The sequence below is a fragment of the Streptomyces sp. cmx-4-9 genome (genome assembly GCF_046548835.1).
Classification (GTDB): Bacteria; Actinomycetota; Actinomycetes; order Streptomycetales; family Streptomycetaceae; genus Streptomyces.
The window spans coordinates 215,197-329,105 of record NZ_JAEBEE010000002.1; the positions used below are offsets into that span (position 1 = coordinate 215,197).

The following is a 113,909-nucleotide window of genomic DNA, read 5'->3' on the forward strand; positions in this document are numbered from 1 at the left end:
TCGCTGCGCGCCCGGATCCCCGGGCTGCGCGTCGCCCCCATGTACGGGCTGACCGAGTGCAAGCGCGTCTCGATCCTGGAACCGGAGAACGTGGATGCGCGCCCCGGCTCGGTGGGCCGCCCGCTGCCCGGCACCCGCTGCTCCGTCGTCGACGAGCAGGGCCGGGAGCTGCCACCCGGCAGCGGCGGCGAACTGGTGGTCTTGGGCCCGCACGTGATGCCGGGGTACTGGAACGCACCGGAGCTCACCGCCCGGCGCTTCCGGCCCGGCCCCGACGGCCGGACCGCCCTGTTCACGGGGGACCAGTGCCGGCTGGACGAGGACGGGTTCATCTACTTCCTCGGCCGGGACGACGACGTGTACAAGCGGAAGGGGTTCCGCGTGAGCACCGCGGAGGTAGAGCAGGCCGCGCTGGACGTTTCCGGAGTCGACCAGGCAGCCGCCCTCGCCCCCGTCGGGGACGGTCCCGCCCGTCTGTTCGTCAGCGGTGAATTGAACGTTCCGGAAATTCTCGCCGGACTTCGCGACCGCCTTGAGCCGCACAAAATTCCCGAAGTGTGCGAGGTGCTGGAGGCGCTTCCGCTCACACCCCACGGGAAGATCGACAAAGCGGCCCTGGGCTCACTCACTTCCACGGGGACACGATGACCGACAGTATTGCTGGATCCGGGGCGATATCCCCGGACGCGGCCGCCGCCGCGTACGGGACACCGCTCTACCTCTATGACCTGAACGTGGTGGCGCAATCCCATGCGGACCTCGTGGCGGCGCTGCCGGAGGGGGCGGTCCTCCACTATTCGCTGAAGGCGAATCCGCACCCCGACGTCGCGGGAGTCCTGGCCCGTCTGGGATGCCGGGCCGAGGTCAGCTCCACCGGAGAACTGGATTCCGCTTTGGTGGCGGGCTTTGCTCCCGCAGATATCACGTACAGCGGCCCTGCAAAGACCGTTCCGGAAATCGGAGAGGCCCTGCGGGCGGGCGTCACCCGCTTCTCCGTGGAGTCCGTGCGCGACCTGGAGACCCTCTCCGCCGTGGCCCGGGACACCGGACGGGACCCGGACGCCGCGATCGAGTGCCTGCTGCGCATCAACGCCGACCGGCCCGTACCCGGCATGGGACTGGCCATGGCGGGCGTCAGCACCAAGTTCGGCGTGGACTTCGCCCGGGTGCTGGCCGACCCGGAGGCGTTCCAGGACACCGGCCGGGTCCGGATCACCGGGCTGCACCTCTACATGGGCACCAACCTGCCCACCGAGGACGTCCTGCTCGGCCAGTTCGACGCGGCCCTCGCCATGTGCGGGGAACTGGCCCGGGCCCTCGGCCGGGAGTTCGGCGAGCTGGACCTCGGCGGCGGCTTCGGCACCCCCTACGCCCAGGCCGGCGAACGGCCCGTCTACCCGGGCCTGCGGACGGGGCTCGAAAAGCTCCTCGACGAGCACGTGCCCACCTGGCGCGACGGCGGACCCGCCGTCTCCTTCGAGTCCGGCCGCTACCTCGTCGGCTCCTGCGGCACCCTCGTGACCTCCGTCGTCGAGGTCAAGGAGTCCAAGGGCCGGCAGTACGCCCTGCTCGACAGCGGCATCCACCACCTCGGCGGCCTCGCCGGGCTGCGCCGGCTGCCCCCGCTGCGGCCGGGCCTGCTGCGGCTGCCCGGCAGCGCCCACGCCGAGGACACCGAACCGACCGGCCGGCCCGTGCACCTGGTGGGCCCGCTGTGCACCCCGCTGGACCAGTGGGGCAGCCCCTCCGACCTTCCCGCGCTGCACGCCGGCGACCTGCTGGCCGTGCCCAACACCGGGGCGTACGGACTGACGGCCAGCCTGGTGGGCTTCCTCAGCTACCCGGCACCCGTCGAGGTGGTCACCGGCGGCGGACGCCCCACCACCGCCTCGCGCACGGTCCTCACCCGTACCCCTGTCGAGAGGAACTGACACCATGCCCACCCCCGACCCCGAACTCGTCGCACTGCTCCGCCGCCACCTGCCGGAGCTCGCCGAGGACACCCCGATCACCGAGGACTCCCCCCTCGCGGAACTCGGCCTCGACTCCATGCGGGCCGTGGACGTGCTCTTCGACATAGAGGACACCTTCGGAGTGAACCTGCCCGACGCGGCGCTGCGGCCCGACACCTTCCACAGCCTCGGCGGCCTGCGCGCGGCCCTGGAGCAGGCACGGGACGGGGTCTCCGCGTGAGCGCCCCCAGCGCACAGGCGCGCCCCGTGCCCACCGCCACCCCGACCGAGCTGGCCCGGGAGCTCTTCCCGGTGCTGCGGGCCACCGCCGCGGAGGCCGACGACAGCGCCTCCTTCCCCGTGGCCGCGCTCGACGCGCTGCGCGCCTCGGGCCTCATGGGCCTGTCGGTGCCCGTCGAGTACGGCGGCCTGGGCGGCTCGCTCGCCGACATGGCGGCCGTCGCCCGGGAACTCGGCCGCGGCTCGCTGTCCGCCGCCCTGATCTGGGCCATGCACTGCCAGCAGGTCGTCACCCTCGCCGAGTACGCGACCCCCGGCCTCAAGAGCCGGCTGCTGCCGCGGATCGCCCGGGGCGAGGTCTACATCGCCTCCGTCACCTCGGAGGCGGGCAAAGGCGGCCACCTGACCTCTGCCGGGGCCGCGCTCGACCGTGCGACGGACGACCTGCTGATCCACCGCGAGGCCCCGATCGTCACCGGCGGAGTCCAGGCCGACGGCTTCCTCATCACCATGCGGGACGCCGCCGACGCCTCCTCGAACGCCGTCACCCTGGTCTACGCCGACCGCGGGCAGCTGCAGACCACCCGGCGCGACGGCTGGAACCCGATGGGCATGCGCGCCACGCACAGCGTCGCCATGACCCTGCACGGGACCGTGCCCGCCGACCAGCAGGTCGGCGAGGCGGGCGCGTTCGCCGACATCTCCGGCGCCGTCTTCGCCCCGGCCGCCCACATCGGCTGGTCGGCGAGTTGGCTCGGAGCCGTCTGCGGGGTGCTGCGCGACACCCTGACCATGCTGCGCGACCCGGCCAAGCGCCGGGACTTCAACCTCCGCTCCGAGCTGGTGCTGGACCGCATCGCCCGGATCAGGCTGGCCGTGGACGCGGTGGACGCCTTCCTCGGCCAGGTCGTGCGGGAGATCGAGGACCTGCGGCTGACCGGCGGCGACATCGGCGCCGCCCCCGTCCAACTACGGCTCAACGGGCTCAAGGTGTTCGCCTCGGAGACGCTCATGGACGCCGCCGACCGCCTCATGGACCTGCTGGGCCTGCGGCACGGTTACATGCGCAGCTCCGCCATTCCCGCGGAACGGCTGTTCCGTGACCTCAAGTCGGCGCGGTTGAACTACTCCAACGACCGACTCACCACCGCCAACGGCACGCTGACCCTCCTCGATCCCGAGGTGCGCCTTGTCTGACGGCGTGGTGCACGCATCCGTGCGCCTCGGGGACGCCGAGGTGCACACGCTCCTCGGCCCGATCCCCGCCGACCCGGACCTGTCGTGGCTCGGCCCCGCCGAGCTGGCGGCCGCCTCCCGCATGGCCCCCGGCCGGCGCGCGGAGTTCGCCTTCGGGCGGAGCCTGCTGCGCCGCGCCGCAGCCCAGGCGCTGCGCCGCCCCGCGCGGGAGCTGACGCCCGCTGAGGACACCGCCGGCGGCCCGCCGCGGTTCGTGCAGGCTCCGGAGCTGGGCACCAGCGTCTCCCACAGCGGGGGCGTGGCCGCGGTCGCGGTCAGCCTGGGGACCAGCGTCGGCATCGACGTCGAGCCGGTGACCGAGCCGAAGGCCGCCACCCTGCGCCGCTGGGCCTCCCTGCCCTCCTACCAGGGCCTCGCGGACCTCCACGGGACCGAACGGGCGCGCCGCTTCACCCGTACCTGGACCGTCCAGGAAGCGTGCGCGAAGGCGGTCGGCACGGGGCTGTCCGGCCGGCCCTGGCAGATCCCCGTCGACGGCGCCGGGGACCGGGGCGCCTGGGGGACCGTGCGGTGGATGCGCCTGGACAGCCGCCGCGACCTCGCGCTCGCCGTGGCGACCGCGCCCGCCGGGACGAACGACCGGGAGTACGCATGGTGACGGGGACGGTGACGGGAGCGGGTGCGCCCGGGACGGGCCCGGCGGCCGGGACCCGGACCGGGCCCCAGGCGCCGCCCGTGGACGGCGAACTGCTCTCCTGCTACGGATCGGCCCTCGCGGCCTACCTGGACGCCACCGGCCGGGACTGGCTCTCCGCCCTCGGCAGCTCCTGCCCACTGGACCTGCGGACCGAGGCGGACGGCGTCCACGCCTTCCGCCACCTGCCCGCGGGACTGCGCGCCGCCCGGGGACCGCTGCCCCTCGTGCGGCGCGGGGCAGCGGACGCCGACGGGGCCCTGGCCGGCATCGCCGCGGAGTACGCGGCCTCCGGCGCGGTCGTCGTCGTGGGCGACGCCCACAACCTGCCCTGGCTCACCGCCCACCAACAGCGCCACGCGCCGCACTGGTTCGTCGTCGACGGGTACGGGGACGGCCGCTGGCACGTCCGCGACGACTTCCGGGCCGCCGACGACCTCGGGGACCAGAGCGCCTGGAGCGGATGGACCGACGGAGACGGGCTGCGCGCCTGGAGCCGCCGGGTACCGGAACTCACCCTGCCGTTCCTGCTCCAGGAGCGGCACGCCTTCGGGGACGAGGACGACGCGGACCTGTACGCCGGCCACCAGTGGTTCGCCGTACGGGGCCCCGCGGACGCCCCGCCGGGCCCTGACCCGCGCCCGCAGAGCTGGCTCCGCGCGGCGGACGCCCTGCACGCGCTGGCCGGCCACTTCGAGCGGCTGGGCGGCCACGAGGACGGCTACGTCCAGGCCGACGAGATCTGGACCGCCGCCCGCCAGCGCGCCCTGCACCTGCGCTACGCGACCTGGCAGGGCCGGACGGGCGCGGCGCCGGACGCGGCCGCCGTGGAGCGGCTCACCGCGCTGGCGGCCGACTGGGCACGCCTGCCCATGATGATCCGCTTCGCCCGTCTGTCGCTCCGGCGCCCCGGCCCGGCGCGCACCGGGCCGCTGGTGGCGGCCCTGCACGAGCTGGCCGCGGCCGAGAGCGCCGCTCCGGCGCCCCTCGCCGCCGACGGCCGGGACACCTGACCACTTTCCGGAACCACCCGTACGAGAGGACCACCATGCCGAACACCGGTATCGACCAGCAGCTCCCCGAGCTCGTCATCCGCCACCTCGCCGAGGCCGCCGGCCTCGACCTGGACCCGTCCGTCGCGCTCACCGCCGAGATCGGCTCCGAAGAGCTGCCGGTCGGCTCCATGGCCTACGTACAGGGCCTCATCGCCGTCGAGGACGAGCTGGGCGTCGCCTTCGCGGACAAGCTGTTCGCCGAGGTCCGCAAGGCGACCCTGGGCGATGTCGTCAGCTACGCGCAGAACGCCGTCGCGGCTGCCAAGGGAGTCTGAACATGACCGGCATCCCCACCACTTGGTACAACATCATCCCGGACCTGCCGGAGCCGATCGCCCCGGACATGCCCGCTCCGGGCGGCCGCCCCGGACTCAACCCGCAGATCCCCACCGGGCTCGTGCGCCAGGAGCTCAGCAAGGCGAGCGACATCGCCATCCCCGCCGAGGTCCTGGAGCACTACCGGAGCTTCCGGCCCACCCCGCTGCGCCGGGCCGAGAAGCTGGAGGCCGAACTCGGCGTCAGCGCCCGCATCTACTACAAGTACGAGGGCGGCAACGTCAGCGGCAGCCACAAGCTGAACAGCGCCCTCGCCCAGGCCTACTACTACAAGCAGGCGGGCGCCGAGCGCCTGGTGACGGCCACCGGCGCCGGCCAGTGGGGCACCGCCCTGGCAGCGGCCTGCCGTGCCTTCGGCCTCGAATGCCACGTCTACATGGTCGGCAACAGCTACCAGGCCAAGCCCTACCGGCGCGTGGTCATGGAGATGCTCGGCGCCACCGTCGTCCCCAGCCCCACCCCGGCCACGGACGCGGGACGCGAGGCGCTCGCCGCGCACCCCGGCACCGGCGGCAGCCTCGCCATCGCCATGGCGGAGGCGCTGGAGGACGCGCGCCGCGACAGCGGAAGCCGGTTCGCCACGGGCAGCGGGGAGTCGTACTCACTGCTGCACCAGACCGTCATCGGCCTGGAGGCGCAGGAGCAGATGGCGGCGTTCGGCGAGCAGCCCGACGTGGTCATCGCCAGCCTCGGTGCGGGCAGCAACTTCGGCGGGCTCGCGGGCCCGTACCTGCGCGACCGGCTGCGCGGCGGCCAGGGCCCCCGGTGCATCGCCGTGGAGCCCACCGCCTGCCCGAAGCTGACGCGCGGGGTCTACCGCTACGACTACACCGACTCCTCGCGCGCCACCCCGCTGCAGAAGATGTACACGCTGGGACACGCCTTCTCCCCGGCCGCCATCCACGCCGGCGGCCTGCGCTACCACGGCACGGCGAAGATCGTCAGCTCCCTGTACTCCGCGGGCACCATCGAGTCCGTCGCCTACGGCCAGAACGAAGTCCTCGCCAGCGGACTGGAGTTCGCCCGCGCCGAGGGCATCATCCCGGCGCCCGAGTCCGCCCACGCCGTGCACGCCGCCGTGGTCGAGGCCAGGCGGGCCACGGCGGCGGGCGCCGACCCGGTCATCCTGTTCTGCCTCAGCGGGCACGGCCAGTTCGACCTCGCGGCCTACGACGCCCACCTGCAGGGGGCCCTCGACGACAGCGGACTGTCCCCGCAGGAGCTGGCCGCGTCGCTGAGCAGCCTGCCCGAGCAGCCCGAGGCAGCCGCCCGTGTCCACTGACGCGAAGGGCGCCGGGGCCCCGGCCGCAGCCGCCCCGGGCCGGGCCCCGGGCGGCTGGAACCACCCCCTGCCGCCCCTGCTGGTCACCATGGCGCTGTGGGGCAGCGGCTTCGTGGTCTCGAAGATCGTCGTGGAGGACATACCCCACAGCGTCGCCGCGGCCCTCCGGTTCGGGTCGGGCGCCCTCGTGCTCCTGCTGATCCTGCCGCTGCTGCTGCCCGGGCGCGCCGGCATCCGCGGGTCCGAGATCCGGCCGCTGGCCATCGCGGGCTTCCTGGGCGTCTTCGTCTACAACGCCGTCCTGTTCTTCGGCCTCACCTACGCCCCGGCCGTGGACGGCGCCATCATCGTGCCCATCCTGAGCCCCATCCTCACCACGGCCGCGGCGCTCGCGCTGCGCTGGGAGAAGGCGCAGTGGCACCGGGTCGCGGGCCTCACCGCGGGCGCGGCGGGCGCGGTGCTGTTCTTCTTCGGCGTCGCCGAGTCCGGCGGCGGCCGGGACCGGCTGCTGGGCGAGCTGGCCTATGTGGTCGCCGCCGTGGGCTGGGCCGCCTACACCATGATCGGCAAGCGGATCCTGGTGCAGATCGAGCCGGTCCGGGCCACGGCCTACTCCATGGCCTTCGGCTCGCTCATGCTGGCCGCGCTCGCCGTGCCGGACGTGGGCGACGTGGCCTGGAGCGGCCTCTCCGGCAGCTTCTGGTGGACGATGGCCTTCCTGGTCCTCGGCCCCACGGCGGTCGCGTACGCGCTGTTCTACCGCGGCGTGCGCCAGGTCGGACCCACGACCGCCTCCGTCTTGATGTTCCTGGTCCCGGTGTCCGGCACGGTGCTGTCCTTCGTGCTCCTGGACGAGTCCATCGGCACGGGCCAGCTGATCGGCTCCCTGTTCATGCTGGTGGGCGCCGTCCTGGCGGTGGCCGGGCCGAAGCTGCTCCGACGCCGGGGGGCGGCCGCGTGACCGGGCCGGACCACGGCGCCGCGCCGGCCCCGCGGGCGCCCGCGCCGGCCCCGCCCGCGGTGGACGACGCCGGCTTCCGCGACGCCATGGCTGCCTTCCCCTGCGCCGTGACCGTGGTCACGGCCTATGACGGGGCGCGGGTCCACGGGACGACCGTCAGCGCGGTCGCCTCCCTCTCCCGCAATCCGCCGCTGGTCATGGTCGCCCTCGCCGAGGACTCGGAGCTGCTGGCCGTCATCCGGCGGTCCGGCCGGTTCGGGATCAACGTGCTGGCCGACGGCCAGGAGGACTGGGCGCGGGCCTTCGCCGCGAAGGGACGGGACAAGGGCGCCGGGATCCCGCTGACCGACGAGGGCGGCGTGCCGAGGCTTCCCGGGGTTCCCGCCTGGATGGCGTGCCGGGTGGCCGCCCTGACGCCGGGCGGGGACCACGTCATCGTCCAGGGTGCGGTGGAGTACGCCGACACCCGGCCGCAGCCGCCGCTGGTCTACCACCGCCGGGCCTTCGGCACGTGCACGGGCACCGCGCTCGAAGCGGCCGGATCCCCCGCCCGCTGAGCGCCGCCGAGCATCCTGAACGGCCGCCTCCCCTTGCGGGAGGCGGCCGTCCGGCCGAGCCGGCGGGCCGGGGCGGGCCGTACCCGGCGCTCACGCACCGTGACGACAGCTGCCGGGATGTGGTCGGCAGGCTGCGGAAATATGATGAACGGGGCCCTGGAGTCAGGGCCCGGAGCCTGACGTCCGTCGCACGCACCCCGGAGCGGTCCATGACCCCCCATCGGTCCACGCGGTCGGCGAGCGCCGACGACCTGCTGGCCCGGCTCGGGCGGCTCACGGCGCAGGCCAAGGAGGGCGCGGAGTTCCACCAGGCCCGGGTGGAGCTCGCCGAGGCCCTCCAGCGGGAGATCCTCCCCAGCTCGGTGCCCGCCCTGCCGGGGCTGCGCACCGCCGCCCGGTACGCGCCGGCCCGCCATGGACTGAGCGTGGGCGGCGACTGGTACGACGGCTTCCTGCTCCCCGAGGGCGCCCTGGGCTTCTCCATCGGCGACGTCGAGGGCCACGACGTCGAGGCGGCCGCCTTCATGGGCCAGGTCCGGATCGCCGTACGGGCCGTGGCCGCGGCCGCCGCCGACCCCGGAGAGGTCCTCAGCCGGGCCAACGACCTGCTGCTCTCCGTGGAGAACGACCTATTCGCCACCTGCACCTTCCTCCGCTTCGACCCCGTCACCTGGGAGATCCAGAGCGCCCGCGCCGGCCACGTGCCCGCGGTCTGGGCCACGGACGACGGCCGCCACGGGCTCACCGAGGACGAGGGCGGGCTCCCGCTGGGCATGCTCGCCGAGGCGCACTACCCGGTGACCCGGCGCAAGCTCGCCGCCGCCGGATCCTTCGTCCTGATCACCGACGGGGTCGTCGAAGGCCCGGCCTTCCCCATCGAGGCGGGGCTCGAACGGGTGGCCGAGGCGGTCAGGGCGGGCGCCGGGGGCGACCCCGGCGAGCTCGCCGCCGAGGTGATGAAGGTCGCCGACTCCACCGGCCACGTGGACGACGCCGCCGTCCTGGTCCTCAGCCACGCCGCGGCCCCGCCGGCGGGCCGCCGCCCGGAACGGCCGGACGGGGTGAGCGGGGGGACCCCGTGACCCCGTAGGGCGTGTCACGCGCGGGCGGCGCGGCCGCTCCTGTCTGATGCAGTGATGCGCACCGAGGGCTTCCGACGTCTGTGCCTGGCCGTGCTCCGGATCCTCGCCGTGGCGGGCGCCTACTACCTCGGCGGACGGATCGGCCTGCTCCAGCAGGTGGTGATGGACGGAGCGGTCGTCACCCCGCTGTGGCCGCCCACCGGGATCGCCGTCGCCTGCCTGCTCTGGCTCGGGCTCCGCATCTGGCCCGGGATCGCCCTCGGCGCCTGCCTCGTGATCCTGTGGATCGGCACCCTCGACCCCGTCGGCCTCGGCATCGCCGCGGGCAACACCCTGGCTCCCGTCTGCGCCTGCCTGCTGCTGCGCCGCGCCGGCTTCCGCACCACGATGGACCGCCTCAGGGACGGCGTCGCCCTGGTCTTCCTCGGCGGCCTGGCGCCGATGCTGATCAGCGCCACCGTCGGGGCCGGGCTGCTGCGGGCCACCGGCAAGATGCCGGCGAGTGAGTTCTGGACCGGGTGGTGGACCTGGTGGGCCGGCGACGCCATGGGCGTCCTGGTGGTCACGCCGCTGCTGCTGGTCCTGCGCAGGGCCCGGGTGCCGAGGGACACCTACCGGTGGGGGGAGGCCGCCGCCCTGGGCGTGACGGCGGTGGTGTGCACGGTCTTGGCGACCCGGAGCGAACTGGCGCTGCTGTTCCTGGTCTTCCCGGTCCTCATCTGGGCCGCCCTGCGGTTCCAGCTCGCGGGCAGCGCCCCCTGCGTGCTGCTGGTCTCCGTCCTGGCCAACGCGGCGGCCGTCGACCTCGTCGGCCCCTTCGCCTCCCACACCATGACCGAGGGCATGGTGAACCTCCAGGCCCTCAACGGCAGTGCGGCCCTGACCTCCCTGCTGCTCTCGGCGCTCGTCACGGAGCGCATCAACATCCGGCTGCGGCTGGAGCAGGCGTGCCAGGACCTCGCCGAGGTGGTGGACCGGCTCACCTCGGCGAGGACCGCCCGCCGCCCCACCCCTCCTGATGACCCCTCACGTCCCACGGCGCCGAAGGGAAGTTGAGAACAATCAGCTCCACATTCGCTGGCGCACACGGGAAGTGCCGCATGTGTGCAGAAGATCAGGAGAGTGTGATCTTTCTGAGGAGCCGACGAGGAGGTCTCCTTAAGAAACCTTGTTGAATAACGCAGAGGGTCCGGGCGACCTTGAATCGCTCCCGTGAATCGGTCAGGGTTTCGAACCAACCCCCGGAGATTTTCCGGCTCCTGGGGGTTCAGCGCGCCAGCGCTTTTGACGCCCCACACGTCAACACGAGGAGCACTTCCCCCATGTCAACTCACAGGCATGCACGCACCCGGTCCCGCGGGATCCGGATCACGGCCGTCCTCACGGGGGCCGCGACCGTCGCCGGTGTCGGCATTCTCATGTCCCCCTTCGCCGGTGCGACGACTCCGGCCGAAGGAACGGTGTACGGGCTCGGCGCGCCGGGCGCGCTCAGCGGCAGCTACATCGTGATGCTCGACAAGAGCGCGGACAAGCAGGCGCTCGCCAAGAAGTACGGCGGCGAGCTGCGGCGCACCTACGGCTCCGCGGTCAACGGCTTCTCCGCCTCGGGCCTCTCGGAGTCGGACGCCAAGCGCCTGGCCGCCGACCCGGCCGTGGGCAAGGTCGTCCAGAACAAGAAGTTCTCCCTCAACACCACCCAGCCCAACCCGCCCTCCTGGGGCCTGGACCGCATCGACCAGGAAGCCACGGCAGCGGACCGGAAGTACACCTATCCCGACGCCGGCGGTGACGGGGTGACCGCCTACGTCATCGACACCGGAGTCCGCATCACCCACAAGGACTTCGCCGGCCGGGCCACCCACGGCTTCGACGCCGTGGACAACGACCAGAGCGCGGACGACGGGAACGGCCACGGCACGCACGTCGCCGGCACCATAGCCGGCCTGGAGCACGGCGTCGCGAAGAAGGCGAAGGTCGTCGCCGTCCGCGTGCTCGACGACAACGGCTCGGGCACCACCGAGCAGGTCGTCGCGGGCATCGACTGGGTCACCCAGAACCACAGCGGTCCCTCGGTCGCCAACATGAGCCTCGGCGGCGGCGCCGACGAGGCCCTCGACGAGGCGGTGCGCAGGGCGATAACCGGCGGCGTCACCTTCGCCGTCGCCGCGGGCAACGAATCCGCCGACGCCGGACAGGGCTCGCCCTCCCGGGTCAAGGAGGCCATCACCGTGGCCTCCAGCACGAAGGAGGACACCCAGTCCGACTTCTCCAACTTCGGCTCCGTCGTGGACCTCTACGCCCCGGGCTCGGACATCACCTCCGCGTGGAACGACAGCGACACCGGTACGAAGACCATCTCCGGCACGTCCATGGCGACCCCCCACGTCGTCGGCGCGGCGGCCCTGTACCTGGCCGGGCACAAGGACGCGACCCCGGCGCAGGTCGCCGAGGCCCTGACCGCCGGCGCCACCTCCGGCAAGATCACCAACCCCAGCGCCGGAACCCCGAACAAGCTGCTGAAGGTGTCCGCCGAGTAACCGGCCCACCGCGACGCGCCGAGGCCGCCGCAACCCCCCGGGGGGTTGCGGCGGCCTCGGCCCGTTCGGACACCCCGCGGCCTGCGCGGCCCGGGTGCGCGGCGCGGCGCGCCCGGCGCATCAGCGCAGCCACGGCTCCCACACGTCGCGGTTGCGCTCCACCCAGGTCCGGGCCGCCTCCTGCGGCGACATCTTCTCCTCGGCGATCATCAGCGACACCTCGTTCTGCTCCTCGGTGTTCCAGTGGAATGCCTTCAGGAACGCGGCGGCCTCACCACCCGAATCGGCGAAGCGGGTGTTGAGGAACTTCCGCAGCGGAGTGTGCGGGTAGGCGCAGGCCACCGCTTCCGGGTCGGCGTCGCAGCCCTCCTTGTACTCGGGCAGCTTCACCTCCGTCATCGGCACCCGCTCGAAGAGCCACTGCGGCTTGTACCAGTACGTCAGGAAGGGCTTGCCCTCCTTCGCGAACTGCCGGATCTGCGTGATCTGCGCCGCCTCCGACCCGGCGAAGACCACGTCGAAGTCCAGGTCCAGGTTCTTCACCAGCGCCTTGTCGTTCGTCACGTAGGACGGCGAACCGTCCAGCAGCTGCCCCTTGCCGCGGCTCTCCGGCGTGCGCAGCTGGTCCGCGTACTTGTCCAGGTTCTTCCAGTCGGTCACGTCCGGATGGGCCTCGGCGAAATACGTGGGGACGAACCAGCCGATGTGGCCCGTCACACCCAGCTCGCCGCCCGGTGTGATGGTCTTCTTCTTCGCGACGTACCGCTCCTCCTGCTCGGGATGGCCCCAGTCCTCCAGGATCGCGTCCACGCGGCCCTGGCTGAGCGCGTCCCATGCGGGGACCTCGTCCACCTGCACGGTGTCCACCCGGTAGCCCAGCTCGTGTTCGAGCAGGTAGGCGGCGACGGCGGTGTTCGCCTGCGCGCCCACCCACGACTGCACGGACAGCGTGACGGTCCGGGCGTCCTGGGCCGCCGCGTACGGGGAGGACTGGCGGGTCATGTCGGCAGCGCCGCAGCCGGTGAGCGCGGCGAGGCAGCCCGCTGCCGTGGCCACGGCGGTCACGGCGGTGAGGGTACGGCGGCGCGGGGAGCGCCGCTGCTGTCGGTCCGGCATGTCAGGCCTCCTTCGCGGGCTGGGTGACGCGGTCGAGCACCAGGCCCAGGCAGACGATCGCGACGCCCGCGACCAGTCCGGTGGCCAGGTCTCCCTGGGCGAGGCCGAGGACGACCTCGTAACCCAGTGCACCGCCGCCGACCAGACCGCCGATGATGACGACGGCCAGGACCAGGACCACCGCCTGGTTGACGGCGAGCAGCAGGGCCGGGCGGGCCAGCGGCAGCTGGACCTGCCACAACTGCTGCGACCGGGTGGCGCCCAGAGAGCGCGCCGACTCCATGGCGGCGGGGTCCACCCCGCTCAGCCCCTGCACGGTGATGCGGACGACGGCGGGCAGCGCGTACACCACGGCGGCGGCCGCCGCGGGTGCCCGCCCGACGCCGAACAGGGCGACCACCGGGATGAGGTAGACGAACTGCGGCATGGTCTGGCACACGTCGAGCACGGGGCGCAGCAGCCGCTGGGCGCGCTCGCTGCGGGCCGCGCCCACCGCGATCGCGAAGCCGAGCACCAGGGTGACGACGACCGCGGCGAGCACCTGCGAGAGCGTGTCGAGCGAGGGCTCCCACACGCCGAGGACCCCGATGGCGGCCATGGCCAGGACGGCGGTCAGCGCGCTGCGCCAGGTACCGGCGAGCAGCCCGAGGGCGGCGACCACCAGGAGCACCAGCCACCACGGCATGGCCTGCAGACCGCTGCGCAGGGGGTCCAGGACCCAGCCGGTGAAGCCGGCCGCCCAGTCCGCGGTGCCGCCGACGACGGGCACGCCCGAGTAGAGGTGGTCGGTCATCCACGCGACGGCCCGGTTGACCGGCTCGGCGATCGGCACCGTCCAGGAGCCGGGCCACAGGGAGGTGCCGGCCATCCGTCCGGCGACCGCGACGGCGACCGCCGCCAGGACCGTCAGCAGCCGCCCGTACCAGCCCGCGAACACCCGTCGCAGCAGGTGCCGGGACTTGCGGTCGGCCGGGTCGGCGGCCAGCCGGCGGCCCGCCGCGTCGGCGGTGCGGTCCAGGACGACGGCGAGCAGCACGATGGGGATGCCGGCGGCGAGCGCGGCGCCCACGTCGACCGAGGCGAGGGCCTGGTAGACCCGGTCGCCGAGGCCGCCCGCACCGATCACGGAGGCGATGACGGCCATCGACAGCGCCATCATGACGGCCTGGTTGACGCCGAGCAGCAGCCGCGGCAGCGCCAGCGGAAGCCGCGCGGTGAACAGCCGCTGCCGCCCGGTCGCGCCGAGCGAACGCGCGGCCTCCAGCACTCCGGCGTCGGCCTCGCGCAGCCCCAGCGCGGTGAGCCGGGCCATCGGCGGAGCCGCGTACACCACGGTGGCGAGCACGGCGGCCGGCACGCCGATGCCGAAGACCAGCACCATCGGCAGCAAGTAGGCGAAGGCGGGGAGCACCTGCATGGTGTCCAGGACGGGACGCAGCGCGCGGCCCGCCCGCGGGGACAGCCCAGCGGCCAGCCCCAGCAGGCCGCCGACCAGCACGGAGGCGGCCACGGCCACGGCCATCAGCGCAAGGGTCTGCATCGTCGGCACCCACATGCCGAGCAGCCCGCAGGCGGCGAAGGCGCCCACGCAGGTCAGAGCGAGCCGCACGCCCGCCAGACGCCATGCGACCAGGCCGGCGAAGGCGGTGACCCCGGCCCAGCCGGCAGCCAGCAGGACCACGTACACGGCGCGGACGGACACCACCACGGCATTGCTGACGTGGCCGAAGAAGTAGAGGAACAGCGGGTGGCCGTCCCGGTTGTCGATGATCCAGTCACCGGCCCGGCCCAGCGGGCCGGACAGGTCCACGGCCAGCGCCCCGGGCCAGCTGGCGGCGCCCGGGAAGGCGAACGCGAGCGGCAGGAGGACCAGTGCGGCCACGGCGAGGGGCAGCAGGGTGCGCCCGGTCCGGCGGGGGAGCAGGGTCTGCAGACCGGCCGACCCGGCCCCGGCGCGGCCGGAACGCCCGGCGGCCGCACGGTCCTTGGCGGGGCGCGCGCCGGCGTCCGGCCGGGCGGCCGTCGCGGGCCGGGCGGTCCGGGCCGGGCGGCCCGGCTCGCCGGGCTCGCGCACGGAGGTGGCGGTCGTGCTCATCCGCGCCACCGCCCCACGCAGGGGGCGGGGAGCACGGGGGGCTGCGTACGGCCCCTCATGCGGCCACCTCCGCGGTCCGGGGGGAGGGAATCCCGGCGACCACGGCGAGCAGCGCCGCGTCGTCGACGATGCCGAGGCACCGGCCGCCGTCGACCACCCGCGCCGGACCGCCGGTACGGGCGACCGCCTCGATGGCCTGGGCCACGGTCGTGGCGGGGGCGAGCGCGGGACCCTGGTCGGCCTCGCCGGGCCGGGCGGGGCGCATCGCCCCGCGCACCGTGAGCACCTGCTCGCGCGGCACGTCGCGGACGAAGTCCCGCACGTAGTCGTCGGCGGGGGAGCCCACGATCTCCTCCGGGGTGCCGAGCTGCACGATCCGGCCGTCGCGCATCAGCGCGATCCGGTCTCCCAGTCGCAGGGCCTCGGACAGGTCGTGGGTGATGAAGACCATCGTGCGGCCCTCCTCGTGGTGGAGGCGGGCCACCTCCTCCTGCATCTCGCGGCGGATCAGCGGGTCGAGCGCGCTGAACGGCTCGTCGAACAGCAGCACTTCGGGATCAGCGGCCAGGGCACGGGCCAGTCCCACACGCTGCTGCTGGCCTCCGGAGAGCTGCCCGGGACGGCGGTCGCCGAGCCCGTCGAGGCCGACCTTGGCCACCATCTCGGAGGCCCGCGCGCGCCGTTCGGCGCGGCCCATGCCCTGGATCTCCAGGCCGTAGGCCACGTTGTCGAGCACGGTGCGGTGCGGGAGCAGGCCGAAGTGCTGGAAGACCATGGCGGCGCGGTGGCGGCGCAGTTCGCGCAACCGGCCCGCGTCCATGGCGAGGACGTCCTCCCCGTCGATGGACAGGGTGCCCGCCGTGGGCTCGATCAGCCGGGTCAGGCAGCGCACCAGGGTGGACTTGCCGGAACCGGACAGGCCCATCACGACGAAGACCTCGCCCTTGCGGACCTCGAAGCCCACGTCGCGGACGGCCGCGGTGCAGCCGGTGCGCTCACGCAGTTCGGCGGCGCTCAGCCCGGCGTCGGCGGAGCCGGGCACCTTCGCGGCCTTGGAGTCGGGGCCGAAGACCTTCCACAGGCCCTGCACGGAGAAGACGGGGGAGCCGTCGGCGGCGTTCACCGGCCACCACCCCGCAGCAGCTCGGCGGCTTTCTCGCCCACCATCAGCACTCCGATCATCGGGTTGACCGCGGTCATCGTCGGGAAGACGGAAGCGTCCGCTATGCGGATACCGTCGAGTCCGCGGACCTTCAGGTCCGGACCCACGACGGCCGTCGGATCGTCGGGGGCGCCCATCTTGCAGGTGCCGGCGGGGTGGTAGACCGTGTGGGCCACCGAGCGGGCGTACGCGCTCAGCTCCTCGTCGCCGGTGACCTCCGGGCCCGGGCAGACCTCGCGCCGGAGCCAGCCCGCCAGCGGTTCGGTCGCGGCGATCTTCCGGGCCAGCCTGATGCCGTCGACCAGGGTCCGGGCGTCGTAGTCCTCCTCGTCCGTGAAGTACCGGAAGTCGAGGGCGGGCTTGACCTCGGGGTCCGCGCTGGTGAGGTAGAGCCGGCCGCGGCTGCGCGGCTTGGGGATGTTGGGGGTCAACGACACGCCGTGCGCCGGGCGTTCGTAGCCCAGCCGCTCCGGGTTGTCGGTGAACGGGATCTGGTAGAAGTGGAACATCAGGTCCGGCCCGGGGGAGTCCGGGTCGCGCCGGACGAACAGGCCGGCGTCGCTGTCCATCGCCGAATTTTCCGGGATCGGCCCGTCCGTCTCCCAGACGATCACCGACTCCGGGTGGTCCAGCAGGTTCTCGCCCACTCCCGGCAGGTCGTGGACCGGGGGGATGCCCAGGGCCTCCAGGTCCGCGCGCGGACCGATGCCGGAGTGCAGCAGCAGCCGCGGGGTGTCGACGGCGCCCGCGCACACCAGCACCTCGCGGCGCGCGGTCACCAGCGACCGGCTGCCGTCCTCGGCCAGGACGTGCACACCCCGGGCGCGGTTGCCCTCCAGCTCCAGGCGGCAGGCCCAGGTCTCCAGCATCAGGTGCAGGTTGGGCCGCTCGTCCATGAACGGGTGGAGGTACGCGACCGACGCGGAGGAGCGCTTGTTGGTCTCCGGGTGGTAGGCGAGGTCGAAGAAGCCGGCGCCCTCGTGGAACGGCTTGCGGTTGAATCCCTCGACCCGGGGCACGCCCAGGGCCGCCTGGGCCGCCTCCACGAAGTCCGAGGCGATGGCGTTGCGGTCGGCCTCGCCCACCGGCACGACGTTGTTCAGCAGCCGGTCGAAGTACGGCTCCATGGCCGCCGCGTGCCAACCCTCGGCGCCGGCCTGCGACCACTCGTCCCAGTCGGAGGGCAGCGGCTTGAAGGCGATCAGCGTGTTGTGCGAGGAGCAGCCGCCGAGGACCCGGGCCCGGCTGTGCCGGATGTGCGAGTTGCCGCGGGGCTGCTCGGTGGTCGGGTAGTCGTAGTCCAGCTCCCCGCCGAGGAGGCCCATCCAGCGGCGCAGGGTCAGCACGTCCGGACGGTCGACGTCGCTCGGGCCGCCCTCGATGACGGCCACGGTGACGTCCGGGTCCTCGGTGAGGCGCGAGGCGATCACCGAGCCCGCGGTGCCGCCGCCGACGATGACGTAGTCGTACTCCTGCTCCTGGCTCCGGTCCCGGCCCTGCCCGGGTCGGGGGTCGGGATGCTGCGTGGTGTTCGTGGTCATCTCTCTCGTGCCCTTTCAGCCAGCGAACCAGCGCACGGGGCGCGGAGCGAGGTTCTGGTAGACGTGCTTGGCCTCGCGGTACTCGGCGAGGCCCGCAGGGCCGAGCTCGCGCCCGATGCCCGACTTGCCGAAGCCGCCCCATTCCGCCTGCGGCAGGTAGGGGTGGAAGTCGTTGATCCAGACCGTGCCGTGGCGCAGCCGCCCGGCGACCCGGCGGGCGCGGCCCTGGTCCGCGGTCCACACGCCGCCGGCCAGCCCGTACTCGGTGTCGTTCGCCAGGGCCACGGCCTCGGCCTCGGTACGGAAGGTCTCGACGGTCAGGACCGGCCCGAAGACCTCCTCGCGGATGACCCGCATCCCGCGGTGGCAGCCGTCCAGGACGGTCGGACGGTAGAAGTAGCCCGGCCCCTCGGGCCGCCGTCCGCCGGCGCGCAGTACGGCGCCCTCGGCGAGCGCGGAGGCCACGTACTCCTCGGTCCGCGCGAGCTGGGCGGCGGAGACCAGCGGGCCGCACTCCACGCCCGGGTCGGTACCGCGGCCGATGCGGATCCGGTCGGCGCGGCGGGCCAGCTCGGCGACGAACCGCTCGGCCACCGACTCCTCGACGATCAGCCGGGAGCCTGCCGAGCAGACCTGGCCGCTGTGGATGAAGGCCGCGTTGAGGGCCTGGTCCACGGCCGTGTCGAAGCCGTCCTCGGTGGCGCACGCATCGGCGAAGACGACGTTGGGGTTCTTCCCGCCGAGTTCCAGTGCCACCTTCTTGACCGTGTCCGAGGCCGCGCGCATCACCTTCGTACCGCTGGCCAGGCCGCCGGTGAAGGACACCAGGTCCACGTCGGGGTGCTCGGCCAGACGGGCGCCGACCGGGTCGCCCGCGCCGGTCACCAGATTGGCGACCCCGGCCGGCAGGCCCGCCTCCGCCAAGAGCTCGATCAGGGCCACCGTGGTCAGCGGGGTGATCTCGCTCGGCTTGACCACGAAGGTGTTGCCCGCAGCCAGGGCCGGCGCGATCTTCCAGCTGGCCTGGAGCAGCGGATAGTTCCACGGGGTGATCAGGGCGCACACCCCGACCGGCTCGTGGACGACCACGCTGTGGATGTCGCGGGAGCCGGCGTCCACGACCCGGCCGCCGCCCTCACCGATGACGAGGTCGGCGAAGTAGCGGAAGGCGTCGCTGACACAGTCCACGTCCACGCGGCCCTCTTCGAGGGTCTTGCCCGCGTCCCGGCTCTCCAGCAGCCCGATGCGCTCGCGGTCGCGCTGGAGCAGGTCGGCGGTGCGGCGCAGCAGCGCGGCGCGCTCCGCCACCGGGGTAGCGGGCCAGGAACCGCTGTCGAAAGCGGCCCGGGCGGCGGCGACGGCCGCGTCCGTGTCCTCGGCGCCGCCCTCGGCGACCACGGCGAGCACCTGGGCGTCAGCTGGGTCCAAGACCTCCCTGACCGCCCCTGAGACGGCGGACCGCCAGGTCCCGGCGATGTGAATGGTCTTCTGTTCCGACACGACGCGCTGTACCTCCGGTTCGCCACCGCGGCGGACCCGCGGTGGACTGTAAGGGCCTCGCGTGCCCCAGGTCCCGCACGTCATGCCCCACACGTCACTCGAAGTGACCGGAGTCACGTGGGGTCCGCCGTTTTCCGACGGTTGCGGCAGGGCCCGTACGGTCGGCGGGCCGCCGCGCGGCGCCCACTGCCGCGGGAGGTGACACCGTGCCGCAGACCGGCCCGCAGCCCGTCGGGGGCGCCCTGGCCTCCTCGACGCCGTGGCCGAGGCGCCCGGGCCGGTCAGCGCCCAGGCGCCGGCCCGCCGGACGGGCTGCCGGCTCGCGGCCACGTACCGGGCCCCGCATCCCGCGGCTGCACCGCGGCCACCTCCGGTGCCCGGAGCCCGCCGCGCCCGTGACCGAGCCACACCGTGTACCGGGGCGGACTGATCACCGTCGTGGACACGAACGCTCCGCTCACGGACACTGCCCGGGCCGCGGCGCTCAGCGCCTGGGCGGTTGGGGCCGGGCCGCGGGGCGGAGTGCGGTCCTGCCGGAATCCGGCCACGTCCCGGGTGCGGTGCCCGCGCCTGCCTGCGAGGCTGGAGCCATGATTTTCATAGCCGTCAGGTTCACCGTCCGACCGGAGCACAGCGACAACTGGCTCGCCCTCGTCGACGATTTCACCCGCGCCACCCGCAACGAGCCAGGCAACCTCTTCTACGACTGGTCGCGCAGCGTCGACGACCCGAACAGCTTCACCCTCCTGGAAGCCTTCGCCGACGCCGAGGCGGGCGCCGCACACGTGGCCTCCGCGCACTTCAAGGCCGGCATGGAGGCCATGGCGGGAGCGATCGCCGCCACCCCGGAGATCATCAACGTCGAGGTTCCCGGCCAGGGATGGAACGCCATGGCCGAACTGACCCCGCGCCCCTGACCCCGCGAGGTCGCGCACGGCCCGACCCGGCGGACACACCTGCGTCCTGACGCGGTGGGCAGCGGGTCCCGGGGCTGCCCCGCGCGCCGTCCGCCGGCCGGTCCCGGGCGCCCGCCCGGGACCGGCCGGCCACGGACGGGGTGTCAGCGCGCGTGCTGCTCCGGGAGGTCCACCTCGGCCGGAGCGGTGGCCGCGAAACCGCGGCCGGCGGCCTTCACGGGCTGCTTCCCGCAGAACGCCGCCTCAAGGGTGCCGCCCAGGGCGGTGTTGGCCGTGCCCCGGTTCGAGGTGTTCGCCATGGCGGCCAGGCTGCGGCCGTCGCGGGCGGCGAAGGCGTAGGTGTAGAAGCCCTGCACCGTGCCCGTGTGCCCGTACACCGACGTCCCGCAGGAGAGGTCGTAGCGGCGCAGGCCCAGACCGTAGAAGCGGGTGTTGGTGGCGTCGGTCGGGGTGACCGTGGTCATCGCGTCCAGCAGGGCGGCGGACAGCAGCCGGCCGCCGAGCAGCGCGGTCATGAAGGTGTTCAGGTCGGCCGCATCCGAGATCACCGCGCCCGCGGACTGGGCCCACGACACCGTCTGCTCGGTCGAGTCCACCAGGGGCGCGCCCGCCTCGTCCGGGTGCAGGTAGCCGTGGGCGTGCAGACCCTTGATGGCGGTGCTCGGGTGGACGTACGAGGTGTTGCGCAGCCCCAGCGGCTTGATGATCCGGCGTTCGTACTCCCGGGCCACCTGGTTGCCGGTGGCCTTCTCGATCAGCATGCCGACGACGACGAAGTTGGTGTTCGAGTACTGGTAGGCCGCGCCGGGCTGGCCCGTACGCGGCTCCTTCAGGGACAGCCCGACCAGGTCGCGGTAGCTGAACACCTTGTTGCGCACGGCCTCGAACCCGGGCACGGTCTGCGCGAACATCGCGTTCGTGTAGTCGGCCAGCCCGCTGCGGTGGGTCAGCAGGTGACGCACCGTGATCCGGTCGTCGGGCAGCAGGCCGGGCAGGTAGTGGTTGACCGGGGTGTCGAGGTCGATCTTCTTCTCCGCCACCAGCTGCAGCAGGACCACCGAGGAGAACGTCTTGCTGACGCTGCCGATCCGGAAGCGGGCCCGGGTGTCCATGGCGGCGCCCGTGTCCCTGTCCCGTACGCCCAGGGTCCGGGTGAGGACGCCCGTGGGCCCCTTCAGGCGCACCAGCGCGCCCGGCGCCCCTGCGGCGGTCGTGTTCCGCAGGGCCTGCTCCAGCGCTTCGAGGTCGGGCGCCGGTACGGGGGCCTGCACGGCCGGGGCGGTACGGGCGGGTGCGGCGTGGGCGGCGGTCACCGGCGCGGCGGTGGCCACCAGCGCCAGCAGGGCGGTGGCGCTGACGGCCAGACGTCGGTCGACGGGCAGAAGCATGCGTGTTTCCCCTGGTCGGTCCGTCCACGAGGACGGTTCCTGCGCGGACTCGGTGGTGCACGGGCCCAGTTGGTCTCTCCGGGCGCCCTGAGCTTACGAAAGATCCCGGCGGCCCGGGAGTGACGCAGGGTCAGCAAGGTTGCGCCGCGGTGTCGGACGGGGCCGCGCGTCCCGCGGGAGTTCGCCGCCGGCGGCCTCGCGCCCTGCTGTAATGGGGCCCGCCGCTCCCGCACCGCCGCGCAGCCCGTGAGGAGAACCGCAGTGAATTGGACGCTCGAAGTCGTCCCGGTCCCCGTCACCGACATGGACCGGGCCAAGGAGTTCTACGCCGACAAGGTCGGCTTCACCGTCGACCTGGACGACGAGGTCGCCCCCGGCGTCCGCATCATCCAGCTGACCCCGCCCGGCTCGCGCTGCTCGATCGCGATGATCGAGGGGATGCCCGCGGCCCCGGGGACGTCGGCGATGGCGCCGGGCACGCTCCAGGGACTCCAGCTCTGCGTCACGGACATCGAGGCGGCGCGCGAGGAACTGGTGGGACGGGGTGTGGAGGTCTCCCCGGTCCGCCACGTGGGCGCCACGGGATGGGCGCAGGGCAAAGGGGAGACCTGGAACTCGTTCATGTCCTTCGAGGACCCGGACGGCAACGGCTGGGTGGTCCAGGAGGCCCCGTCGGAGCTGTCGGAACGCTGAACGGCCGAAGTGCCCGGGGCGGCGTGGGCCGCCCCGGGCACTTCGCCGTCCCGTCCTACGGCAGGATGTTCTGGTTCAGGTGGAAGAGGTTGTCCGGGTCGTAGGCGCGCTTCGCCGCGACCAGGCGGTCGTAGTTCCCCTTGTAGTTGGCCTTGACCCGGGACTGGTCGTCGTCGGCCATGAAGTTGACGTAGCCGCCCTCCTCGGAGTGCGGGGCCGTCGCCGCGTAGTAGTCGCGCACCCAGGAGGTGTTGGCCTCGTTGTCGGCGGGGTCGGGCCACATGCCGGCGATGACCGTGGCGAAGGACGCGTCGCGGTAGGCGAAGGCCGTGGCGTCGGGGCCCACGCGGTGGCAGGCGCCGTTGATCGGATAGATGTGCACGGTCGAGTTCACCGCGGGGACCAGCGGCCCGTGCCGGGTGTGCGCGTCGATGGCGGCGTCGCTGAGCTCGGTCACGAAGTTGGCCTTCCAGTAGTGCTGGAGGCCGGGCGGCACGAGCCCGTCGAACGCGCTGTTCAGCGCCGGGTACGGCATGGGGCCGACGTGTTCCGCGACGACCGGTGCGAACTCGTGGAACGCCCGCAGGGCCTTCTCCCCCTCCTCGACCGGGCCCGACCAGCAGGCCACGATCAGGATGAAGGGCTCACCGTGCCGGTCCTGCGGGATGAAGGGCAGCGGCGGGGCGATCTGGAAGGCCGGGAATCCGCCGAGCTGCTCCGGTGCGTCGGCGATGAGGTCGCGGAAGCCGCGCAGGACGGTGGCCGCGCTGTCGATCTCGAAGAGGATCGGACCGCCGTACACGTCCTTGACGGGGGAGAGCCGGAACTCGAAGGAGGTCACGGCGCCGAAGTTGCCGCCGCCGCCGCGCAGCGCCCAGAAGAGGTCTTCGTTCTCCTGCGCGCTGGCGACGAGCAGCCGGCCGTCCGCGGTCACGACGTCCGCCGAGACGAGGTTGTCGCAGCTCAGGCCCAGGCCCCGGGCGAGGTAGCCGATGCCGCCGCCCAAGGTGAGTCCGCCGACCCCGGTGGTGGAGATGATCCCGCCGGTGGTGGCGAGTCCGAACGCGTGGGTGGCCGCGTTGAAGTCGCCCCAGGTCGCGCCGCCCTCCGCGCGGGCGGTGCGCCGTACGGGGTCCACGCGGACGCCGCGCATGGCGGACAGGTCCGCCACCACACCGCCGTCGCAGGTGCCGAAGCCCGGCACGCTGTGGCCTCCGCCGCGGACGGCGAGGTCGATCCCGTTCTCCCGGGCGAAGTCGACGGCCGCCATGACGTCGCCTGCGTTGGCACAGTGCACGACGACGGCCGGCTTCTTGTCGATCATGGCGTTGTGGACCGTGCGGGCCTGGTCGTACCCCTCGTCGTCGGGGGTGACGACCTGCCCGCGGACGCGGTCGCGCAACTGTTCTGCGGAGAGCTTGCCCATGGCCGATGCTCCTGCCGTGGTCAGTTCGCGGCGTAGACGCGGACGGCGAATTCGGCGATGTCCTCGTCGGAGAGGTTCTTCGCCAGATTGGCCTCCGTGATCATGCCGATGAGGCGGTGGCCGCCGGACACGTCGATGACGGGCAGCCGCTTGATCTGGTGGACCTCCATGGTGTCCACCGCTTCGTGCGCGTGCGCGTCGGCGTCGATCCAGTGCAGGCCGCCGGCGAGGTTGCCGGCCCGCATCCGCGACGGGTCCGCGCCCTCGGCGCAGCACTGGAGCACGATGTCCCGGTCGGTGATCAGCCCCTGGAGGCGCTCGTCGGCGCCGCAGATGGGCAGGCAGCCGACGTTCAGGTCGCGCATCATGCGCGCGGCCTCCACGAGGGACTGGTCCGCCCGGATGCACTGCACACCCTCGGTCATGATGTCCCGGGCCCGCAGGTTGGTGTCCATGGTGGGTTCCTCCTTGGCCCGCCCCGAGTTGCGAGCCGTCGGGTCCCCCCTGTGCAAGTCCCCCTTACGAGCACAGCACGGATGCGCCGCCGCGGCGCGCCGGAGGAGCCCGGCGCCCCCGGCGCCGGTCAGGACACCGGATCGGCGGCTGCGGGGGCGGCTGCGGCGGTGGCCGTGGCGCCGGCCGTGGTGGAGGTGGTGGCGGTGACGGCGGCGAGTGCGGCCGCCGGGGTCCGGGGTGCGCCGGTGCGGGCCGCCGCGCCGTCGCGTCCGGCCAGCCGGCAGCCGAGGCAGCCGGGGTGCCCGCCGCGCGCGGAACGGTCCCGCACCCTCATGGGCTGGACGGCGGCGGGCCTCGGGCCTGGGGCCTTCCCCCAACCGGCCAGGTGCAGGCCCCAGGTGACCAGCAGGGCCGCGACGGTGACGGCGCCCCCGAGCCACAGCCCGGGGGTCCAGCCGATGACCCCCACGGCCAGCACCGAGGCGCCGGCCGTGGCCACGGCGGTCCCGGTCCAGCCGGCGATCGTGTGGCCGTCGTCGTGTCCGCTCATGCGTCTGCCTCCTCGTGGCCACCGGGACGTGTCGCGACGTGGTCACGGCATCGGCACCGGTCTAGGATGTCTTAGTCACTGAGAAACTTATCTTATGAGCTAAGGGATTTTCAATGGAGCTCACCGCAGGGTCCGATCCGTCGGAGGCGATCGGTGCGATGGACGACCTCATCGCGACGAGCATCGTCGGCCAGCAGGAGTTCGCCCGGAAACTCGGCGTGGGCGTCACGGACCTCGTGTGCTTCGCGTACGTCCTGGCGGCGGGGGAGGAGCCGGTCACCGCCGGCGACCTTGCCGTCCGCGCGCACGTCACCACCGGAGCGGTCACCGGGATCATCAACCGGCTGGAGCGCGGCGGGTTCGTGACCCGGCAGCCGGACCCCGCCGACAGGCGCCGGGTGCGCGTCGTGGCCGTGCCCGAGGCCACGGAGCGGGTGACGGCCATCTACGGGCCGTACTACGCCCGCCTGGCCGAACTCTTCGCGCAGTACACCCCGGAGCAGACCGCCGTCCTGACGGACTGGTTCCGGCGGGCCGGCGCACTGGCGCGCGACTACCTGGACGAGTCCGGCGCAGAGAAGTGACCGGGCGGCCGTGCGGGCGGGAGCGGGGGGTCATTTGAATGATCGAATGAGCGGGGGGTTAGCATGTGAGCGCCGCCTAGCTCGAAAGATAAACCTGTGACTGTCAATGACGACTCGTTCACCAACTGGAAGATCCGCGAGGAGATCGCGGAGTCGATGATCCCGATCATCGGGAAGCTGCACCGGGAGCGGGACGTCACGATCGTCCTGCACAGCCGCTCCCTGGTGAACAAGTCCGTGGTGAGCATTCTCAAGACCCACCGATTCGCCCGCCAGATCGACGGCGAGGAGCTCTCGGTCACCGAGACCCTGCCGTTCCTGCAGGCCCTCACCACGCTCGACCTCGGTCCCTCGCAGATCGACATCGGCATGCTGGCCGCCACGTACAAGACCGACGGCCGCGGGCTCTCCGTGGAGGAGTTCACCGCCGCCTCCGTCTCGGGCGCCATCGGTGAGAACAAGATCGAGCGCCGCGACTCCCGCGATGTCGTCCTCTACGGCTTCGGCCGCATCGGCCGCCTCGTGGCCCGCCTGCTCATCGAGAAGGCCGGCTCCGGCAACGGCCTGCGCCTGCGCGCCATCGTCGTGCGCGGCGGCGGCGAACAGGACCTCGTCAAGCGCGCCTCGCTGCTGCGCCGCGACTCGATCCACGGCCAGTTCCAGGGCACGATCACCGTTGACGAGGCGAAGAGCACGATCATCGCCAACGGCAACGAGATCAAGGTGATCTACGCGAGCGACCCGTCCGAGGTCGACTACACGGTGCACGGCATCAAGGACGCCATCCTCATCGACAACACGGGCAAGTGGCGCGACCGCGCCGGCCTGTCGAAGCACCTGCGCCCCGGCATCGACAAGGTCGTCCTGACCGCGCCCGGCAAGGGCGACGTCCCGAACATCGTGCACGGCGTCAACCACGACACCATCAAGCCGGACGAGCAGATCCTGTCCTGCGCCTCCTGCACCACCAACGCGATCGTCCCGCCGCTGAAGGCCATGGCGGACGAGTACGGCGTGCTGCGCGGCCACGTGGAGACCGTCCACTCGTTCACGAACGACCAGAACCTGCTGGACAACTACCACAGCAGCGACCGCCGCGGCCGCTCCGCTCCGCTGAACATGGTCATGACCGAGACCGGCGCCGCCTCCGCCGTGGCCAAGGCGCTCCCGGACCTGAACGCGCGGATCACCGGCAGCTCCATCCGCGTCCCGGTCCCGGACGTCTCCATCGCCATCCTCAGCCTGCGGCTGAAGCGGGAGACCACCCGTGAGGAGGTCCTCGACTACCTCCGCAACGTGTCGCTGACCTCGCCGCTCAAGCGGCAGATCGACTTCACCACCGCCCCCGACGCCGTGTCGAGCGACTTCATCGGCTCGCGCCACGCCTCGATCGTCGACGCGGGCGCCACCAAGGTCGAGGGCGACGACGCGATCCTGTACCTCTGGTACGACAACGAGTTCGGCTACTCGTGCCAGGTCATCCGGGTCGTCCAGCACGTGTCCGGCGTGGAGTACCCGACCTACCCGGTCCCGGCGGTCTGATCCCGCCCGGCCCCTCGCGCCCCGGCGGATCCGGCGATCCGCCCGCGTGACGCAGCGCCCGGCCCGAACCTCCGTTCGGGCCGGGCGCTCGTGCGTTTTCTGACCGTGAGAACGATTACATTCGCTCCCAAATCGTCCCATTCGGGTGAATCATTGCGGTTCGGAACCGTCATCTAGGGGCTGCTCTCGCGGCCCGCGCCCCCGCTCGGCGGCCGGCGCCAGGGAGAGACATGGGACGCGCGCGCAGCTGGACGGGAAACTGGCGGATCGCACTGCCCGTGGCGGGCGGCGCCGCCGTACTCGGGCTGGGCGGCCTCTACGTCACCGGACTCGTGACCGGCGCGGACATCGACGTCGGCACCACCGTCCGCGGGGTGGACATCGGCGGCATGAGCCGCGCCGAAGCGCGGCGGACCCTGGACCGCGAACTCGGCCCCGCCGCCACCGCGCCGGTCGCCCTGAAGATCGACGACCGCGTCGAGAAGGCCGAACCGGCCACCCTCGGACTCTCCCTCGACACCGCGGCGACCGTCCGACGCGCTGCCCGCACCGGGCACGACCCCGTCACCGTGATCGGCGCGCTCTTCGCCGACCGGGGCCGCGCGGTGGAACCCGTGACGCACATGGACGAGCGGACCGCCCGCGCCGCCGTCGACGGCATCGCCGAGAGCACCCGCCGGGAGGTGCGGGACGGATCGATCGCCTTCGAGAAGGGCACGGCGAAGAGCGTCGCCCCGCTCACCGGCGTCGCCCTCGTCGGGGACCGCGCGGTGGAGACGCTGCGCGCCGCCTACCTGCGGACGGACCCCGGACCCGTCGAGCTGCCGGTCGAGCGGACCCGGCCGCGGGTCGGCGCCGAGGAGACCGGCCGTGCCCTGCGGGAGTTCGCGGGACCCGCCATGTCGGGCCCCGTCACCGTCAGCGTCGCCGGCACGCGCATACCCATCACCCCCGCCGTCCTCGGCGGGCACCTGGAGATGAAGCCGGACGACCAGGGCCGCCTGGTGCCCGCCCTCGATTCCAAGGGCCTGCTCGCCGATCCCTCCGTTGCCCGCCCGGTCGAGGCGGTCACCTCCGCCCCGCGGGACGCCGCGCTCGGCGTGGACGCCGCCGGCAAGGTGGTCGTCGGCGACCAGGGCCGTACCGGGCTCAAGGTCACCGACGCCGCCCTCGGCAAGACCGTCATGCCCCTGCTGACCCGCACCGGAGCAGCCCGCAGCGGGGAGGTCCCCACCGTGGAGGTCCAGCCCGGGCTCACCGCCGCCGAGGCGCAGCGCCTGGGCATCAAGGAGAAGGTCTCCTCCTTCACCGTGCAGTTCCCCGCCGCCCCGTACCGCACCACCAACATCGGCCGCGCCGTCGAGCTGATCAACGGGTCCGTGGTCCTGCCCGGCCGGGAGTGGAGCTTCAACAAGACCGTGGGGGAGCGCACCGAGAAGAACGGCTTCGTCGACGGCATCATGATCAATGACGGCCGGTACGTGAAGTCGCCCGGCGGCGGCGTCTCGGCCGTCGCCACCACCATGTACAACGCCGCGTTCTTCGCGGGCGTCAAGACCGTCGAGCACGGCGCGCACTCCTTCTACATCGAGCGCTATCCCGAGGGCCGCGAGGCCACCGTCGCCTGGGGCAGCCTCGACCTGCGCTGGGTCAACGACACCGGCCACGCCCTGTACGTCCGCGCCCAGTCCACCGAGACCTCGCTGACGATCACCCTCCTCGGTACGAAGAAGTACGACGAGATACGGGCGACCCAGGGGCCGCGCACCAAGGTCACGCCCCCCGGCAAGCACACGGGCACCGGTCCGGCCTGCGAGGTCCAGACCCCGCTCGAAGGCTTCGACGTGGCCGTCGGCCGGATCTTCGTCCAGGGCGGCAAGGAGGTCCGGCGCGAGGAGTCCACGACCCACTACACCCCGCGCGACGAGGTCACCTGCACCCCCGAGGCCCCGAAGGCCTCCGAGCCCGGCCGGGCCCCGAAGACCGGCCCCTCCCCGCAGTCCCCGCAGCCCGGCTCCGGCACGGCCGCCGGCTCCGTCACGGCCGCCGCCGCGCGGTAGACGGCCCGCCGGCCGGGGCCGCCGCGGGGCCGCCGCGGGCACCGGTCCGCCGCCGCCGGGACACGGCGTGCGCCGTTCGGCAGCCCCGGACGCCGGGAAGTGCTACAACTGGGGACGTGACCCTTCCTCGCCACCCGTGCCGGGCACGTCGGTGCGGTCACCCCTAGGCACCAGGTTCAGGAGCGTCGCCGGACAGGTATTCGTCCTTCAGGTGGCGATCGTGGTGTTGCTCGCCACCGCGGCCCTCCTGGCGCTGGTCCTCCAGTCGCGCCACGACAGCGACCGCGAAGCACGCAACCGGTCGGTGTCGGTCGCGCAGACCTTCGCCCATTCCCTCGGCCTCCAGGACGCCCTGGCCTCGCCGGATCCATCGGCCGTGCTGCAACCGGTCGCCGAAGCCACGCGCAAGGCCGCCGGCGTCGACTTCATCGTCGTGATGGACACGGAGGGCATCCGCTACACCCACCCCCAGCCCGAGCGCATCGGCAAGCGGTTCGTCGGCACGATCGAGCCCTCGCTGGCCGGGCGCACCTACACGGAGAGCGTCGACGGCCCCCTCGGCAAGGAGATCCAGGCCGTGGTGCCGGTCACCGCCCCCGACGGCCGGGTCGTCGGCCTGGTGTCCGCCGGCCTGACCGTGAAGAACGTGACCGGTGTCGTCGACCGGCAGCTCCCGGTGATCCTCCTCGCGATCGCGACCGGGCTGGCCCTGGCCACGGTGGGCACCGCGCTCATCAGCAGACGGCTGCGCCGCCAGACCCACGGGCTGGGCACGCAGGAGATGACCCGCATGTACGAGCACCACGACGCGGTGCTCCACGCCGTCCGCGAGGGAGTGCTGATCACCGACCGCGACGGCCGGCTCGTCCTGGCGAACGACGAGGCCGCCCGCCTGCTCGGGCTGCCCGAGGACTCCGAGGGGCGCGGCATCGGGGACGTACCCGGCCTGGACCGCCGGATGGCCGACCTGCTGCTGTCGGGCCGCGAGGCCACCGACGAGGTCCTTGAGTGCGGGGACCGGCTCCTGGTGGTCAACCAGCGGCTCACCTGCCCGCGCGGCCGCCCCGCGGGCACCGTCGTCACCATCCGGGACTCCACCGAGATGCAGGTCCTGACCAGCCGCGCCGAGACGGCCCGGCGCCGCCTCAAACTGCTCTACGACGCCGGAGGCGACATCGGCACCACCCTCGACGTGGTCCGCACCGCCGAGGAGCTCGCCACCGTCGCCGTCCCCCGCCTGGCCGACTACGTCACCGTCGACCTGGCCGAGGCCGTGCTCGACGGCGACGAGCCCGGTCCCGGCGCCGACATGCGCCGCACCGCCGTCCACGGCATCCGCACCGACCACCCCCTCTACCCCCGCGGCCGGCTGATCGACTTCCTGCCCTCCACCCCGCAGGCCCGCGGCTACGGCACGGGCCGGGCCGAGCTGGTGCCCGACCTGGCCGACGCACCGGGCTGGCACGCACAGGACCCGCCGCGGGCCCGGGCGATCGTCGACTACGGCATCCACTCCCTCATCGCCGCCCCGCTCACCGCCCGGGGCGTCGTCCTCGGCGTGGTCAACTTCTGGCGCTCGCGCAAGCCGGAGCCCTTCGACGAGGACGAGCTGTCCCTGGCCGAGGAGCTCGTGGCCCGCGCGGCGATCAGCATGGACAACGCCCGCCGCTACACCCGCGAGCACGCCCTCGCCGAAACCCTCCAGCGCAGCCTGCTGCCCCGGGCCCTGCCGGAGCAGAGCGCCGTGGACGTGGCGCACTTCTACCTGCCCGCGCAGTCCGGAGTGGGCGGCGACTGGTTCGACGTGATCCCGCTGCCGGGCAGCCGGGTCGCGCTGGTCGTCGGGGACGTGGTGGGCCACGGCCTGCACGCCGCCGCCACCATGGGCCGGCTGCGCACCGCCGTGCACAACTTCTCCACCCTGGACCTGCCGCCCGACGAGATCCTCGCCCGCCTCGACGACCTCGTCCACCGCATCGACCACGACCGCGAGGGCGACGGCGACGAGGCGGCGGGCGGAGTGCTGGGCGCGACCTGCCTGTACGCCGTCTACGACCCGGTGTCCCGGAGCTGCACCATGGCCCGGGCGGGGCACCTGCCGCCCCTGGTGGTCGCCCCCGACGGCACCACGGAGATCGTGGACCTCCCCGCCGGCCCCCCGCTGGGCCTGGGCGGTATGCCCTTCGAGACCGCCGAGCTGCACCTGCCGGAGGGCAGCCAGCTCGTCCTGTACACGGACGGGCTGGTCGAAGAGCGCAGCCGGGACATCACCGAGGGCCTGGAACTGCTGCGGACGGCCCTGAGCCACCCCGACCGGGACCCCCAGGAGAGCTGCCGGGCCGTGCTCGACATCCTGCTGCCCGAGCGGCCCACCGACGACGTGGCCCTGCTGATCGCCCGGACCCGCACGCTCGGCCCCGACCGGGTCGCGCAGTGGGACGTGCCCTTCGAACCGAGCCAGGTCGCCGCGCAGCGCAGCCTCGCGGCGAAGAAGCTCGACGAGTGGGGCCTGTCGGAGCTGGGCTTCGCCACCGAACTGATCCTCAGCGAACTCATCACCAACGCCCTGCGGCACGGCAGCGGGCCGGTGCGCATGCGGCTGCTGTACGACCACACCCTGACCTGCGAGGTGTGGGACGGCAGCAGCACCGCCCCCCACCTGCGGTACGCCGCCACCACGGACGAGGGCGGCCGCGGCCTGTTCCTGGTGGCGCAGCTGAGCGAGCACTGGGGCACCCGGTACACCGCGGAGGGCAAGGTCATCTGGGCGGAACTGGACCTGCCGGGCGCCGAGGGCGCCGTCGAGCCCTCCCTCGCGGCCTTCCTGGCCCTGGACGAGGAACTGGAGAAGGCGGGACAGGGCGAGCCCGCCGAGGACGGCGCCTGACCTGCGGGCCCGTCGGCTCAGCCGGCCCCGAGCCGGTCGCGCTGGAGCCGGTGCGCCAGCGTGCGCCGCGCCCCGGCCGACCCACCGCCCGCACCGCCACCGTCAGGCACGTCGAACCCGCGGCTGATCTCGTCGTACGCGGCCCGGTACCCGGCCGGCAGCTCCGCAGCGTACTGCCGCAGGTCCTCCTCGACGAGCCTCCGCAGCGCGTCCGTGCTCTCGGGCGTGAACCGCGTGCGGCCCCGGGCCAGCAGGTGTACGGCCCGCGTGCAGCGGGCGGCGCCCTGCACCGCGTCGGAGAGCGCCTCGGCGAGGCCCCACAGCCGCCCTTCGAGCCAGGGCCCGTCCGACTGCTTGAGGGAGAGCCCCACCGGCGGGCGGGGCGGGCCCGCCTGCTCCTTGAGCACCTGCTTGGACACGGCGGGCTGGCTCATGCCGGCGATCCGCGCGATGCGGTCCTGGGTCCAGCCGCAGCCCGCCAGCATCGCGACCATCTCGGCGCGCAGCCTGCGCATCTCCTCGCCCGCGCGGATGACCTCGTTCATCTCGGCGAGCATACGCCCGGCCTGCTCCTCGCTCAGGGGGCCGCCGCCCGGGTCCGCAGGGGCATCCGTCCGCCGCCGGCCCTCTTCACTGCTCTGCCTCGTCGCCACCACCTGGTTATACACCGCGCACCAGCGCCCCGTCACAACCTGGTTGTACAACCTGGTTGTGGCGGGCAGGATGGGGGCCATGCCCACCTTCACCGCCCCCGACGGCACCCGTCTCGCCTTCCGCGTCCACGGCGCGGGAGACCCGCTCCTCTGCATCCCCGGCGGCCCTGCTGACTCCGCCTACCTGGGCGACCTCGGCGGGCTCGGCGCGCATCGCACCCTCATCACCCTGGACCTGCGCGGCACCGGCCGGTCGCAGGTCCCCGAGGACACCGCCTCCTACCGCTGCGACCGACTGGCCGAGGACGTCGAGGCCCTGCGCGCCCACCTCGGACTGCCCCGGACGGACCTGCTCGCCCACTCGGCCGGGGCCAACATCGCCGTGCAGTACGCGGCCCGGTACCCGCAGCGCGTGCGCAGACTCGCCCTGATCGGCCCGAGCACCCGCGCCCTCGGGGTGGCGGTGGCCGGGCCTATGCGGCGCGAACTCGCCCTGGCCCGGCGGGGCGAGCCCTGGTTCCCCGCGGCGTTCGCCGCCCTGGAGGCCGTCCTCGCCGGCGCCCCGGGCGACCCCGACGCCATCGCGCCCTTCTTCCACGGACGCTGGGACGACGCGGCCCGGCGCCACCACGCGGCATCCCGGCCGCAGAACCCCGGCGCCGTCACCGGTTTCGCGGCCGAGGGGGCCTTCGACCCGGCGGCCACCCGGGCAGCGCTCACCGCCCTTGCGGCCCCCGTCCTGCTCCTGGCCGGGGAGCACGACCTGAACAGCCCGCCGGAGGCCGTGGCGCAGTGCGCCCGGTTCTTCCCCGGCGCGGCGTTCACCGTGCAGGACGGTGCGGGCCACCACCCCTGGCTGGACGACCCGGGCCGCTTCACGGCGGCCGTGGCGCAATTCCTGGCGGGCCGGCCCGGGGCGGGCGGCCGCGCGCCGGCGAGGCGGTCCTCCGCGGCGGCCTGACCGAAGCCGGCCGCGCCGGAGCCGACCGCGCCGGAGCCGGACCGGAACCGGCTCCGGGCAGCCGCCCTGCCCGCACCCGGACCCCCTGGAACCCCCGGACCCCCGGCCCGCTCCGCGCCCCCCGTCCGCCCCGACGCGGGCCCGTTCGGCTGCGTTCACCTTGCGTTCCGCTCGCCGCGCGATCCTGGCCGCGGGCCGCCGCCAGCCCCGCCGTGGCGCCCGGACCGGCCTCGCCGCTTCCCGGCCACCGGGGGAGGCTTCGAGAAGAAGATTCTTGACGGCGCACTAGACTGACAGGTCGTTCGGTGCCGGACCGGAACAACCCGGGCAGACCCGGGCTCCGCCGGCGACCCGGACGTTTCCGGGAACGAGACGCGAGGGCCGATGGCAGCAACACCTGAGTACGGTGAACTCACTCTGCTCGACGACGCCGAGAGCCGGGACGGAGCGGACAAGTCCGCCCTGTTCACCGCCGGGCCCGCCGCCCCGGCCCGCACCCTCGTCGACGTCTTCGAGTCCACCGTCCGGGCGTACCCCGACGAGCTCGCCCTGGACGACGGCACCACCCGACTGACCTACCGGCAGCTGGCCGCCGAGGTCGAGCGCCGCCGCCGCGCCCTCGACGCCGCCGGGGTGGGCCTCGGCGACCGGGTCGGCGTCCGCGTGCCGTCCGGGACCAACGAGCTGTACGTCGCCGTCCTCGCCGTCCTCGCCGCGGGCGCCGCCTACGTGCCCGTCGACGCCGAGGACCCCGACGAGCGGGCCGAGCTGGTCTTCGGCGAGGCGGGGGTGCGCGCCGTGCTGGGCCCCGACGGACGCACCGACACCACCGCGGCCCCGGCCGGCGGGCTGGCTGCGGTCCGCGCCCCCGCCGGGCGGCCCGGGCCCGGCCACGACGCGTGGATCATCTTCACCTCCGGATCCACCGGCAAGCCCAAGGGCGTCGCCGTCACCCACCGCAGCGCCGCCGCCTTCGTCGACGCCGAAGCCGCACTGTTCCTCACCGAGGAGCCGATCGGCCCGGGGGACCGGGTCATGGCCGGGCTCTCCGTCGCCTTCGACGCCTCCTGCGAGGAGATGTGGCTGGCCTGGCGCCACGGGGCCTGCCTGGTGCCCGTACCCCGCTCCCAGGTCCGCAGCGGCGCCGACCTCGGCCCCTGGCTGGTGGAGCAGGAGATCACCGTGGTCTCCACCGTGCCCACCCTGGCCGCGCTCTGGGAGCCCGAGACCCTCGACGAGGTCCGGCTGCTGATCTTCGGCGGCGAGGCCTGCCCGCCCGAGCTCACCCAGCGCCTGGTCACCGAGGGCCGCGAGGTCTGGAACACCTACGGCCCCACCGAGGCCACGGTCGTCGCCTGCGCCTCGCTGCTGACCGGCGAGGAGCCCGTCCGGATCGGCCTCCCCCTCGACGGCTGGGAACTCGCCGTCGTCGACGAGGCCGGCGAGCCGGTGCCCATGGGCGGCAGCGGGCAGCTCGTGATCGGCGGCGTCGGCCTGGCCCGCTACCTCGACCCCGAGAAGGACGCCGAGAAGTACGCCCCGCTGGAATCCCTCGGCTGGCAGCGCGCCTACCGCAGCGGCGACCTCGTCCGCGCCGAACCGGAAGGCCTGGTCTTCCTCGGCCGCGGCGACGAGCAGATCAAGCTGGGCGGCCGCCGCATCGAACTCGGCGAGGTCGACTCCGCGCTCCAGGCCCTGCCCGGGGTCGCCGGAGCGGCTGCCGCCGTCCGCACCGCCCGCAGCGGCAACCAGCTGCTCGTCGGCTACCTGGTCACCCAGGAGGGCTGGGACCACGCGGCGGCCGTGACGCGGCTGCGCGCCGAGCTGCCCGCCGCCCTGGTCCCGCTGCTGGCACCCGTCGCGCAGCTGCCGACCCGCACCTCCGGCAAGGTGGACCGGGACGCGCTGCCCTGGCCCCTGCCCGAACTGGAGACCACCGGCCCCGCCGAGCAGCTGTACGGCACCGAGGCCTGGCTCGCCGAGCAGTGGAGCGAGACCCTCGGCGTGGCCGTCACCGGAGCCGCCGACGACTTCTTCGCGATCGGTGGCAGCAGCCTCGCCGCCGCCCGGCTCACCACCCGGCTGCGCACCCGCTACCCGAGCGCCGCCGTCCTCGACATCTACCAGCAGCCCACCCTGCGCAAGCTCGCCCGGCGGCTGGAGAAGTCCGTCCAGGAGGACGGCGCGGCCCGGACCGTCGCCCCCGTCCCCCGCCGTGCCCAGGTCGCCCAGTGCCTGCTGCTGCTCCCGCTGTTCACCCTGGTCGGCCTGCGCTGGACGGTGGCCCTGCTGGCGCTGGGCAACGTACTGCACCTCCTGGGGGCCTACCCGTGGGCGCCGACCGCCTCCTGGTGGCTCGTCGCCGCGGGCGCCGTGCTGTTCCACAGCCCCCCGGGCCGCCTCGCCCTCGCCGCCGGCGGCGCACGCCTGCTGCTGCGCGGGGTCCAACCCGGCCGCCACCCGCGCGGCGGGAGCGTGCACCTGAGGCTGTGGACGGCCGAGCGGCTGGCCGAGTCCGTCGGGGCGACCTCCCTGAGCGGCTCCTGGCTGGAGCGCTACGCCCGGGCCCTGGGCGCCAAGATCGGGCCCGAGGTGGACCTGCACGCGCTGCCGCCGGTCACCGGCATGCTCAAACTCGGCCGCGGCTGCGCCGTGGAGTCCGAGGTGGACCTCTCCGGGCACTGGCTCGACGGGGACCGGCTGGTGATCGGGCCGGTCAAGGTCGGCGCCGGGGCCGTGGTCGGCACCCGCAGCCTGCTCTTCCCGGGCGCCCGCGTCGGCAAGCGCGCCGAGGTGGCCCCGGGCTCCGCCGTCGTCGGGCAGGTCCCCACCGGCCAGCGCTGGGCCGGGGCGCCCGCCGGGAAGATCGGCAAGGCCAAGCGGAACTGGCCCAAGGAACGCCCGCCGCGCGCACTGCACTGGCGGGCCCTGTACGGAGCCGCCGGCTTCTGCCTGACCGCCCTGCCGGTCCTCGCCACCGCGCCCGCCCTGCTCGTGCTCGCCCTGTTCGTACCCGCCGGCTCCGGCTTCGGCGAGGCCCTGCGCGGGGCCCTGCTCGCCGTCGTCCCCGGCGCACTGGCCTTCGGGCTCGCGTACGCCCTGCTCCTGCTGGTCTCCGTACGCCTGCTGAGCCTCGGCCTGCGGACCGGCACCCACCCCACCCACAGCCGGATCGGCTGGCAGGCCTGGACCGTCACCCAGCTCATGGACCTGTCCCGGGAGACCCTCTTCCCGCTGTACGCCGCCCTGGTCACCCCCGTCTGGCTGCGGCTGCTCGGCATGCGGATCGGCCGGGGCGCCGAGGTGTCCACCGTCCTCGCGCTGCCCAGCCTCACCACCGTCGGCGAGGGCGCCTTCCTCGCCGACGACACCCTGACCGCGCCCTACGAGCTCGGCGGCGGCTGGATGCGGATCGGGCACTCAGAGATCGGCCGCCGCGCCTTCCTCGGGAACTCGGGCATGACCGCGCCGGGTCGCAGCGTCCCCGACGACGGCCTGGTCGGCGTGCTGTCGGCCACCCCGAAGAAGGCCAAGAAGGGCAGCTCGTACCTGGGCCTGCCGCCGGTCCGGCTGCCGCGCTCGGCCGCGGACCCCGACCAGAGCCGCACCTACGACCCGCCCGCGCACCTGCTGTGGGCACGCGGCCTCGTGGAGCTGTGCCGCCTCCTGCCCGTCTTCTGCTCCGCCGCGCTGGCCGTGCTGACGGTGGCGGCGCTGTGCGCGCTGGCCACCGGCGGCGGGCCGGGGGTCGGGGCGGCGGCACTGCTGTCCGGGGTCGTCCTGCTCGCCGCGGGCGCCGGCGCCTGCGCCGTCTCCGTGACCGCGAAATGGCTGCTGGTGGGCCGCCACCGCACGGGGGAGCACCCGCTGTGGAGCGGTTTCGTGTGGCGCAACGAACTGGCCGACACCTTCGTCGAGGTGCTGGCCGTGCCCTGGCTGGCCGGATCGGTCCCCGGGACGCCGCTGATGACCCTGTGGCTGCGCGGACTCGGCGCCCGGATCGGGCGGGGCGCGTGGTGCGAGAGCTACTGGCTCCCCGAGACGGACCTGGTCGAGCTGGGCGACGCGGTCAGCGTGAACCGCGGCTGCGTGCTCCAGACGCACCTCTTCCACGACCGGATCTTGAGGACGGATACTGTGGTCCTCCGCGAGGGCGCCACACTCGGCCCGGGCGGAATCGTCCTGCCCGGGAGTACGATCGGGGCCCGCAGCACCCTGGGTCCCGCTTCCCTCGTGATGGCCGGGGAATCCGTCCCCGCCGACACCCGCTGGCTGGGCAATCCCATCGAGGCGTGGCGGTCCTGATCCGGTCCTCCACCGCCCGGCACGACGTACGAGCACAGCGCAGGGAGCGGAAGCGGCAGTGAGCGGCCAGAAGACAACGGCATCGGACCCGTACTTTCCGGCCAACGGCGATGCCCGTTACCGCGTGCACCGCTACGAACTCGCTCTGGAGTACCGCCCCGGCCCCAACCGGCTGGCCGGGACGGCCCGGATCAGCGCCATCGCCGGCCGGGCGGCGCTCACCGAGTTCCACCTGAACCTCTCCGAGTTCAGGATCGGCCGCGTCCTGGTGAACGGCCGGGCCCCGCAGAACTACGCCCACCGGGCCGGCAAGCTCCGCATCCGGCCGGCGAAACCCCTCCCCGCAGGGGCCGCGTTCACCGTGGAAGTGCACTGGGCGGGCAACCCCAAGCCGGTGCGCAGCCCCTGGGGCGGCATCGGCTGGGAGGAACTGACCGACGGCGCGCTGGTGGCCAGCCAGCCCGTCGGCGCACCCTCCTGGTACCCGTGCAACGACCGGCCCGCCGACAAGGCCTCCTACCAGATCTCCGTCAACGTCCCCTCCGCCTACACGGTGGTGGCCGGCGGCCGCCTGCTCACCCGCACGACCAGGTCCAGCACCACCACCTGGGTGTACGAGCAGTCCGCGCCGACCTCCAGCTACCTGGTGGGCCTGTCCATCGGCCTCTACCAGACCGTGCTGCTGGGCGACCCCGGGATCGGCGGGGTCCCGCAGAGCGGCCACGTGCCGGCGCACCTGCTGCCCCGGTTCTCCCGGGACTTCGCCCGGCAGCCCGCCATGATGCGGCTGTTCGAGGAGCTCTTCGGCCCCTACCCCTTCGGGGAGTACGCGGTCGTCGTCGCCGACGAGGAGCTGGACGTCCCGGTCGAGGCCCAGGGGCTCTCCCTGTTCGGCGCCAACCATGTGGACGGCGTCCGCGGCTCGGAGCGGCTGATCGCCCACGAGCTCGCACACCAGTGGTTCGGCAACAGCGTCACCATCGCCGACTGGCGGCACATCTGGCTCAACGAGGGCTTCGCGAAGTACGCGGAATGGCTGTGGTCGGAGCGGTCCGGGGGCCGCACCGCGCACGAGCAGGCCGCCGTCGCCCACCGGCTGCTGTCCCTGCGGCCGCAGGACCTGAGGCTGGCCGACCCGGGCCGGAAGCTGATGTTCGACGACCGGCTGTACCAGCGCGGCGGGCTCGCCGTGCACGCGGTCCGCTGCGCCCTCGGTGACGGAGCCTTCTTCCGCATGCTGCGCGACTGGGCCGGCGTGCACCGCCACGCCGTGGTGACCACGGCCGGGTTCACCGCCCATGCGGCCCGCTACGCGTCCGGGTCGCTGGACGAGCTGTTCTCCGCCTGGCTGTACGAGGACGCGCTGCCGCCGCTGCCCGCGCCGGCGCCCGTACGCCCGTCGGTGCCGGCCAGGCCGGGGTACCCGCCGAGCAACGGCGGGGCGGCCCGGTAGCGTACAGCGGTCCCTGCCCGGGCGCCCGGGGCCTGCGGCTGCTGCTCCGCTCGCTCCCTGGTGTTCCGTCCGGCCCTCCGTCTCCATCCGGCCACGGCTGTCTTCGCGAAATCCCGTGAGGGACAGGGTGGTTGCGGCCGGCCGGACCGGCTGGGCAGAATTGCGGTGATCACAGACGGGAACAGCGCGGCGACGGCGGGGGGACCGGCTGTTGCGGCTCGATGCGGCGTCCTGCGCCGCCGGCCGGAAACGGGTGACAGAGGATGAGCTCTTCGGGGACCGACAGCCCGTGGTTCCGGCGGTTCCACCCCGCCGACCGGGCACCCGCCCGGATCGTGTGCTTCCCGCACGCGGGCGGCGCAGCCAGTTACTACCTCCCCGTCTCCCGGGCGCTCTCCCCGGCCGTCGACCTGCTCGCCGCCCAGTACCCCGGGCGCCAGGACCGGCGTACCGAGCCGTGCATCGAGTCCGTGCCCGCCCTGGCGGACGAGGCGTTCAAGGCCCTGCTGCCCTGGGCGGACCGGCCGTTGACGTTCTTCGGCCACAGCATGGGGGCCCTGGTGGCCTTCGAAGTGGCCCGCCGGTTCGGGCAGGAGGGCCTGGCCGGGCCCGTCCACCTCTTCGCCTCCGGCCGGCGGGCTCCGTCCCGGCACCGGGACGAGGACGTCCACCGACGCGGCGACGCGGCTCTGATCGCCGAGATGGTGGCCCTCGGGGGCACCGACCCGCGGCTGCTGGACGACGCGGAGGTGCTGCGCATGGTCCTGCCGGCCGTCCGGGGCGACTACACCGCCGTGGAGACCTACCGCTACCGGCCCGGCCCCGACCTGATATGCCCCGTGACCGCGCTCACCGGGGACGCCGACCCGCGGACGACGATCGAGGAGGCGCGGGCCTGGTCGCAGCACACCACCGGCGCCTTCGACCTGCAGGTCTACCAGGGCGGCCACTTCTTCCTGAGCAGCAGGGCGGACGAGGTCATCGGGATGCTCCGCACCCACTTCGCCGCGGCCACCGCCTGACGGGGCGCAGCCCGGCCCGCACCCGATCGTCCCCCGGCCCGCACCCGTCCATGCGCCCGACCGCGCGCCCGACCGCACCCGTCCACGCGCCCGACCGGCCACCGGGCGTGACGCGGCCGTCACGAGCTGCGTCTTCCGGAAACCTGCACAGGGTGTGCGCGTTCACGGCGCCTGGTCTCCTCCACTCTCCGCCGGCCTCCGGAATGTCCCCTATGTCGCATCCGATTCGCAGGGACATCGCCCCATTCGTTCCGTGCGGGCAGCAGGGCGCCCTCATCTGTTACTCATTCCTGTGAAGAAGCCGTCGCCATTCGGTGAATCAAGCTGCACCTCGGTCGCCTCAGACGCTCGCGCACCCTTCTGAGAGCGTCAACGGGATTGGTCGCAGGGCCCGTTCACATGCTTACATCGTGCCCATTGCGGCGGCCATCAAAGGCGGCCGGGTTTTCGGGCTTCCCAGCCGCCGCGCAATGCATTCCTCCCCCCAATGAAAGGTGCGCGCCATGCGTAACGACCTTGAGACCCGCGAGATCGCCGACACCGAGCTGGACGCCGTCTCCGGCGGTGTCATCAGCATCTCCGGCGGCCTCGCCGGCGCCGTGACCAGCGACGTCAACAGCGTCGTGGGTGTCGTGGGCTCCCTCGACACGGTCCAGGCCGCGCAGGGCATCGTCTCGCACGTCCCCGGTCTCGTCACCGGCATCACCGGTGTCTCGGTGAACGCCGGCCGCGCCGGTATCTGATCGCGATGTGCCCCTGAACCCCGGAGCATCCCCCACGGCTCCGGGGTTCCCGGCTGCCCGCATTCCCGACCGATCCGAATGCAGTCAAAGGAATGGTCCGTGCAGTTTCGCCAAAAGGCTCTTTCCAAGCTGCAATCACCCGAAGAACTCGACCTGCCGGTCCGATTCGCGCGCCCGCAGGGCCGGCTCGTCCTGGCCGTCACGGTCGTCGTCATGGCCGCCGCCGCTTTCTGGGCCTTCACCGGGACCGTGTCGTCCACACTGACCGCGCCCGGCATCCTCACCCGCGCCGGAGGCAGCTACCGGCTGCAGAGCCCGGTCGCGGGGCAGGTCACCGACGTCCTCGCGGAGGAGGGCCAGCTGCTGGCCGCCGGAGCGCCCCTGCTCACCGTCCGTACGGAACAGGGCGAGCGCCCCGTGCGCGCGGTGGCCGCCGGCCGGCTGGCGGCGCTCGTGGCCGAGGTGGGCTCGGTCGTCGCCCCCGGCGCGGACGTGGCCACCGTGGAACGCGTACAGGACCCCCGGGAACCGCTGGTGGCCGTGCTGTACGTGCCGGCCGGCCGGGGCGCCGCAATCCCCGTGGACGCCCGGGTCGACCTCGGCGTCCCGTCCGTCCCGGCGCAACAGTTCGGCGTGCTGCGCGGCCGTGTCAAGGCGGTCGGCCGCGCACCCCTGACACCGGGGCAGATCGGCAGCTTCCTCGGCGACGCCGGGCTCGGCGAGCAGTTCGCCCGCTCGGGCAACCCGGTGTCCGTGCTCGTACAGCTCGAACCCTCCCCGTCGACCAGGTCCGGTTACCGGTGGTCCTCCGCCGAGGGGCCCCCGTACGCCGTCGACTCGCGGACCCCGGTGACCGGCTCCGTCCACCTCGCCGAACGGCGCCCCGTCGACTGGCTGCTGCCGTGAGCGCGCCGCAGACCGGGGCCCCGCCCGAGGCCCCCCGCGCACCGCAGCCCCCTGCCGCCGACCGCCGGCGCCGCCGGCCCGCGCCCGGGAGGGGCACCCGCCGCAGGGCGGCCCCCGTCCCCGCGGGCCGGCCGCCCCGCCCGGTGCGCACGCCCACCGTGCTCCAGATGGAAGCGGTGGAATGCGGCGCCGCCGCCCTGGCCATGGTCCTCGGCCACCACGGACGCCACGTCGCCCTCGAGGAACTGCGCATCGCCTGCGGCGTCTCCCGTGACGGCTCCCGGGCCGGCAACCTGCTCAAGGCCGCCCGCGGGTACGGGCTGCACGCCAAGGGCATGCAGATGGACGTGGCCGCGCTCGCCGGGGTGAAGGCGCCGGCCGTCCTCTTCTGGGAGTTCAACCACTACGTCGTCTACGAGGGCATGGGCCGCCGCCTCGGCCGCAGGGGCGTCTACGTCAACGACCCCGGCAGCGGCCGCCGTTTCGTCCCCCTCGACGAGTTCGACACCGGCTTCACCGGCGTCGTGCTCGTCTTCGAGCCCGGCGAGGGCTTCCGGCGGGGCGGCCGCAGACCGGGCGTCCTGGACGCCATGCCGGCCCGCCTGCGCGGTACTTCGGGCACCATGGCCGCGGCGGTGGCCTCCAGCCTGCTGCTGGTGGCCGTCGGCGCCTCGGTGCCCGCCCTGAGCCGCACGTACATCGACCTGTTCCTCATCGGGGAGCAGACGTCCCTGCTGGGCGTGCTGTTCGCGTCGATGGCCGTCGCCCTCGTCCTCACCGCGGTCCTCACCGCGCTGCAACAGGCGAACCTGCTGCGCGGGCGCATCATCTCCTCCACCCTGGGCGGCGCCCGCTTCTTCCGGCACCTGCTCCGACTCCCGGTCGCCTTCTACTCCCAGCGCAACCCGGCCGACCTGGTCCAGCGCCTGCAATCCAACGACTCCGTCGCCGAGACCCTCGCCCGGGACCTCGCCGCCGCGGGTGTGGACGCCGTGGTGGTCGTGATCTACGCGGTGCTGCTGTGGACCTACGATCCGCAACTCACCCTCGTGGGCGTGCTCATCGCCCTGCTCAACATCGCGGCCCTGCGCACCGTGATCCGGCTGAGGTCCACCGGCACCCAGAAGCTGCGCGCCGAGAGCGCCCGGCTCACCAACACCTCCTACGGCGGTTGCCAGCTCATCGAGACCATGAAGGCCACCGGCGGTGAGGACGGCTTCTTCCGCCGCTGGGCGGGCCAGCACGCCGTCACCCTCGACGTGCAGCAGCGGCTCGGCGTGCCCGGCGCCTGGCTCGCGATCACCGCCCCCACGCTCGCGGCCTTCAACAGTGCGCTGATCCTCATGATCGGCGGCCTGAGGGCGGTGGAGGGACACCTCACCGTGGGTCTGCTGGTCGCCTTCCAGGCCCTGGTGACCAGCTTCACCGCGCCGATCTCCCGGCTGGGCGGCGTTGCCGGGAGGATCCAGGACTTCGCGGCCGACGTGGCGCGGCTCAAGGACGTCGAGAACTTTCCCCCCGACCCCGTCCACGCACGGCGCGAAGGCGCCGCCGGCACCCGGCGCCTCACGGGCCACGTACAGCTGGACCGCATCACCTTCGGCTACAGCCCGCTGGACGCCCCGCTGCTCAAGGACTTCTCCCTCACGGTCGGTCCCGGGCAGCAGGTGGCGCTCGTCGGCGGCTCCGGCAGCGGCAAGTCCACCGTCTCCCGGCTGATCTCCGGCCTGCACACCCCCTGGGAGGGGGCCGTCCGCATCGACGGGATGCGGCTGGCGGACATCCCCCGCGGCGCCCTGGCCGCCTCCGTCTCCTTCGTCGACCAGGACGTCTTCCTCTTCGAGGGCACCGTCCGGGACAACGTCACCCTGTGGGACCCCTCCATCCCGGACGAGGCCGTCACCGCCGCCCTGGAGGACGCCGCCGTGCACGACGTGGTCGCCCGCCGCCCCGGCGGCATCCACAGCCGCGTCGAGCAGGACGGCCGGAACTTCTCCGGCGGCCAGCGGCAGCGCCTGGAGATCGCGCGGGCACTGGTGCGCCGGCCCAGCGTCATGGTCCTCGACGAGGTGACGAGCGCCCTGGACGCGGCCACCGAGCAGGTCATCATCGACAACCTGCGCCGACGCGGCTGCGCCTGCGTGGTCATCGCCCACCGGCTGAGCACCGTGCGCGACAGCGACGAGATCGTCGTCCTCGACCGGGGCACCGTCGTGGAACGCGGCCGGCACGAGCAGCTGGTGGCCGCGCAGGGCCCGTACGCCGACCTGGTCAGGGAGCACTGAGGTGACGCACCCCCACCACCCAGACGCCGCAGGCAGCGCCGCCGGGGCCGGCCCGGCGGGCGGGGCCGCCGACCCGGTCGTCGCCGCCTTGGGCGCCCTGGGCGCGCCGGTGGACTGCACGGGCCTGCGCAGCCTGTCCCTGGAAGGGCCGCTCGTCCTGTGGCTCGTCGTCCAGGGGGAGCTCGACCTGTTCGCGGTCGACGCCGCGCAGTTCGGCCCCTGGCACTTCCTGGGCCGGCTGGAGCCCGGCACGCTGCTGCTCGGGCCGGCGCAGGGTCCCGGGCACACCCTGGTCGGCCGCCCCCTGCCGGGGTGCCTGCTGCGGCGCATCACCCTGCGGGAGCTGTACCGCCCGCCGTACGCGGACCCCGCCCAGGGCGGGCCCTGGTACGCCGACCAGGTGCCGTACGGGTACGCCGCCGATGGCAGCGGCGGCCCGCTGAGCCCGCTGGAGGAGGCCTTCGTCCGCGGGATCGGCCGCGGCCTGCACGTGCTGTGCCGGCCGCTCCTCGCCGGCGGGGCCCCCGCCGGCCCCACGGACGCCGACGACGACATCCTGTGGATGCAGATCACCCCCGGCAGCGTCCAGTACGGCGCCGTGTACGAGGCGGAAGCGGTCGGCACCCTCCTCCTCGACGCGCAGACGTGGCAGGGCATGGTCGACCAGCAGCACCGGCTGCTGTACGCACTGGACGGCTGGATCGAACGGCTCGAACGCGCCCACGAGGACCGCACCGCGGCCGGCATCGAGGCGGGCCGGGCCGCCCGCACCCAGGCGGACCGGACGCTGCTGGCGTCCATCGGGCACGGCGGCCGCGACGCCCGCCGCAGCGCGAGCCCCGACGCGACCTTCGCCGCCTGCCGCCTGGTCGCCGACGCGGCCCGGATCCCCCTGAGCGAACCGGGCGGGGCAGCGCCCTGCGCCGGGCAGGAGGACCCCGTCGAACGCATCGCGCTCGCCTCCCGCATCCGCACCCGCGCGGTCCGGCTCGGCGGACGCTGGTGGCGGGAGAACACCGGTCCCCTGGTGGGCCGGCGGGAGAAGGACGGCGCACCCGTCGCCCTGCTCTGGCGGCGCGGCCGCTACGAGGCGGTCGACCCCGCCACCGGAACGCGCGAGCGCCTCGGGAGAACCACCGCAGCCGCCTTCGCGCCGCGCGCCGTCATGCTGTACCGCCCGCTGCCCGACGGCAGGACCAGCCTGCCGGGGCTGCTGCGCTTCAGCCTGCACGGCACCCTCCCGGAGCTGCGCAGCCTGCTGCTCGGCGGCCTGGTCGCGGTGGTCCTGGGCGCCCTGGTGCCCGTCGCCACCGGCCAGGTCCTCGGCCGGTACGTGCCGCGGGCCGAGAACGGGCTCATCGTGCAGACCGGGCTGGCACTGGTCGCAGCCGCCGTCGTCTCGGCCGCGTTCATGCTGCTGCAGAACACCTCCATCCTGCGCATGGAGGGCCGTATCGAGGCCACTCTCCAGCCGGCGGTGTGGGACCGGCTGCTACGGCTGCCGACGACGTTCTTCGCCGGACGCTCCACCGGTGAACTGGCCGGCGCGGCGATGGGCATCAGCGCCATCCGGCGCGTGCTGTCCGGCATCGGCCCGGTCTGCGTGCAGGCCGGCGCGGCCGGCGCGGTCAACTTCGTCCTGCTGCTGGTCTACAGCGTGCCGCTGGCGATGGCGGCGCTCGCCATGCTCGTCGTCGTCGCCGGGGTGTTCCTCGGCCTCGGGCTGTGGCAGCTGCGCTACCAGCGCAGGCTGGTCAAGCTCGGCCACCGGCTCAACAACCAGGCCTTCCAGACCCTGCGCGGACTGCCCAAGCTCCGCGTCGCCGCCGCGGAGAGCTTCGCGTACGCCGCCTGGGCCCGGGAGTTCGCCCGCACCCGCGACCTGCAGCAGCGCATCGGCCGGATCCAGAACACCACCGCCGTCCTGGGCGCCGTATACCTGCCTCTGTGCACGCTGGTGATGTTCGTGCTGCTGGCCGGACCGGCCCGCGGCGCCATGTCCGCCAGCGCATTCCTCACCTTCGGCACCGCCCTGACCATGCTGCTGTCCTCGGTCACCCAGCTGACCGGTGCGCTCTTGTCGGCCGCGGCCGTGCTCCCGATGTTCGAGCAGGTCAAGCCGGTCCTGGAGGAGATCCCCGAGGTGGTCCGCTCCGCTACCCGCCCAGGCGCGCTGACCGGCGCCATCGAGGTCAGGGACCTGTCGTACCGCTACGCCGACGACGGCCCGCTCGTCCTGGACGAGGTCAACCTGCGCATCGCCCCGGGGGAGTTCGTCGCGATCGTCGGGGCCAGCGGCTGCGGCAAGTCGACGCTCCTGCGCCTGCTGATCGGCTTCGACAAGCCCGTCTCCGGCGCCGTGCTCTACGACGGCCAGGACCTGGCGGCGCTGGACCGGGCGGCCGTGCGCCGCCAGTGCGGCGTCGTCCTGCAGAACGCCCAGCCGTTCACCGGCTCCCTCCTCGACTGCATCCGCGGCGCCGGGACGTTCTCGCTGGAGGAGGCCTGGGAAGCCGCCGCGATGGCGGGCCTGGCGCAGGACGTCAAGGCCATGCCGATGGGGATGCACACCATGCTGTCCGACGGCGGCGGCACCCTCTCGGGCGGTCAGCGCCAACGGCTGATGATCGCCCAGGCCCTCATCCGCAAGCCCCGCATCCTGTTCTTCGACGAGGCCACCAGCGCACTGGACAACGAGGCCCAGCGCGTCGTCGTCGAGTCCACCCGCGCCCTGCAGGCCACCCGCATCGTGATCGCCCACCGCCTCACCACGGTGATGGACGCCGACCGCGTCCTCGTCATGTCCGAGGGCCGGATCGTCCAGCAGGGCCCGCCCGCCGAACTGCTCGCCGACCCGGCCGGCCCCTTCCACGACCTCGTCCGCCGCCAACGGCGCTGAGGCCCCGAGCCACGCGCCCGGCCCCCTCCGCCGAGGCACAATGGGTGCGGCGAGGAGGCGGGCCATGGCCGAGCGGATGACCGGCACGGACGGTGTGGCGCTGTGCACCGAGTCCTTCGGCGCCCGGTCCGACCCGCCGGTGCTGCTGATCATGGGCACCGGGGCCTCGATGCTGTGGTGGGACGAGGGCCTGTGCCGGACGCTCGCCGCGGGCGGACGGTTCGTGATCCGCTACGACCACCGCGACACCGGCCGCTCCGTCACCTACGAGCCGGGACGGCCCGGCTACAGCGGCGCGGACCTGGCCGACGACGCCGTGCGGGTGCTCGACGCCCTGGGAATCCCGGCCGCGCACCTCGTGGGCGTCTCGGCCGGAGGTGCACTCGCGCAGTCGGTCGCGCTCGACCACCCCGCAAGGGTCCGCTCGCTCGTCCTGGTCAGCACGTCCCCCGCCGTGGGCGGCGGCCGTGAACTGCCGCCGCCGACCGAGGAGTTCACGCGGTTCGTCACCACCGCGCAGGTGGACTGGACGCAGGCCGCCTCGGTGGCCGAGTACCTGGTCGCGTACGCACGCGTGCTGGCAGGAGGCCGACGGCCGTTCGACGAGGACGCCGTCCGCGAGCTGGTGCGCCGGGACATCGCGCGCGCGGACGACTTCGCGGCCGTGCGCAACCACGACGTGCTGCCGGCCGGACGGCCTCTGCACCGGTCGCCCGCGTCGATCACTGCGCCCACCCTGGTCATCCACGGAACCGCGGACCCGATGTTCCCGCTCGGGCACGGCGAGGCACTCGCCGCAGCCGTCCCCGGCGCCCGCCTGCTGCCCCTGGAGAACGCGGGCCACGGCGTCGACCCGGCCGACCGCGCCACGATCGCCCGCGCGATCCTGGCCCACACGGCGCACATCCCCCGGGTGCACCGCGGCCGCCGCCACGGACGGGAACGGTTCGGGGGGACGGCGCGTTGACCGGGTAGTGGTCGACGATCAGGAGGAGGTGTCCGGGAATGTCCACCAGCGGAAAGATCGCCGTGGCCGGTGTCGCGGCAGCCGTGGTCCTGTTCTGGACGGTCGGGTTCTGGGCGGGTCTGCTGGTCCTCATCGGGGTCCCGGCAGTCGCGTACCTGCTGCTCGACCCCTCCCAGCGCCGTCGGCTGCGCCACGTGTCGAAGAAGCAGATCGGCCGCTGAGGCGGCGAGGGGGGAGTTTTATGAACACGGCACAGGCCGGCTCGGTCGCTGCGGTCAGCAGCAACGGCGTGTACTCGTTCACCAAGCCGCCGCGCGCAAGCATCCGGCTCCTCGAAGGGCTCGGAGTCGAAGGGGACGTGCACGCCGGAGTGACGGTCAAGCACCGCTCCCGGGTGGCGCAGGACCCCACCCAGCCGAACCTGCGGCAGGTGCACCTCATCCACCGGGAACTGTTCGACGAGGTGGCCGAGGCCGGCTTCGAGGTCGCGCCCGGCGAGCTCGGGGAGAACGTGACCACCGCGGGCATAGACCTGCTCGGGCTCCCGACCGGCACCCTGCTGCGGCTCGGCGAGGAAGCGGTGGTCGAGGTGACGGGCCTGCGGAACCCGTGCCGTCAGATCGACGCGTACCGGCACGGGCTGCTCAAGCAGGTCGTGGGCCGGGACGAGCACGGGGACCCGGTCCGCAAGGCGGGCATCATGGGCGTCGTCCGCCACGGCGGGACGATCCGACCCGGCGACGCGATCACGGTGACGCTGCCCCCGGCCCCGCACGTCCCGCTCGACCGCGTCTGACCCCCGGGAGTCCGGGGTGCCCCGGGTGGGGTGCAGGGGTCGGGGCGCCTCTGCGCCCCGCGCGCCCGTCCCGGTCCTGCGCTCAGGCCGGGCGCACCGCGATGCGGTCCAGCGCCTCCAGCAGCGGCCCCAGCGGCGGTTCCCCGTCCCGGGGGACGACGAGGACCTCACCCGGCTCCTCGTCCAGCAGCACGAAGGCGGCGCCGCCGGTACGCGCCACCAGCGACCAGCCGGGGCCGTCCGCCCGCAGCGTCCGCGCCCCCTCGCCCGCGAACGAGGACCGCACCCTGCCGGGCGGCGGCGGGGTACGGGTGTACCCCAGGGCCTCGTCGAGGGCCCGGGAGAGCCCGGGGTGGGCGGCCGCCGCCGCTCCGCCGTCCGCGGCCTCCCGCCCGCACCAGTCGGCCCACTCCCGGGCGATCTGGTCCGCCCCCATGCGCCTCTGCACCGCACCCCAGGTCTCGGCCGAGGGCGGGGCGAGCGGGACCCGTCCCGTGCCGTCGGCGCCCTGCTCCGGATCGTGGGGCTCGGGTATCCCGGAGGCGGCCACCGAGAGTTCGAGGGGCCAGCCCGCCAGCGAGACCACGATGGTCCGCTCGTCGGGCGACAGGTCGTAGTCCATCCCGCAGTCCCAGGAGGCGATCGCGGCCGCCACGAGCGAGACGTCGTCCACGACGACCGTCCAGCGCGCTCCCTCCTCGTCCTGGCCCAGGACCAGCCCGTACCCCTCACCGGACGGCTCCACGCCGAGCAGTGAGCAGGCCTCGGGGAAATCGTCGCCCAGGATGCCGGGGAACTGCGCGGGGGTCATCAGTACGGCGGTCAGCACGTACAGCGAGCCGCCCCCCTCGTCGTCGGACACGTGGCCTCCTGTTGGCTCTCTCGTCGGCGCACCCTAACCAGCGGGTAACCCGCCCGTCGAGAGCGCCGGGGTGACGATTTCCAAGGCTGCCACCTGCACGTAGAGTTGGGGGCCCGCCACAGAAAGGGACACCCGGTGCAGCGATACGACCGGCTCAGGGAGATCCTCCGGCTCGATCCCGACAAGGACTTCCTCGCCATCTACCGGCTCACCGCCACCTTCGAGTTCCCCTGGGACTTCACGCGCGCCCTGGAACTCGCCCTCTTCCGCACCTACGCCGTCCCCGCCATCGGCAGCCTCCTCGCCGGGACCGCCGAGTTCACCGGCCGGACCCAGAAGCGCTACGACGACACGGCCCTGCTGCTCGACGCGGTGGTGGAGCACGGCTTCGAGAGCGACACCGCACGCACCGCGATCCGCCGCGTCAACCAGATGCACCGCAGCTACGACATCAGCGACGAGGACATGCGGTATGTGCTGTGCACCTTCGTGGTGATCCCGGCGCGCTGGCTGGACGCGTACGGCTGGCGCCCGCTGACCCACCACGAGCGCCGCGCCTCGGCGAACTACTACGCCACCCTCGGCCGGCACATGGGCATCCCGGACATCCCCGGCTCCTACGAGGAGTTCGAGGCCACCCTGGACGCCTACGAGAAGGCCCGTTTCGGCTGGGACGCGGGCGGCCGGGAGGTCGCGGACTCCACCCTCGACCTGATGGCCTCCTGGTACCCCGCGCCGCTGACCCCGGCCGTGCGCGCCGCAAGCCTGGCCCTCCTCGACGACTCCCTGCTGGACGCCTTCCGGTTCCGCCAGCCGCACCCCCGGGTCCGGCGGCTGGTCCGGGGCGCCCTGCGGCTGCGCGGGCGCGCGGTGCGTCTGCTGCCGCCGCGCAGAACCCCGCACTACGCCCGCCAGAACCCGGAGATCAAGGGCTACCCCGGCGGCTACGACGTGGGCGAGCTCGGCACCTTCCCACTGCCCGGCGCCGGCGGCTGCCCGGTCCCCCCGCCCCGCCGGCCCGCCGGCGCGGAGGCCCAGCCCCCGTCCTGAGCCGGCCCCAGGGCCGGGTGCACCCCCGTGGACCGGCCGCCTCAGGGCCGGCGCACCGCCACCACGAGGAAGCGGTGGTCCTCGTCGGCGTACGAGGCCATCTCCCAGCCCGAACCGGACAGCAGCGGACGGAGGTTGTGCGCGGCCCGCAGGTCCTGCGGGGTCAATTCGCGTCCCTGGCGCGCGGCCAGGGCGGCGCGCCCGATGGGGTGGAAGAGCGCGAGCCGGCCGCCGGGGCGCACCACCCGGGCCAGCTCGCGCAGGTCGGATGACGGATCGGGCAGATGGGCGATCAGCCCGGCCGCGAACACCGCGTCCAGCGCCCCGTCGCGCAGCGGGAGCCGGGCCACGTCCGTCAGCAGCAGCGCGCCCTCGGCGCCGCGCCCGGCCCGCTGCGCGGCGGCCAGCATCTGCGGGGTGACATCGGCCCCGACTACGAGCCCGGCAGGCCCGACGGCGCGACGCAGCGCGCCCAGCGCCCGTCCGGTGCCGCAGCCCGCGTCGAGCACGCGGTCGCCGGGCCGCAGCCCGAACTCGGCCACGGCGGCCGTGAAGGCGGGCCCGTCCCCGGGGAACTTCCGGTCCCAGTCGGCGGCGCGCGCCCCGAAGAACTCCTGCACACGGGTGTGGTCTTCGCTCATGCGCCCATGATCTCGCACCGGAGTCCGCAGCGGCGCGTGCAGGCCGTGTACAAGGAGGCACGTGCCGTGATCGAACAAGAACGTATCTCTGTCATATTCCAGCAGTTCCAGCTGCTTTCGAAATGCGCCCCGTGTTCGCGCCCTCACCCGCACTAGCGTCCCGTGGCCATGGGACACATGGACCACGCCGCCTATGGCTGGCTGACACCCGCACTGTCATACGTGATGGCATCGATCGGCGCCGCCCTCGGGCTGCGCTGCACCGTCCGCGCGCTCGCCGCGACCGGATCCTCCCGCCGCAACTGGCTGGTCACCGCCGCCTCCGCCATCGGCTCCGGCATCTGGACCATGCACTTCGTCGCCATGCTCGGCTTCGACGTCGTCGGCACCCAGATCCGCTTCGACGTCCCGCTGACCATCCTCAGCCTGCTCGTCGCCATGCTGGTCGTCGGCGCCGGCCTCTTCGCCGTGGGATACGGGAAGGACCGCGGCCGGGCCCTCGTACTCGGCGGCCTCACCACCGGCCTCGGCGTCGCCAGCATGCACTACCTCGGCATGGCGGCCCTGCGCCTGCACGGGGACGTCCGCTACGAGCCGCTGGCCGTCGGCCTCTCCGTCGCCATCGCCGTCGTGGCCGCCACGGCAGCCCTGTGGGCCGCGCTGAACATCAAGGCACCGGTCGCCGTCGCCGTCGCCTCCCTGGTCATGGGCGCCGCCGTCACCAGCATGCACTACACCGGGATGATGGCCGTCGCCGTCGATGTCAGCCCCTCGGACGGCGCCCTGACCGGCGCCACGGCCATGCAGTTCATCTTCCCGCTCGCCGTCGGGCTCGGTTCCTACCTGTTCATCACCTCGGCTTTCGTCGCGCTTTCCCCGACCGCCGACGAACGCGCCGCCTCCGCCTCCGCCCAGCACCTCGGCGAACACCCGGCGCCCGCACACTGACCCGCCGCCGCGCCCTCCGCCCGCACCGCCCCCGCCCCGCACCAGCACGAAGCGCCCCCGAACGAGGAGCCCATGCGCACACCCCGCAGAAAACCGGCAGCACCGGCGCCCCGGCTGCCCGCGCCTGCGGCCCGCGGCCGCCGGGCCCACGCCGGACCGCCGGCCGAGGAACCGGCCGAGCTCCTCGCCCCGCGACGGGCCCCCGCCCCGTCCCCCGGCCGCAAGCCCGGGCTGCGGCTGCGCCCCCGCACCGTCCGCGCGAAGATCGTCTCCCTGCTGATGGTCCCCGTGGTCTCCTTGCTCGCACTCTGGGGCTTCGCCACCGTCAGCACCGCCCAGGACATCGCCCGGCTCAGCCGCGTCCAGCGGGTCGATGCGCAGATACGCACCCCCGTCGCCGCCGCCGTCGCCGAACTCCAGGCAGAGCGCCGGGCCGCAGTCCGCCTGCTGGCGGAACCGGCCGCCGACCAGGGCGCCACCCTGGACCAGCAGGCCCAGCGCAGCGAGGCCGCCGTCCGGCGGCTGCGCCTCGGCGACCGGCACACCGTCGCCGACTCCGGCGACTACCGCACCGGCGTGGCGGTCCGGCTGAGCGCCTTCGTCGCCGCCGCGGACGCCCTCGGCCCCACCCGCAAGGACATCACGGGCCGCCGGGCCACCCCCGAGGCCGCGTACGAGATCTACACCCGGGTGATCGACGCCGCCCTCGCCGTCACCGGGGCCCTGTCCGACGGGCAGGACGCCGAACTCGGCCCTGAGGCCCGCGTCCTGCTCGAACTCGCCCGCGCCCGCGAACTCCTCTCCCAGGAGGACGCCCTGCTCGCCCTGCCGGGCCCGCGCACCGCCGACACGCTGCGTCGGCTCACCGGCGCCGTCGAGACCCGCCGCGCCCTGACCGCCGGGGCCACCGGCGACCTCCCGGCAGCCCAGCAGGAGGCCTGGCAGTCGGTGGCGAGGAGCGCCGCCTACGCCGACCTCACCGGCGCGGAGGACCGGGCGCTGGCCGCCGGGACCACCCGGGACGCGGTCGGCGCACCACCGGGCTGGGAGGCCGCCCACAGCGGCATCGGCGCCTCGCTCCGCGAGATCGACGAGGCCGCGCACGCCGCTGCCGCCGACCGTGCGGACCCGTTTGCCGAAGGGGCCCTCAGCCCGGCCGGCGCCGCCGTACTGCTCGGCCTGGCCGCCGTGGCCGCCTCGCTCTTCATCTCCGTGCGCATCGGCCGCGCCCTGGTCGTCGAGCTCGTCTCCCTGCGCAACACCGCCCTGGAGATCGCCCACCGCAAACTGCCGCACGCGATGGACCGGCTGCGGGCCGGGCAGCAGATCGACGTCGACGCGGAGACCCCGCCGGAACCCGCGGCCGAGGACGAGGTCACCCAGGTCGGTGAGGCGCTCGCCACCGTCCACCGGGCCGCGCTGAGCGCCGCCGTCGAGCGCGCCGAACTGGCCAGCGGGGTCTCCGGGGTGTTCGTCAACCTCGCCCGCCGCAGCCAGGTCCTGGTGCACAGGCAACTCACCCTGCTGGACTCGATGGAGCGCCGCGCCGACGACCCCAACGAGCTCGGCGACCTCTTCCGCCTCGACCACCTCACCACCCGGATGCGCCGGCACGCCGAGAGCCTCATCATCCTGTCGGGGGCGGCTCCCGGCCGGGCCTGGCGGATGCCGGTCCCCCTGACGAACGTGGTGCGGGCCGCCGTCTCCGAGATCGAGGACTACACCCGGGTCGAGGTCCGCCAGCTCGCCGAGGCCGCGGTCGTCGGCGGGGCCGTCGCCGACCTGACCCACCTGCTCGCCGAACTCGTCGAGAACGCCACCCAGTTCTCGCCGCCGCACACCAAGGTGCGGGTCAGCGGCGAACCCGTCGGAACCGGCTACGTCCTGGAGGTCGAGGACCGCGGCCTCGGCATGGGCCGGGACACGCTGAACGACGCCAACCGGCGCATCGAACAGTCCGAGGCGCTCGACCTCTTCGACAGCGACCGGCTGGGGCTCTTCGTGGTCAGCCGGCTCTCGGCCCGCCACGGGGTGAAGGTGCACCTGCGCACGTCACCGTACGGCGGCACCACCGCCGTGGTGCTGCTGCCCAACTCCCTGCTCCAGGCCGCGGGCACCGCAGGCACGGCCGTCCCGGACCAGCGTGCCGGGACGTCGCCCCGCCGCCCCGGACCCCCCGAGGAGGTTTCCGCCGCGGCGCCGGTACGGGAGGAGGTGCACGGCATCGCGGCCGCCGGCCCGACGCCCGCGGACCACACCCCGGCCGATCGCACTCCGGCCGGCCTTGCCCCGGCCGGCCGCACCCCGGGTGATCGCGCTCCGGCCGGTCACCTCCCGGCTGCGGACCGCACCCCGGCCGCCGCCCACCGGAAGCCCGGGCCCGGCCGGTCCCCGTCCGCCGCGCAGCCGGCCGGCCCGGGGGAGCAGCCCCCGGCCCCGGTGGCCCCGTTCCGGCCGCGCTCCGCAAGCCCCGCGGGACCGCGTACGCAGGCGGAGGCGGGCCCCGGCACCCCTGCTCCGGCGCCGTCCCCGTCCCCGTCCCCGGTGACCGAGCTGCCGCGCCGGGTGCGCCAGGCCAGCCTCGTGCCCCAGTTGCGCGAGGCACCCGCCAAGGCGCCGGCCGGCGAACGGCCGCCTGCGGGTCCGCCGGGACGCAGCCCGGAGCAGGCGCGGGACCGGATGGCGGCCTACCGGGACGGCTGGGCCCGCGGCACCCGGGAGAACTCCGCCCACGCAGGCAGCGAAGGAGAAGTGTGATGATCGAACAGCAGAGAACCGACCTGGACGGCGTCCGGCGGTCGGGGGAACTGGACTGGCTGCTGGACGACCTGGTCGTCCGGGTGCGCGAGGTCCGGCACGCCGTGGTCCTGTCCAACGACGGCCTGGCGGTCGGCGCGTCCCACGCGCTGAGCCGGGAGGACGCCGAGCACCTGGCCGCCGTGGCCTCGGGCTTCCACAGCCTGGCCAAGGGCGCGGGGCGGCACTTCCACGCCGGGGGCGTGCGCCAGACGATGGTCGAGATGGACGAGGGGTTCCTCTTCGTCGCGGCGGCCGGGGACGGGTCCTGCCTGGCCGTCCTCAGTTCCGCCGGCGCCGACATCGGCCTGATCGCCTATGAGATGGCCCGGCTCGTGAAGCAGGTCGGCGAGCACCTCTACACGCCGCCCCGGTTCGCGGCGCGGCCGCCGGCCGCGGGCTGAGGGCGGCGGTCCGGCACATGAGCGGCCAGTGGTACGACGCCGACGCGGGCCCCCTCGTCCGTCCGTACGCCATGACCGGCGGACGCACGAAGCCCGGACCCCACGGCCTCCGCTTCGATCTGATCGCGCTGGTCGCGGTCGACCCGGAGGGCACCGACGCGGCGGCCGAGTCGCTGCTCGGCCCCGAGCACCGGGCGCTGCTCGGACTCTGCCGGGCCGAGACCCAGTCGGTGGCGGAACTCGCCGCCGACGCCGACCTGCCCGTGGGGGTGGTGCGCGTCCTGCTCGGGGACCTGCTGGAGGGCGGGCACGTGAAGGTGAGCCGACCGGTACCGCCCGCGCAGCTGCCGGACGAGCGGATTCTGCGGGAAGTCATCGAGGGATTGCGAGCGCTGTGATGCGACAAGAGGACACCGACACCGAGCTGGCCCCGCTCGCGCTGAAGATCCTCGTGGCGGGGGGCTTCGGGGTGGGCAAGACCACGCTGGTCGGCGCCGTCAGCGAGATCCGGCCGCTGCGGACCGAGGAGTTGCTGAGCGAGGCGGGCGAACAGGTCGACGACACCGGAGGGGTGGACCAGAAGACCACCACGACGGTGGCCATGGACTTCGGCCGGATCACCATCCGGTCCGGGCTCTCCCTCTACCTGTTCGGGACGCCGGGACAGGACCGGTTCTGGTTCCTGTGGGACGAGTTGTCACAAGGGGCGCTCGGCGCGGTGGTGCTGGCCGACACGCGGCGGCTGGAGGACTGCTTCCCGGCGGTGGACTACTTCGAGCACCGCCGCATCCCCTTCGTCGTGGCGGTGAACTGCTTCACGACCGCCCGGCGGTACGGGGCGAACGAGGTGTCCCGGGCGTTGGACCTGGATCAGGGGACCCCGGTGGTGCTGTGCGACGCCCGGGACCGGGACTCGGGTAAGGAAGTGCTGATCAGGCTGGTCGAGTACGCCGGACGGGTGCACACCGCCAGGCTGTTGGAATCGGTGGGGCCGCAGACGGACTCCGCGTGAACCGCCGCGGCCGGGGCTCAGTCGGCGACGCCCGCCTCGGCGATCACCTTCGCGATGGGGACCCGTACGAGGAGTTCGCCCGGGACGGCGTTGCGGCGTCCGAAGGCGGCGGCGTGCTCCGCGCCCATGTAGCGGGCGCCGATCCGGGTCGCCCAGGCGAGCATCCCGTCGGGGTCGTCGGCGTGTTCGCTGATTTCGGCGCGGCCGTGGAGCACGACGTAGGAGAACGGCGGCCGGTCGTCGTCGACGCACAGCGCGACCCGGCCGTCCCGGGCCAGGTTGCGGCCCTTGACGGTGTCCTTGCCGGTGTTGAAGACGAAGGAGTCGCCGTCGAGCACGAACCAGACGGGAGCGATGTGCGGACTGCCGTCCGCGCGGACGGTGGAGAGCTTGCCGGTGCGGGTGGAGTGCGAGACGAAGGCCCGCCATTCCTCTTGAGTCATCTTCTTCGACATGGGGACATCCTCCTTGCCGGGAAGGCACCGGTGGGGAAGGCTGGCGGGACGACCATGCGGGGCGGGGCGCGGCCATGCGGGCCGTGCCGAGGGGGAGGGACTCGGAAATGGCACTGGACAAGCAGCTCGACTGGCTGCTGGACGACCTGACGCGCAGGGTCCAACAGGTGCGGCACGCGGTGGTGCTGTCCAACGACGGCCTGGTCACGGGCGCGAGCGCGGGGCTGGCCCGGGAGGACGCGGAACACCTCGCCGCTGTCGCGGCCGGTCTGCAGAGCCTGGCCAAGGGGTCGGGCCGGCACTTCCGGGCGGGTGAGGTACGCCAGACGATGGTCGAGTACGACGAGGGCGTCCTGTTCGTCATGGCGGCGGGCCCGGGGAGCTGCCTGTGCGTGCTGAGCGCCTCCGAGTCCGACATCGGCCAGGTCGCCTACGAGATGACGCTGCTGGTCAACCGGGTGGGCGAGCACCTGGGCGTGGCGGAGCGACGGATCACGGGCGGCTGAGGAGGGGCTCGGAGAGTTATCCACAGGCCTCGCGCGGCGTCGTCACGCGGAGTTACGGTCTTCACACAGGGTAATCACTACCGGTGGGGAGAGCGTCATGACGATGCAGGTTGAGGCCGTGCTGCGGGAGGCCGAGGCGGCGCTGGGCGCAGGCCTCCTGGTGGGCGGCGTACAAGCCGCAGCGGAACTGGGCCTGAGCCGCAGCGAGTTCGCCCGGGCCGTCCAGCTCGGGATCGTCTGCGCGGGCCCGTCGGCCCCGGGCGGCGGAGCGCGGTACGCGCGGGCCGAGCTGGAACGGGTGAGGACGGCCGCGACGCGGCAGGCCGGGGGAGCCCCGTGCACAGGCGGCCCGGCCGACAGGGGCCTTCCGGAACGTGCGGCCGGTCCGGACGGGGACGGGCCCCGGGCACTGCGGGAACGGCTCAAGGCGGTGGCGGGCGCGGACGCCGGCGCGGAGGTGCTGGGCATCGGCCCGAGCCGGTTCACCCGGCTCGCACGCTGCGGCCACCTCACGCCGGTGGGATACCGGATCAACCGCTACCGGGCCGTGGTCTGGCTGTACCTGGCCGCGGAACTACGGGAGTTCGCCGAGCGGGAGCCGACCGCGCTCCGCGGCGCCGCGCCACCGGCGGACCGGGAGCTGATGACGGCCGGTACCGATCTGCGGCCGCGCTCCTGGCGGGCCCGGCACGTCGGGCTCCTGCTGAAACGGACCCCCGACCCCTGGGGACGGGCAGCCGTCCTGGCCTCCGTACTCCCCGAAGAGGAGCTGCGCACGGCCGTGCCCGATCCGGCGGAGCGCATCGTCCTGGCCGCTCTCGCCCCACCCCTGCCGTACGGGCACCCGCAGGCCCCGGCGGCCGCGGCGGTCGCCCGGGCGCTGCTGAAGGCCGACGGTGCACCGGAGGTGGAGCGCTACCGCGCGAGCCTGGGTGCCGCCCTGGCCGCCGCTCGCGGTCAGTCGAAGTCGACGGGGGAGAGGGGGCCGACGTAGACCCAGGCACCGCCCTCGCGGGAGAAACCGCTGAGCTCGTGCAGTGAACCGGTGCGGCCGCCCTCGCGGTAGTGCGCCCGGAACTCCACCGAGCCCTCGGTCTCGAACATCCCGCCGCGCTGCGTACCGAGGATCTCCAGGCGCTCCCAGCGCTGCCCGGGGTCCAGGTCGAGGCCGCCCGGGCGGGTCGAGGAGTGCCAGGAGCGCAGCAGGTAGGCGGTGTCGCCCACGGCGAAGGCGCTGAAGCGCGAGCGCATCAGCAGTTCGGCCGTGGGCGCCTGCCGGACGCCGGAGTGGAAGCGGCCGCAGCACTCCGGGTAGGCGGCGGGCAGCCCGCAGGGGCAGGGGAGGGCCGGGTCGGGCATGTGCGTGCTCAGTTCTCGGGGGTCGAAGCGGCCGGCCGGGCGGACCGCGGGGAGTACGGACGGAACAGGCCCTCCTGGACCACGGAGACCAGCAGTCTGCCCTCCAGGTCGTAGATGCGGCCGCGGGCCAGGCCGCGGCCGCCGTGCGCGATGGGCGACTCCTGGTCGTACAGGAACCACTCGTCGGCACGGAAGGGCCGGTGGAACCACATGGCGTGGTCCAGGGAGGCCATGTCGAACCCGCGCATGCCCCACAGGGGTTCCACGGGGATGCGCACGGCATCGAGGAGGGTCATGTCACTGGCGTAGGTGAGGGCGCAGGTGTGCACCAGCGGGTCGTCGCCCAGCGGGCCGACCGCGCGCATCCACACCGCGCTGCGCGGATCGGCGTCCTTGAGCTCCTCGGGAGTCCAGCGGAGCCGGTCCGTGTAGCGGATGTCGAAGGGCTGGCGGCGGGCCATCCGCTCCAGCGCCTCGGGCAGCGCCCCCAGGTGCTCGCGGATCTCGTCCGCGACCTTGGGGAGCGCGTCCGGGTGGGGGAAGTCGAGGCGGGGAGGCAGCTGGTGCTCGATGCTGCCCTCCTCCGGTTGGTGGAAGGAGGCGGTGAGATTGAAGATCGTCTTGCCCTGCTGGACCGCGGTGACCCGGCGCGTGGTGAAGGACCGCCCGTCGCGCACCCGTTCCACCTGGTACACGATCGGCACCCCGGGAATGCCGGGGCGCAGGAAGTACGCGTGCAGCGAGTGCACCGGGCGGTCGCCCTCGGTGGTGCGGCCCGCCGCCACCAGGGCCTGTCCGGCGACCTGGCCGCCGAAGACGCGCTGGAGGGATTCGTGCGGGCTGGCGCCGCGGAAGATGTTGACCTCGATCTGCTCCAGGTCGAGCAGGTCGACGAGTCTCTCGGCGGGGTTCGTCATCAGGGGTTCTCCACGGTCGGGCCCGGGCGCGGCGAGCGGCACGGGCGGGTCGGCGGGTTGCGGGCGTCGGTCAGAGCGCGCCGAGTTCACCGACCGAGGTGACCCGGATGACGGCCCGGCCCTCCTCGTCGGAGGCGGCGAGGTCGACCTCGGCGCTGATGCCCCAGCCATGGTCCCCGTTGGGGTCGGCGAAGGCCTGGCGGACGCGCCACAGGCCGTGCGCCGGGTCCTCCTCGATCTGGAGCAGCTTCGGCCCGCGGGCATCGGGGCCCGTGCCGAGGTCGTCGTACTCGTCCCAGTAGCCGTCCAGGGCCTCGCCCCAGGCGTCGGCGTCCCATCCGGAGTCGCCGTCGAGCTCGCCCAGCACGTTCACGTGGTCGAGTGCGGCCAACTCCACCCGGCGGAACATGGCGTTGCGCACCAGGACGCGGAAGGCGCGGGAGTTCGCCGTGACCGGCTTGACCTGGTCGGCCTTCTCCTGGGCCTGCTCGGCCGTCTCCACCTCCGGGTTCGCCAGCTGCTCCCACTCGTCGAGGAGGCTGGAGTCGACCTGGCGGACCAGCTCGCCGAGCCAGGCGATCAGGTCTTCGAGGTCCTCGGACTTCAGGTCGTCGGGGATGGTGTGGTCCAGTGCCTTGAACGCGCTCGCCAGGTACCGCAGCACGATGCCCTCGGTGCGGGCGAGCTCGTAGAAGGAGGTGAACTCGGTGAAGGTCATCGCGCGTTCGTACATGTCGCGGATGATCGACTTCGGGGAGACCGGGTGGTCGCGGACCCAGGGGTGGCTCTTGGCGTAGACGTCGTAGGCGTGGAAGAGCAGCTCTTCGAGCGGCTTGGGATAAGTGACGTCCTGGAGACGCTCCATCCGCTCCTCGTACTCGATCCCGTCCGCCTTCATCTGGCCGACCTGGATGCCGCGCTCCTTGTTCTGCTGCGCGGCCAGGATCTGCCGCGGGTCATCCAGGGTGGACTCGACGACCGACACCATGTCCAACGCGTAGGAGGGCGACTCGGGGTCCAGCAGGTCGAAGGAGGCCAGGGCGAAGGTGGACAGCGGCTGGTTGAGCGCGAAGTCCTGCTGGAGGTCGACCGTCAGCCGGATGGTGCGGCCCTCCGCGTCCGGGGTGTCGAGCTTCTCGACCACCCCGCCGTCCAGCAGGGAGCGGTAGATGGCGATGGCCCGGCGGATGTGGCGCAGCTGGGCCTTGCGCGGCTCGTGGTTGTCCTCCAGGAGGTGCCGCATGGCCTTGAAGGCGTCGCCCGGCCGGGCGATGACGGACAGCAGCATGATGTTGGTGACCTTGAAGCGCGAGGTCAGCGGCTCCGGGTCGGCGGCGATCAGCTTCTCGAAGGTGGTGTCCGACCAGGCGACGAAGCCCTCGGGTGCCTTCTTGCGCACCACCTTGCGGCGCTTCTTCGGGTCGTCGCCCGCCTTCGCGAGGGCCTTCTCGTTCTCGATGACGTGCTCGGGCGCCTGCGCGACCACATAGCCCGCCGTGTCGAATCCGGCCCGGCCGGCCCGGCCGGCGATCTGGTGGAACTCGCGGGCCCGCAGGGTGCGGACCCGGTTGCCGTCGTACTTGGTGAGCGCGGTGAACAGCACGGTGCGGATCGGCACGTTGACGCCGACGCCCAGGGTGTCGGTACCGCAGATGACCTTGAGCAGGCCGGCTTGGGCCAGCTTCTCCACCAGGCGGCGGTACTTGGGCAGCATGCCGGCGTGGTGGACGCCGATGCCGTGCCGGACGTAGCGGGAGAGGTTCTGGCCGAACTTCGTGGTGAAGCGGAAGTTGCCGATGAGCTCGGCGATCTTGTCCTTCTCCTCGCGCGTGCACATGTTGATGCTCATGAGCGACTGCGCCCGCTCGACCGCCTGGGCCTGCGTGAAGTGCACGATGTACACCGGGGCCTGCCGGGTCTCCAGCAGTTCGGTGATGGTGTCCGTGATGGGCGTCGTGACGTAGTCGTACGACAGCGGGACGGGCCGGGTCGCGGAGCGGACCACCGAGGTGGGCCGGCCGGTGCGCCGGGTGAGGTCCTCCTCGAACCGCTTCATGTCGCCGAGGGTCGCCGACATCAGGACGAACTGCGCCTGCGGCAGCTCCAGCAGCGGGATCTGCCAGGCCCAGCCGCGGTCCGGCTCCGCATAGAAGTGGAACTCGTCCATCACGACCTGGCCGATGTCGGCGTGCCGGCCGTCGCGCAGGGCGATCGAGGCCAGCACCTCCGCGGTGCAGCAGATCACGGGGGCGTCCGAGTTCACGGAGGCGTCGCCGGTCAGCATCCCCACGTTCTCGGTGCCGAAGAGCTTGCACAGGTCGAAGAACTTCTCGGACACCAGGGCCTTGATGGGGGCGGTGTAGAAGGTGACCTTGTCCTGGGCCAGGGCGGTGAAGTGCGCGCCCGCGGCCACCAGGCTCTTGCCGGAGCCGGTCGGCGTGGAGAGGACCACGTTCGCCCCGGAGACCACCTCGATCAGCGCCTCCTCCTGCGCCGGGTACAGGGCGATGCCCTGGCCCTCCGCCCACGAGGAGAAGGCTTCGAAGAGGGCGTCGGGGTCGGCGTTCGGCGGGAGCTGATCAATGAGGGTCACACCCCCCATCTTGCCTGGCTTCCGCCCGGATGAGGGAACCGGCGGGGAGGAGGAAGATCATCGACGGTACGCTGTGCCGTCGATGCGGCCCGAACGAAACCGTCGAGGGGGCCCGAGCACCACACCACCGGGGCGGGAAAAGACCATGATGGGTCCGGCTCACTCACTGTCCGGCGCAGCAGCCTGGCTGGGGGTGGGCGCGGCCACCGCGGCCGCCGGCCACCCCATGCCCTGGCCGGTCCTCGTGGTCGGCGCCCTGATCTGCGCCGGCGCCGCCCTCGCCCCTGACCTCGACCACAAGTCGGCGACGATCTCGCGGGCCTTCGGCCCGCTCTCGCGCGGCGTGTGCGAGGTGGTCGACAAGATCTCCTACGCGGTCTACAAGGCCACCCGCTCCCCGAGGGACGCCCGCCGCACCGGCGGCCACCGCACCCTGACGCACACCTGGCTCTGGGCCGTCCTCACCGGCGCCGGCGCCTCGGCCCTCGCCGCCGGCACCGAGCGCTGGGGCGTCCTCGCGATACTCTTCGTCCACCTGGTGCTCGCCGTGGAGGGACTGCTGTGGCGGGCGGCCCGGATGTCCAGCGACATCCTCGTCTGGCTGCTCGGCGCCACCAGCGCCTGGATCCTCGCGGGCGTGCTCGACCAGCCGGGCAACGGCGCGGACTGGCTGTTCACCGGCCCCGGCCAGGAGTACCTCTGGCTGGGCCTGCCGATCCTCCTCGGCGCCCTGGTCCACGACATCGGCGACGCCCTGACGGTGTCGGGCTGCCCGATCCTGTGGCCGCTGCCCATCGCCGGCAAGCGCTGGTACCCCATCGGCCCGCCGAAGATGATGCGCTTCCGCGCGGGCAGCTGGGTCGAGCTCAAGGTCCTCATGCCGGCCTTCCTCCTCCTCGGAGGGTTCGGCGGCGCCTCGGCCCTGGGCTTCATCTAGTGCGGTGACCGGAGAGGTCCACCGGGTCGCGGCGCCCGGCAGACCTCTCCGGCCACCGCACCGGCCGCCTCTCGGGCATCCGTGCGGACCGTGCCACCGCTGACCGCGACGGCGCAGGGACGGCGAAAGCCGCGGCCCCCGGCCCCCGGCCTCGGATCGGGGCGGGGGGCCGGGGGCCGGGGGCTTCGGGGGCGGGGCCGGCTCAGCCGTGCCAGGAGCGCCACAGTGCTGCGTAGGCGCCGTCCGCCGCGACGAGCTCGTCGTGCGAGCCGAGCTCGCTGATGCGTCCGCCCTCGACCACCGCGATCACGTCCGCGTCGTGCGCGGTGTGCAGCCGGTGGGCGATCGCGATCACCGTACGGCCGTCCAGCACCCGGGCGAGGGAACGCTCCAGGTGCCGTGCCGCGCGCGGGTCCAGCAGCGAGGTGGCCTCGTCCAGCACCAGCGTGTGCGGGTCCGCCAGCACCAGCCGGGCCAGCGCGACCTGCTGGGCCTGCGCCGGGGTCAGCACCGTGCCCCCGGAGCCGACCCCGGTGTCCAGGCCGGCCTCGAAGGCCCGCGCCCACCCCTCGGCGTCCACCGCTTCCAGCGCCGCCCACAGCTCCGCGTCCGCGGCCCCGGTCCGGGCCAGCCGCAGATTGTCCCGCAGCGAGCCCACGAACACGTGGTGCTCCTGGTTGACCAGCGCCACGTGCTCGCGCACCCGCTCCGCCGGCATGTCCGACAGCTGCGCCCCTCCCAGGGTGACCTCGCCGGTCCGCGGCGCGTAGATGCCCGCCAGGAGGCGGCCCAGGGTGGACTTGCCCGCGCCCGAGGGGCCGACCAGCGCCATCCGGGTGCCCGGCGGTACCGCCATGGACACCTCGTGCAGGACGTCCACGCCCTCCCGGTAGCCGAACCGGACCTCCTGGGCGCGTACGTCCCGCCCCGCGGGCGACACCTCCGCGTCGCCCGCGTCCGGCTCGATCTCCCGTACGCCCACCAGGCGGCCCAGCGACACCTGGGCGATCTGCAGCTCGTCGTACCAGCGCAGGATCAGGCCGATCGGATCGACCATCATCTGGGCGAGGAGCGCACCGGTGGTCAGCTGGCCCACCGTCATCCAGCCCTGGATGACGCAGTAGCCGCCGATCAGCAGGACCGAGCCGAGAATCGTGATGAAGGTGGCGTTGATGACGGGGAAGAGGACGGTGCGCAGGAAGAGCGTGTACCGCTCCCACGCGGTCCACTCCTTGATCCGGCGCTCCGACAGCGCGATCCGGTCCGGCCCCAGGCGGTGCGCCTCGACCGTGCGGCCCGCGTCCACGGTCTCGGTGAGCGCCGCCGCGACCGCCGCGTACCCGGCCGCCTCCGAGCGGTAGGCCGACGGGGCGCGCCGGAAGTACCAGCGGCAGCCCAGGACCAGCACCGGCAGCGCGGTCAGCGCCGCCAGCGCCAGCGGCGGTGCGGTGACGGCCAGCGCACCGAACAGGAGCCCCACCCACACCACGCCGATCGCCAGCTGCGGCACGGCCTCGCGCATCGCATTGGCCAGCCGGTCGATGTCCGTGGTGATCCGCGACAGCAGGTCACCGGTCCCGGCGCGCTCCAGGACGCCCGGCGGCAGCGCCACCGAACGCACCAGGAAGTCCTCGCGCAGATCGGCCAGCATCTCCTCGCCGAGCATGGCGCCGCGCAGCCGTACCAGCCGCACGAACAGCGTCTGCACGACCAGGGCCAGTGCGAACACCAGCGCCACGCGGCCCAGATGCAGTTCGCGGGAGCCGGCGGCCAGTCCGTCCACGACCCGGCCCAGCAGATAGGGGCCCACCATCGAGGCGATCACCGCGACCGCGTTGACCGCCACCAGCGCCAGGAAGGCGCGACGGTGGCGGCGGAACAGTGCGCGGACGTAGCCCCGGACGGTCGCTGACGAGCCCACGGGCAGGGTCGCGGCCGTCTCGGGGGCCGCCGGATCGTACTGCGGCGGCGCCACGCCGATCATGCGGACTCCTCGATCTCGGTGAGGGCTTCTTCAAGCCGGTTCAGTTCCAGGCGGGCGAGCCGCTGCTCGTCCTCCGTCTCGCGGGTGACGACCGCCCGGTAGAGCGGTTCCTCGCGCAACAGCTCGCGGTGCGCGCCGACCGCCGCCACCTTGCCCTCGTGGACCAGGACGACCCGGTCGGCGCGGTCCAGCAGCAGGGGTGAGGACGCCATGGCCACGGTGGTGCGTCCGGTGCGCAGGGCCGCGACGCCCTCCGCGATCCGGGCCTCGGTGTGCGAGTCGACCGCCGAGGTCGGCTCGTCCAGGACCAGCACCTCCGGGTCGGTCACCAGGGACCGCGCCAGGGCGAGCCGCTGGCGCTGGCCCCCGGACAGGGACCGGCCGCGCTCGGTGATCCGGGCGTCCATCGGGTCCTCGACCCCGTCCGGCGCCGACTGCAGCAAGGCTTGCAGCACGTCCCCGCACTGCGCCGCCTCCAGCGCCTCGGCCGCCCCGACCGCTCCGGACGCCGGTACGTCGAACAGCTCGCGCAGCGTGCCGGACAGCAGCACCGGGTCCTTGTCCTGGACGAGGACCAGCGTGCGCGCGGTGTCCAGGGGCAGGTCGTCCAGCGCCACCCCGCCCAGGAGCACCGAGGGACCGGCCTCCGCGGCCGCGTCGTCCATCGGGTGGCCGCCCAGCCGCTCCGCGAGGCGGCCCGCCAGGTCCGGGTCGCCGCACACCACGGCGGTGAACATGCCCGCGGGAGCCAGCACCCCGGTCTGCGGGTCGTACAGGTCCCCGCCCGGGGCGGGCGGCCGTACCGCCGCAGCCCGCCCCGCCGGCTGCCCTTCGGCGGCCGGGGCGTCCGGTCCGCCGGGGTCCGTCCGGGTCAGGGACAGCACCCGGGCGGCCCGCTGGGCGGAGGGGCGCGAGAAGGAGTACGCCATGGCGATCTCCTCGAAGTGCCGCAGCGGGTAGAGCAGGGTGGCCACGGCGCTGAAGGCCGCGACGAGTTCCCCCACCTCGATGCGCCCGTCCAGGACGAGAGCGGACCCGTACCAGACCACGGTGATCATCAGAGCGCCCGGCAGCAGCACCTGGATCGCCGCGATCAGCGCCCACATCCGGGCGCTGCGCACGGCGGCCCTGCGTACCTCCTGGGAGGCCTCGCGGTAGCGGCCGAGGAACAGCTCCTCACCGCCGATGCCCCGCAGGACGCGCAGACCGGCGACGGTGTCCGCGGCGAGTTCGGTGGCCTTGCCCGCCTTCTCCCGCTGGACGTCCGCACGCCGGGTGGCGCGGGGCAGCAGCGGCAGCGCGGCGAGCGCGACGACCGGTACGCCGACGGCCACGACCGCGCCCAGCTCGGGCGCGTAGAACAGCAGGCCGACGCAGACGATGACGACGGCGAACGCGGCTGCGAGGAAGCGGGAGACCGCCTCGACGAACCAGCCGATCTTCTCCACGTCGCCGGTGGAGACGGCGACCACCTCGCCCGCCGCGACCCGGCGGGTCAGCGCGGAGCCCAACTCGGCGGTCTTGCGCGCCAGCAGCTGCTGTACGCGCGCGGCGGCGGTGATCCAGTTGGTGACGGCGGTGCGGTGGAGCATCGCGTCACCGACGCCGATGGCGACGCCGAGCAGCGCGAGCAGCGCGCCGACCAGGAGCAGCCGGCCCCCGTCGCGGTTGACGACCGCCTCGACGCCCAAGCCCACCGCGTACGGCAGTCCGGCGACTCCGGAGAAGTGCACCAGCCCCCAGGCCAGGCTCTTGAGTTGGCCGCCGATCTGCCCCCGGCCCAGCCAGACCAGGAACCGGGGCCCGGAACGGGCGTCGGGTACCCCGGGGTCCGGATACGGAAGATCGCTGATCTGCATGACGCCCCATGACTGGTCGATTGGCCCAAACAGTGCAAGGTTCGTCTTCCGGACCGGGCTCCGGCAAACGATTTTCCGCCCGCCGGAGGCCGCCGCGACGAGGTCTTCTGCCGTTGCGGAGGGCGTCGTCGCAGCTCGTGGCCTCGGTCAGGGGCGAGTGGCGCGCTCCAGTTCGAGCAGCACCGAGGCGTAGCCGTGTCCGGTGGCGCGCTCCATGCCCACCTCGCACATCCGGTTCGCCGAGAGGTACGCGTCGAAGCTCCGCGCCGTGACCTCCGCGCCTTCCCGGGCGGTGGCGGAAGCCGTCAGCTCGGGGTGCAGCATCCCGCGGTCGCCCGCGAAGGCGCAGCAGCCCGCGTCGTCCGGGACCACCACCTCGTGGGCACAGGCCTCGGCGACGGCACGCAGCTGCGCCACATCGCCCAAGTGCTGCATGGAGCAGGTGGGATGGAGCACCGCCGAACCCGCCCTCCGCAGGACCTCCAGATGGGGCAGCAGCTCCTCGGCCGCCCACACGACCGAGTCCACGATCCGCAACTCGGCGTGCAGCGCCCGGTTGTCCTCGCTGAGGTACGGGACCACCTCGTGGGCCAGGCCCAGCGTGCACGAGGAGGCGTCGACCACCAGCGGCAGGCGCCCGCCGGCCGTCCACCCCCAGGCGGCCTCGACGATGCGGTCGGCCATCACCCGGTTGCCGGCGTCGTACCCCTTGGAATGCCAGATGGTTGCGCAGCAGGTGCCGGTCACGTCGGTCGGGATCCACACGGGCTTCCCGGCGCGCCGGGACACCGCGACGACGGCCTCGGGCAGGGAGGGGCCCGGGTCGCCCGCGGGTCCACCGAAGATCCGGTTGACGCAGGCCGGGTAGTACACGGCCGCCGCGCCCACCCGCTCGGTGGCGGGCAGTCGGCGGGCCGCGGCGCCGGGGACCTGCGGGAGCCACTGCGGCACCAGGTCCGGACGCAGGGCCTTGCGCGCGGCGCCCGTGACGGCTGCCAGGAACCGGTCCCCGACCCGGTCGGTGATCTTGCCTGCGGCCGCGACGGCCAGCCGTGCGGCCGTCTCGACCGCCCGGAACCGGCGCGCGGCCAGCTCCGCGGCGCGCTCCTCGCGCGGACCGTGCCGCCGGTGGCGGAAGTCCCGCATCAGCGCGCCGGTGTCGATCCCGACCGGGCAGGCGAGCCGGCAGGTGGAATCACCGGCGCAGGTGTCCACGGCGTCGTAGCCGTAGGCGTCGAGCAGGGCGTCCAGCACCGGGGAGCCCGGCTGCTGGCGCGTCATCTCGCGGCGCAGCACGATCCGCTGGCGCGGGGTGGTGGTCAGGTCCCCGCTGGGGCAGGTCGGTTCGCAGAACCCGCACTCGATGCACGGGTCGGCCGGCGCCTCCACCCGCGGGATGGTCTTCAGGCCGCGCAGATGGGCCCGCGGGTCGCGGTCGAGCAGCACGCGCGGGGCGAGCACCCCGTCCGGGTCGACGGTCCGCTTGGTGCGCCACATCAGCTCGGTGGCCTTGGGGCCCCATTCCAGTTCCAGGTAGGGCGCCATGTTGCGGCCGGTGGAGTGCTCGGCCTTCAGGGAGCCGTCGAAGCGGTCCACGGTGAGTCGGCAGAACGCGTCCATGAAGGCCGCGTACCGCTCGACGTCCGCGGGGTCGGCGGCGTCGAAGGCGAGCAGGAAGTGCAGGTTGCCGTGGGCCGCGTGACCGGCGACGGCCGCGTCGAAGCCGTGCCGGGCCTGCAGTGCGAGCAGCGCTTCGCAGGCCTCGGCCAGCCGCGAGGGCGGCACGGCGAAGTCCTCGGTGATCAGGGTGGTGCCGGGGGCGCGGGCTCCGCCGACCGCGGTGACGAAGGCCTTGCGGGCCTTCCAGTAGCCGGCGATGGCCGCGGGGTCGCGCGTGAAGGCGTTGGTGACGGAGGGCACCGGCGCCACGAGGTCGAGTCCGGCGAGCACCTGCGCCGCCCGGCGCTCGTACGCGGTGCGGCCGGCTTCGTCCGGGGCCCGGAACTCCACCAGCAGCGCGGCCGTCTCCCGGGGCAGGCCGGCCCAGTCCGCGGGGACGCCGGCCACGCTGACCGAGGCCCGCAGGGTGTTGCCGTCCATGAGCTCGACGGCGAGCGCGCCGGCCGCGTTGAACCGCGGCACCGCCGCGGCCGCCGCGGTGAGGGAGGGGAAGAACAGCAGGGCGCTGGTCAGCAGGCGGTCCAGCGGGAGGGTGTCCAGGACGACCTCGGCGATGAACCCCAGCGTGCCCTCGGAGCCGACCATGAGGCCGCGCAGGACCTGCACGGGCGTGGCGCCGTCCAGGTAGGCGTCGAGCCGGTAGCCGGTGGTGTTCTTGATCTCGTACTTGGCGCGGATGCGGGCGACCAGCTCCGGATCGGCCTCGATCTCCCGCTTGATGTCCATCAGCCCGCGGCACAGCGCCGGTTCGGCGTGCGCCAGCGCCTCGTCGGCCTGCGGGTCGGCGGTGTCCACGACGGTGCCGCCGGGCAGCACGAAGGTGAGCGAGGAGAGGGTGCGGTACGCGTTGCGCGTGGTGCCCGCCGTCATGCCGGAGGCGTTGTTCGCGACGACTCCGCCGAGGGTGCAGGCGAGGGCGCTGGCCGGGTCGGGTCCGAGGACCCGGCCGTGCCGGGCGAGGGCGGCATTGGCGCGGACGACCGTGGTGCCGGGCCGGATCCTGGCGCGCAGCCCGCCGTCGAGGACCTCGACCCCGGACCAGTGGCGGCGCACGTCGACCAGGATGTCCTCACCCTGCGCCTGCCCGTTGAGCGAGGTCCCGGCGGCGCGGAAGACGACGTCGCGCCGGCGGCCGCGGGCGTATGACAGGACGGCGGAGACGTCGTCCAGGTCCTCGGCGACCACCACGACCTGGGGGACGAAGCGGTAGGGGGAGGCGTCGGAGGCGTAGCGGACGAGGTCCGAGACCTTCCCCAGCACCTTCTCGGCGCCCAGCAGGTCGGACAGTTCGCTGCGCAGCGGCTCGGGCGTGCCGGCCGCCCGGTGGCCGGGCACCCGGTCAGGGGCGGGGGCGCCGGCGCCGCGGGGGCGCAGGGCCCCCGGGTCCGGTTCCAGCAGCGGCATGTGCGTCCCCTCACCCACTCGCGGCCACGCGTGGCCCCCGGCGGCCTCCCGGCCCTCTCAGCAGCGGTGCTCGGCGGGCGCGGGGGCGTCCGTCAGAGCGTTCAGCAGACTGCCGAGCACCTCGCGCTGTTCGGCGGTCAACGGAGCAAGGATCTCCTCTGCCGCGTCGGTCCGCGCGTTGCGCAGGCGGCGCAGCGTGGCGCGACCGGTCTCGGTGAGCTCGATCCTTATGACCCGCCGGTTCGCCGGATCGGGCACGCGCCGTACGCATCCGGCGGCCTCCAAGCCGTCCACGAGCGTGGTGACGGCGCGGGGCACCACCTCCAGGCGGGCGGCGAGATCAGCCATTCGGGGGGCCTCTTCGCGGTCGTGCTGGGAGACCAGGCGCAGCAGCCGGGACTGCGCCGGAGTGATGCCGAGCGGCTCCAGATGGCGTTTCTGGATGCGGTGGAGCCGTCGGGTCAGGCGCAGCAGCTGCTCCGCGAGAACGCCGTCTGTGGTGTCGGTCTCGGAAGAGGTCCTCATACTGGGAACAGTATCAGGACCAGATTCATTGTGAGTATAGGTAACAATGAGCTATGCTCATGCGAGTCTCGTCAGAAGGAGGCCCATGCGCCCCGAAGAACCGAAGTGGACCCCATCGAAAGAATCCCTCGACCCCAGCCGCCCCGGTCCGGCGGAGCGGCCGCGGGAGCTGCGCCGGATCGTCGGCCTCTTCCGGCCCTACCGCGGCCGGCTCGCCGTCGTCGGCCTGCTCGTCGGAGCCTCCTCGCTGGTCGGCGTCGCCTCGCCGTTCCTGCTCAAGGAGATACTCGACGTCGCGATACCTCAGGGCCGCACCGGACTGCTCAGCCTGCTCGCCCTCGGCATGATCCTCACGGCCGTGGTCACCAGCGTCTTCGGCGTGCTGCAGACCTTCATCTCCACCACCGTCGGCCAGCGCGTCATGCACGACCTGCGCACCGCCGTCTATGCGCAGCTCCAGCGGATGCCCCTGGCCTTCTTCACCCGGACACGCACCGGCGAGGTCCAGTCCCGCATCGCCAATGACATCGGCGGCATGCAGGCCACCGTCACCTCCACGGCGACCTCGCTGGTCTCCAACCTCACCGCCGTCATCGCCTCCGTGGTCGCCATGCTCGCCCTCGACTGGCGGCTGACCCTGGTCTCGCTGCTCCTGCTCCCCGCCTTCGTGTGGATCAGCCGCCGGGTCGGGCGCGAGCGCAAGAAGATCACCTTCCAGCGGCAGAAGCAGATGGCCGCCATGGCCGCCACGGTCACCGAGTCCCTGTCGGTCAGCGGCATCCTCCTCGGGCGCACCATGGGCCGCTCCGACTCGCTCACCTCCGCCTTCTCCGAGGAGTCCGAGAAGCTGGTGGACCTGGAGGTGCGCTCCAGCATGGCCGGGCGCTGGCGGATGTCCACCATCGGCATCGTCATGGCCGCCATGCCCGCGCTCATCTACTGGGCCGCGGGCCTGGCCCTGCAGTCCGGCGCCCCCTCGCTGTCCGTGGGCACCCTCGTCGCCTTCGTGACCCTCCAGCAGGGCCTCTTCCGGCCCGCCGTCAGCCTGCTGTCGACCGGAGTGCAGATACAGACCTCGCTCGCCCTGTTCTCCCGCATCTTCGAGTACCTCGACCTGCCGGTGGACATCACCGAGCGCGAGGACGCGGTGCGGCTGGACCGGGCCAAGGGAGAGGTGCGGCTGGAGGAGGTGGACTTCGGCTACGACACCGAGAACGGCCCGACCCTCAAGGGCATCGACATCACGGTTCCGGCGGGCGGCTCCCTCGCCGTGGTCGGACCGACCGGCTCCGGCAAGAGCACGCTCAGCTACCTGGTGCCCCGGCTCTACGACGTGACGGGCGGCCGCGTCACCCTCGACGGGGTGGACGTGCGCGACCTCGACTTCGACTCCCTCGCCCGGTCCATCGGTGTCGTCTCCCAGGAGACCTACCTCTTCCATGCCTCGGTCGCGGACAACCTGCGGTTCGCCAAACCGGACGCCACCGACGAGGAGATGGTCGAGGCGGCGCGCGCGGCGCAGATACACGACCACATCGCCTCCCTCCCCGACGGGTACGACACCCTGGTCGGTGAGCGCGGATACCGCTTCTCCGGCGGGGAGAAGCAGCGCCTGGCCATCGCGCGCACCATCCTGCGGGACCCGCCGGTGCTCATCCTCGACGAGGCCACCAGCGCCCTGGACACCCGTACCGAGCAGGCCGTCCAGCAGGCCATCGACCACCTGTCCGCGGGGCGTACCACCATCACCATCGCGCACCGCCTCTCCACCGTCCGCGACGCCGACCAGATCGTGGTCCTGGACGCGGGGCGGATAGCCGAGCGCGGAACGCACGAGGAGCTCCTGGAGGCGGACGGCCGGTACGCGGCCCTGGTCCGCCGCGATCAGGAAACCGCCCGCGCCCCGGAGGCGGCCCCGGCCGCGGAACTGGCTCCCGTGAACGTGTGAGCGCAGGACATCCCAGTACGGGCCCAGGACAGGCCCCAGACCGGGTGGCGGACGTGCCACGGATTCAGGGGCCGGCGTTCCGGCAGGGGCCGTGAGAGCGCCGGCCGCCGCAGCGCCGTTCCCGACACACTCGCCGGGGTGGGGCGGTCAGACCTGCGTGGTGCAGGCCGCCCGCGGGAAGCCGGCGAACCGGTCCAGGCTTAGGGCGGACGGCCCCCGACACGGCCGAGGCCGCACGACTGGCCCCCACCCGCACGCCAAGTCGGTGCCGCTACAGCGGGACTCCACCCGCACCTGCGCGCTCAGCCGGAGCGCGGTGGACGCCACGCTCGCCGGCACCCGGATGGACAGCCCCCTCCCCTTCGGCGTGCGCCGGAGCGGCGGGCAGCCGACCGTCCCCGCCGCTTCAGCCGACGGGCACCGGCGTCCGGTCCCGGTCCAGCATGCGGCGGATCTCCTGGACAGCGGCGCGGCCCGCCCGGTTGGCGCCGATCGTCGATGCCGAGGGCCCGTAGCCGACCAGGTGGACGCGTGCGTCGCGGACGGCCCGGGTCCCCTCGACGCGGATGCCCCCGCCGGCCTCGCGCAGATGCAGCGGCGCCAGGTGCTCGACGGCGGCGCGGAAGCCGGTCGCCCACAGGATGACGTCGGCGTCCACCCTGCGGCCGTCCTCCCACACCGCACCGGTGAGGGTGAGCCGGTCGAACACCGGCCGGCGCTCCAGCACCCCGGAGTCCAGGCCGGCCCGGACGGCCTCGGTGAGGGGGAGGCCGGTGACGCTGACCACGCTCTGCGGCGGCAGTCCCCGACGCACCCGCTCGTCCACCAGGGCCACCGCGGCCCGCCCCTCGGCCTCCCCGAAGCCCCCGTCGCGGAACACCGGCGGCCGGCGCGTCACCCAGGTGGTCGCCGCCGCGACCTCGGAGATCTCCAGCAGGTGCTGCACCGCGGAGGTGCCCCCGCCCACGACGATCACCCGGGCTCCGGCGAACTCCTGCGGCCCCGGGTAGTTCGCGGTGTGCACCTGGCGCCCGCGGAACGCCTCCTGGCCCGGGTAGCGCGGCCAGAAGGGCCGGTCCCAGGTTCCGGTGGCGTTGATCAGGGCCCGGGCGGACCAGGTCCCGGCCGGGGTCTCGACCCGCAGCCTGCCCCCGTCCCCCTCGCGTACGGCTGTGACGTCCACCGGACGGCGCACTCGCAGGCCGAAGCGGCGCTCGTACGCGTCGAAGTACGCGGGGACCACCTCCGACGAGGGGCGCAGCGGGTCGGCGCCCACGAGTTCCATGCCGGGCAGCGCGTGCATCCCGTGCACCTTGCCGTAGGTCAGCGACGGCCAGCGGAACTGCCAGGCTCCGCCCGGGCGGGGGGAGTGGTCCAGGACCACGTGGCCGATCCCCGCCCGGCCGAGGTGGTAGGCGCTGGACAGGCCCGCCTGCCCGGCGCCGACCACCACCACGTCGACCTCTGCGACCTCTGTCCTGCCCGTCATGTCGTTCACGGTTCTACCAACTCGTGGGGGACGCCGGATCTTCCCGTCCGCCCCGGCCGGCGCCCCGCTACGGTGCGAGCAGGCCGCGGGCCGCCAGCTCGGGGGTCACCCCCTCGCCGAACCAGTACGCCTCCTCCAGGTGCGGGTAGCCCGACAGGACGAAGTTCTCGATCCCGAGCGCGTGGTACTCCTCGATCCGGTCGGCCACGTCGCCATGGCTGCCCACCAGCGCCGTGCCCGCGCCGCCGCGGACCAGCCCGACCCCCGCCCACAGGTTCGGCGCGATCTCCAGCTTGTCGCGCGAGCCGCCGTGCAGGGCGAGCATCCGCTGCTGGCCCACCGATTCGCTCGCCCCGAGCAGTGACTGGGCCCGCGCGATGTCCGCGTCGTCCAGATCGGCCAGCAGCCGGTCCGCAGCGCCCCAGGCCTCCTTCGCCGAGTCCCGGGAGACGGTGTGCAGCCGGATGCCGAAGCGGACCGTCCGTCCGCGCTCCTCGGCGAGCGAGCGGATCCAGTCGATCTTCTCCTTCACCTGTTGCGGGGGTTCGCCCCAGGTCAGGTACACATCGGCGTGCTCGGCGGCCACCGGGCCGGCCGCGGCCGAGGACCCGCCGAAGAAGATCTCGGGCAGCGGGTCGGGCGGAACGGCGGTCAGCCCGCCGTCGATCCGGTAGTGCTCGCCGTGGAAGTCGTACGGCGTCCCGCCCCACACCCCCCGGACCACTGACAGGAACTCGGCGGTCCGCTCGTAGCGGCGGTCGTGGTCCAGGTGGTCGCCGAACCGCCGCTGCTCGGCGGAGTCCCCGCCCGTCACCACGTTCAGCAGGAGCCTGCCGCGGGTGATCCGCTGGTAGGTGGCAGCCATCTGGGCCGCCAGCGTCGGCGAGACCACGCCGGGCCGGAAGGCCACCAGGAACTTCAGCCGTTCCGTGTGCTGGGCCAGCGCCACCGTGGTCAGCCAGGCGTCCTCGCACCAGGTCCCGGTGGGGGTCAGCACCGCCTCGAAGCCGAGCCGTTCGGCCGCCTTGGCGATCTGGGCGAGGTATTCGATGTCCGGTTCGCGCACCCCGGGTGCGGCCGTGTTGTGCGCGTAGGCGTGCCGGTCGACCAGGGTGCGGCCGTCCCCGCCGGTGGGCAGGAACCAGTGCAGGCGGACGGTCATCAGGAGTCCTTCGCATACGACCGAGGGGCGGTGGTGGAGGGCGGCAGGGTGCCGTTGAAGCGGGTGTCGACGAAGTCCTTGAAGGCGACCTTGCCGGGGATCAGCTTCAGGTCCGTGAAGGTGTCGGCGATCTTCTGCTCGGAGGCCACGGCCGCGTCGTCCACGGCGACCGCGACCCGGGTGCCGTTGCTGCGCTTGACCGCGTCGAAGGCGACCTCGTAGGGCAGGCCGGTCTCCTTCGCCCAGACCTTCGCCCACTCCTGCGGATGCTCGTACACCCAGTCCTGGGCGCGCCGCAGCCGGGTCAGGTAGTCGCCGATGGCCTTGCTCTTCGCCGGGTCCTCCAGGGCTGCGGGGGCCGCGACCTGGAATCCCAGGCCGTTGACCGCCCCCTCCCCGGAGGTGAGGACCCGGGCGCCGGAGCGCAGCACCTGGGAGGTGTACGGGTCCCACACCGCCCAGGCGTCGACGGCGCCGCTGTTGAAGGCGGCCAGCGCGTCCGCCGGCTGGAGGAAGCTGATCGTCACATCGGTGGGCTTCAGGCCTGCCTGGGCGAGCGCCGTCAGCAGTTGGAAGTGCGCCGAACTGCCCTGGGCCACCGCAATCTTCTTGCCGCGCAGTTCGGCCGGGGACTGGAGGGCCGAACCCTTGGGCACCAGGACCGCCTCGCCGGCGGAGGAGCCGTGCGAGGCCGCCACCACCGCGATCTTCGATTTGGCGCCCGCGGCGAAGACCGGCGGGGTGTTGCCGACGCCGCCGATGTCCACGGCCTTGGCGTTGACGGCCTCCAGAAGGGGCGGCCCGGAGGTGAAAGTGGACCACTTGATGCCGTAGTCGAGGCCGTCCAGTTCACCGGCGGCCCGCAGCAGCGACTCGCTGCCGCCCTTCTGGTCGCCGACGCTGAGCGTGACCTTGGCGCCGTCCTGCCCGGCTGCCGCCGAGCCGGTGTCGGCGGCGGAGCTGCCGCCGCAGGCGGTCAGCGCCAGCGACAGCGGTACCAGGGAGGCGAGCAGGGACAGGGGCAGGGAGTGACGTCTCATGTCGGTGTCTTCGTTCTCTCGTACGCGGAAGGGGCGGAACGGGGTGGAGCGGGACGGCCGGGCCGGGCCGGAAGGTGATCGGGGACGGGGGGCGAAGAGGCGGCTCAGCCGACGCCCAGTTCGGCCAGGAGCCGTGAGCGCAGGGCCGCGAAGCCCGCTTGGCCGACCTCGCGGGGCCGCTCCAGGTCGACCCGGGTGTCGTAGGCGATCCGGCCCTCGTCCATCACCAGGACGCGGTCGGCGAGCAGCACGGCCTCGTCGACGTCGTGCGTGACCAGCAGCACCGCGCAGCCGCGCCGCTGCCACAACCGGGCCACCAGCTGCTGCGCCTTGATCCGGGTCAGCGCGTCGAGGGCGCCGAACGGCTCGTCCAGCAGCAGCAGATCGGGCTCGCGGACCAGCGCCCTGGCCAGCGAGGCCCGCTGGGCCTCACCGCCGGACAGGGTCTTGGGCCAGGCGTCCGTGCGGTGTTCCAGTCCGACCTCGGCCAGCGCCCGTTCGGCGCGTTCGCGCACGGGGCGCCCGGGCAGGCCGAGCAGGACGTTGCGCCAGACGCGCTTCCAGGGCATCAGGCGCGGGGCCTGGAAGGCCACGGCCCGGCGCTCGGGCACCAGTACCTCGCCCTCGATCTCCCGGTCCAGGCCCGCCAGGATGCGCAGCAGGGTGGACTTGCCGCAGCCGCTGCGGCCCAGCAGCACGGTGAACTCGCCTGCCTGCAGCGTCAGGTCGAGTCCGTGGATGACGACCCGCCCGCCGAAGGACCGGGTCAGCCCGGTGACCCGTACGGCGGCGGCGGTGGCTACTGTCCCGTGAACGTCGGTCGCCATTGCAGCAGCAGCCTTTCGAGGAGGCGGACGAGGAGGTCGGCGGTCAGGCCGAGGAAGGCGTACACGACGAGGCAGACGACGATCACGTCGGTGCGGAAGAACTCGCGGGCCTGGTTCATCAGGAAGCCGATGCCGGCGTCCGCGTTGATGGACTCGCCGAAGACCAGGGCCAGCCAGGCCGTCGCGAGCGAGTAGCGCAGCCCCGTCATGAACCCGGGGAGGGCGCCGGGCAGCACCACGTGCCGCACCAGACCCCACCGGCCGAGTCCCAGGGCCCCGCCCGCCTCGATGAGCTGCTCGTCCACCCCGCGGATGCCCGCGTACACGTTGAGGTACAGGTGGAAGGCGGTTCCGAGGGCGATGAGGGCGACCTTCGGGGCCTCCCCGATGCCCATCCAGATGATGAACAGCGGGATGAGGCCCACCCACGGCACGGTGCGCAGCATCTGCACGCTCGCGTCGATGAGGTCCTCGCCGAGACGCGACAGGCCCGACAGCAGCGCGAGGACGGTGCCGGCGGTGCCGCCGATCACCAGGCCGATCGCCACGCGCTGCAGGGAGACGGCCATGGCGCCGGGCAGCGTCCCATCCCCGACGAGGTCCGCTCCGGCGGCCGCGATGGTCGACGGCGGCGCCAGGGTGTCGGCGGGCAACCAGCCGACGGTGCTGGCGACTTGCCACAGGGCGAGGAGCAGCAGGGGGCCGGAGGTCCTGCGGACCCAGCGGGGCACCGACCGCCGGCGCGCGGAGGTCGGGACGACCGCCACGAGGGCGGGGGAGGGGGCGGGCAGCTCCTCGGGTCGTGACGTGAGCGAGAGGTCCGGCGGTGGCGCATGGCTGATGCTCATGGGGGCTCCACGGAAGTGCGGGTGGGAGGCGGTGCGATGACGTGACGGCGCCACGACGCGACGGCGTGATGACAGGACGGCGTGATGACGGCGTGAAGGCATGACGTCGTGCCGGCGCGACGCCGGCCGGGGCGACGGAGTACACGGGAGGGGTGCACGCGAGGGGAGGGGTACGGGAGGGGTGCGGGCGGGGTGACGTGTGCCGCGGCCGGTCCGGCCCCCGGTGCGGTGGGGCGGAACCGGGCCGAGGCCCGGAAGGTCCGGCCGGTCAGGCCGTCCGGGAAGGGCGGCAGGCTCCGTGCGGCCGGGCGGTACGGAGGACCGCAGCCCGGGGGTCCCCGGTCAGCTCAGGATGCGCGGACGACGAGCGCGAGGCGCTCGGGCACGGCGGAAAAGGGCGTCAGCAGCCGCGGCGACACGCGGCGGAGGCCACCCGCAGCAGGTCGATGTGACCGCGCGTGGTGAGCATGACTGACTGCAACATGCGGCGAAACCTAGCCATCCGGTGGGGACCGGGTCAATGGGCGTCTCGTTCCCTGGACGCTCCGTCTCCCCTTCCGGACACGCGGACGAGCCGCCGGCCCGGGTGCGGGGCGGCGGCTCGTGGTGCAGGCAGCGGGCGGGGGAGGGGGCGGACGGGGACGGCGGGGGCTCGTTCCGGGCGCCGGCGGAGGTCAGTCCGACGCGGCGATCCAGGCGGCCAGTTGCTCCGGGGTCGTCGACGGATCGGCGACCAGGGTGGCGAGTTCGTCCTCCTGGAACGTGGCCGTGGTGACGGCGGGACAGCGGTGGCAGGCATCCACGCCCGTCTGCTGCCACCACTGGCACGTGGCGCGCAGGTGGCACCGTGGAACCGCACGGGCGTCCGCCGGGGCCGGCAGGGCCAGCACCCGTTCCACCAGGGTGCAGTCGTCGCCCCGGCGGTTGGCGCACCCGGTGACGCAGTGCGAGGCGAACCGCAGGACGCGGGTCGGCTCGATCCCCTCGGGGACGGCGCCGAGCACCTCGGACGCCGGGACCGGGTCGGCGAGGTAGGCCACCCGGCCGTCCGCCCCCGAGCGGACGCCGAGGACCACCGCCTCGGGTGCCCGGGCGTCGCTGCTCGGGCACCAGGTCGCCGGAGCCGCCACTGACGTGTCGGTTGCCACGGTGCTCACCCTTCCCGTCAGCCGTCGATCGCGTCGTGCGAGGCGTCCAGGGCCTTGCCGACGGGCCCGCCGATGGTGCCCTGGAGGCCGAGCGCCTGTTCCTGCTCCACCGCCTGGGCAAGGCTGTCGTGCAGCTGCTGCACGGACGTGATGCGCTCGGGGGCGGACGGGGCCGCCTGGGCCGCGCCGACTGCGCCGATCACGATGCCCGCGGCGATCACGACCGCGGCGCCACCGGCCGCGAGCTTGTTCTTCTTCGGATTCATCAGGGCCTCTCCTCGTGCGGAGCGGCGGGGCCCGCCGCTGTTCCCGCCCCGAGGCTAGGAGCTGACACAGCGGCAAAGGGGCAGTTTCCAGGGGCAGTTGGGACCTGCCGCACCGCGAACACGGCGACCACCGCGACCGTGACCACCACGACCGCGGCGACGGCCGCGACCACGGCGACCACGACGACCCCCGGGCCCCCTGCGCCCCCCGCTCCCCCCGCGCCCCGCGACGACGCGGCGACCGCCGGTCCGTCAGTCGGTCGGGCGGGCGCGCACCCAGTCGTAGGCCGTGTCCGCACGGAACTCCCGCTGCCCGCCCGCGAAGAGCAGGCCGGCCTCCGCGAAGGCGGCGTCTCCCGGCGTCCGCGGCGCGTACGGGACCGCCACGCAGTCCATGCCGGCGGCCCGCGCGGCCAGCACTCCGGGCGCCGCGTCCTCGACGACCACACAGTCGGCGGGCCCGACCCCCAGCCGCCGGGCGGCCTCCAGGAACACGTCCGGGGCGGGCTTGCCGTGCGCGACCTCCTCGGCGGACACCACGGTGGTCAGCACGGCGTCCAGGCCGGTGCCGGCCAGGACGGCTTCGATCGCCTCGCGGGAGGATCCGGAGGCCACCGCCGTCGGCACCCCTTCCGCGTGCAGCCGCTCCGCGAACTTGCGCATCTCGGGGAAGACCTCGGTCCCGGCGCGGGCCAGCTCCAGGTATGCGGCGTTCTGCTCGGCGAGCAACCGGTCCACGGGCGTCCGGATCGCGTACCGCTCCTTGAGGATCTGCAAGGTTTCGAGCGTGCCGATGCCGATGAATCGGGCGTGCTGCTCCCAGGAGAAATCCGGCACGCCGTGGCGTGCCAAGGTGCGGCGTCCGGACTCGTAGTAGTTCGGCTCGCTGTCCACGAGCGTGCCGTCGAGATCGAATATGACGGATTTCATCCGCTGCGCCCGTCCTGCCGGTCATGTCCTGTATAGACCAGTCTGGCAGGTGCTACCGGGCTGCCCGTCCCACCGCCTCGACCAGGGGCAGCAGCCGGTGGGCCACCCGCTCGCGCAGGGCGACCTCGGTGCGCGTGCGGACCACGCCGGGGAGCCGGATGAGCCGCTGGATCACATCTTCCAGGTGTGCGTTGTCCCGGGCTGCCACCCGCGTGAGGAGGTCCCCGCCCCCGGTGATCGAAAAGGCCTCGATGATCTCGGGTACGGCCGCCAGCGCGTCGCCGACCTCGTCCAGGTGACCCTGGGTGACCTCGATGTGCACGAAGGCCAGCACCGGATGGCCCAGCGCGGCCGGAGAGAGCACGGGGCCGCTGCCGGTGATCACCCCGGTGCGTTCCAGCCGGTCCAGCCGCGCCTGCAGGGTCCCCCGTGCGACGCCGAGGAGGCGGGCGTATTCGCGGACGCTGGTGCGCGGCCGCTCGATCAGCAGACGCAGGATCCTCGTGTCGAGCTCGTCCACCGGCATGCCGTGACTGTACCAATGGCCCGCTTCCTCCGGATCTGGCGCGGTGCCTGGTACGGAGCCCGTCCCGGCCGGCGGGCGCATCCGACCGGTACGCCGCGACCGAATCCCGTACGGGGTGCGCCGGCAGCCACCACACCCGTGCGACCGGTGGCCCGGCGCCGGCGAAGCGGTGTTCCGGCGGACCGGGCCCGCCCCGGTGGGCAGGCGCACCGGCGGCCGCCCCAGCAGACTGGCCAGGACGCCCACCAGGACGGGCACGAGGAGCGGAGACAGTCATGACGGGCCTGAACTGCCTGGTCACCGGCGCCACCGGCTACATCGGCGGTCGGCTGGTGCCCGAACTGCTCGATGCCGGACACCACGTCCGGTGCCTGGCCCGCACCCCGGAGAAGCTCCGGGACCACGTCTGGGCCGGCCGGGCCGAGGTGGTCCGCGGCGACGTCACCGACGCCGCGTCGGTGGCATCGGCGCTGCAGGGCATCCACGTGGCCTACTACCTCGTCCACGCCCTGAACGCCGGATCCGGTTTCGAGGAACGCGACCGCGCCGCCGCCCGCCTCTTCGCGGAGCAGGCCGAGGCCGCGGGCGTCCGCCGGATCGTCTACCTGGGCGGTCTCGCCCCCGCGGACGTCCCGGCCCGGGAGCTCTCCCCGCACCTGCGCTCCCGCGCGGAGGTCGGCGAGATCCTGCTCGCCGGTGCCGTCCCCGCCGCGGTCCTGCGCGCCGCGGTGATCATCGGCTCCGGATCCGCCTCCTTCGAGATGCTGCGCTACCTCACCGAGCGGCTGCCCGTCATGGTCACCCCGAGCTGGGTGTCCACCCGCTGCCAGCCCATCGCCGTCCGCGACGTACTGCGCTACCTGGTCGGCTGCGCCACCCTCCCGGCCGAAGTGGACCGCGCCTTCGACATCGGCGGGCCCGACGTGCTGACCTACGAGGAGATGATGCGCCGCTACGCCGTGATCGCCGAACTCCCCCACCGGCTCATCCTGCGCGTACCGATGCTGACCCCCCGCCTGTCCAGCCACTGGATCGGGCTGGTCACGCCCGTACCGCGGGCCCTGGCCAGGCCGCTCGCCGAATCGCTGCGGCACGAGGTCGTCTGCGCGGAACACGACATCGCCCGGTACGTCCCCGACCCTCCCGGCGCCCCCATCGGCGTCGACCAGGCCCTCGACCTGGCGCTGCGGCGGGTACGGGAGGCCGACGTCACCACCCGGTGGTCCTCGGCCTCGCTGCCCGGAGCGCCCAGCGACCCGCTGCCCACCGACCCCGACTGGGCGGGCGGCAGCCTCTACACCGACCACCGCGAGCGCGACGTCAACGCCTCGCCCGGCGCCCTGTGGCGGGTGGTCGAGGGCATCGGCGGCACGAACGGCTGGTACTCCTTCCCGCTGGCCTGGGCGGTACGCGGCTGGCTCGACCGGCTGGTCGGCGGCGTCGGCATCCGCCGCGGCCGCCGGGACGCGGCCCGGCTCCGGGTGGGGGACTCGCTGGACTTCTGGCGGGTGGAGGAGATCGAACCGGGCCGCCTGCTCCGCCTGCGCGCCGAGATGCGGCTGCCGGGGCTGGCGTGGCTGGAGATGTACGTGGAGCCCGGCCCGGGCGGTACGGGCCGCAGCCCGGCCGTGTCCCGGTTCCGCCAGCGCGCCCTCTTCCACCCCCACGGGCTGCTCGGCCACCTCTACTGGTGGAGCGTCTCCCCCTTCCACGCCGTGGTCTTCGGCGGCATGGCCCGCAACATCGCCCGGGCCGCGGAGCGCCTGGACACCGGGGGCCGCTGACCCCCGGCCCGCCGGGGGCCGAACCCGTACGCGGGCACGGCGGGACCGAACCCGTCCGCCCGCCGGGCCCGTCCGCTCGCCGGCCCCGTCCGCCGGCCCGTCCGCCCCCGCCGGCCCGCGCGGGCACGCCGCATCCGGCCGGGGGCCGTCCGGCGAAGTACCCCTTGACAGCCGACCGATCCCGGTCCCGAACGCGGAGCGAGAGCCCATGAACGTCGCGGTGGTCCTCTACACCTCCGACCTGCGCCTGCACGACCATCCGCCGCTGCGCGCGGCCCTGTCCTCGGGGGACCGGGTGGTCCCGCTGTTCGTCCGCGACCGCGCCGTCGCGGCCGCCGGATTCGCCCCGCCCAACCGGCAGGCCTTCCTCGCCGACTGCCTTGCCGACCTGGACGCCGGGCTCCGCGAGCGCGGCGGCCGCCTGGTGGTCCGCTCCGGTGAGGTCGTCGCCGAGGTGTGCGCCCTCGTCCGGGAGGCCGACGCCGACGAGGTGCACATGGCCGCCGGAGTCAGCGGGTACGCCCACGCCCGTGAGGGACGGCTGCGCGAGGCCCTCGAAGCCGAGGGCCGCCGGCTCTACGTGCACGACACCGTCGTCACCGCCCAGGCACCCGGGGCCGTCCGTCCCACGGGCTCCGACCACTTCGCCGTCTTCACCCCGTACTTCCGCCGCTGGAACGAACTGCCCCCGCGGGCGGCCGCCCCCGCCCCGCGCGCCGTCCGGGTGCCCGAGGGCATCGGCTCCGAACCGCTGCCCACCCGCGCCGCCGTCACCGGGGCCTCCCCGGGCCTCGCCCGCGGCGGCGAGACCGAGGCCCGGCGCATGCTGACGGGCTGGCTGCGCTCCGGCGTGACGCGCTACGAGGACAGCCACGACGACATGGCGGGCGATGCCACCTCCCGGCTCTCCCCGCACCTGCACTTCGGCACCCTCTCGCCCACCGAGGCCGTCCACCGCAGCCGGGCGGCCGGCGGACCCGGCGCCGAGGCCTTCGTCCGCCAGCTGTGCTGGCGCGACTTCCACTACCAGGTGCTCGCCGCCCGTCCCCGGTCCGCCGCCGAGGACTACCGCACCCGCGGCGACCACTGGCGCACCGGACCCGCCGCCGAGGAGGAGGTGCAGGCCTGGAAGGAGGGCCGCACCGGGTACCCGGTGGTGGACGCGGCGATGCGGCAGCTCCGCCACGAGGGCTGGATGCACAACCGTGCGCGGCTGCTGGCCGCCAGTTTCCTGACCAAGACCCTGTACGTCGACTGGCGGACCGGGGCGCGCCACTTCCTCGACCTCCTGGTGGACGGGGACCTCGCCAACAACCAGATGAACTGGCAGTGGGTCGCCGGAACCGGCACCGACACCCGCCCGAACCGGGTGCTGAACCCCGTCCGCCAAGCCCTGCGGTACGACCCGCAGGGCCGCTACGTGCACCGCTGGGTGCCGGAGCTCGCCGGGCTCGCCGCCCCGCGCCTGCACGAGCCGTGGCGGCTGCCCGAGGAGGAGCGCGCCCGCTACGACTACCCCGACCCGCTGGTGGAACTGGCCGACGGGCAGCAGCGGTTCCGGCAGGGACGGGACGGTGGACGCGCGTCGGACACCGGCCGCCCGTCGTAGGGTGATCGTGTGCAGTCCGACCCCTCGCCCCAGGCGCCGCACGCACTCCCCGCCGCCGCGCTGAGCACCGGCGCCGTGGCCCGGCACCTCGGGGTCTCACCGACGACGCTGCGCTCCTGGGAGCGCCGCTACGCGATCGGCCCCGCCCGCAGGGAGGACGGCCGCCACCGCCGCTGGACCCCGCAGGACATCGCCCGCCTGGAACTGATGTGCCGCCTCACCGCCCGGGGGGTGCCCCCCGGCGAGGCCGCCCGGGCCGCCCGCGGCGCGGCGCCCGCGGTCCGCGCCCGGCCCCCGCAGGGCGGGCCGGGCGGGCAGGGGGCCCTGCCCCTGGGGGAGGTCCGGCCCGAGTGCCGGGGGCTCGCGCGGGCCGCCGTACGCCTCGACGCGTCGGCCGTGCAGGAACTCCTGGAAGCCGCCCTCGCCGAACTCGGCCTGCTCACCGCGTGGGAGGAGGTCATCGCACCGACCCTGCACGCCGTCGGCCGCAAGTGGGCCTCGGCGGGGGAGCGGTACATCGAGGTGGAACACCTGCTGTCCTGGCAAGTGTCCGGGGTCCTGCACCGGATACGGCCCGCTCCGGCACAGGCCCGTACCGCGCCCGTCCTGCTGGCCTGCGCCCCCGGTGAACAGCACACTCTGCCCGTCGAAGCACTCGCCGCCGCCCTCGGCGAACGGGGCGTGCCGGTCAGGATGTTCGGTGCGGCCCTGCCCGCCGAGGCACTGTGCGACGCGGTCCGGCGCACCGGGCCGCGGGCCGTCGTGCTGTGGGCGCAGTCCCGGGCGACCGCCGACCCCGCGCTGGCCCGCTCGGTGGCCGGCATCGAATGGGGCCTGCGCGGGGCCCGCGGCCATTCGGCGCTGCTGCTCGCCGGACCCGGCTGGGGAGCGGGCACGCCCGACCCGCGGGCCGAGCGGCTGTTCGGGCTGCGCTCGGGCCTCGATGTCATCGTGCGGCTGGCAGCGGACGGGCCTCCAGCGACTGGCGCAGCACCTGCAGGGCCCGCCGCATGTGACTCTTGACCGTACCCAGCGGCAGCCCGGTGCGGGCCGCGATCTGCGTCTGGGTCAGGTCCCCGTAGAAGGCCAGGCGTATCACCCGCTGCTGCGCCGACGGCAGCCGGGCCAGTTCACCCAGGACCAGGACCCGGTCCAGGACCCGCTCCGGCTCCGGCGCCGGAGGCGTCCGGGCGCCGGGCCGGGGCGCGAACTCCTCGTAGGCGCGCGCCGCGGCCGTCGCCGCCCGGGCCCGCCGGGTCCGCGCCTCCAGCGCGTCGGCCACCTTGTGCCGGGTGATGCCCGTGAGCCAGGCCCCCAGGCCGCCCGGCCCCGGCCGGAAGCCGCCCCGGCCGCGCCAGGCCGCGAGGAAGACCTGCTGCGTCACGTCCTCGGCCTCCCGGTCGTCGCCCAGCGAACGGCGCGCCAGGGAATGCACCAGCGGCCGCCACCGCAGGTAGACGTCCTCCATGCAGTGTTCGTCGCCCGCCGCGAAACCTGCCGCGATGCGTTGCTCGTCGTCCATGGCCCGAGCCTCGCCATCAGGAGCCCTGCCGGCCAACTCGCACCGTTTTCGCATCGAATTTTCGGCGCCTTTCGGCGGGTGGCCCGGGACACGCGCCCCCCGGCCCCCGCGCCGACCTGACGCAGGCCCAGGCCGTAGGCTCAGCAGGGTGAGTGACCTGTTGCTGGTGAGGCACGGTGAGACCGCGTGGAGCGCCACCGGACGGCATACCGGGCGCACCGACGTGCCCCTGACCGCCCGGGGCGTCGAAGAGGCCCTCTCGCTCGCCCCGTACTTCCGGGACCGGCGCCCGGCCCTGGTCCTGACCAGCCCGCTGCGCCGGGCCGTCGCCACGGCGCAGCTCGCCGGGCTCTCCGACGGCCTGCCGGAGCCCGACCTCCTGGAATGGGACTACGGCGGCTACGAAGGCGTCACCACCGCGGAGATCCAGCGGAGCCGGCCGCACTGGTCCCTGTGGACCGACGCCGTCCCGCCCGGCGACGCGGCGCACCCCGGCGAGAACGCCGCCCAGGTCGGCGCCCGCGCCGACCGCGTGCTCGCCCGCGCCGCCCCGGTGGTCGCCGCCGACGGCGCGGACGTGGTGCTGGTCGCCCACGGCCACTTCCTCCGCGTCCTGACGGCCCGCTACCTGGGACTCCCGCCCGAGGAGGGCCGGCTGTTCCTCCTGCGCACCGGCACGGTCAGCACGCTCTCCACGGAGCACGGCCTCCCGGTGATCTCCGGCTGGAACACCCGCCCCTGACGCCGCCCCCTCGCGCGACCCGCCCGGCCGCCCCGCCTCGCGCCACGGCGGCCGGTGCGTGACGATGCGTACATGGCCCACGACGGTACGGGCGGCAGCGGCCCCGGCGGCCCCCGGCCCGGCAGGACGGACGGCACGCGCCCCGAGGACGGCACGGACGGCGCCGCAGGGCTCAAGGCGGACGCGATCGGCTTCCTCGACGCGCTCGTCATCGGCCTGAACTCCACCTCGCCCGCCTACTCCCTGGCGGCGGTCCTCGGGCCGATCGTGGCCCTGGCCGGCATCTACGCGCCGGGCGTGATGCTCGCGTCCTTCGTGCCCATGCTCCTCATCGCCTCGGCCTTCTACTACCTCAACAAGGTCGACCAGGACTGCGGGACGACCTTCTCGTGGGTCACCCGGGCCATGGGCCCCTGGGCGGGCTGGCTCGGCGGCTGGGCCATCGCGCTGACCGGCGTCCTGGTCATCGGCTCGCTGGCCGACGTGGCCGTCCACTTCGGGCTGCTCGCCGCCGGCCTCGACAGCTGGGCGGTGGACCCGGTGGTCCGCCAGACGCTGACCGTCGTCGTCATCCTCGCCATGACCGCCATCTGCGTCATCGGCACCGAACTCTCCGCCCACCTGCAGAACGTCCTGATCCTGGCGCAGGTCTTCTTCCTGCTGGCCTTCGCCGTGGTCGCCTTCCACCGGGTCTACGCCGGCACCGGCACCCTCGACTCGATCGAGCCCTCGGTCGCCTGGCTCAACCCCTTCGGCGCCGGCGGCAGCGCGCTCACCGGCGGACTGCTGCTCGGCGTGTTCATCTACTGGGGCTGGGAGTCCGCGGTCAACCTCACCGAGGAGGTCGAGGACTCCGCCACCGCGCCCGGCAAGGCGGGCATCTGGTCGACCGTGGTGCTGCTGGTGACGTACCTGTCGGTGGGCTTCGCGGTCGTCGCCTACGCGGGTACCGCCTTCCTCGCCGAGAACGCCTCCGAGGAGGAGGCCGTCTTCGCCGTCCTGGCCCACGAGGTGATGGGCGGCTGGGACTGGGTCGTGCTCCTCGCGGTGTGCACCTCCGCGCTCGCCTCCACCCAGACCACGATCATCCCCGCCTCCCGCACGGCCCTGTCGATGGCCCGCCGCCACGCCCTGCCGCCCGCGCTCGCCCACATCCATCCGCGGTTCCGCACCCCTGACGTCAGTACGTGGTGGGTGGCCGGCATCGCCATCGGCTGGTACCTCGTCATCAACCAGATCAGCGAGAACGCCCTGCTGGACTCGCTCACCGCCCTCTCCCTCCTGATCGCCTTCTACTACGCGCTCACCGGCCTGGCCTGCGCCGTCTACTACCGCCGCCACCTCCTGGAGAACGTGCACAACTTCCTGCTGATCGGCGTCGGCCCCGTCGTCGGCGCCGCCCTGCTGGCCTGGCTGCTCGTGGAGTCCGTCACCGACATGGCGGACCCGGAGAACTCGGCCGGCGGCGTGTCCTGGTTCGGCCTCGGTCCGCCCCTGGTGATCGGGATCGTCATCGGCCTCGTGGGTGTGCTGGTCATGGTCTTCTGGCGGCTCAGGGACGGAAGGTACTGGCAGGAACGCCGGGGGGTCGCGGATCCCGACCTGGTCCACGGCACGCAGCAGAAGCCCTGAAGAGGCACCGCCCCGGAGAGGAGACCCCGATGTCCGTCGTCCTGGGGTACGACGAATCACCCGGAGCGGAACGTGCCCTGCACGTGGCTCTGAAGGTGGCGACCGCCTTCGGCGAACCGCTCGTCCTCGTCTACGGGGCGGCGGCTCCCGGCGTCACGGGGGAGGAGCACCGGGCCCACCGCGAGGCTGTCCGGCAGGCCGGCGTGAACGCCCTCGCGCGCGCCGTCCGGGCCGCCGACGAGGCGGGGGTGCCCTCGACGGTCGAGGTGCGGGACGAGAAACCCGCCCAGGCCCTGCTCGCCGCCGCGGAACGGCACCGCGCGCGGGTCATCATCGTCGGGAGCTGGGGCGACAGCCCGCTCCGCGGGGCCCTCCTCGGCTCCACCCCGCACAAGCTGCTGCACCTCTCGCCCGTCCCCGTCCTGTGCGTGCCGACGGAGAACACCGGAGCGGCCCCGCAGTGACCGCCGCGCCCCGCCCCGGTCCGGCCGCACCCGCCCCGGTCCGGCCGCGGCGCGGCCCCAGCCGGGTGGTCCGATGGCCCGCCAATGGCCGCCAGAGCCCGCCGCCGAATGGGCCAATGGCCCACCTTCCCTCACACGAGTTGAGCCAGTGGGCCCTCGGATGATTGTCTGTGGCGTATCCATGTACTGACGGCGCCGCGCAGCGCCGGACGGCAACGAGGCCGGATCCGGACCGCGGTGCCTTCGCCGTGCCCGTCACCGCCCACCACCCCCGGGCGGCCGCGAGTCGGCGCGCACCACTGCAAGGGGGGCGGCACACCGCCGTGAAGAAGATGTTCGTGGCTCCGGACCCGGGGCGAACCAGGCTCAGGAACTCACTGCGCGCGGTGACCGGCATCGCCCTGGCCGTGGCCGCCGCCGAGCTGTGCGGCCTGTCGCTGACCGCGTCCATCACCGGGGGACTGGCGGCCCTGCTGGCCCTGTTCACCGTCGGCGACTCCAGCGTGCGCGCCCAGCGGGTCACCACGGCCCTGCTGCCCGCCGCCGGATTCCCCGTCCTCGCGCTTGCCACGACCCTGCACGGCGTGCCGCTCGCCCGGGACGCGGCCTTCCTCGCCGTCGTCTTCGCCGGGGTCTACGCCCGGCGCTGGGGGCCGCGCGGGCACGCCCTCGGGATCTTCGCCTTCATGCACTTCTTCGTCACCCAGTTCCTGCACGCGGTGCCCGCGCAGCTCCCCGAGCTGTACGCCGCCGTCGGGCTGGCGCTGCTCTGCGCCGGGGGCGTCCGCTTCGTGCTCTGGCCCCTCGAACGCCGCATCCCGCCGCCGGCCGCCCCGCCCGCGCTGCCCGGCACGGGCCTGGCCCGGCCCACCACCCGGCAGGCCTTCCAGACCACCGCGGCATGCGCCTTCGCCCTGGGCGTCGGCCAGTTCCTGTCCGAGGACCGCTGGTACTGGGCCGTCGGAACCGCCTGGTGGATCTTCGTGAACACCGCCTCGCGCGGCGAGACCCTCGTCCGCGGCTTCCGCCGCGTCCTCGGCACCGTGATCGGCATCGCCGTGGGCCTGCTGATCGCGGTACCGCTGCACGGTGCGGCCGTGCCCACCGCCGCACTGGTCGCCGTCTGCGTCTTCGGCATCTTCTACACCGCGCCCGTCTCCTACAGCTGGATGATGCTGGCGGTCACCGTCATGGCCGGCCTGCTCTACGGGCTCCTCGGGGTGCTGCACCCCGGGCTGCTGCTCCTGCGCTTCGAGGAGACGGCGGTCGGCGCCCTCGGCGCCGCCCTCGCCGTGGTGCTGGTGCTGCCCGTCACCACCCATGCCACCAACGAGGCGTGGATCCAGCGGGCCCTGCGCTGCGTGCACGCGGCCACCGGGGAGGCGGCCGCGCGGCTGGCCGGCTCGGAATCGTCCGACCCCGGCCCGTACGCCGCCGAACTGGAGCTGCTCCTGGCCCGGGTGCGGATGGCCCTGGCGCCCCTGGTGCATCCGCTCAGCCCCTTCCGTGCCCGCAAGGCGCGCGCCCGCCAGGTGATCGCGCTGCTGGACGAGTGCGCACGGGAGGTGCGCGGGCTGGTCGCCGTCGCCGCCGACCCGGCGGCCTCGCACGACGCCCGGCTCGCCGCCGCGTGCTGGCGGGTCGAGGCGGCGGTGGAGGCCCTGACCGCCGGGGAACGTGCGCTCGGCGAGGGCACGGCCGCCGACCGGGCGCAGGCCCGGACCACCCCCGCGGGCGAGCCGGCCCTCGCCCACCTGCACGGCCTGGAGCGGGCCCTGGCCGACCTGGCGGCGCCGCTGCACAGCGACCCCCGGAGCCCGCTCGTCCGCGCCGCCTGAGCCCGGCGGCCCCGCCCTGCCCGGGCCTGGTCCGGCAGGGCGCGGCCGTCAGCGCCGGTCCAACAGCTCCCCGGACGCCTGCGCCAGCCCGGCCGGCAGCCGTCCCGGGGAGTGCACCACGCCCAGGACCTGCGTGGCCCGGGTCAGCGCCACGTACAGGTCGCTCGGCGCGAACCCGTCCGGCTCCACCACGACCACCGTGTCGAACTCCAGCCCCTTCGCCTGCCGCGGGTCCAGGAGCACCACGTCCCGCGTCAGGTCCGGCTCCGCGCCCTCCCGGACCCCGGGCAGGACGGCGGCCAGCGCGCCGTGCAGGGCGCGCGGGGCGACGACGGCCAGCCGCCCCCCGGCCGGCGGACCCTGCCGCACCGCCTCCGCGACGGCCGCCGCCAGGTCCCCGGCCGCCCGGGCCCAGGGCCGCACACCGGTGGACCGCACCGACCGCGGCGGCTCGAAGCCGGGGTCGCGGGCCCGCAGCACGGCCGCGGCCACCTCCATGACCTCGGCCGGGGTCCGGTAGTTGACCCCCAGCCGGACCAGGTCCCAGCGGTCGCCCGCGTACGGTTCGAGGATCCGCCGCCAGGAACCGCAGCCCGCCTCGTCCGAGGTCTGCGCGGGATCGCCGACCAGGGTCATCGAGCGGGTCGGGCAGCGCCGCATCAGCAGCCGCCACGCCATTTCCGACAGTTCCTGCGCCTCGTCGACGATGACGTGCCCGAAGGCCCAGGTGCGATCGGCGGCGGCCCGTTCGGCGGTACTGCGGTGGTCGGCCTCCTCGTGCCGCTCCGCCATCCGCTCGGCGTCGATGACGTCGTGCGCCGCGAGGAACTCGCTCTCCTCGTCCTCGAACTCGTAGGACTGCGAACCCTCCGACAGGTCCAGCACCCCCTGCGCATAGGCGATGCGCCGCTCCCGGTCCCGCTGCTCCGCCGCCCGCCGGGCACTGTCGTCCTCCCCGAGCAGCTCGGCGGCCTCGTCCAGCAGCGGCACGTCCGCCGGGGTCCACTGCGGCCGGGCCGAGGGGGCCCGCCGCACCAGCTCCGCCTCGTGCGCCGGCAGGTGGGTGGGCTCGGCCAGGAAGTCGGCGACCAGCTGCCGGGGGGTCAGCGGCGGCCACAGGACGTCGATCGCGGCATGTACCGCGGGGCTCGTCGCGATCTCCTTGCCGAGCTGGGCCACGTCGTCGAGCCCGAGCAGGTTCGGGCCGCCGTACGGGTCCGCTCCCAGCCGGTCGGCGAGCTGCGCGGTGAGGGCGTCGATGATCCGGAAGGCGAAGGAGGGCCGCGCCAGGTTGTGCGGCAGCCCGGTGGCCCGGGCCCGGTCCCGCGCCTCGTAGGCCATGGAACGGTCCAGCAGCAGGGTCCCGTAATCGTCGTGGTCGATCTCCAGCGCGGGTTCGGGAACCGTGTCGTACTCCTCGCCGGTGCCCGCCGGAACCGTCTCCGGCAGCCCTTGGCGGTCGGCGACGACCTTCGCCAGCACCTGCGCCATCGCGGCCCGGCCCTTGACGGCGGCCGCCCCCGGCCGGTCGGTGCCGGTGGCGTGCACGCCGGGGAAGAGCTCACCGGGCGAGGCGAGCAGGACTCCCGTCTCGCCGAGCGCGGGCAGCACCCCGCCGATGTAGTGCAGGAATGCGGGACCCGGGCCGACGATCAGCACGCCGCGCCGGGCGAGCTGCTCCCGGTGCGCGTAGAGCAGGTACGCGGCCCGGTGCAGGGCGACGGCCGTCTTGCCGGTGCCCGGCCCGCCCTCGACGACCAGCACCCCGCGGTGGGAGGAGCGGATGACCCGGTCCTGCTCCGCCTGGATGGTGCGCACGATGTCGTGCATGCGGCCGGTGCGGGCGGCGTCGAGCGAGGCGAGCAGCACGGCGTCCGCGTCGGCGCCCTCGTGCCCGGTGCGCTCGGCGTCGGTGAGGTCGAGGATCTCGTCGTGGAGGGCGGTGACCGTGCGGCCCCGGCTGCTGATGTGGCGGCGGCGCCGCAGCCCCATGGGGGAGTGCCCGGTGGCCAGGTAGAAGGGCCGGGCCACCTCCGCCCGCCAGTCCAGGACGAGCGGGGTGCGGTCCGCGTCGTCGGCCCGGATCCCGATGCGGCCGATGTGGTGGTCGCGGCCGTCGGTGAACTCCAGCCGGCCGAAGCACAGCCCGTTCTCCCCGCCGTCCAGGGCGGCCAGCAGGCCCGACTGCTCGGCGACCACGACGTCCCGCTCCAGCCGGGCCTGGAATCCGCTGCCGACATCACGCAGAGCGTCCCGGACCGCCCGTCCGGCCTGGTCGCGCAGATCATCGAGGCGCCGATAGAGGTCGGTGACGAATTGCTGCTCTTTCCGGAATTCCTCGGTTGACAATTGCACTCCTGCCGCGTTACAGTGTCCTCGTAGAGTTCTTCATGTCGGCATTTTCATGCGCACATGAAATATCGAATATACGCCTTCCGATCCCTCCGCAGTCAATTGGCCCAGCCAATTCGACCGGGGGATTTTTTGCGTACGGTGGACTTCATGACCAGCGCCGCGCGCGGCTCCGCCGCCGGAATCGTCTACCGCCTCGCCCGTCCCGGCGACGCCGGCGCGATCGAGGCCCTCGACAGCTCCTTCACCACGGACACCGTCTTCGCGGTGGAAGTGGGCGAGGCCGGGTTCACCCTCCGCGAGACCCCCGTGGACCCGCCGGTGCGCAAGGTGTTCCCGCCCGAAGAGCACGATGAGCAGGGTGTGGGGGCGGGTGCGGGCGCCGGCGCCGAGGACTCGGCCGGCGACGCCCGCACCTACGTGGCCCTCGACGACGGGCGGGTGTGCGGCTTCGCCGCCGCCGGCTACTCCTCCTGGAACCGGCGGCTGACCGTCGAGGACATCGAGGTCGCACCGGCCCACCGCGGCCGCGGCATCGGCCGCGCCCTGATGGAGTGCGTGGCCGGGTTCGCCCGCGAACGGGGCGCCGACCACCTGTGGCTGGAGGTCAGCAGTGTCAACGCTCCCGCGGTGCACGCCTACCGCCGCATGGGCTTCGCCTTCTGCGGCCTGGACACCGCCCTCTACGGGGGCACGCCCGCGGCCGGTGAGCAGGCGCTCTTCATGAGCCGGCCCTGCTCGTGAGCCCTGCGGGCCTGCACGGGCCGGGCCCTGCGGCTCGGGCGCCCCGCCCGGAGGCCGTCGCCGCCGCCCGGTGAACTCCGTGAATTGGGGCGGATTTTAGAGCGCCGACCTCCCCTTCCGCAGGTCTTTGACCGAAGACCACTCGGAAGGGTGTTCCCTCCTTCCTGGGCGGGCGGCGTTGACCTGCGGCATGTACAACGGGTGATTGTTTACTGCACATTCATCCGGCACGTACAGGGTGGATCTGGTCGGACAGGGGGTAATCGCCCGGGATGGAAATACTTCAACAGCGCTCCACCACCGCCCAGGTGTGGGAAGCGGCCGAGGAGTTCATCCGACTCTTCCACCGGGAGAACAGGGACGCCGGTGATCCGCAGGCCCGACTCGCCGCCGTGCGGGCCGAACTCGCGGACACCGGAACCTACCGGCACACTCCCGACGAGCTGGTGCACGGGGCCCGCGTGGCCTGGCGCAACAGCAACCGCTGCATAGGCAGGCTCTACTGGAACTCCCTGCGGGTGCGCGACCGCCGGGAGGTCACCGACGGGGACGGCATCGCCGCCGAATGCTTCGAGCACCTGCGCGAGGCGACGGGCGGCGGCCGCATCCGCCCCACGATCACCGTCTTCGCCCCGGACGCACCCGGCCGTCCCGGACCGCTCATCTGGAGCGAGCAGCTCGTGCGGTACGCCGGGTACGGGGACCACCACTCCGTGACCGTCGGCGACGCCCGCAACGCCCCGCTCACCCAGGCCCTGCTGCGGCTCGGCTGGGGCGGGGGCCCCGGCACCCCCTTCGACCTCCTCCCGCTGGTGGTCCAGGGGGTCGACGACAAGCCCCGCTGGTTCGACACCCCCGCGGACGCCGTGCTGGAGGTCCCGATCGCCCACCCCGACGGGGAAGCCGGCGGCGACGGCTGGGACGACTGGCGGCTGCGCTGGCACGCCGTGCCCGCCATCTCCAACATGTGCCTGGAGATCGGCGGGATCCACTACCCGGCCGCGCCCTTCAACGGCTGGTACATGGGCACCGAGATAGGCGCCCGCAACCTCGCCGACGAGGACCGCTACAACCTGCTTCCCGCGGTGGCCCGCCGCCTGGGCCTGGACACCACCTCGGACCGCTCGCTCTGGAAGGACCGTGCGCTGGTCGAGCTCAACCGGGCCGTCCTGCACTCCTTCGACCGGGCCGGGGTCACCATCGCCGACCACCACAGCGAGTCCCGGCGCTTCCTGACCCATCTGGCGCGGGAGGAGCGCAGGGGCCGCGAGGTGGGCGCCGACTGGTCCTGGATCGTGCCCCCGATCTCCGGATCGGCCACCCCGGTCTTCCACCGCACCTACGAGGACCGGCCCAGCAGCACCGCCTACGTCCACCATGCCGGCGCACAGGAGCGCGCCCAAGGGCGGGATTTGGTCTAGACCTTCTGTTACCGTCGGCTCCGTACGGATCCGGGACGGCGGAGAGGGGCACCCAGTGGACGGCACGGACAGGACCGGCCGGAGCGCCGGACAGCGGTGCCACATCGGCTCGTTCACCTCGGGGGGCGGCCGCGGCATCACCACCGCGGCCGTGGATCCGGCCACCGGGGCCCTCACCCCGCTGGCGGCCTGCGACACCCTGGCGGACCCCTCGTACCTGGCCCTCGACCCTGCCAGCGGGGTGCTGTACGCGGTCAGCGAGACGGAGCCGGGCGCGGTGGCCGCCTTCCGGCCCGGCGCCCGGAGCCTCGACGCACTCGGCCCGGCCGTGCCCGTCGACGGCTCCGGCCCCACCCACCTCAGCCTCGCGGGCGGCCGGTTGTACACCGCCAACTACACCTCCGGCAGCGTCAGCAGCCTCCCCCTGGCCGCCGACGGCAGCCCGGGCGGCCCGCCGGCCGTCCTCGCCCACCGGGGCTCGGGGCCCGACCCGGACCGCCAGGAACGCCCGCACGCCCACCAGGTGGTGCCCGCCCCGGGCGGCCGCTGGGTGCTGAGCGTGGACCTCGGCACCGACTCGGTACGGGTCTGCGCGCCGGACCCGGACACCGGGGGGCTGCGGCTGCACGCCGAGACCGCACTGCGCGCCGGGACCGGACCCCGCCACCTCGTCTTCCACCCCGGCGCAGCCGTGGTCTACGTCGTCCACGAACTGGAGCCCCAACTGACCGTCTGCCGCTGGGACGGGGCCGAGGGGCGCCTGGAACCGGTTGCCGAGGTGCCGGTGGCTCCCAGGGCGGCTCCAGGCGCCGTACGGGCCTACCCCTCGGCGGTGACGGTCTCCCCCAACGGGCGCTTCCTGTGGGTCGCCGTCCGCGGCGCCGACGCCCTCGTCACCCTGTCCCTCGCCGCAGGAGCCCTGAAGCCGCAGGTCACGGGGACGGTGGACTGTGGCGGCAGCTGGCCGCGCGATCTCACCGCCGACCCCTCGGGGCGCCGGCTGTACGCCGCGAACGAACGCTCCGGGGACGTCACCTGGTTCGACGTGGACCCGCTGACCGGGCAGCCGGCCCGGGCCGGCTCGCTGACCGTCCCCGCCGCGACCTGCGTGGTCTTCGGCTGACGGCCCCGCGCCCGCACCACCGCCCCGGCGTACGGGTGCCCCGCCCCCGAATCCGGTGGCGGGGCACTCGTCCGTGCCGTGGACGGGTCAGTGCACGGCCCCCTGGGTGATCCCCAGCGCCGCCGCGTACTGGGTGACGGCCAGCTTGCCGAGCGCCGGGTACGCGCCGAGCACCTCGGCCGTGGCGCACTCGGCCTCCTTGCAGGCGGTGTCCAGCAGGCCCTCGGCGGCCTCCGGGCCGATCAGGTACGGGGCGAGCGCCAGCTGGGTGGAACCCTCGCGGCGCAGCTGCTCGGCGACCGCGGCCACCGAACCCTCCTGGTCGAGGGCCGCGGCCTGGACCGGCACGGCGAGCCGGGCGGCGAGCAGCATGCCCGTGATGCCGGCGGCCTGCACGGCCTCCTCGCCACCGGTGGTGGCCAGCACGATGCCGTCGGCGGCGGTGGTCACCGTGAAGAGCCGTGCCCGGTCGGCGCGGGCCAGGCCCGCCTCCGACAGCCGCACGTGCAGGCCCTCGGCGAGCAGCGGGTGCGGGCCGAGTACGTCGGCGAGTTCGGCGGCGGCCGAGGAGTCCATCAGGGCCTGGCGGATCCGCCGCAGCAGACCGCCGTCCGGGCCGGCCAGCAGCGGCACGACCACGGCGTCGGGGCCGGTCGGCGCGGGCACCTCGTGGCCGGCGGCGCGCGCGAACTCCGCGCGCGCGGTGCGCTCTTCGGCGACCGCGGTCAGCACGCCCGACAGGGACGGGAACTCGGAGGCGTCATCACCGTCGAGGAAGCCGATCCGGGCATCGAGGCCCGGCAGCTCGGAACGGCCGATGCTGATGATCTCTTCCGCGAGCCCTCGCGAGGCGGCCGAGGGGGCACCGGGCACGGCGAGCACCAGCGCGGGCGCGCCCTCGGGCGCCACCGCGGGCTCGGGCCGGCGGTGCCGTCCGGTCTGGCGGGGTCGCGGCATTCGTACGGGCAGGCCATTTGCGGGCCCAGTGGGGGAGCTCATGGCGCCGCATGCTACTGGCTTATCGGAACCGGGTGTTCGGGCAGGGCTGGCTCCGATGGCATCTGTCCGCATTTATCCGGTGAATGTGAGAAAGGTCAACTGACGGACGGCAAGCGCCAGTCCACAGGCTGTACACCCTGGCCTTCGAGCAGCGCATTGGCCCGGCTGAACGGCCGGGAGCCGAAGAAACCGTAGTCGGCCGATTTGGGCGAGGGGTGGGAGGACTCCACCACGGGCAGGTCCCCGAGCAGCGGCCGGAGGTTCCGGGCGGCCCGGCCCCACAGGATCGAGACCAGCGGTCTGCCGCGCGCGGCCAGGGCGCGGATGGCCTGGTCCGTGACGGCCTCCCAGCCCTTGCCCTGGTGCGCGTTCGAACGGCGGGGGGCGGTGGTCAGGGAGCGGTTCAGCAGCAGCACCCCCTGCCGGGTCCACGGGGTGAGGTCGCCGTTCACGGGCCGGCCGGTGCCCAGGTCCCGGTGCAGTTCCAGGAAGATGTTGTCCAGGCTGGGCGGTACCGGCCGCACCTCGGGGGCCACCGAGAAGGACAGCCCCACGGCGTGCCCCGGGGTGGGGTAGGGGTCCTGGCCGACGATGAGGACCTTGACCTCGTCGAACGGCTGCTGGAAGGCGCGCAGTACATGGGCTCCGGCGGGTACGTAGGTCCTCCCCGCCGCGATCTCGGCGCGCAGGAAGTCGCCCATGGCGGCGATCTGCCCCGCCACCGGCTCCAGAGCCCGGGCCCAGCCCGGCTCGACGATCTCGTTCAACGGTCGTGCTGCCACGCTGGGTCACTCTACTGGCCCATCGGGGCCGTGCGGCACCCGCCGGACCCCCTGCGGAGGCGGGCCCGGCGGGTGCCGCCGGGGCGGGTCAGTCGCTCAGCTTCGCCGCCCGTACGCACAGCACGTCCGGCAGGTGGTCGGCCAGCAACTGCCAGTGGTCGCCGTCGTCGTGGCTGGCGTAGACCTCGCCGTTGCGGTTGCCGAAGTAGACCCCCGCCGGATCCGCGTCGTCCGTGCACAGCGCGTCCCGCAGGACCGTGCCGTAGTGGTCCCCCGTGGGCAGCCCGTGCGTGAGCGGCTCCCAGGTGGCGCCCGCGTCCCGGGTGCGGAAGACGCGGCAGCGGTGCTCCGCGGGGACCCGGTCGGAGTCGGCGTTCAGCGGGAAGACGTAGGCGGTGTCGGGGCGGTGCGGGTGGGCGGCCACCGCGAAGCCGAAGTCGGAGGGGAGGCTCCCCCCGATGTCGGTCCACCGGGCCCCCGCGTCGTCGCTGCGGTAGACCCCCCAGTGGTTCTGGAGGTACAGCCGGTCCGTGTCCGCCGCGTCCTGGGCGATCTTGTGGACGCACTGGCCGAACTCGGGGTACGGGTCCGGCAGGAACACCGCCGCCACCCCGTCGTTGGAGGGGGACCAGCTCGCGCCGCCGTCCTTGCTGCGGAACACCCCCGCCGTGGAGACCGCCACCGTCACCGCCTCCCGGTCGTGCGGGTCGGTGATCACGGTGTGCAGCCCCTCGCCACCGCCGCCCGGCACCCAGCTCTTGCGGCTCGGGTGCTCCCACAGCGGGCGGACCAGCTCGAAGGACTCGCCGCGGTCGGTCGAGCGGAACAGCGCGGCCGGCTCGGTCCCCGCGTACACCACGTCCGGGGCCTCCGGGCCGGCCGGATGGAGCTGCCACACCCGCTCCAGGGAGGCGCCGGTGTCCTTGGGGAACTTCACCGCCGCGGCGGCGGGCTCCCGCCAGCTGGCACCCAGGTCGTCGGAACTGAAGACGGACGGCCCCCAGTGGGCGCTGTCCGCCCCCACCAGCAGCCGGGGCGCGGGGCCCCGCCGGTCGATCGCGACCGCGTAGACGGCCTGGGCGTTGAAATGGGGCCCGTCGAACTCCCAGGGGCCGTCCCCCCGGCGCCGGCCGGTGAACAGTCCCTTGCGGGTCCCTACGAGCAGCAGTACGTCGGCCATGGCCGGCACCTCCGGACTTCGTCGTCCTCAGCGGCAATTCTTTTCGGCCAGTCTGCACCCCACCGCCGACAGGAGCCCGGTGGCGCCGCGGGTCGCTGAACAGGTGACCGGTGCCGACCCATCACGGTTCTTAAATGGTCGTTGCTTGCATCTTGGTGTTCGGAATCGATTGACTTCAGCTCTCTGCTGTCATATGCGAGAGGACCTCAGTGCCCACTGAGCACCTGTCTCCGCTGGACCTCGCCTTCTGGCGGATCGAATCCGCCGCCCATCCCATGCACCTCGGCGCCCTCGCCGTCTTCGAGGCTGCGGGTTCCGGCGCCGCCGAGCGCGCCGCCGCGCTGCTCGCCGAACGCTGCGCCGCCCTGCCCGGCCTGCGCCGCCGCATCCACGACGTCCTGCTGCCCGTCGGGGCGGCCGCCTGGTCGCCCGACCCCGGCTTCGACCCGGCACGGCACGTGTTCCTGGTCCGGACGGACGCCGCCGGTCCGCAGGCCGCGGCCGGACCGCTGATAGCGCGACCGCTGGACCGGGAGCTCCCGCCGTGGGAGGCCCACGTGCTGGCTGGGCCCGAGCCGGACTCCTTCGCCGTGCTGTTCAAGTTCCACCACGCCCTCGCCGACGGGCTGGGCGCGCTCGCCCTGGCCGCCGCCCTGTTCGACGAGGGCCCCGCCCTGCGGGGACCCGCGCAACCGGTGCCCCCGCAACGGCCCGGTTCCGCCCTGCGCCTGCGCCGCCTCCCCGGCGCCCTGGCGGCCCGCGTCCAGGACGTCGGCCAGGCGCTGGAGATCGGCGCCGCCGTGGCCCGCGCCGGGCTGCCCGTCGGGGTCCCCACGGCCCTCACCGCCGACCCGGCGGCGGCCCCGGCCCGGCCGGGCGGCCGGGCCGTCGCGGGCCTGGCCCTGGACCTGGACGAGGTCAACCTGGTCCGCAAGGCCGTCGGGGGCACCGTCAACGACGTGCTGATCGCCCTGGTGGCGGGCGCGCTGCGGCGCTGGCTCGCCGGGCGCGGCGACCCCGAGCCGCGGGGCGCCGGGCCGCGCGCACTGATCCCCGTCTCCCGGCGCCGCGGGCCGGGAGCGTCCGGCGGGGGCAACCGGCTCTCCGGGTACCTGCTCCGCCTGCCGCTCGCCGAGCCCGATCCGCTGCGCCGGCTGGGGTCCGTACGCCAGGGCATGGACCGCAACAAGGACGCCGGGCCCGCCCGCGGAGCCGGGGCGGTCGCCCTCCTCGCCGACCACGTGCACCCGCTCGGGCACCGGCTCGGCGGCCCGCTCGTGGCCCAGGCGGCCCGGCTGCTCTTCGACATCCTGGTCACCAGCGTGCCGCTGCCGGGCCTGACGTTCAGCCTCGGCGGCAGCCGGGTCCGCGCGGTCTTCCCGCTCGCCCCGCTGGCCCGGGGGCAGGCCCTTGCGGTCGCCGTCTCCACGTACAAGGGGACGGTGCACTACGGACTGGTCGCGGACGCCCGGGCGGTACCGGACCTGGCGGCCCTGGCCGGGGCCCTGCGGGCGGAACTCGACCTGCTGGTACGGGAGGTCTCGTAGTACGAGGAGTCTCGTAGTACGAGAAAATTCGTAGTACGGTGACTCTCGTACTCAACCGTTGCCGGTGCACCCGGCGACCTCTGGAGAAGCCTGATGAGCACTGCCGTCCCCGCTGCCCCGCCCGCCGGTACCGCCGCCCTGTTCACCCCCTGGACCCTGCGCGGGGTCACCATCCCGAACCGGGTGTGGATGGCCTCCATGTGCCAGTACAGCGCCGAGCCCTCCGGCCCCGGTACGGGCACGGCCAACGACTGGCACTTCGCCCACTACGGAGCCCGCGCCACCGGTGGCACCGGGCTGATCCTCCAGGAGGCCACGGCCGTCTCGCCCGAGGGCCGGATCTCCCCGTACGACCTCGGCATCTGGAACGACGCACAGGTCGAGGCGCTGCGCCGGATCACCTCCTTCATCGCCTCCCAGGGCGCGGTCGCGGGCATCCAGCTCGCCCACGCCGGCCGCAAGGCCTCGACCGACCGCACCTGGAAGGGCGGCCGCCCGGTCGGGCCCGAGGCGTACGGCTGGCAACCGGTCGCCCCGAGCGCCGTGCCGTTCGACGAAGGCCACCCCGTACCCGCGGAACTGACGGTCGAGCAGATCCAGGAGATCACCGCCCGGTTCGCCGCCGCAGCCGCGCGCTCCCTCGCCGCCGGCTACCAGGTCGTCGAGATCCACGGCGCACACGGCTACCTGATCGGGGAGTTCCTCTCCCCGCACAGCAACCGGCGCACCGACGCCTACGGCGGCTCCTTCGAGAACCGCACGCGCTTCGCCCTCGACGTGGTGGACGCCGTACGGGCCGTGTGGCCCGAGGAACTCCCGCTGTTCTTCCGGATCTCCGCCACCGACTGGCTCGAACAGGACGGCTGGACCGCCGAGGAGACGGTCCGGCTGGCCGGGCTGCTCCAGGAGCACGGCGTGGACCTCCTCGACGTCTCCACCGGCGGCCTCGCCCCGAAGCTCAGCATCCCGGTCGGCCCCGGCTACCAGGTGCCCTTCGCGGCCCGCGTCAAGGCGGAGACGGACCTGCCCGTCGCCGCCGTCGGCCTGATCACCGAACCCGGGCAGGCCGAGAAGATCCTGGCCAACGGCGAGGCCGATGCGGTCCTGCTCGGCCGCGAGCTGCTGCGCGACCCGTACTGGGCCCGCCGTGCGGCGGTGGAACTGGGCGCCGAGGTCCGCATACCCGCCCCGTACCACCGGTCCTGGTGACGGGGGCGGCCCGGGCGCCGGCCGCCCGGGCCGGCCCGGCCACGAGCTCTCGTACGATGGGGCCCGCAGCCCAGCGAGTGAGGAGCAGCGAATGACGGAACGGGACGCGGCCCGCACCCTCGCCCACCCCGACCCGGCCGAGATCCGCCTGGAGGGCGTCCTGCACGCGCTCGGGGACCCGCTCCGGCTGTCGATCGTCCGCGACCTGGCGGCTTCCGGCCCGGAACTGGGCTGCTCCGCCTTCGACCTGCCCGTCACCAAGTCCACCACCACGCACCACTTCCGCGTGCTGCGCGAGAGCGGCGTCGTCCGGCAGACCTACCGCGGCACGACCAAGTTCAACGCCCTGCGCCGCGCCGACCTTGAGTCCCTCTTCCCGGGGCTCCTCGACGCCGTCCTGCGCGCGGACCGGGCCGAGTCGGCCCGTCTGGCCGCTCAGGTCTGAGCCGGGCCCGCGGCGCCCAGGAGGCCGGCCCAGTCCGGGATCTTCACCGTCCGGCGGCCCAGCGAGCGGCCCCCTTCGGCCTCGGCCGCCTCGATGGCCAGCCAGCCCGGCCAGAGGACCGGCCGCAGGCCCGCGGCCCGCAGCGCGTCCAGGGGGTCGCCGGGGAGCTCCCGCCGGGCCAGCGCCCCCGCGTCCTGCAGCAGTGAGGACACGGTCTCCTTGGCGCACGGCCGGTTCGTACCGATCACCCCGGTCGGGCCGCGCTTGATCCAGCCCGCCACGTACTCGCCGACCGAGGCCCGGCCCGCGCGCAGCACCCGTCCCGCCGCGTGCGGGACGGTCCCCGAGGCCGGATCGAAGGGCAGGCCGGGCAGCGGGACGCCCCGGTAGCCGACGGAACGCAGCACCAGCTGCGCGTCCAGGTCCTCGTACCGCCCGGTCCCTGCCACCCCGCCCTGTCCGTCCGGGAGCGTCCGCTCGAAGCGCACGGCCCGGACCCGCCCGTCGGGCCCGCCCAGCACCTCCACCGGGCGCAGGTAGAACCGCAGGGTGATGCGGCGCGGCGCCGGCGGGGGACCGCCCGGCCCCTGCTCCGCCCAGCCGCGGAGCACCTCCAGGTTCCGGCGCGCCACCGCGGGGAGCGCCGCTGCCGCGGGGCCGCCGGCGTACGCGGGGTCCAAAGCCAGTTCGGCCGGGTCCGCCAGCGCCTCCACCGAGGGCAGCGTGCCCAGCTCCCGCAGCTCCTTGGTGGTGAACTTGGCCTGCGACGGGCCGCGCCGGGCCACCATGGCGACCGTGCGCAGCCCGCTCCCGCCCAGCGCCTCCAGCGCGGACTGCGGCATGTCGGTCGGCGCCAGCTCCGGCACGCCCCGGGCCAGGATCCGGGTCACGTCCACGGCCACGTTGCCCGCGCCGACCACGACCGCCGAGCGCACCCCGGGCAGGTCGAAGGCCTCGGCCGCGGCGTCGGGGTGCCCGCTGTACCAGGCGACGAAGGCGGTGGCGGAGTGCACCCCGGCCAGGTCCTCGCCCGGCACGCCCAGCAGCCGGTCCCGCGCCGCCCCCACGCAGTACACCACTGCGTGGTACAGCTCCAGCAGCCGTCCGGCCGGCAGCCGGTCGCCGCCGACCTCCACATGGCCGAGGAAGCGGATCCCCTCGTCCTCCAGCACGGTGCGCAGACTGCCCTGCAGCGACTTGATCTTCTCGTGGTCGGGGGCCACCCCGTACCGCACGAGTCCGTACGGCGCGGGCAGCCGGTCCAGCACGTCGACGCGCACCCCGGGGACCTCGCGCTGCTGGGCCAGCGCCTGCGCGGCGTAGACCCCGCTGGGACCCGATCCGACGACGGCCACTCGAAGCACGGCGGAGCTCCTCCCGCAGGTGGTCCCCAGCATGGCACCGGCCGCCCCGGACGTCAGCCCATCGCGCGCATCCGGTGGATCTCGGCGCTCTGCGTGGCCACGACCTCGTTGGCCATCTCCTCGACGAGCACGTTGTTCCCGTCGGCCAGGGCCTCGCCCGCCATCTTCAGGGCGCCCTCGTGGTGGGCGGTCATCAGCCGCAGGAACAACCGGTCGAAACCGGCCCCCCGGGCCTGTTCCAGTTCGCGCAGCTGCTGTTCCGTGGCCATCCCGGGCATCGCGCCGTGGTCGTGTCCGGCGGCCTTCGGCGCCGGGGCCGGGTAGCGGGTCTGCCACCCCTCCATCGCGTCGATCTCGGGTTTCTGGGCGGCGGTGATCCGTCCCGCGAGCCGTCTGACCCCCTCCGCCGAGGCCCGGTCCGGGGCGAGGGCGCTCATCGCCAGGGCCTGCCGGTGGTGCTCGATCATGCCCCGTACGTAGGCGTGGTCGGCAGCGTTGGGGCTGTCGTCGGGCTGTTCGCGCAGGGCTTGGTCCGGGGAGAGGGTGCGGGCCTTCTCGCCGGGCCGGCCGGGGGCGATGACCGCGGGCCGGCCGTCCTTCGCCGCGTCCTGGGCCGCGCCGCCCCCACCGTCCTCGCGGCAGCCGGTGAGCAGGAGCAGGAGGGCGGCTGCGCCCGCGGCGGCGAGCCGCAGGGGCCGTGCCGCCGAGCCGTTGGCGCCCCGGTGGGCTTTTGCCATGTCCATGGAAAGACGATACTGCCGGGGTCCTGGTTCCGTTCCCACGACGGACGGAACCGATCGGACTCCCATGGGAGGGCACGTGACGTCGATGCACACCACAAGAGTGCGGAACAGGAGTCTGGGCGCGGCCGTCGCCGCGGCCGGACTGCTCGCGGCGCTGTTATCGGCGGGAACCGCCGCCGCATCCCCGGACCCGGGCGACCTGACACCCGGAACCGGCGGGCAGCAGAGCAGCGGCCCCGCCGCAGGCCGGGAGGCGCTGCCCGGCGAGATCCCCGGCAAGGACGAGATCGTCCACAGCCGCAACATCAAGCCCCTGGCCAACATCCCCAGCACCTTCCCCGGCGTCACCAACTCCGACCTGGCCTTCCAGGGCAGGTACGCCTACGCGGGCAACTACAACGGCTTCACGATCTACGACATCGGCAACCCCCAGGCCCCCAAGACGGTCAGCCAGGTCCTCTGCCCCGGCGGCCAGAACGACATCTCCGTCCAGGGCGACCTGCTCTTCCTCTCCACCGACTCCTCGCGCAGCGACGACTCCTGCAACAGCGTCTCGCAGCCCGCGACGGAGAAGTCCTCGTGGGAGGGCATCAAGATCTTCGACATCAAGGACAAGAAGAACCCCAAGTACGTCAAGTCCGTGGAGACGGCCTGCGGTTCGCACACCCACACCCTGCTCGACGGCGGCAAGGACATCTACCTCTACGTCGCCTCGTACTCGCCGAACGAGGCCTTTCCCGACTGCAAGCCGCCGCACGACGGCATCTCGGTGGTGAAGGTTCCGAAGAAGGCGCCCACCCGGGCCGCGGTGGTCGCCTTCCCGGTGCTCTTCCCCGACGGCGGCAACCCGGGCGGCCCGGTCAACCCGGGCGTCTCGGCGACCACCGGCTGCCACGACATCACCGTCCTGCCGTCGAAGAACCTCGCCGCGGGCGCCTGCATGGGCGACGGCATCCTCTTCGACATCAGCAGGCCGGAGCAGCCGAGGGTCATCGACCGGGTGCAGGACAACGTGAACTTCGCGTTCTGGCACTCGGCGACCTTCAACGAGCGGGCCGACAAGGTGGTGTTCACCGACGAGCTCGGCGGTGGCGGCGGCGCCACCTGCAACGAGGCCACCGGACCCGACCGGGGGGCCGACGGGATCTACGACATCACCGGCCGCGGCGACCAGCGCAAGCTCTCCTTCCGCAGCTACTTCAAGATCCCGCGCCACCAGGCCGACACCGAGAACTGCGTGGCGCACAACGGCTCGCTGATCCCGGTCGGCGGGGGCCGCGACATCATGGTGCAGGCCTGGTACCAGGGCGGCATCTCGGTCTGGGACTTCACCGACTCGGACCGCCCCAAGGAGATCGCCTACTTCGAACGCGGCCCGCTCAACACGGACCAGCTCGCGGTCGGCGGGTCCTGGTCGGCGTACTACTACAACGGGCACATCTACTCGAACGACATCGCCAAGGGCCTCGACGTGCTCCGGCTCGACGACTGGCGCACCGACAGCGCCAAGCGGGTGCGGATGGACCGGCTCAACGTCCAGACCCAGCCCGACTACCGCTAGGCCGGGCCGGTCCGCGGTCAGCGCGGAATCGTTCCGCCGGACGGCTCGCCGCCGTCCGGCGGGACCCCGAACTCCCAGTCCAGCCCGTACCGCTGGAACAGCTCGGCCCGCAGCCGCGCCGCCGGCATCGGCGCCCCGGGCAGCAGGACGGCCACCACCGCGCCCATCAGCAGCGCCCGCAGCAGCGGGTAGTCGGTGTCCACGTCCCGGGACCCGTACCGGGCGACGGTCCCGCGCAGCAGCTCCGCCAGCCGCTGCTGCTCCGGGCACTGCACGAAGCCGTCGGCCGAGAGGATGCCCGCCATGTGCGTCCGCATCAGCCGCGGGTGCTCCCGGGCCAGGCCGAGGATCGCATCGATGGCCCGGGCGAGGAGTTCGCGGCCCTGCAGGGCGTCGGTGCGCAGCGGCTCGCGCTCCAGCGCCTCCTGCAGGGTCCGGTGCATCAGCCGGTGGACGGCCGACTGCAGCAGCTGCTGCTTCCCCGGGAAGTAGTACGAGACCAGGCCGCGGGCCGCCCCCGCCCGGTCGGCGATGTCGCCGAGCGTCGTGGCCTCGTACCCGCGTTCGGAGACGAGTTCGACCGTGGCCTGGAGCAACCGCTCCCGGGAACGTCTGCGCAATTCTTCATTGACCGATGCGCTGCGCGGGGACATGCTTACTCCTGCGTTGACTGGCTGAGAGCCAATATACGCACGGGGTCGTCTGCTCTGGGTGACACGGGGGATCGCCCAGAGCAGGCACACCGCACCGCCTCCGGCACCACCTCCCGCCCCGCACCGCGGCGCCCGCTGCTCAGGGGCCGTCCGGTCCCGCGGGCAGGACGAAGTGGGCGCCGTTCCCCGCGCCGTCGACGTGGACGACATGGCGGCCCACCCGGACCGTCTGGCTCCCCGCCGCGGACCAGGAGCCCTCCGGCGCGTGTCCGCCGGCCTCTTCGAGCGGCGTCCAGACTTCCAGGAAAGTGCTCCCGTCCGGGTTCTCCCCGGTCTCGACCAGCCCGGTCCCCTCCCGCCGCAGCATGCCCACGTCGTGGCCCGGGGCGCCGACCTCGTGGCGGAAGGTGACCTGGCGCCCGTCGTACGCGGTGGTGCCGGCGAACCCGCGGCTGTCGGCGTAGAAGGCGCCGCTCTGGAGCCAGACGACATGCCCGGTCTCCCGGAGCGGGCCGCCGTCACGACTGATGCCCGCGCGCAGCCAGGCGCCGGGAGTGGGTGCGTTCACGGCCACAGCCTGCCACGTCGCCATCCCGTCGCGAAGGCCACCACCGCGGCCCCCAGCAGCCAGCCGGCGACCACGTCGGAGGCCCAGTGCACGCCCAGGTAGAGCCGGGTGAGGCCGACGCCGACCACCGAGACCCCGGCCAGGGCCCAGGCCGCTCCCACCGCCGCGGCCGACAGGGCCGGCCGCGGCGCCGCCGGCCCTCCGGGTGTCCCGGGGCTCCCGCGGGGGAGCAGCCACAGCAGCAGGCCGCACACCACCGTCGCGGTCATCGCATGGCCGGACGGGTAGGCCGCGTAGTGCGCCGAGTCCACCGGATCCGGCCACACCGGGCGCTCCCGGCCCACCAGCGCCTTCAGTGTCTGCTGCACCACGGCGGCGAGCAGGACGGCCAGGGCCACTCGCAGCCCCCGGTCCCGGTCACCGCGCCGCCACAGCCACACGAAGGCGAGCGCGGCCAGGGCGCGCATGGTCCAGGGGTCCCACACCCAGTCGCTCAGCACGCGCACGGCCTGCGTGGCCCCCGGGTGGGCGACCGCCCAGGCGTGCAGGACCCGCGCGGTGCGCTCGTCGCGGGAGACCAGCGGCTGCCACTGCGCCCGCACCAGTACCGTCAGCGCGGCTGCCGACACCGCGCACAGGACGCCCGTCCACCGCAGTCGCTCGCTCCGCATACGATCGATCCTCGCAGCACCGGAACCTCTCCCACCGGCCTGGCGCGCCCGCGGAAGCGGCGGTTCCGATCTGCTCCGCGGCCTCAGGCCAACGTGCTCAGCCCCGGTACGAAGGCCACCAGCAGGGGGACCGCCGGCACCAGGGTGGCCAAGGCCGTCAGGCGCAGGCGGCGGGCCGCCGGCAGGCGGGGTGCGGCGGACAGCAGCCGGCGGACCCGGTGCGTCACGTGCGCCTGCGGGGCCGGGCCGGGGCCGAAGACCCCGCGGTCCTCGTTCAGCCCGACCAGGGCCAAGGCGACCGTCAGCCGCCCGAACCGCCGCGAGGCCACGTCGTCGGCGGCCAGTTCGACCAGCCGGTGCATCTCCGCTTCGAACGCGGCGAAGACCGGCACCCGCGGGAAGCCGCCGGCGAGCGCCCGCGCACAGTTCAGCAGCCAGTCGTGGCGGGCGGCCGCATGCCCCTGCTCGTGGGCCAGGACGGCGTCCAGCTGGCTCCCCTTCAACCGGCCCAGCGCCGCAGTCGTGACCACCAGCTGCGGGGCCGTCCCCGGCAGCCACCAGGCATCCGGCCGTGCCCCCTCCAGGACGACGAGCCGTGAGGCGGCCGGGTCCTCGCCGGGCATCAGCGGGGCCCGCACCAGCAGCTCGCTGCCCTGGGCCCGCCGCCGCGCCCGCGCCCGCAGCACCTCCACGGCCAGCTTGGCGCCCGTCCACAGGGCGCCGCCCGCCAGGACCAGCGCGGTCGCGGCGGCCCACGGCCCCCCGGACGCACCCGGCCCGTAGGCGTCGGCCACCCCGTGCGGGGCGGCGGCGAAGAGTCCGTCCCGCACCGCCAGCCAGGCCGCCGCCGCACTGAGCAGCATCGACAGCGCGAGGCACAGGAGCACGGCCCCGACCACGCACTGCCACGCCCACAGGGCGACGACGGGTTCGCGCTCGGGCCAGGTGGCCCGGGCCAGCAGCCGGGGGGCGAGCACCGCGGTCAGGGCGCCGAGCAGCAGGAGAACGGCGGGGACCATCATGGCCGCCAGCCTATGAGCGCAGGGCTACCTGCGGGTACGGCCTCGGCGTATTGGTGACGCAGGACACGTCCCCCGAAGCCCTCACATCGCGAGCAGCATGGCCAACATCCCGATGCCCATGGCCAGTCGGCAGGCCGGGGCCAGTTCGGCGTACGTCGGGAGGCCGTCGCCCGCCACGGCCTCGCCGCCGAGCGGCCGCCCGCCGCCCGCCGCCACCAGCCGGGCCCCGCCCAGCAGGACGTAGCCCGCGAAGTACAGCAGCAGCGCCCCGGTGACGAGAGGCAGTCCGGCGCCGTGCGAGGCGGCGCCGTGCCCGCCCGCGGACGGGGACCCCGCGGGCGCCACCGCCGTCAGCGCCATGTAGGCCATGGCCAGCGAGCCCACGAGGTGGTGGACGTGGTGCAGCCCGCCGCGCAGCAGCCACACCGAGTGCAGCGCCGCCGCACAGAAGACGGCGAGCAGGAGCCGCGGCCCCCAGGTGCCGGTTCCCGGCGGCGCGGCCATCAGGGCCATGCCGAAACCCATCAGCGCCTCGGCGGCCGCCGCGCCGCGCCCGCCGCGGCCGGCTCTGCCCGCCCGCACCAGGCAGGAGCCGCCGGCCACGGCGCACAGCAGGACCAGCAACCAGGCGGAGACGGAGGCGGGCAGGGACGTGGCGGGACCGTGCACGGCGGAACCTCCGGGTTCGTCGGCGTCACCGGAAGGAATGCCCGCCCGCGGGGGTCCGCACGCCGCTCCGGGATAGGCTCTCCCTGCCGTACCGGGCATGTCATATGCCATTGCGTAGAACGGAGTCCGCATGTCGACCGCCAGCCCCGCCCCCTTGAGCTTCCGCAGCGCCGTGGAGGCCGACGTACCGGAACTGGTGGTCCTGGTCGAGTCGGCGTACCGCGGGGACGCGAGCCGGGCCGGCTGGACCACCGAGGCGGACTACCTGGAGGGTCAGCGCACCGACGAGGACGGGGTGCGCGAGGTCATCGCCGCCCCGGACGGCATCCTGCTCGTCGTCGAGCGGGCCGGTGAACTCGTCGCCTGCTGTCAGCTCGAACACCGCGGGGAGTACGTCTACTTCGGGATGTTCGCCGTCCGCCCCGGCCTGCAGGGCGGTGGCCTCGGCAAGGAGATCCTGGCCGAGGCCGAGCGGCGTGCGGCCGAGGTGTGGGGAGCCAAGGAGATGCGGATGACGGTGGTGAACGTGCGGGAGGAGCTCATCGCCTACTACGTCCGCCGCGGGTACCGGCGCACCGGCGAGCTGAGCCCCTTCCCCTACGGCAACGAGCGCTTCGGCGTCCCGCTCCGTCCCGACCTGGCCTTCGAGCTGCTGGTCAAGTCGCTCTGAGGACGCCTCACGCCGTGAAGCGGCCCGTGCTGCGGATCTCCGGGTAGTCGGTCGCGGCCCCGTCCAGTCCGAGCGCCCGCGCCAGCCGCAGCTGGTCCAGGGTGTTGACCGTCCAGCCCGTCACCCGGAGCCCGGCCGCGTGCGCCGCCTCCACCGTCTCCAACGTCAGCCGCCGGATGTCCAGCGCCAGCGTGGCGGCGCCGGCCGCCAGCGCCCGCTCCACGACGTCCGGGCCGTGCGGGCGCGCGAAGAGCGTGGTCCGCAGGCCCGGCACCAGCCGGGCGGCCTCCGCCAGCAGCGCGTCCTGCGCGGAGGCCACCTCGACGCGGGCGCTCAGGTCGCGGCGCAGGACGAGCTCGGCGAGCGCCCCGGCGGCGGCCCGGTCGGCCACCGACACCTGCAGGGGGGTGCGGACCGCGTCCAGCACCTCCTCCAGGAGCGGCACCTGTTCGCCCTGACCCGCGTCGAGTTCACGCAGTGCGGCCAGGGTCAGATCGGCGACGGACCCCGAGCCGTCGGTGGTCCGGTCCACCTCGGGGTCGTGCAGCGCGACGAGGGCGCCGTCCTTGCTCAACCGGAGATCCAGGGCGATGACGTCCATGCCGGCCCGTTCCGCGCGGACGAACGACCGGAGGGTGTTCTCCGGTTCGACACCCATGACCCCGCGGTGACCGATGGTGAGGAAAGTCAAGGTTCTCTCGCTTCCGTCGACGGCGGCTCTCCGCGCGGCGACGGTGTCCCTGCCGGCCGCGCGCGATGAGGACGCATGCTAGTGCGCCGCGGATGTGAGGGGACCGCCCGTGCAGCCCCCTCGAAGGGCCGTCCGGCCGCATCCCGTCAGGGCCGTGCGCGCGCCGCCGGCCCCCGCGCGTCACCCGCCGGTGGGCGCGTCCCCGCCGGCTTGACGGCCTGCCGCCCCGGACCCCTCCGCGGGGCCCTCGCCGGGCTCCGCCAGGTCTGCCGACAGCGCCCCGGACCACGCCCCCGCCACCACCGACGACGCCATCACGTACGTCCGGCGGCGAAGGAGCCCGGTGCGGACGAGTTCCAGAGCCCGGCCCGGAGGGGCGCGGTGGAGCAGCAGCTGTGCCTCGAGACCCTGTGGCAGTGGGACGAGAAGGCCATCCCGCACTTCCGGCACCGGCCGGACGCCGAGGCCGGCGCCGCCCGGCCGGGAGCGCCTGCGGGCGCGGCCGTGACCGGCCCCGCGCGTTTCGCGAACCGGCTCGACCCCGGCGCCCGGCCCCACGTCGACGTCCTGACAGCCGCCTTCCCCGACGTCGGCGGGCGCTGACCGGCGCCGCCGCGGCGCGTGGATCTTCCGCCGCACCCGCGGCCTCCTTCCGCGGCCCGGCCGTCGAGTCGGGCGAGGACCGGGAGCTGCCGGGGCCGCCCGGCGCGCCCGCACCCGCCGTACGCGTCCGCCGCCCCGGCCCGGAGCGCCGGCCGGGCGCCGGCCCGCGGTGGTGTTCCGCCACGGCGGGGGCTGGTCCAGTGCCACCACGCCACCGTCCGGGCTGGAGGACGGGGCGGAGCGATTGCTTCCACCCTGAAGGACGGGAAGAATTTCGGTGACGGAGGGGGTGGCGCAGGATAATTTCCTGGCTTTCCACTTGAGTAGAAGAGCCTCACACGCTTACGCTGCCCTCACGTGAGGTTCTCCTGTGGAGGAAGTGACATGACGGAAACTCTTGTGTCGGGTGCCGGCGGTACCGCGATAACCGCCGATGCGCGGGTGGTGGACCACCCGGCATGGCCCGAACTCAAGGCCGCCGTGGAGGAGATCCGCCCCTGGCAGTCCAAGGACGGCTCCATCGACTTCGCGGCCGAGGGCGCCCCCGCCCGGTCGGCCGCCGAGGCCGCGGTCGCCCGCGTGGCCGAGGGCGTCGAGGCGCTGTCCCCGCTGCTGCCGCATGACGCCGCGTACCACCGGGCGCTCGTCGCCGACCTGCACAAATGGGTTGCCGACGGCTTCGGGGTCCCCGACTTCCTCGACTCCCTGCTGGCCTTCCACCCGGCCTCCGGGCGGGCCGACGGCCTCCAGCACCTCGTCGTCTTCCCCATGTACACGCAGAACGGCAACCCGGACCGCAACCTCGAAGCCGTCGTGCTCAAGATGGTGTGGCCCGAGTGGCTCTCCGAGCTGGAGCGGACCCGCTACGACAACCCGCTCTTCCTCGGCATCACCTTCGAGGACTTCACCCCGGGTTACGACACGCACTCCGCCGTGCTCTTCCCGGAGACCATCGCGGTGCGCGAGGCCCCCGAGCGCTTCACCTGGGGCGGCATCTTCTGCGACCGCGAGGCCGCCCGCTACCGCCGGGTCACCGAGGCCGCCGTGGACATCCTGGGCATCGAGCTGCCCGAGGACATCGCCGCCATGGTCGAGGACCAGGAGCGCTGCGAGAAGGCCTTCGTCCTGTGGGACATGGTCCACGACCGCACGCACAGTCACGGCGACCTGCCGTTCGACCCCTTCATGATCAAGCAGCGCCAGCCGTTCTGGATGTACGGCCTGGAGGAGCTGCGCTGCGACCTCACCGCCTTCAAGGAGGCGGTCAAGCTCGAGTCCGAGGGCAACGAGCACGGCCGCGACGTGCAGTACGCCGTCCTCTTCGACCGGATGTTCCGCTTCCCGGTCTCCGGCGACCGCAACCGGAACTACGACGGCCTGGGCGGCCAGCTCCTCTTCGCGTACCTCCACAAGCACGACGTCGTGCGCTGGACGGACAACAAGCTGAAGATCGACTGGATGCGCGCTCCGCAGGTCACCAACGAGCTGTGCGCCGAGATCGAGGACCTCTACCGGGCCGGCATCGACCGCCCGAAGCTCGTCCACTGGTTCAAGGCGTACGAGCTGGTCTCGACCTACCTCGCCCCCCACCCGGGCTCCAAGTGGGCCAAGGGCCCCGACGCCCTCGACATGACGCAGCCTCCGCGCAAGCTGGTGGACGACGTGCTTCCGGACGAGTTTCCGCTCAGCATGTTCTACGAGGCCCTCGCCAAGAAGCTCAAGGGCGTGATCGCCTCGACGAAGGGCATCACCGCCCGTACCGCCGAGAGCGCCGCGCGGGTCGCCGCGTGAGCACTCGCCCCCAGGAGGCTGCACAGATGAACGGCTCCGCGAACGGCAACGGAAAGCTTCAGGGAGCTGTGGTCGCGGTGGCCGGGGCCGGCGGCCCCGCGGGCCGCGCCACCCTGCTCCGCCTCGCCGAGGCGGGCGCGGTGGTCGTGGCCTCCGACGCCGACCCGGCGCGGCTCGCCGAGGCCGTGGACGCGGCGCGGTACGCCCACGGCGGAGCCACCATCACCGGTGACACCGTGGACCTGCTCGACCTGGCCGCCACCAAGGCCTGGGCCGAGCAGACGGAGAAGGAGTTCGGCCACCTGGACGGCCTCGTCCACCTCGTCGGCGGCTGGCGCGGCAGCACCTCCTTCACCGACACCGACCTCGCGGACTGGGACTTCCTGGAGAAGCTCCTCATCCGCACCGTCCAGCACACCTCGCTGGCCTTCCACGACGGCCTGCTGCGCAGCGCACGCGGCCGCTACGTCCTGGTCAGCCAGTCCGGCGCGCACAAGCCGGTCGCCAACAACGCCGCGTACAACGCGGGCAAGGCGGCGGCCGAGGCGTGGACGCTGGCCCTCGCCGATTCCTTCCGCAAGGCGGGGGGCGATG

The 113,909-nt window shown here is 73.9% G+C and carries 101 protein-coding genes (2 of these 101 only partly in view); 58 read left to right on the plus strand and 43 right to left on the minus strand.

Translation table 11 applies throughout. The features are described 5' to 3' along the window. The 13 genes from ACLJTM_RS07085 to ACLJTM_RS07145 all read left to right on the plus strand — a co-directional run. Nucleotides 1-648: the final stretch of a class I adenylate-forming enzyme family protein gene (locus tag ACLJTM_RS07085; RefSeq protein ID WP_411102545.1), read on the plus strand. 846 nt of this gene lie to the left of the window's left edge; 648 of the gene's 1,494 nt are visible here — the last part of the coding sequence; the start codon falls outside the window, past its left edge; the stop codon is at nt 646-648. Beyond that, a complete protein-coding gene (locus ACLJTM_RS07090; protein WP_411102546.1) occupies nt 645-1,931 on the plus strand; it encodes a type III PLP-dependent enzyme in 1,287 nt (428 codons plus the stop codon). The genes ACLJTM_RS07085 and ACLJTM_RS07090 overlap by 4 nt, the downstream gene beginning before the upstream one ends. Nucleotides 1,932-1,935: 4 nt before the next feature. Continuing rightward, on the plus strand, nt 1,936-2,193 hold the full coding sequence (locus tag ACLJTM_RS07095) for a phosphopantetheine-binding protein (RefSeq protein ID WP_411102547.1): 258 nt from the start codon (nt 1,936-1,938) through the stop codon (nt 2,191-2,193). Continuing rightward, nucleotides 2,190-3,389, plus strand: a complete 1,200-nt coding sequence (locus tag ACLJTM_RS07100) for an acyl-CoA dehydrogenase family protein (RefSeq protein ID WP_411102548.1) — start codon at nt 2,190-2,192, stop codon at nt 3,387-3,389. The genes ACLJTM_RS07095 and ACLJTM_RS07100 overlap by 4 nt, the downstream gene beginning before the upstream one ends. Before the next feature lie 4 nt (nt 3,390-3,393). After that, nucleotides 3,394-4,047, plus strand: a complete 654-nt coding sequence (locus ACLJTM_RS07105; protein ID WP_411102549.1) for a 4'-phosphopantetheinyl transferase family protein — start codon at nt 3,394-3,396, stop codon at nt 4,045-4,047. Beyond that, the gene (locus ACLJTM_RS07110; RefSeq protein WP_411102550.1) at nt 4,041-5,096 is read left to right on the plus strand and encodes a hypothetical protein; all 1,056 of its coding nucleotides are present in this window, start codon (nt 4,041-4,043) and stop codon (nt 5,094-5,096) included. The genes ACLJTM_RS07105 and ACLJTM_RS07110 overlap by 7 nt, the downstream gene beginning before the upstream one ends. A gap of 35 nt (nt 5,097-5,131) precedes the next feature. After that, nucleotides 5,132-5,413, plus strand: a complete 282-nt coding sequence (locus ACLJTM_RS07115; RefSeq protein ID WP_411102551.1) for a hypothetical protein — start codon at nt 5,132-5,134, stop codon at nt 5,411-5,413. Nucleotides 5,414-5,415: 2 nt separating this feature from the next. Further along, nucleotides 5,416-6,756, plus strand: coding sequence for a TrpB-like pyridoxal phosphate-dependent enzyme (locus ACLJTM_RS07120; protein ID WP_411102552.1), 1,341 nt, complete (start codon nt 5,416-5,418; stop codon nt 6,754-6,756). Then, nucleotides 6,746-7,717 (plus strand): DMT family transporter, encoded by a 972-nt coding sequence (locus tag ACLJTM_RS07125; RefSeq protein WP_411102553.1) that lies wholly within the window; start codon nt 6,746-6,748, stop codon nt 7,715-7,717. The genes ACLJTM_RS07120 and ACLJTM_RS07125 overlap by 11 nt, the downstream gene beginning before the upstream one ends. Then, complete coding sequence (locus ACLJTM_RS07130) at nt 7,714-8,274, plus strand: flavin reductase family protein (RefSeq protein WP_411102554.1); 561 nt, start codon at nt 7,714-7,716, stop codon at nt 8,272-8,274. The genes ACLJTM_RS07125 and ACLJTM_RS07130 overlap by 4 nt, the downstream gene beginning before the upstream one ends. A gap of 209 nt (nt 8,275-8,483) precedes the next feature. Next, the gene (locus ACLJTM_RS07135; RefSeq protein WP_411102555.1) at nt 8,484-9,356 is read left to right on the plus strand and encodes a PP2C family protein-serine/threonine phosphatase; all 873 of its coding nucleotides are present in this window, start codon (nt 8,484-8,486) and stop codon (nt 9,354-9,356) included. A gap of 51 nt (nt 9,357-9,407) precedes the next feature. Continuing rightward, on the plus strand, nt 9,408-10,412 hold the full coding sequence (locus ACLJTM_RS07140; protein ID WP_411102556.1) for an MASE1 domain-containing protein: 1,005 nt from the start codon (nt 9,408-9,410) through the stop codon (nt 10,410-10,412). 266 nt (nt 10,413-10,678) lie between these two features. After that, nucleotides 10,679-11,893, plus strand: coding sequence for a S8 family serine peptidase (locus ACLJTM_RS07145; RefSeq protein WP_411102557.1), 1,215 nt, complete (start codon nt 10,679-10,681; stop codon nt 11,891-11,893). A gap of 120 nt (nt 11,894-12,013) precedes the next feature. Here ACLJTM_RS07145 and ACLJTM_RS07150 read toward each other — a convergent pair whose 3' ends face one another. From ACLJTM_RS07150 to ACLJTM_RS07170, 5 genes are read right to left on the minus strand one after another with little or no spacing between them, the layout of a single operon-like run. Beyond that, nucleotides 12,014-13,009, minus strand: a complete 996-nt coding sequence (locus tag ACLJTM_RS07150) for an ABC transporter substrate-binding protein (protein WP_411102558.1) — start codon at nt 13,007-13,009, stop codon at nt 12,014-12,016. A 1-nt stretch (nt 13,010) separates the two neighbouring features. Continuing rightward, the gene (locus ACLJTM_RS07155; RefSeq protein WP_411102559.1) at nt 13,011-15,104 is read right to left on the minus strand and encodes an ABC transporter permease subunit; all 2,094 of its coding nucleotides are present in this window, start codon (nt 15,102-15,104) and stop codon (nt 13,011-13,013) included. Between the two features lie 55 nt (nt 15,105-15,159). After that, the gene (locus tag ACLJTM_RS07160; RefSeq protein WP_411102560.1) at nt 15,160-16,227 is read right to left on the minus strand and encodes a quaternary amine ABC transporter ATP-binding protein; all 1,068 of its coding nucleotides are present in this window, start codon (nt 16,225-16,227) and stop codon (nt 15,160-15,162) included. Next, a complete protein-coding gene (locus ACLJTM_RS07165) occupies nt 16,224-17,807 on the minus strand; it encodes a GMC family oxidoreductase (protein ID WP_411102561.1) in 1,584 nt (527 codons plus the stop codon). Before ACLJTM_RS07165 ends, ACLJTM_RS07160 begins: the two co-directional genes overlap by 4 nt. 15 nt (nt 17,808-17,822) lie before the next feature. Further along, complete coding sequence (locus tag ACLJTM_RS07170) at nt 17,823-19,307, minus strand: aldehyde dehydrogenase family protein (protein WP_411102562.1); 1,485 nt, start codon at nt 19,305-19,307, stop codon at nt 17,823-17,825. A gap of 590 nt (nt 19,308-19,897) precedes the next feature. On the opposite strand from ACLJTM_RS07170, the gene ACLJTM_RS07175 reads away from it, so the two are divergent. Beyond that, nucleotides 19,898-20,224, plus strand: a complete 327-nt coding sequence (locus tag ACLJTM_RS07175) for a putative quinol monooxygenase (protein WP_411102563.1) — start codon at nt 19,898-19,900, stop codon at nt 20,222-20,224. A 143-nt stretch (nt 20,225-20,367) separates the two neighbouring features. Here ACLJTM_RS07175 and ACLJTM_RS07180 read toward each other — a convergent pair whose 3' ends face one another. Beyond that, nucleotides 20,368-21,612, minus strand: a complete 1,245-nt coding sequence (locus tag ACLJTM_RS07180; protein ID WP_411102564.1) for a serine hydrolase domain-containing protein — start codon at nt 21,610-21,612, stop codon at nt 20,368-20,370. 261 nt (nt 21,613-21,873) lie between these two features. Between ACLJTM_RS07180 and ACLJTM_RS07185 the strand changes: the two genes are divergently transcribed. After that, nucleotides 21,874-22,305: a VOC family protein gene (locus ACLJTM_RS07185; protein WP_411102565.1), complete on the plus strand. Its 432-nt coding sequence runs from the start codon at nt 21,874-21,876 to the stop codon at nt 22,303-22,305. 55 nt (nt 22,306-22,360) lie between these two features. Here ACLJTM_RS07185 and ACLJTM_RS07190 read toward each other — a convergent pair whose 3' ends face one another. The 3 genes from ACLJTM_RS07190 to ACLJTM_RS07200 all read right to left on the minus strand — a co-directional run bounded on the left by ACLJTM_RS07190 (nt 22,361) and on the right by ACLJTM_RS07200 (nt 24,737). Next, the gene (locus tag ACLJTM_RS07190) at nt 22,361-23,731 is read right to left on the minus strand and encodes an FAD-binding oxidoreductase (RefSeq protein WP_411102566.1); all 1,371 of its coding nucleotides are present in this window, start codon (nt 23,729-23,731) and stop codon (nt 22,361-22,363) included. Nucleotides 23,732-23,751: 20 nt separating this feature from the next. Further along, a complete protein-coding gene (locus ACLJTM_RS07195) occupies nt 23,752-24,186 on the minus strand; it encodes a CBS domain-containing protein (RefSeq protein WP_411102567.1) in 435 nt (144 codons plus the stop codon). A gap of 128 nt (nt 24,187-24,314) precedes the next feature. Then, nucleotides 24,315-24,737, minus strand: a complete 423-nt coding sequence (locus ACLJTM_RS07200) for an HGxxPAAW family protein (RefSeq protein WP_411102568.1) — start codon at nt 24,735-24,737, stop codon at nt 24,315-24,317. Between the two features lie 113 nt (nt 24,738-24,850). Between ACLJTM_RS07200 and ACLJTM_RS07205 the strand changes: the two genes are divergently transcribed. The 4 genes from ACLJTM_RS07205 (at nt 24,851) to ACLJTM_RS07220 (ending at nt 31,810) form a co-directional block, all read left to right on the plus strand. Beyond that, complete coding sequence (locus ACLJTM_RS07205; protein WP_411102569.1) at nt 24,851-25,321, plus strand: MarR family winged helix-turn-helix transcriptional regulator; 471 nt, start codon at nt 24,851-24,853, stop codon at nt 25,319-25,321. A gap of 96 nt (nt 25,322-25,417) precedes the next feature. Beyond that, entirely contained in the window at nt 25,418-26,863 is a 1,446-nt protein-coding gene (locus ACLJTM_RS07210) for a glyceraldehyde-3-phosphate dehydrogenase (protein ID WP_411102570.1), read from the plus strand. A gap of 230 nt (nt 26,864-27,093) precedes the next feature. Then, entirely contained in the window at nt 27,094-28,923 is a 1,830-nt protein-coding gene (locus ACLJTM_RS07215) for a VanW family protein (protein WP_411102571.1), read from the plus strand. 151 nt (nt 28,924-29,074) lie between these two features. Then, nucleotides 29,075-31,810: a SpoIIE family protein phosphatase gene (locus tag ACLJTM_RS07220; RefSeq protein WP_411102572.1), complete on the plus strand. Its 2,736-nt coding sequence runs from the start codon at nt 29,075-29,077 to the stop codon at nt 31,808-31,810. Between the two features lie 17 nt (nt 31,811-31,827). Here the strand turns inward: ACLJTM_RS07220 and ACLJTM_RS07225 are convergent, their stop codons facing one another. Beyond that, nucleotides 31,828-32,463 (minus strand): sigma-70 family RNA polymerase sigma factor, encoded by a 636-nt coding sequence (locus ACLJTM_RS07225; RefSeq protein ID WP_411102573.1) that lies wholly within the window; start codon nt 32,461-32,463, stop codon nt 31,828-31,830. Between the two features lie 79 nt (nt 32,464-32,542). Here ACLJTM_RS07225 and ACLJTM_RS07230 point away from each other — a divergent pair, with 79 nt between their 5' ends. The 11 genes from ACLJTM_RS07230 (at nt 32,543) to ACLJTM_RS07280 (ending at nt 48,800) form a co-directional block, all read left to right on the plus strand. Then, on the plus strand, nt 32,543-33,424 hold the full coding sequence (locus tag ACLJTM_RS07230; protein WP_411102574.1) for an alpha/beta fold hydrolase: 882 nt from the start codon (nt 32,543-32,545) through the stop codon (nt 33,422-33,424). Nucleotides 33,425-33,808: 384 nt separating this feature from the next. Continuing rightward, the gene (locus ACLJTM_RS07235) at nt 33,809-37,729 is read left to right on the plus strand and encodes a Pls/PosA family non-ribosomal peptide synthetase (RefSeq protein WP_411102575.1); all 3,921 of its coding nucleotides are present in this window, start codon (nt 33,809-33,811) and stop codon (nt 37,727-37,729) included. Between the two features lie 58 nt (nt 37,730-37,787). Continuing rightward, the gene (locus ACLJTM_RS07240) at nt 37,788-39,182 is read left to right on the plus strand and encodes a M1 family metallopeptidase (protein WP_411102576.1); all 1,395 of its coding nucleotides are present in this window, start codon (nt 37,788-37,790) and stop codon (nt 39,180-39,182) included. A 263-nt stretch (nt 39,183-39,445) separates the two neighbouring features. Further along, entirely contained in the window at nt 39,446-40,204 is a 759-nt protein-coding gene (locus ACLJTM_RS07245; protein WP_411102577.1) for a thioesterase II family protein, read from the plus strand. A 503-nt stretch (nt 40,205-40,707) separates the two neighbouring features. Next, a complete protein-coding gene (locus tag ACLJTM_RS07250; protein WP_411102578.1) occupies nt 40,708-40,947 on the plus strand; it encodes a hypothetical protein in 240 nt (79 codons plus the stop codon). Nucleotides 40,948-41,046: 99 nt separating this feature from the next. After that, on the plus strand, nt 41,047-41,853 hold the full coding sequence (locus ACLJTM_RS07255) for an HlyD family efflux transporter periplasmic adaptor subunit (RefSeq protein WP_411102579.1): 807 nt from the start codon (nt 41,047-41,049) through the stop codon (nt 41,851-41,853). 143 nt (nt 41,854-41,996) lie between these two features. Then, the gene (locus ACLJTM_RS07260; protein WP_411102580.1) at nt 41,997-44,138 is read left to right on the plus strand and encodes an NHLP family bacteriocin export ABC transporter peptidase/permease/ATPase subunit; all 2,142 of its coding nucleotides are present in this window, start codon (nt 41,997-41,999) and stop codon (nt 44,136-44,138) included. A 1-nt stretch (nt 44,139) separates the two neighbouring features. After that, nucleotides 44,140-47,037: an NHLP bacteriocin export ABC transporter permease/ATPase subunit gene (locus ACLJTM_RS07265; RefSeq protein ID WP_411102581.1), complete on the plus strand. Its 2,898-nt coding sequence runs from the start codon at nt 44,140-44,142 to the stop codon at nt 47,035-47,037. A 64-nt stretch (nt 47,038-47,101) separates the two neighbouring features. Further along, nucleotides 47,102-48,004, plus strand: coding sequence for an alpha/beta fold hydrolase (locus tag ACLJTM_RS07270; RefSeq protein ID WP_411102582.1), 903 nt, complete (start codon nt 47,102-47,104; stop codon nt 48,002-48,004). Nucleotides 48,005-48,042: 38 nt separating this feature from the next. Beyond that, nucleotides 48,043-48,225, plus strand: coding sequence for a hypothetical protein (locus ACLJTM_RS07275; RefSeq protein ID WP_411102583.1), 183 nt, complete (start codon nt 48,043-48,045; stop codon nt 48,223-48,225). A gap of 20 nt (nt 48,226-48,245) precedes the next feature. Beyond that, the gene (locus ACLJTM_RS07280; RefSeq protein ID WP_411102584.1) at nt 48,246-48,800 is read left to right on the plus strand and encodes an MOSC domain-containing protein; all 555 of its coding nucleotides are present in this window, start codon (nt 48,246-48,248) and stop codon (nt 48,798-48,800) included. 82 nt (nt 48,801-48,882) lie between these two features. Here ACLJTM_RS07280 and ACLJTM_RS07285 read toward each other — a convergent pair whose 3' ends face one another. Further along, complete coding sequence (locus tag ACLJTM_RS07285; protein ID WP_411102585.1) at nt 48,883-49,662, minus strand: hypothetical protein; 780 nt, start codon at nt 49,660-49,662, stop codon at nt 48,883-48,885. Between the two features lie 135 nt (nt 49,663-49,797). On the opposite strand from ACLJTM_RS07285, the gene ACLJTM_RS07290 reads away from it, so the two are divergent. Then, the gene (locus ACLJTM_RS07290; protein ID WP_411102586.1) at nt 49,798-50,712 is read left to right on the plus strand and encodes an oxygenase MpaB family protein; all 915 of its coding nucleotides are present in this window, start codon (nt 49,798-49,800) and stop codon (nt 50,710-50,712) included. 41 nt (nt 50,713-50,753) lie between these two features. On the opposite strand, the gene ACLJTM_RS07295 is transcribed toward ACLJTM_RS07290, so the two are convergent. Further along, a complete protein-coding gene (locus tag ACLJTM_RS07295) occupies nt 50,754-51,353 on the minus strand; it encodes a methyltransferase domain-containing protein (RefSeq protein ID WP_411102587.1) in 600 nt (199 codons plus the stop codon). A gap of 168 nt (nt 51,354-51,521) precedes the next feature. Between ACLJTM_RS07295 and ACLJTM_RS07300 the strand changes: the two genes are divergently transcribed. The 5 genes from ACLJTM_RS07300 to ACLJTM_RS07320 all read left to right on the plus strand — a co-directional run bounded on the left by ACLJTM_RS07300 (nt 51,522) and on the right by ACLJTM_RS07320 (nt 56,513). Continuing rightward, nucleotides 51,522-52,301, plus strand: coding sequence for an MHYT domain-containing protein (locus tag ACLJTM_RS07300; RefSeq protein ID WP_411102588.1), 780 nt, complete (start codon nt 51,522-51,524; stop codon nt 52,299-52,301). 72 nt (nt 52,302-52,373) lie between these two features. Further along, entirely contained in the window at nt 52,374-55,058 is a 2,685-nt protein-coding gene (locus ACLJTM_RS07305) for a nitrate- and nitrite sensing domain-containing protein (protein ID WP_411102589.1), read from the plus strand. After that, the gene (locus ACLJTM_RS07310; protein ID WP_411102590.1) at nt 55,058-55,501 is read left to right on the plus strand and encodes a roadblock/LC7 domain-containing protein; all 444 of its coding nucleotides are present in this window, start codon (nt 55,058-55,060) and stop codon (nt 55,499-55,501) included. Before ACLJTM_RS07305 ends, ACLJTM_RS07310 begins: the two co-directional genes overlap by 1 nt. A gap of 17 nt (nt 55,502-55,518) precedes the next feature. Continuing rightward, nucleotides 55,519-55,899 carry a DUF742 domain-containing protein gene (locus ACLJTM_RS07315; RefSeq protein ID WP_411102591.1) on the plus strand — a complete coding sequence of 127 codons (381 nt, stop codon included), beginning with the start codon at nt 55,519-55,521 and terminating at the stop codon, nt 55,897-55,899. Next, entirely contained in the window at nt 55,899-56,513 is a 615-nt protein-coding gene (locus tag ACLJTM_RS07320) for a GTP-binding protein (protein WP_411103262.1), read from the plus strand. Before ACLJTM_RS07315 ends, ACLJTM_RS07320 begins: the two co-directional genes overlap by 1 nt. A gap of 17 nt (nt 56,514-56,530) precedes the next feature. On the opposite strand, the gene ACLJTM_RS07325 is transcribed toward ACLJTM_RS07320, so the two are convergent. Further along, nucleotides 56,531-56,968 carry a PPOX class F420-dependent oxidoreductase gene (locus ACLJTM_RS07325; RefSeq protein WP_411102592.1) on the minus strand — a complete coding sequence of 146 codons (438 nt, stop codon included), beginning with the start codon at nt 56,966-56,968 and terminating at the stop codon, nt 56,531-56,533. A 107-nt stretch (nt 56,969-57,075) separates the two neighbouring features. On the opposite strand from ACLJTM_RS07325, the gene ACLJTM_RS07330 reads away from it, so the two are divergent. Together ACLJTM_RS07330 and ACLJTM_RS07335 are read left to right on the plus strand one after the other, a co-directional pair. Beyond that, nucleotides 57,076-57,474 (plus strand): roadblock/LC7 domain-containing protein, encoded by a 399-nt coding sequence (locus ACLJTM_RS07330; protein WP_411102593.1) that lies wholly within the window; start codon nt 57,076-57,078, stop codon nt 57,472-57,474. A gap of 97 nt (nt 57,475-57,571) precedes the next feature. Continuing rightward, nucleotides 57,572-58,468: a DUF6397 family protein gene (locus ACLJTM_RS07335; RefSeq protein WP_411102594.1), complete on the plus strand. Its 897-nt coding sequence runs from the start codon at nt 57,572-57,574 to the stop codon at nt 58,466-58,468. Here the strand turns inward: ACLJTM_RS07335 and ACLJTM_RS07340 are convergent. From ACLJTM_RS07340 to ACLJTM_RS07350, 3 genes are all read right to left on the minus strand, one after another. Beyond that, on the minus strand, nt 58,432-58,833 hold the full coding sequence (locus ACLJTM_RS07340) for a YchJ family protein (RefSeq protein WP_411102595.1): 402 nt from the start codon (nt 58,831-58,833) through the stop codon (nt 58,432-58,434). The two genes, ACLJTM_RS07335 and ACLJTM_RS07340, sit on opposite strands and share 37 nt — an antisense overlap. A gap of 8 nt (nt 58,834-58,841) precedes the next feature. Then, on the minus strand, nt 58,842-59,750 hold the full coding sequence (locus ACLJTM_RS07345; protein ID WP_411102596.1) for an acyl-CoA thioesterase: 909 nt from the start codon (nt 59,748-59,750) through the stop codon (nt 58,842-58,844). 70 nt (nt 59,751-59,820) lie between these two features. After that, nucleotides 59,821-62,343, minus strand: coding sequence for a DEAD/DEAH box helicase (locus ACLJTM_RS07350; RefSeq protein WP_411102597.1), 2,523 nt, complete (start codon nt 62,341-62,343; stop codon nt 59,821-59,823). A gap of 145 nt (nt 62,344-62,488) precedes the next feature. Here ACLJTM_RS07350 and ACLJTM_RS07355 point away from each other — a divergent pair, with 145 nt between their 5' ends. After that, nucleotides 62,489-63,280 carry a metal-dependent hydrolase gene (locus tag ACLJTM_RS07355; protein ID WP_411102598.1) on the plus strand — a complete coding sequence of 264 codons (792 nt, stop codon included), beginning with the start codon at nt 62,489-62,491 and terminating at the stop codon, nt 63,278-63,280. Between the two features lie 202 nt (nt 63,281-63,482). Here ACLJTM_RS07355 and ACLJTM_RS07360 read toward each other — a convergent pair whose 3' ends face one another. From ACLJTM_RS07360 to ACLJTM_RS07375, 4 genes are all read right to left on the minus strand, one after another. Further along, complete coding sequence (locus ACLJTM_RS07360) at nt 63,483-65,264, minus strand: ABC transporter ATP-binding protein (RefSeq protein WP_411102599.1); 1,782 nt, start codon at nt 65,262-65,264, stop codon at nt 63,483-63,485. Next, nucleotides 65,261-67,123, minus strand: coding sequence for an ABC transporter transmembrane domain-containing protein (locus ACLJTM_RS07365; protein WP_411102600.1), 1,863 nt, complete (start codon nt 67,121-67,123; stop codon nt 65,261-65,263). Before ACLJTM_RS07365 ends, ACLJTM_RS07360 begins: the two co-directional genes overlap by 4 nt. Before the next feature lie 147 nt (nt 67,124-67,270). Beyond that, nucleotides 67,271-70,207, minus strand: coding sequence for an FAD-binding and (Fe-S)-binding domain-containing protein (locus ACLJTM_RS07370; protein ID WP_411102601.1), 2,937 nt, complete (start codon nt 70,205-70,207; stop codon nt 67,271-67,273). Nucleotides 70,208-70,264: 57 nt separating this feature from the next. Continuing rightward, nucleotides 70,265-70,732: a MarR family winged helix-turn-helix transcriptional regulator gene (locus tag ACLJTM_RS07375; RefSeq protein ID WP_411102602.1), complete on the minus strand. Its 468-nt coding sequence runs from the start codon at nt 70,730-70,732 to the stop codon at nt 70,265-70,267. 85 nt (nt 70,733-70,817) lie between these two features. Here ACLJTM_RS07375 and ACLJTM_RS07380 point away from each other — a divergent pair, with 85 nt between their 5' ends. Continuing rightward, nucleotides 70,818-72,680, plus strand: a complete 1,863-nt coding sequence (locus tag ACLJTM_RS07380; protein WP_411102603.1) for an ABC transporter ATP-binding protein — start codon at nt 70,818-70,820, stop codon at nt 72,678-72,680. 406 nt (nt 72,681-73,086) lie between these two features. Here ACLJTM_RS07380 and ACLJTM_RS07385 read toward each other — a convergent pair whose 3' ends face one another. The 10 genes from ACLJTM_RS07385 to ACLJTM_RS07430 form a co-directional block, all read right to left on the minus strand. Continuing rightward, the gene (locus ACLJTM_RS07385) at nt 73,087-74,169 is read right to left on the minus strand and encodes an NAD(P)-binding domain-containing protein (protein WP_411102604.1); all 1,083 of its coding nucleotides are present in this window, start codon (nt 74,167-74,169) and stop codon (nt 73,087-73,089) included. A gap of 67 nt (nt 74,170-74,236) precedes the next feature. Beyond that, a complete protein-coding gene (locus ACLJTM_RS07390; RefSeq protein WP_411102605.1) occupies nt 74,237-75,331 on the minus strand; it encodes an LLM class flavin-dependent oxidoreductase in 1,095 nt (364 codons plus the stop codon). Beyond that, nucleotides 75,331-76,371: an ABC transporter substrate-binding protein gene (locus ACLJTM_RS07395; protein ID WP_411102606.1), complete on the minus strand. Its 1,041-nt coding sequence runs from the start codon at nt 76,369-76,371 to the stop codon at nt 75,331-75,333. Before ACLJTM_RS07395 ends, ACLJTM_RS07390 begins: the two co-directional genes overlap by 1 nt. A 104-nt stretch (nt 76,372-76,475) precedes the next feature. Next, nucleotides 76,476-77,198 (minus strand): ABC transporter ATP-binding protein, encoded by a 723-nt coding sequence (locus tag ACLJTM_RS07400; RefSeq protein ID WP_411102607.1) that lies wholly within the window; start codon nt 77,196-77,198, stop codon nt 76,476-76,478. After that, a complete protein-coding gene (locus ACLJTM_RS07405; protein ID WP_411102608.1) occupies nt 77,171-78,046 on the minus strand; it encodes an ABC transporter permease in 876 nt (291 codons plus the stop codon). The genes ACLJTM_RS07400 and ACLJTM_RS07405 overlap by 28 nt, the downstream gene beginning before the upstream one ends. Nucleotides 78,047-78,446: 400 nt before the next feature. Continuing rightward, nucleotides 78,447-78,548: a putative leader peptide gene (locus tag ACLJTM_RS07410; RefSeq protein ID WP_411102609.1), complete on the minus strand. Its 102-nt coding sequence runs from the start codon at nt 78,546-78,548 to the stop codon at nt 78,447-78,449. A gap of 172 nt (nt 78,549-78,720) precedes the next feature. Next, on the minus strand, nt 78,721-79,194 hold the full coding sequence (locus tag ACLJTM_RS07415; RefSeq protein WP_411102610.1) for a hypothetical protein: 474 nt from the start codon (nt 79,192-79,194) through the stop codon (nt 78,721-78,723). Between the two features lie 17 nt (nt 79,195-79,211). Then, on the minus strand, nt 79,212-79,460 hold the full coding sequence (locus tag ACLJTM_RS07420) for a hypothetical protein (RefSeq protein WP_411102611.1): 249 nt from the start codon (nt 79,458-79,460) through the stop codon (nt 79,212-79,214). Between the two features lie 252 nt (nt 79,461-79,712). Beyond that, the gene (locus tag ACLJTM_RS07425; RefSeq protein WP_411102612.1) at nt 79,713-80,390 is read right to left on the minus strand and encodes an HAD family hydrolase; all 678 of its coding nucleotides are present in this window, start codon (nt 80,388-80,390) and stop codon (nt 79,713-79,715) included. A gap of 52 nt (nt 80,391-80,442) precedes the next feature. Beyond that, nucleotides 80,443-80,916 (minus strand): Lrp/AsnC family transcriptional regulator, encoded by a 474-nt coding sequence (locus ACLJTM_RS07430; protein WP_411102613.1) that lies wholly within the window; start codon nt 80,914-80,916, stop codon nt 80,443-80,445. Between the two features lie 275 nt (nt 80,917-81,191). Here ACLJTM_RS07430 and ACLJTM_RS07435 point away from each other — a divergent pair, with 275 nt between their 5' ends. The 3 genes from ACLJTM_RS07435 (at nt 81,192) to ACLJTM_RS07445 (ending at nt 85,332) form a co-directional block, all read left to right on the plus strand. After that, nucleotides 81,192-82,700, plus strand: coding sequence for an SDR family oxidoreductase (locus ACLJTM_RS07435; RefSeq protein ID WP_411102614.1), 1,509 nt, complete (start codon nt 81,192-81,194; stop codon nt 82,698-82,700). A gap of 208 nt (nt 82,701-82,908) precedes the next feature. Next, a complete protein-coding gene (locus ACLJTM_RS07440) occupies nt 82,909-84,309 on the plus strand; it encodes a cryptochrome/photolyase family protein (RefSeq protein WP_411102615.1) in 1,401 nt (466 codons plus the stop codon). A 9-nt stretch (nt 84,310-84,318) separates the two neighbouring features. After that, nucleotides 84,319-85,332: a MerR family transcriptional regulator gene (locus ACLJTM_RS07445; RefSeq protein ID WP_411102616.1), complete on the plus strand. Its 1,014-nt coding sequence runs from the start codon at nt 84,319-84,321 to the stop codon at nt 85,330-85,332. Here ACLJTM_RS07445 and ACLJTM_RS07450 read toward each other — a convergent pair. Beyond that, complete coding sequence (locus ACLJTM_RS07450; RefSeq protein ID WP_411102617.1) at nt 85,256-85,831, minus strand: RNA polymerase sigma factor; 576 nt, start codon at nt 85,829-85,831, stop codon at nt 85,256-85,258. The two genes, ACLJTM_RS07445 and ACLJTM_RS07450, sit on opposite strands and share 77 nt — an antisense overlap. Nucleotides 85,832-85,979: 148 nt before the next feature. Here ACLJTM_RS07450 and ACLJTM_RS07455 point away from each other — a divergent pair, with 148 nt between their 5' ends. From ACLJTM_RS07455 to ACLJTM_RS07470, 4 genes are all read left to right on the plus strand, one after another. After that, a complete protein-coding gene (locus ACLJTM_RS07455; protein ID WP_411102618.1) occupies nt 85,980-86,573 on the plus strand; it encodes a histidine phosphatase family protein in 594 nt (197 codons plus the stop codon). 72 nt (nt 86,574-86,645) lie between these two features. After that, on the plus strand, nt 86,646-88,205 hold the full coding sequence (locus tag ACLJTM_RS07460) for an APC family permease (RefSeq protein ID WP_411102619.1): 1,560 nt from the start codon (nt 86,646-86,648) through the stop codon (nt 88,203-88,205). A gap of 29 nt (nt 88,206-88,234) precedes the next feature. Then, nucleotides 88,235-88,669, plus strand: a complete 435-nt coding sequence (locus tag ACLJTM_RS07465; RefSeq protein WP_411102620.1) for a universal stress protein — start codon at nt 88,235-88,237, stop codon at nt 88,667-88,669. 332 nt (nt 88,670-89,001) lie between these two features. Continuing rightward, nucleotides 89,002-90,507 (plus strand): FUSC family protein, encoded by a 1,506-nt coding sequence (locus ACLJTM_RS07470; protein ID WP_411103263.1) that lies wholly within the window; start codon nt 89,002-89,004, stop codon nt 90,505-90,507. Between the two features lie 48 nt (nt 90,508-90,555). On the opposite strand, the gene ACLJTM_RS07475 is transcribed toward ACLJTM_RS07470, so the two are convergent. Beyond that, nucleotides 90,556-92,862: a HelD family protein gene (locus ACLJTM_RS07475; protein ID WP_411102621.1), complete on the minus strand. Its 2,307-nt coding sequence runs from the start codon at nt 92,860-92,862 to the stop codon at nt 90,556-90,558. Between the two features lie 147 nt (nt 92,863-93,009). On the opposite strand from ACLJTM_RS07475, the gene ACLJTM_RS07480 reads away from it, so the two are divergent. The 3 genes from ACLJTM_RS07480 to ACLJTM_RS07490 all read left to right on the plus strand — a co-directional run bounded on the left by ACLJTM_RS07480 (nt 93,010) and on the right by ACLJTM_RS07490 (nt 96,147). Then, nucleotides 93,010-93,603, plus strand: coding sequence for a GNAT family N-acetyltransferase (locus ACLJTM_RS07480; RefSeq protein WP_411102622.1), 594 nt, complete (start codon nt 93,010-93,012; stop codon nt 93,601-93,603). A 272-nt stretch (nt 93,604-93,875) separates the two neighbouring features. Next, nucleotides 93,876-95,024, plus strand: coding sequence for a nitric oxide synthase oxygenase (locus ACLJTM_RS07485; RefSeq protein ID WP_411102623.1), 1,149 nt, complete (start codon nt 93,876-93,878; stop codon nt 95,022-95,024). A gap of 55 nt (nt 95,025-95,079) precedes the next feature. Beyond that, complete coding sequence (locus tag ACLJTM_RS07490; protein ID WP_411102624.1) at nt 95,080-96,147, plus strand: lactonase family protein; 1,068 nt, start codon at nt 95,080-95,082, stop codon at nt 96,145-96,147. 87 nt (nt 96,148-96,234) lie between these two features. On the opposite strand, the gene ACLJTM_RS07495 is transcribed toward ACLJTM_RS07490, so the two are convergent. From ACLJTM_RS07495 to ACLJTM_RS07505, 3 genes are all read right to left on the minus strand, one after another. Next, the gene (locus ACLJTM_RS07495) at nt 96,235-97,146 is read right to left on the minus strand and encodes a sirohydrochlorin chelatase (protein ID WP_411102625.1); all 912 of its coding nucleotides are present in this window, start codon (nt 97,144-97,146) and stop codon (nt 96,235-96,237) included. 95 nt (nt 97,147-97,241) lie between these two features. After that, entirely contained in the window at nt 97,242-97,928 is a 687-nt protein-coding gene (locus tag ACLJTM_RS07500) for a uracil-DNA glycosylase (RefSeq protein ID WP_411102626.1), read from the minus strand. Between the two features lie 88 nt (nt 97,929-98,016). Further along, on the minus strand, nt 98,017-99,108 hold the full coding sequence (locus ACLJTM_RS07505; RefSeq protein WP_411102627.1) for a WD40/YVTN/BNR-like repeat-containing protein: 1,092 nt from the start codon (nt 99,106-99,108) through the stop codon (nt 98,017-98,019). A 209-nt stretch (nt 99,109-99,317) separates the two neighbouring features. Here ACLJTM_RS07505 and ACLJTM_RS07510 point away from each other — a divergent pair, with 209 nt between their 5' ends. The 3 genes from ACLJTM_RS07510 to ACLJTM_RS07520 all read left to right on the plus strand — a co-directional run bounded on the left by ACLJTM_RS07510 (nt 99,318) and on the right by ACLJTM_RS07520 (nt 102,309). Beyond that, complete coding sequence (locus ACLJTM_RS07510; RefSeq protein WP_411102628.1) at nt 99,318-100,655, plus strand: wax ester/triacylglycerol synthase family O-acyltransferase; 1,338 nt, start codon at nt 99,318-99,320, stop codon at nt 100,653-100,655. A 93-nt stretch (nt 100,656-100,748) separates the two neighbouring features. Next, nucleotides 100,749-101,864 (plus strand): NADH:flavin oxidoreductase/NADH oxidase, encoded by a 1,116-nt coding sequence (locus tag ACLJTM_RS07515; protein ID WP_411102629.1) that lies wholly within the window; start codon nt 100,749-100,751, stop codon nt 101,862-101,864. Between the two features lie 91 nt (nt 101,865-101,955). Next, complete coding sequence (locus ACLJTM_RS07520; RefSeq protein ID WP_411102630.1) at nt 101,956-102,309, plus strand: ArsR/SmtB family transcription factor; 354 nt, start codon at nt 101,956-101,958, stop codon at nt 102,307-102,309. Here the strand turns inward: ACLJTM_RS07520 and ACLJTM_RS07525 are convergent. Next, nucleotides 102,300-103,673, minus strand: coding sequence for an FAD-dependent oxidoreductase (locus ACLJTM_RS07525; RefSeq protein ID WP_411102631.1), 1,374 nt, complete (start codon nt 103,671-103,673; stop codon nt 102,300-102,302). The two genes, ACLJTM_RS07520 and ACLJTM_RS07525, sit on opposite strands and share 10 nt — an antisense overlap. A gap of 53 nt (nt 103,674-103,726) precedes the next feature. Continuing rightward, nucleotides 103,727-104,416 (minus strand): DUF305 domain-containing protein, encoded by a 690-nt coding sequence (locus ACLJTM_RS07530; RefSeq protein ID WP_411102632.1) that lies wholly within the window; start codon nt 104,414-104,416, stop codon nt 103,727-103,729. An 85-nt stretch (nt 104,417-104,501) separates the two neighbouring features. Between ACLJTM_RS07530 and ACLJTM_RS07535 the strand changes: the two genes are divergently transcribed. Beyond that, on the plus strand, nt 104,502-105,977 hold the full coding sequence (locus ACLJTM_RS07535; protein WP_411102633.1) for an LVIVD repeat-containing protein: 1,476 nt from the start codon (nt 104,502-104,504) through the stop codon (nt 105,975-105,977). A gap of 17 nt (nt 105,978-105,994) precedes the next feature. Here the strand turns inward: ACLJTM_RS07535 and ACLJTM_RS07540 are convergent, their stop codons facing one another. The 5 genes from ACLJTM_RS07540 to ACLJTM_RS07560 form a co-directional block, all read right to left on the minus strand. Further along, complete coding sequence (locus ACLJTM_RS07540; RefSeq protein ID WP_411102634.1) at nt 105,995-106,630, minus strand: TetR/AcrR family transcriptional regulator; 636 nt, start codon at nt 106,628-106,630, stop codon at nt 105,995-105,997. Nucleotides 106,631-106,769: 139 nt separating this feature from the next. Continuing rightward, nucleotides 106,770-107,198: a hypothetical protein gene (locus ACLJTM_RS07545; protein ID WP_411102635.1), complete on the minus strand. Its 429-nt coding sequence runs from the start codon at nt 107,196-107,198 to the stop codon at nt 106,770-106,772. Beyond that, nucleotides 107,195-107,869 carry a phosphatase PAP2 family protein gene (locus ACLJTM_RS07550; protein ID WP_411102636.1) on the minus strand — a complete coding sequence of 225 codons (675 nt, stop codon included), beginning with the start codon at nt 107,867-107,869 and terminating at the stop codon, nt 107,195-107,197. The genes ACLJTM_RS07545 and ACLJTM_RS07550 overlap by 4 nt, the downstream gene beginning before the upstream one ends. Nucleotides 107,870-107,952: 83 nt before the next feature. Continuing rightward, nucleotides 107,953-108,891, minus strand: a complete 939-nt coding sequence (locus ACLJTM_RS07555) for a M56 family metallopeptidase (RefSeq protein WP_411102637.1) — start codon at nt 108,889-108,891, stop codon at nt 107,953-107,955. Nucleotides 108,892-108,972: 81 nt separating this feature from the next. Further along, nucleotides 108,973-109,560 (minus strand): DUF5134 domain-containing protein, encoded by a 588-nt coding sequence (locus ACLJTM_RS07560; RefSeq protein ID WP_411102638.1) that lies wholly within the window; start codon nt 109,558-109,560, stop codon nt 108,973-108,975. A 130-nt stretch (nt 109,561-109,690) separates the two neighbouring features. On the opposite strand from ACLJTM_RS07560, the gene ACLJTM_RS07565 reads away from it, so the two are divergent. Continuing rightward, nucleotides 109,691-110,230, plus strand: a complete 540-nt coding sequence (locus ACLJTM_RS07565) for a GNAT family N-acetyltransferase (RefSeq protein WP_411102639.1) — start codon at nt 109,691-109,693, stop codon at nt 110,228-110,230. A 7-nt stretch (nt 110,231-110,237) separates the two neighbouring features. Here the strand turns inward: ACLJTM_RS07565 and ACLJTM_RS07570 are convergent, their stop codons facing one another. Continuing rightward, nucleotides 110,238-110,921 (minus strand): glycerophosphodiester phosphodiesterase, encoded by a 684-nt coding sequence (locus ACLJTM_RS07570; RefSeq protein ID WP_411102640.1) that lies wholly within the window; start codon nt 110,919-110,921, stop codon nt 110,238-110,240. A 381-nt stretch (nt 110,922-111,302) separates the two neighbouring features. Here ACLJTM_RS07570 and ACLJTM_RS07575 point away from each other — a divergent pair, with 381 nt between their 5' ends. The 3 genes from ACLJTM_RS07575 to ACLJTM_RS07585 all read left to right on the plus strand — a co-directional run. Beyond that, the gene (locus ACLJTM_RS07575; protein WP_411102641.1) at nt 111,303-111,524 is read left to right on the plus strand and encodes a hypothetical protein; all 222 of its coding nucleotides are present in this window, start codon (nt 111,303-111,305) and stop codon (nt 111,522-111,524) included. A 384-nt stretch (nt 111,525-111,908) separates the two neighbouring features. Further along, nucleotides 111,909-113,315: a DUF6421 family protein gene (locus ACLJTM_RS07580; RefSeq protein ID WP_411102642.1), complete on the plus strand. Its 1,407-nt coding sequence runs from the start codon at nt 111,909-111,911 to the stop codon at nt 113,313-113,315. Between the two features lie 26 nt (nt 113,316-113,341). Further along, nucleotides 113,342-113,909: the 5' portion of an SDR family NAD(P)-dependent oxidoreductase gene (locus ACLJTM_RS07585; protein ID WP_411102643.1), read on the plus strand. It continues 194 nt past the right edge of the window; only the first 568 of its 762 coding nucleotides appear in the window; its start codon is at nt 113,342-113,344; the stop codon falls past the right edge of the window.

Coding starts and splice junctions, on each gene's coding strand:
- ACLJTM_RS07340 (WP_411102595.1), bottom strand. CDS start 58,833: ATGCCCGACCCGGCCCTCCCCTGCCCCTGCGGGCTGCCCGCCGCCTAC.
- ACLJTM_RS07470 (WP_411103263.1), top strand. CDS start 89,002: ATGTTCGTGGCTCCGGACCCGGGGCGAACCAGGCTCAGGAACTCACTG.
- ACLJTM_RS07315 (WP_411102591.1), top strand. CDS start 55,519: ATGAGCGGCCAGTGGTACGACGCCGACGCGGGCCCCCTCGTCCGTCCG.
- ACLJTM_RS07230 (WP_411102574.1), top strand. CDS start 32,543: ATGCCCACCTTCACCGCCCCCGACGGCACCCGTCTCGCCTTCCGCGTC.
- ACLJTM_RS07095 (WP_411102547.1), top strand. CDS start 1,936: ATGCCCACCCCCGACCCCGAACTCGTCGCACTGCTCCGCCGCCACCTG.
- ACLJTM_RS07425 (WP_411102612.1), bottom strand. CDS start 80,390: ATGAAATCCGTCATATTCGATCTCGACGGCACGCTCGTGGACAGCGAG.
- ACLJTM_RS07460 (WP_411102619.1), top strand. CDS start 86,646: ATGGCCCACGACGGTACGGGCGGCAGCGGCCCCGGCGGCCCCCGGCCC.
- ACLJTM_RS07320 (WP_411103262.1), top strand. CDS start 55,899: ATGCGACAAGAGGACACCGACACCGAGCTGGCCCCGCTCGCGCTGAAG.
- ACLJTM_RS07465 (WP_411102620.1), top strand. CDS start 88,235: ATGTCCGTCGTCCTGGGGTACGACGAATCACCCGGAGCGGAACGTGCC.
- ACLJTM_RS07360 (WP_411102599.1), bottom strand. CDS start 65,264: ATGATCGGCGTGGCGCCGCCGCAGTACGATCCGGCGGCCCCCGAGACG.
- ACLJTM_RS07150 (WP_411102558.1), bottom strand. CDS start 13,009: ATGCCGGACCGACAGCAGCGGCGCTCCCCGCGCCGCCGTACCCTCACC.
- ACLJTM_RS07440 (WP_411102615.1), top strand. CDS start 82,909: ATGAACGTCGCGGTGGTCCTCTACACCTCCGACCTGCGCCTGCACGAC.
- ACLJTM_RS07165 (WP_411102561.1), bottom strand. CDS start 17,807: ATGACCACGAACACCACGCAGCATCCCGACCCCCGACCCGGGCAGGGC.
- ACLJTM_RS07345 (WP_411102596.1), bottom strand. CDS start 59,750: ATGACGAACCCCGCCGAGAGACTCGTCGACCTGCTCGACCTGGAGCAG.
- ACLJTM_RS07370 (WP_411102601.1), bottom strand. CDS start 70,207: ATGCCGCTGCTGGAACCGGACCCGGGGGCCCTGCGCCCCCGCGGCGCC.
- ACLJTM_RS07550 (WP_411102636.1), bottom strand. CDS start 107,869: ATGCGGAGCGAGCGACTGCGGTGGACGGGCGTCCTGTGCGCGGTGTCG.
- ACLJTM_RS07405 (WP_411102608.1), bottom strand. CDS start 78,046: ATGAGCATCAGCCATGCGCCACCGCCGGACCTCTCGCTCACGTCACGA.
- ACLJTM_RS07145 (WP_411102557.1), top strand. CDS start 10,679: ATGTCAACTCACAGGCATGCACGCACCCGGTCCCGCGGGATCCGGATC.
- ACLJTM_RS07275 (WP_411102583.1), top strand. CDS start 48,043: ATGTCCACCAGCGGAAAGATCGCCGTGGCCGGTGTCGCGGCAGCCGTG.
- ACLJTM_RS07090 (WP_411102546.1), top strand. CDS start 645: ATGACCGACAGTATTGCTGGATCCGGGGCGATATCCCCGGACGCGGCC.
- ACLJTM_RS07535 (WP_411102633.1), top strand. CDS start 104,502: ATGCACACCACAAGAGTGCGGAACAGGAGTCTGGGCGCGGCCGTCGCC.
- ACLJTM_RS07400 (WP_411102607.1), bottom strand. CDS start 77,198: ATGGCGACCGACGTTCACGGGACAGTAGCCACCGCCGCCGCCGTACGG.
- ACLJTM_RS07395 (WP_411102606.1), bottom strand. CDS start 76,371: ATGAGACGTCACTCCCTGCCCCTGTCCCTGCTCGCCTCCCTGGTACCG.
- ACLJTM_RS07380 (WP_411102603.1), top strand. CDS start 70,818: ATGCGCCCCGAAGAACCGAAGTGGACCCCATCGAAAGAATCCCTCGAC.
- ACLJTM_RS07245 (WP_411102577.1), top strand. CDS start 39,446: ATGAGCTCTTCGGGGACCGACAGCCCGTGGTTCCGGCGGTTCCACCCC.
- ACLJTM_RS07385 (WP_411102604.1), bottom strand. CDS start 74,169: ATGACGGGCAGGACAGAGGTCGCAGAGGTCGACGTGGTGGTGGTCGGC.
- ACLJTM_RS07435 (WP_411102614.1), top strand. CDS start 81,192: ATGACGGGCCTGAACTGCCTGGTCACCGGCGCCACCGGCTACATCGGC.
- ACLJTM_RS07250 (WP_411102578.1), top strand. CDS start 40,708: ATGCGTAACGACCTTGAGACCCGCGAGATCGCCGACACCGAGCTGGAC.
- ACLJTM_RS07280 (WP_411102584.1), top strand. CDS start 48,246: ATGAACACGGCACAGGCCGGCTCGGTCGCTGCGGTCAGCAGCAACGGC.
- ACLJTM_RS07325 (WP_411102592.1), bottom strand. CDS start 56,968: ATGTCGAAGAAGATGACTCAAGAGGAATGGCGGGCCTTCGTCTCGCAC.
- ACLJTM_RS07135 (WP_411102555.1), top strand. CDS start 8,484: ATGACCCCCCATCGGTCCACGCGGTCGGCGAGCGCCGACGACCTGCTG.
- ACLJTM_RS07295 (WP_411102587.1), bottom strand. CDS start 51,353: ATGAGCGAAGACCACACCCGTGTGCAGGAGTTCTTCGGGGCGCGCGCC.
- ACLJTM_RS07430 (WP_411102613.1), bottom strand. CDS start 80,916: ATGCCGGTGGACGAGCTCGACACGAGGATCCTGCGTCTGCTGATCGAG.
- ACLJTM_RS07485 (WP_411102623.1), top strand. CDS start 93,876: ATGGAAATACTTCAACAGCGCTCCACCACCGCCCAGGTGTGGGAAGCG.
- ACLJTM_RS07520 (WP_411102630.1), top strand. CDS start 101,956: ATGACGGAACGGGACGCGGCCCGCACCCTCGCCCACCCCGACCCGGCC.
- ACLJTM_RS07120 (WP_411102552.1), top strand. CDS start 5,416: ATGACCGGCATCCCCACCACTTGGTACAACATCATCCCGGACCTGCCG.
- ACLJTM_RS07505 (WP_411102627.1), bottom strand. CDS start 99,108: ATGGCCGACGTACTGCTGCTCGTAGGGACCCGCAAGGGACTGTTCACC.
- ACLJTM_RS07515 (WP_411102629.1), top strand. CDS start 100,749: ATGAGCACTGCCGTCCCCGCTGCCCCGCCCGCCGGTACCGCCGCCCTG.
- ACLJTM_RS07235 (WP_411102575.1), top strand. CDS start 33,809: ATGGCAGCAACACCTGAGTACGGTGAACTCACTCTGCTCGACGACGCC.
- ACLJTM_RS07330 (WP_411102593.1), top strand. CDS start 57,076: ATGGCACTGGACAAGCAGCTCGACTGGCTGCTGGACGACCTGACGCGC.
- ACLJTM_RS07410 (WP_411102609.1), bottom strand. CDS start 78,548: ATGGCTAGGTTTCGCCGCATGTTGCAGTCAGTCATGCTCACCACGCGC.
- ACLJTM_RS07155 (WP_411102559.1), bottom strand. CDS start 15,104: ATGAGCACGACCGCCACCTCCGTGCGCGAGCCCGGCGAGCCGGGCCGC.
- ACLJTM_RS07580 (WP_411102642.1), top strand. CDS start 111,909: ATGACGGAAACTCTTGTGTCGGGTGCCGGCGGTACCGCGATAACCGCC.
- ACLJTM_RS07540 (WP_411102634.1), bottom strand. CDS start 106,630: ATGTCCCCGCGCAGCGCATCGGTCAATGAAGAATTGCGCAGACGTTCC.
- ACLJTM_RS07565 (WP_411102639.1), top strand. CDS start 109,691: ATGTCGACCGCCAGCCCCGCCCCCTTGAGCTTCCGCAGCGCCGTGGAG.
- ACLJTM_RS07195 (WP_411102567.1), bottom strand. CDS start 24,186: ATGGACACCAACCTGCGGGCCCGGGACATCATGACCGAGGGTGTGCAG.
- ACLJTM_RS07480 (WP_411102622.1), top strand. CDS start 93,010: ATGACCAGCGCCGCGCGCGGCTCCGCCGCCGGAATCGTCTACCGCCTC.
- ACLJTM_RS07390 (WP_411102605.1), bottom strand. CDS start 75,331: ATGACCGTCCGCCTGCACTGGTTCCTGCCCACCGGCGGGGACGGCCGC.
- ACLJTM_RS07270 (WP_411102582.1), top strand. CDS start 47,102: ATGGCCGAGCGGATGACCGGCACGGACGGTGTGGCGCTGTGCACCGAG.
- ACLJTM_RS07180 (WP_411102564.1), bottom strand. CDS start 21,612: ATGCTTCTGCCCGTCGACCGACGTCTGGCCGTCAGCGCCACCGCCCTG.
- ACLJTM_RS07305 (WP_411102589.1), top strand. CDS start 52,374: ATGCGCACACCCCGCAGAAAACCGGCAGCACCGGCGCCCCGGCTGCCC.
- ACLJTM_RS07310 (WP_411102590.1), top strand. CDS start 55,058: ATGATCGAACAGCAGAGAACCGACCTGGACGGCGTCCGGCGGTCGGGG.
- ACLJTM_RS07110 (WP_411102550.1), top strand. CDS start 4,041: ATGGTGACGGGGACGGTGACGGGAGCGGGTGCGCCCGGGACGGGCCCG.
- ACLJTM_RS07115 (WP_411102551.1), top strand. CDS start 5,132: ATGCCGAACACCGGTATCGACCAGCAGCTCCCCGAGCTCGTCATCCGC.
- ACLJTM_RS07355 (WP_411102598.1), top strand. CDS start 62,489: ATGATGGGTCCGGCTCACTCACTGTCCGGCGCAGCAGCCTGGCTGGGG.
- ACLJTM_RS07300 (WP_411102588.1), top strand. CDS start 51,522: ATGGGACACATGGACCACGCCGCCTATGGCTGGCTGACACCCGCACTG.
- ACLJTM_RS07205 (WP_411102569.1), top strand. CDS start 24,851: ATGGAGCTCACCGCAGGGTCCGATCCGTCGGAGGCGATCGGTGCGATG.
- ACLJTM_RS07365 (WP_411102600.1), bottom strand. CDS start 67,123: ATGCAGATCAGCGATCTTCCGTATCCGGACCCCGGGGTACCCGACGCC.
- ACLJTM_RS07555 (WP_411102637.1), bottom strand. CDS start 108,891: ATGATGGTCCCCGCCGTTCTCCTGCTGCTCGGCGCCCTGACCGCGGTG.
- ACLJTM_RS07200 (WP_411102568.1), bottom strand. CDS start 24,737: ATGAGCGGACACGACGACGGCCACACGATCGCCGGCTGGACCGGGACC.
- ACLJTM_RS07420 (WP_411102611.1), bottom strand. CDS start 79,460: ATGAATCCGAAGAAGAACAAGCTCGCGGCCGGTGGCGCCGCGGTCGTG.
- ACLJTM_RS07175 (WP_411102563.1), top strand. CDS start 19,898: ATGATTTTCATAGCCGTCAGGTTCACCGTCCGACCGGAGCACAGCGAC.
- ACLJTM_RS07375 (WP_411102602.1), bottom strand. CDS start 70,732: ATGAGGACCTCTTCCGAGACCGACACCACAGACGGCGTTCTCGCGGAG.
- ACLJTM_RS07450 (WP_411102617.1), bottom strand. CDS start 85,831: ATGGACGACGAGCAACGCATCGCGGCAGGTTTCGCGGCGGGCGACGAA.
- ACLJTM_RS07335 (WP_411102594.1), top strand. CDS start 57,572: ATGACGATGCAGGTTGAGGCCGTGCTGCGGGAGGCCGAGGCGGCGCTG.
- ACLJTM_RS07190 (WP_411102566.1), bottom strand. CDS start 23,731: ATGGGCAAGCTCTCCGCAGAACAGTTGCGCGACCGCGTCCGCGGGCAG.
- ACLJTM_RS07495 (WP_411102625.1), bottom strand. CDS start 97,146: ATGAGCTCCCCCACTGGGCCCGCAAATGGCCTGCCCGTACGAATGCCG.
- ACLJTM_RS07215 (WP_411102571.1), top strand. CDS start 27,094: ATGGGACGCGCGCGCAGCTGGACGGGAAACTGGCGGATCGCACTGCCC.
- ACLJTM_RS07530 (WP_411102632.1), bottom strand. CDS start 104,416: ATGGACATGGCAAAAGCCCACCGGGGCGCCAACGGCTCGGCGGCACGG.